The 115,343-nt window shown below is 34.4% G+C and carries 97 protein-coding genes, 1 pseudogene and 2 riboswitches (1 of these 100 running past the window's edge); of the genes and pseudogenes, 36 read left to right on the top strand and 62 right to left on the bottom strand.

Features of this window, described 5'->3' with window-relative positions; translation table 11 throughout:
* Positions 1-542 precede the first annotated feature (542 nt).
* Complete coding sequence (locus E0I61_RS00005; RefSeq protein ID WP_132068607.1) at positions 543-1,769, bottom strand: ABC transporter permease; 1,227 nt, start codon at positions 1,767-1,769, stop codon at positions 543-545.
* Positions 1,770-1,882: 113 nt separating this feature from the next.
* On the opposite strand from E0I61_RS00005, the gene E0I61_RS00010 reads away from it, so the two are divergent.
* Complete coding sequence (locus E0I61_RS00010; protein WP_132068609.1) at positions 1,883-3,100, top strand: exo-beta-N-acetylmuramidase NamZ family protein; 1,218 nt, start codon at positions 1,883-1,885, stop codon at positions 3,098-3,100.
* A gap of 90 nt (positions 3,101-3,190) precedes the next feature.
* Here the strand turns inward: E0I61_RS00010 and E0I61_RS00015 are convergent, their stop codons facing one another.
* Entirely contained in the window at positions 3,191-3,688 is a 498-nt protein-coding gene (locus E0I61_RS00015) for a YkgJ family cysteine cluster protein (RefSeq protein WP_131991571.1), read from the bottom strand.
* Between the two features lie 92 nt (positions 3,689-3,780).
* On the opposite strand from E0I61_RS00015, the gene E0I61_RS00020 reads away from it, so the two are divergent.
* Both E0I61_RS00020 and E0I61_RS00025 read left to right on the top strand, forming a co-directional pair.
* Entirely contained in the window at positions 3,781-4,497 is a 717-nt protein-coding gene (locus E0I61_RS00020) for a class I SAM-dependent methyltransferase (protein WP_132068611.1), read from the top strand.
* Between the two features lie 16 nt (positions 4,498-4,513).
* Positions 4,514-5,056, top strand: coding sequence for a YfiT family bacillithiol transferase (locus tag E0I61_RS00025; protein ID WP_132068613.1), 543 nt, complete (start codon positions 4,514-4,516; stop codon positions 5,054-5,056).
* Positions 5,057-5,132: 76 nt separating this feature from the next.
* On the opposite strand, the gene E0I61_RS00030 is transcribed toward E0I61_RS00025, so the two are convergent.
* From E0I61_RS00030 to E0I61_RS00065, 7 genes are all read right to left on the bottom strand, one after another.
* Positions 5,133-5,765, bottom strand: a complete 633-nt coding sequence (locus tag E0I61_RS00030) for a 7-carboxy-7-deazaguanine synthase QueE (protein WP_131991650.1) — start codon at positions 5,763-5,765, stop codon at positions 5,133-5,135.
* A gap of 219 nt (positions 5,766-5,984) precedes the next feature.
* Positions 5,985-7,652, bottom strand: a complete 1,668-nt coding sequence (locus E0I61_RS00035; protein WP_132068615.1) for a tetratricopeptide repeat protein — start codon at positions 7,650-7,652, stop codon at positions 5,985-5,987.
* A 16-nt stretch (positions 7,653-7,668) separates the two neighbouring features.
* Complete coding sequence (locus E0I61_RS00040) at positions 7,669-8,592, bottom strand: PstS family phosphate ABC transporter substrate-binding protein (RefSeq protein WP_132068617.1); 924 nt, start codon at positions 8,590-8,592, stop codon at positions 7,669-7,671.
* 233 nt (positions 8,593-8,825) lie between these two features.
* A complete protein-coding gene (locus E0I61_RS00050) occupies positions 8,826-9,620 on the bottom strand; it encodes an energy transducer TonB (protein WP_131991559.1) in 795 nt (264 codons plus the stop codon).
* Positions 9,621-9,659: 39 nt separating this feature from the next.
* A complete protein-coding gene (locus E0I61_RS00055) occupies positions 9,660-10,205 on the bottom strand; it encodes an ExbD/TolR family protein (RefSeq protein ID WP_131991557.1) in 546 nt (181 codons plus the stop codon).
* Positions 10,206-10,223: 18 nt separating this feature from the next.
* Positions 10,224-10,835: an ExbD/TolR family protein gene (locus tag E0I61_RS00060; protein ID WP_131991555.1), complete on the bottom strand. Its 612-nt coding sequence runs from the start codon at positions 10,833-10,835 to the stop codon at positions 10,224-10,226.
* A 77-nt stretch (positions 10,836-10,912) separates the two neighbouring features.
* Positions 10,913-11,731, bottom strand: a complete 819-nt coding sequence (locus E0I61_RS00065; RefSeq protein ID WP_131991553.1) for a MotA/TolQ/ExbB proton channel family protein — start codon at positions 11,729-11,731, stop codon at positions 10,913-10,915.
* A 374-nt stretch (positions 11,732-12,105) separates the two neighbouring features.
* Here E0I61_RS00065 and E0I61_RS00070 point away from each other — a divergent pair, with 374 nt between their 5' ends.
* Complete coding sequence (locus E0I61_RS00070; RefSeq protein WP_132068619.1) at positions 12,106-13,626, top strand: helicase HerA-like domain-containing protein; 1,521 nt, start codon at positions 12,106-12,108, stop codon at positions 13,624-13,626.
* Between the two features lie 138 nt (positions 13,627-13,764).
* Here E0I61_RS00070 and E0I61_RS00075 read toward each other — a convergent pair whose 3' ends face one another.
* The 4 genes from E0I61_RS00075 to kynU all read right to left on the bottom strand — a co-directional run bounded on the left by E0I61_RS00075 (position 13,765) and on the right by kynU (position 19,502).
* Positions 13,765-15,111, bottom strand: coding sequence for an FAD-dependent oxidoreductase (locus E0I61_RS00075; RefSeq protein WP_132068621.1), 1,347 nt, complete (start codon positions 15,109-15,111; stop codon positions 13,765-13,767).
* A gap of 63 nt (positions 15,112-15,174) precedes the next feature.
* Positions 15,175-17,565 carry a penicillin acylase family protein gene (locus tag E0I61_RS00080; protein ID WP_132068622.1) on the bottom strand — a complete coding sequence of 797 codons (2,391 nt, stop codon included), beginning with the start codon at positions 17,563-17,565 and terminating at the stop codon, positions 15,175-15,177.
* 141 nt (positions 17,566-17,706) lie between these two features.
* Positions 17,707-18,126 (bottom strand): YMGG-like glycine zipper-containing protein, encoded by a 420-nt coding sequence (locus tag E0I61_RS00085; RefSeq protein ID WP_132068624.1) that lies wholly within the window; start codon positions 18,124-18,126, stop codon positions 17,707-17,709.
* A gap of 101 nt (positions 18,127-18,227) precedes the next feature.
* Positions 18,228-19,502: a kynureninase gene (gene kynU, locus E0I61_RS00090; protein WP_132068626.1), complete on the bottom strand. Its 1,275-nt coding sequence runs from the start codon at positions 19,500-19,502 to the stop codon at positions 18,228-18,230.
* 182 nt (positions 19,503-19,684) lie between these two features.
* Here kynU and E0I61_RS00095 point away from each other — a divergent pair, with 182 nt between their 5' ends.
* Positions 19,685-20,419 carry an SIMPL domain-containing protein gene (locus tag E0I61_RS00095; RefSeq protein ID WP_132068628.1) on the top strand — a complete coding sequence of 245 codons (735 nt, stop codon included), beginning with the start codon at positions 19,685-19,687 and terminating at the stop codon, positions 20,417-20,419.
* Positions 20,420-20,599: 180 nt separating this feature from the next.
* Here the strand turns inward: E0I61_RS00095 and queA are convergent, their stop codons facing one another.
* From queA to E0I61_RS00160, 13 genes are all read right to left on the bottom strand, one after another.
* Complete coding sequence (queA, locus tag E0I61_RS00100; protein ID WP_131991539.1) at positions 20,600-21,649, bottom strand: tRNA preQ1(34) S-adenosylmethionine ribosyltransferase-isomerase QueA; 1,050 nt, start codon at positions 21,647-21,649, stop codon at positions 20,600-20,602.
* A 167-nt stretch (positions 21,650-21,816) separates the two neighbouring features.
* Positions 21,817-23,046, bottom strand: coding sequence for a 3-phosphoshikimate 1-carboxyvinyltransferase (gene aroA, locus E0I61_RS00105; protein WP_132068630.1), 1,230 nt, complete (start codon positions 23,044-23,046; stop codon positions 21,817-21,819).
* A gap of 113 nt (positions 23,047-23,159) precedes the next feature.
* Positions 23,160-23,486 (bottom strand): nucleotide pyrophosphohydrolase, encoded by a 327-nt coding sequence (locus E0I61_RS00110; protein WP_035668323.1) that lies wholly within the window; start codon positions 23,484-23,486, stop codon positions 23,160-23,162.
* A gap of 25 nt (positions 23,487-23,511) precedes the next feature.
* Entirely contained in the window at positions 23,512-25,902 is a 2,391-nt protein-coding gene (locus E0I61_RS00115; protein ID WP_132068631.1) for a hypothetical protein, read from the bottom strand.
* 85 nt (positions 25,903-25,987) lie between these two features.
* Positions 25,988-26,431, bottom strand: coding sequence for a hypothetical protein (locus E0I61_RS00120; protein ID WP_132068633.1), 444 nt, complete (start codon positions 26,429-26,431; stop codon positions 25,988-25,990).
* Between the two features lie 2 nt (positions 26,432-26,433).
* A complete protein-coding gene (locus E0I61_RS00125; RefSeq protein ID WP_132068635.1) occupies positions 26,434-27,030 on the bottom strand; it encodes a Panacea domain-containing protein in 597 nt (198 codons plus the stop codon).
* Between the two features lie 125 nt (positions 27,031-27,155).
* Positions 27,156-27,608, bottom strand: a complete 453-nt coding sequence (gene dtd, locus E0I61_RS00130) for a D-aminoacyl-tRNA deacylase (protein ID WP_132068639.1) — start codon at positions 27,606-27,608, stop codon at positions 27,156-27,158.
* Between the two features lie 45 nt (positions 27,609-27,653).
* A complete protein-coding gene (gene rsgA / locus E0I61_RS00135) occupies positions 27,654-28,631 on the bottom strand; it encodes a ribosome small subunit-dependent GTPase A (protein ID WP_131991527.1) in 978 nt (325 codons plus the stop codon).
* 239 nt (positions 28,632-28,870) lie between these two features.
* Positions 28,871-29,953 carry a bifunctional 3-deoxy-7-phosphoheptulonate synthase/chorismate mutase type II gene (locus tag E0I61_RS00140; protein ID WP_131991525.1) on the bottom strand — a complete coding sequence of 361 codons (1,083 nt, stop codon included), beginning with the start codon at positions 29,951-29,953 and terminating at the stop codon, positions 28,871-28,873.
* A gap of 145 nt (positions 29,954-30,098) precedes the next feature.
* Positions 30,099-30,956 carry a prephenate dehydrogenase gene (locus tag E0I61_RS00145; RefSeq protein WP_131991523.1) on the bottom strand — a complete coding sequence of 286 codons (858 nt, stop codon included), beginning with the start codon at positions 30,954-30,956 and terminating at the stop codon, positions 30,099-30,101.
* Between the two features lie 68 nt (positions 30,957-31,024).
* Complete coding sequence (locus tag E0I61_RS00150; protein ID WP_132068641.1) at positions 31,025-32,170, bottom strand: aminotransferase class I/II-fold pyridoxal phosphate-dependent enzyme; 1,146 nt, start codon at positions 32,168-32,170, stop codon at positions 31,025-31,027.
* Positions 32,167-32,994 carry a prephenate dehydratase gene (locus tag E0I61_RS00155; RefSeq protein ID WP_131991519.1) on the bottom strand — a complete coding sequence of 276 codons (828 nt, stop codon included), beginning with the start codon at positions 32,992-32,994 and terminating at the stop codon, positions 32,167-32,169. The genes E0I61_RS00150 and E0I61_RS00155 overlap by 4 nt, the downstream gene beginning before the upstream one ends.
* A 363-nt stretch (positions 32,995-33,357) precedes the next feature.
* Positions 33,358-34,611, bottom strand: coding sequence for a dicarboxylate/amino acid:cation symporter (locus E0I61_RS00160; protein WP_132068643.1), 1,254 nt, complete (start codon positions 34,609-34,611; stop codon positions 33,358-33,360).
* A 148-nt stretch (positions 34,612-34,759) separates the two neighbouring features.
* On the opposite strand from E0I61_RS00160, the gene gldA reads away from it, so the two are divergent.
* Positions 34,760-35,656 carry a gliding motility-associated ABC transporter ATP-binding subunit GldA gene (gene gldA, locus E0I61_RS00165; RefSeq protein ID WP_131991515.1) on the top strand — a complete coding sequence of 299 codons (897 nt, stop codon included), beginning with the start codon at positions 34,760-34,762 and terminating at the stop codon, positions 35,654-35,656.
* Between the two features lie 68 nt (positions 35,657-35,724).
* Here gldA and metF read toward each other — a convergent pair whose 3' ends face one another.
* The 17 genes from metF to E0I61_RS00245 form a co-directional block, all read right to left on the bottom strand.
* Positions 35,725-36,681, bottom strand: coding sequence for a methylenetetrahydrofolate reductase [NAD(P)H] (gene metF / locus E0I61_RS00170; RefSeq protein ID WP_132068645.1), 957 nt, complete (start codon positions 36,679-36,681; stop codon positions 35,725-35,727).
* Positions 36,682-36,763: 82 nt separating this feature from the next.
* Positions 36,764-39,445, bottom strand: coding sequence for a methionine synthase (gene metH, locus E0I61_RS00175; protein ID WP_132068647.1), 2,682 nt, complete (start codon positions 39,443-39,445; stop codon positions 36,764-36,766).
* 103 nt (positions 39,446-39,548) lie between these two features.
* On the bottom strand, positions 39,549-40,550 hold the full coding sequence (locus tag E0I61_RS00180; protein ID WP_131991509.1) for a homocysteine S-methyltransferase family protein: 1,002 nt from the start codon (positions 40,548-40,550) through the stop codon (positions 39,549-39,551).
* Between the two features lie 283 nt (positions 40,551-40,833).
* A riboswitch (SAM riboswitch) is annotated at positions 40,834-40,953 on the bottom strand.
* 224 nt (positions 40,954-41,177) lie between these two features.
* A complete protein-coding gene (locus tag E0I61_RS00185; protein ID WP_131991507.1) occupies positions 41,178-42,230 on the bottom strand; it encodes an NAD(P)/FAD-dependent oxidoreductase in 1,053 nt (350 codons plus the stop codon).
* A gap of 107 nt (positions 42,231-42,337) precedes the next feature.
* Entirely contained in the window at positions 42,338-42,919 is a 582-nt protein-coding gene (locus E0I61_RS00190; protein WP_132068649.1) for a precorrin-2 dehydrogenase/sirohydrochlorin ferrochelatase family protein, read from the bottom strand.
* A 51-nt stretch (positions 42,920-42,970) separates the two neighbouring features.
* Positions 42,971-43,744 carry a uroporphyrinogen-III C-methyltransferase gene (gene cobA / locus E0I61_RS00195; protein WP_132068651.1) on the bottom strand — a complete coding sequence of 258 codons (774 nt, stop codon included), beginning with the start codon at positions 43,742-43,744 and terminating at the stop codon, positions 42,971-42,973.
* Positions 43,734-45,827, bottom strand: a complete 2,094-nt coding sequence (locus E0I61_RS00200) for a HEPN domain-containing protein (RefSeq protein WP_132068653.1) — start codon at positions 45,825-45,827, stop codon at positions 43,734-43,736. Before E0I61_RS00200 ends, cobA begins: the two co-directional genes overlap by 11 nt.
* A 29-nt stretch (positions 45,828-45,856) precedes the next feature.
* The gene (locus E0I61_RS00205) at positions 45,857-47,101 is read right to left on the bottom strand and encodes a sulfate adenylyltransferase subunit 1 (RefSeq protein WP_132068655.1); all 1,245 of its coding nucleotides are present in this window, start codon (positions 47,099-47,101) and stop codon (positions 45,857-45,859) included.
* 161 nt (positions 47,102-47,262) lie between these two features.
* Positions 47,263-48,162 (bottom strand): sulfate adenylyltransferase subunit CysD, encoded by a 900-nt coding sequence (cysD, locus tag E0I61_RS00210; RefSeq protein ID WP_131991497.1) that lies wholly within the window; start codon positions 48,160-48,162, stop codon positions 47,263-47,265.
* 81 nt (positions 48,163-48,243) lie between these two features.
* On the bottom strand, positions 48,244-48,945 hold the full coding sequence (locus E0I61_RS00215) for a phosphoadenylyl-sulfate reductase (RefSeq protein ID WP_131991495.1): 702 nt from the start codon (positions 48,943-48,945) through the stop codon (positions 48,244-48,246).
* A 15-nt stretch (positions 48,946-48,960) separates the two neighbouring features.
* A complete protein-coding gene (locus E0I61_RS00220; RefSeq protein WP_131991493.1) occupies positions 48,961-49,863 on the bottom strand; it encodes a sulfite exporter TauE/SafE family protein in 903 nt (300 codons plus the stop codon).
* 117 nt (positions 49,864-49,980) lie between these two features.
* Complete coding sequence (locus tag E0I61_RS00225) at positions 49,981-50,391, bottom strand: RrF2 family transcriptional regulator (protein ID WP_132068657.1); 411 nt, start codon at positions 50,389-50,391, stop codon at positions 49,981-49,983.
* Between the two features lie 146 nt (positions 50,392-50,537).
* Positions 50,538-51,710 (bottom strand): trans-sulfuration enzyme family protein, encoded by a 1,173-nt coding sequence (locus tag E0I61_RS00230; protein WP_131991489.1) that lies wholly within the window; start codon positions 51,708-51,710, stop codon positions 50,538-50,540.
* 110 nt (positions 51,711-51,820) lie between these two features.
* On the bottom strand, positions 51,821-52,249 hold the full coding sequence (locus tag E0I61_RS00235; protein ID WP_132068659.1) for an OsmC family protein: 429 nt from the start codon (positions 52,247-52,249) through the stop codon (positions 51,821-51,823).
* Between the two features lie 87 nt (positions 52,250-52,336).
* On the bottom strand, positions 52,337-54,751 hold the full coding sequence (gene thrA / locus E0I61_RS00240; protein WP_235832036.1) for a bifunctional aspartate kinase/homoserine dehydrogenase I: 2,415 nt from the start codon (positions 54,749-54,751) through the stop codon (positions 52,337-52,339).
* A gap of 24 nt (positions 54,752-54,775) precedes the next feature.
* Positions 54,776-55,738 carry an alpha/beta fold hydrolase gene (locus E0I61_RS16390; protein ID WP_235832037.1) on the bottom strand — a complete coding sequence of 321 codons (963 nt, stop codon included), beginning with the start codon at positions 55,736-55,738 and terminating at the stop codon, positions 54,776-54,778.
* A gap of 78 nt (positions 55,739-55,816) precedes the next feature.
* A riboswitch (SAM riboswitch) is annotated at positions 55,817-55,941 on the bottom strand.
* Positions 55,942-56,173: 232 nt separating this feature from the next.
* Entirely contained in the window at positions 56,174-56,383 is a 210-nt protein-coding gene (locus E0I61_RS00245) for a hypothetical protein (protein WP_132068661.1), read from the bottom strand.
* A 744-nt stretch (positions 56,384-57,127) separates the two neighbouring features.
* On the opposite strand from E0I61_RS00245, the gene metK reads away from it, so the two are divergent.
* From metK to E0I61_RS16400, 3 genes are all read left to right on the top strand, one after another.
* The gene (metK, locus tag E0I61_RS00250) at positions 57,128-58,378 is read left to right on the top strand and encodes a methionine adenosyltransferase (RefSeq protein WP_132068663.1); all 1,251 of its coding nucleotides are present in this window, start codon (positions 57,128-57,130) and stop codon (positions 58,376-58,378) included.
* Between the two features lie 136 nt (positions 58,379-58,514).
* Positions 58,515-59,207 carry a DUF4153 domain-containing protein gene (locus E0I61_RS16395; RefSeq protein ID WP_235832038.1) on the top strand — a complete coding sequence of 231 codons (693 nt, stop codon included), beginning with the start codon at positions 58,515-58,517 and terminating at the stop codon, positions 59,205-59,207.
* Positions 59,195-60,286, top strand: a complete 1,092-nt coding sequence (locus E0I61_RS16400; RefSeq protein WP_235832039.1) for a DUF4153 domain-containing protein — start codon at positions 59,195-59,197, stop codon at positions 60,284-60,286. The genes E0I61_RS16395 and E0I61_RS16400 overlap by 13 nt, the downstream gene beginning before the upstream one ends.
* 54 nt (positions 60,287-60,340) lie before the next feature.
* On the opposite strand, the gene E0I61_RS00260 is transcribed toward E0I61_RS16400, so the two are convergent.
* Both E0I61_RS00260 and E0I61_RS00265 read right to left on the bottom strand, forming a co-directional pair.
* Positions 60,341-63,046 (bottom strand): carboxypeptidase-like regulatory domain-containing protein, encoded by a 2,706-nt coding sequence (locus E0I61_RS00260; RefSeq protein WP_132068665.1) that lies wholly within the window; start codon positions 63,044-63,046, stop codon positions 60,341-60,343.
* 58 nt (positions 63,047-63,104) lie between these two features.
* A complete protein-coding gene (locus E0I61_RS00265) occupies positions 63,105-63,995 on the bottom strand; it encodes a GLPGLI family protein (RefSeq protein WP_132068667.1) in 891 nt (296 codons plus the stop codon).
* 114 nt (positions 63,996-64,109) lie between these two features.
* Here E0I61_RS00265 and E0I61_RS00270 point away from each other — a divergent pair, with 114 nt between their 5' ends.
* Positions 64,110-64,901 carry a hypothetical protein gene (locus E0I61_RS00270; RefSeq protein ID WP_132068669.1) on the top strand — a complete coding sequence of 264 codons (792 nt, stop codon included), beginning with the start codon at positions 64,110-64,112 and terminating at the stop codon, positions 64,899-64,901.
* A complete protein-coding gene (locus E0I61_RS00275; RefSeq protein ID WP_132068671.1) occupies positions 64,901-65,515 on the top strand; it encodes a deoxynucleoside kinase in 615 nt (204 codons plus the stop codon). Before E0I61_RS00270 ends, E0I61_RS00275 begins: the two co-directional genes overlap by 1 nt.
* Positions 65,516-65,586: 71 nt before the next feature.
* On the opposite strand, the gene E0I61_RS00280 is transcribed toward E0I61_RS00275, so the two are convergent.
* The 5 genes from E0I61_RS00280 to E0I61_RS00300 all read right to left on the bottom strand — a co-directional run bounded on the left by E0I61_RS00280 (position 65,587) and on the right by E0I61_RS00300 (position 73,139).
* Positions 65,587-68,046 (bottom strand): sodium-translocating pyrophosphatase, encoded by a 2,460-nt coding sequence (locus E0I61_RS00280; RefSeq protein WP_131991469.1) that lies wholly within the window; start codon positions 68,044-68,046, stop codon positions 65,587-65,589.
* Between the two features lie 112 nt (positions 68,047-68,158).
* Positions 68,159-68,689 carry an inorganic diphosphatase gene (locus tag E0I61_RS00285; RefSeq protein WP_131991467.1) on the bottom strand — a complete coding sequence of 177 codons (531 nt, stop codon included), beginning with the start codon at positions 68,687-68,689 and terminating at the stop codon, positions 68,159-68,161.
* A 107-nt stretch (positions 68,690-68,796) separates the two neighbouring features.
* Positions 68,797-69,399 carry a DNA-3-methyladenine glycosylase family protein gene (locus tag E0I61_RS00290; RefSeq protein ID WP_132068673.1) on the bottom strand — a complete coding sequence of 201 codons (603 nt, stop codon included), beginning with the start codon at positions 69,397-69,399 and terminating at the stop codon, positions 68,797-68,799.
* Between the two features lie 142 nt (positions 69,400-69,541).
* Positions 69,542-72,028 (bottom strand): DUF5686 and carboxypeptidase-like regulatory domain-containing protein, encoded by a 2,487-nt coding sequence (locus tag E0I61_RS00295; protein ID WP_132068675.1) that lies wholly within the window; start codon positions 72,026-72,028, stop codon positions 69,542-69,544.
* A gap of 130 nt (positions 72,029-72,158) precedes the next feature.
* Positions 72,159-73,139 carry a pyruvate dehydrogenase complex E1 component subunit beta gene (locus E0I61_RS00300; RefSeq protein WP_091204253.1) on the bottom strand — a complete coding sequence of 327 codons (981 nt, stop codon included), beginning with the start codon at positions 73,137-73,139 and terminating at the stop codon, positions 72,159-72,161.
* Between the two features lie 290 nt (positions 73,140-73,429).
* Between E0I61_RS00300 and E0I61_RS00305 the strand changes: the two genes are divergently transcribed.
* The 5 genes from E0I61_RS00305 to E0I61_RS00325 all read left to right on the top strand — a co-directional run bounded on the left by E0I61_RS00305 (position 73,430) and on the right by E0I61_RS00325 (position 78,264).
* Entirely contained in the window at positions 73,430-74,176 is a 747-nt protein-coding gene (locus E0I61_RS00305; protein ID WP_131991463.1) for an electron transfer flavoprotein subunit beta/FixA family protein, read from the top strand.
* An 81-nt stretch (positions 74,177-74,257) separates the two neighbouring features.
* Positions 74,258-75,226 (top strand): electron transfer flavoprotein subunit alpha/FixB family protein, encoded by a 969-nt coding sequence (locus E0I61_RS00310; protein ID WP_131991461.1) that lies wholly within the window; start codon positions 74,258-74,260, stop codon positions 75,224-75,226.
* 147 nt (positions 75,227-75,373) lie between these two features.
* On the top strand, positions 75,374-75,997 hold the full coding sequence (locus E0I61_RS00315; protein WP_131991459.1) for a bifunctional nuclease family protein: 624 nt from the start codon (positions 75,374-75,376) through the stop codon (positions 75,995-75,997).
* Between the two features lie 127 nt (positions 75,998-76,124).
* Positions 76,125-77,408 (top strand): metal-dependent hydrolase family protein, encoded by a 1,284-nt coding sequence (locus E0I61_RS00320; protein ID WP_131991457.1) that lies wholly within the window; start codon positions 76,125-76,127, stop codon positions 77,406-77,408.
* Positions 77,409-77,439: 31 nt separating this feature from the next.
* Entirely contained in the window at positions 77,440-78,264 is an 825-nt protein-coding gene (locus E0I61_RS00325) for a thymidylate synthase (RefSeq protein WP_131991455.1), read from the top strand.
* A 23-nt stretch (positions 78,265-78,287) separates the two neighbouring features.
* On the opposite strand, the gene E0I61_RS00330 is transcribed toward E0I61_RS00325, so the two are convergent.
* Positions 78,288-78,584, bottom strand: coding sequence for an isoamylase early set domain-containing protein (locus tag E0I61_RS00330; RefSeq protein WP_131991453.1), 297 nt, complete (start codon positions 78,582-78,584; stop codon positions 78,288-78,290).
* A 239-nt stretch (positions 78,585-78,823) separates the two neighbouring features.
* Between E0I61_RS00330 and E0I61_RS00335 the strand changes: the two genes are divergently transcribed.
* From E0I61_RS00335 to porT, 4 genes are all read left to right on the top strand, one after another.
* A complete protein-coding gene (locus E0I61_RS00335; protein ID WP_131915484.1) occupies positions 78,824-79,156 on the top strand; it encodes a 2TM domain-containing protein in 333 nt (110 codons plus the stop codon).
* Positions 79,157-79,169: 13 nt separating this feature from the next.
* On the top strand, positions 79,170-79,652 hold the full coding sequence (locus E0I61_RS00340) for a dihydrofolate reductase (protein WP_132068677.1): 483 nt from the start codon (positions 79,170-79,172) through the stop codon (positions 79,650-79,652).
* A gap of 582 nt (positions 79,653-80,234) precedes the next feature.
* Entirely contained in the window at positions 80,235-80,966 is a 732-nt protein-coding gene (gene ubiE, locus E0I61_RS00350) for a bifunctional demethylmenaquinone methyltransferase/2-methoxy-6-polyprenyl-1,4-benzoquinol methylase UbiE (RefSeq protein WP_131991449.1), read from the top strand.
* 1 nt (position 80,967) lies between these two features.
* Positions 80,968-81,672, top strand: coding sequence for a type IX secretion/gliding motility protein PorT/SprT (gene porT / locus E0I61_RS00355; protein ID WP_131991447.1), 705 nt, complete (start codon positions 80,968-80,970; stop codon positions 81,670-81,672).
* Between the two features lie 69 nt (positions 81,673-81,741).
* On the opposite strand, the gene E0I61_RS00360 is transcribed toward porT, so the two are convergent.
* Positions 81,742-82,467 (bottom strand): RNA methyltransferase, encoded by a 726-nt coding sequence (locus E0I61_RS00360; protein ID WP_131991445.1) that lies wholly within the window; start codon positions 82,465-82,467, stop codon positions 81,742-81,744.
* Between the two features lie 37 nt (positions 82,468-82,504).
* Between E0I61_RS00360 and tamL the strand changes: the two genes are divergently transcribed.
* The 3 genes from tamL (at position 82,505) to accD (ending at position 87,126) form a co-directional block, all read left to right on the top strand.
* Positions 82,505-85,072, top strand: coding sequence for a translocation and assembly module lipoprotein TamL (gene tamL, locus E0I61_RS00365; RefSeq protein ID WP_131991443.1), 2,568 nt, complete (start codon positions 82,505-82,507; stop codon positions 85,070-85,072).
* A 60-nt stretch (positions 85,073-85,132) separates the two neighbouring features.
* Entirely contained in the window at positions 85,133-86,200 is a 1,068-nt protein-coding gene (gene fbaA, locus E0I61_RS00370) for a class II fructose-bisphosphate aldolase (RefSeq protein WP_131991441.1), read from the top strand.
* Between the two features lie 71 nt (positions 86,201-86,271).
* Positions 86,272-87,126 (top strand): acetyl-CoA carboxylase, carboxyltransferase subunit beta, encoded by an 855-nt coding sequence (gene accD, locus E0I61_RS00375; RefSeq protein ID WP_131991439.1) that lies wholly within the window; start codon positions 86,272-86,274, stop codon positions 87,124-87,126.
* Positions 87,127-87,179: 53 nt separating this feature from the next.
* Here the strand turns inward: accD and E0I61_RS00380 are convergent, their stop codons facing one another.
* Positions 87,180-88,226, bottom strand: a complete 1,047-nt coding sequence (locus E0I61_RS00380; RefSeq protein WP_131991437.1) for an NAD(P)-dependent alcohol dehydrogenase — start codon at positions 88,224-88,226, stop codon at positions 87,180-87,182.
* Between the two features lie 118 nt (positions 88,227-88,344).
* A complete protein-coding gene (locus E0I61_RS00385) occupies positions 88,345-89,601 on the bottom strand; it encodes an ABC transporter permease (protein WP_131991435.1) in 1,257 nt (418 codons plus the stop codon).
* Positions 89,602-89,801: 200 nt separating this feature from the next.
* On the opposite strand from E0I61_RS00385, the gene purH reads away from it, so the two are divergent.
* The 6 genes from purH to rodA all read left to right on the top strand — a co-directional run bounded on the left by purH (position 89,802) and on the right by rodA (position 97,024).
* Complete coding sequence (purH, locus tag E0I61_RS00390; RefSeq protein ID WP_131991433.1) at positions 89,802-91,328, top strand: bifunctional phosphoribosylaminoimidazolecarboxamide formyltransferase/IMP cyclohydrolase; 1,527 nt, start codon at positions 89,802-89,804, stop codon at positions 91,326-91,328.
* A gap of 53 nt (positions 91,329-91,381) precedes the next feature.
* Entirely contained in the window at positions 91,382-92,410 is a 1,029-nt protein-coding gene (locus tag E0I61_RS00395; protein ID WP_073205523.1) for a rod shape-determining protein, read from the top strand.
* 100 nt (positions 92,411-92,510) lie between these two features.
* Entirely contained in the window at positions 92,511-93,335 is an 825-nt protein-coding gene (mreC, locus tag E0I61_RS00400; protein WP_131991431.1) for a rod shape-determining protein MreC, read from the top strand.
* Positions 93,328-93,834 carry a rod shape-determining protein MreD gene (locus E0I61_RS16405; RefSeq protein ID WP_132068679.1) on the top strand — a complete coding sequence of 169 codons (507 nt, stop codon included), beginning with the start codon at positions 93,328-93,330 and terminating at the stop codon, positions 93,832-93,834. Before mreC ends, E0I61_RS16405 begins: the two co-directional genes overlap by 8 nt.
* Positions 93,831-95,783: a penicillin-binding protein 2 gene (gene mrdA, locus E0I61_RS00410; RefSeq protein WP_131991427.1), complete on the top strand. Its 1,953-nt coding sequence runs from the start codon at positions 93,831-93,833 to the stop codon at positions 95,781-95,783. Before E0I61_RS16405 ends, mrdA begins: the two co-directional genes overlap by 4 nt.
* A gap of 5 nt (positions 95,784-95,788) precedes the next feature.
* Complete coding sequence (gene rodA, locus E0I61_RS00415) at positions 95,789-97,024, top strand: rod shape-determining protein RodA (protein ID WP_131991425.1); 1,236 nt, start codon at positions 95,789-95,791, stop codon at positions 97,022-97,024.
* Positions 97,025-97,085: 61 nt separating this feature from the next.
* On the opposite strand, the gene E0I61_RS16515 is transcribed toward rodA, so the two are convergent.
* The 3 genes and pseudogenes from E0I61_RS16515 to E0I61_RS00425 form a co-directional block, all read right to left on the bottom strand.
* Positions 97,086-97,484: a DNA/RNA non-specific endonuclease gene (locus E0I61_RS16515; protein WP_262708560.1), complete on the bottom strand. Its 399-nt coding sequence runs from the start codon at positions 97,482-97,484 to the stop codon at positions 97,086-97,088.
* Positions 97,481-97,777: pseudogene (locus tag E0I61_RS16520) on the bottom strand (DNA/RNA non-specific endonuclease). Before E0I61_RS16520 ends, E0I61_RS16515 begins: the two are co-directional and overlap by 4 nt.
* A 460-nt stretch (positions 97,778-98,237) precedes the next feature.
* Positions 98,238-100,415, bottom strand: coding sequence for a carboxy terminal-processing peptidase (locus E0I61_RS00425; protein WP_131991423.1), 2,178 nt, complete (start codon positions 100,413-100,415; stop codon positions 98,238-98,240).
* A gap of 211 nt (positions 100,416-100,626) precedes the next feature.
* On the opposite strand from E0I61_RS00425, the gene surE reads away from it, so the two are divergent.
* The 5 genes from surE (at position 100,627) to E0I61_RS00450 (ending at position 105,547) form a co-directional block, all read left to right on the top strand.
* On the top strand, positions 100,627-101,406 hold the full coding sequence (surE, locus tag E0I61_RS00430; RefSeq protein ID WP_131991421.1) for a 5'/3'-nucleotidase SurE: 780 nt from the start codon (positions 100,627-100,629) through the stop codon (positions 101,404-101,406).
* Complete coding sequence (locus E0I61_RS00435; RefSeq protein ID WP_132068681.1) at positions 101,399-101,671, top strand: hypothetical protein; 273 nt, start codon at positions 101,399-101,401, stop codon at positions 101,669-101,671. Before surE ends, E0I61_RS00435 begins: the two co-directional genes overlap by 8 nt.
* Before the next feature lie 105 nt (positions 101,672-101,776).
* A complete protein-coding gene (gene lpxB / locus E0I61_RS00440) occupies positions 101,777-102,889 on the top strand; it encodes a lipid-A-disaccharide synthase (protein WP_132068683.1) in 1,113 nt (370 codons plus the stop codon).
* Between the two features lie 47 nt (positions 102,890-102,936).
* Positions 102,937-103,458 carry a C40 family peptidase gene (locus E0I61_RS00445; protein WP_132068685.1) on the top strand — a complete coding sequence of 174 codons (522 nt, stop codon included), beginning with the start codon at positions 102,937-102,939 and terminating at the stop codon, positions 103,456-103,458.
* A gap of 49 nt (positions 103,459-103,507) precedes the next feature.
* Positions 103,508-105,547, top strand: a complete 2,040-nt coding sequence (locus E0I61_RS00450; RefSeq protein WP_132068687.1) for a ComEC/Rec2 family competence protein — start codon at positions 103,508-103,510, stop codon at positions 105,545-105,547.
* On the opposite strand, the gene E0I61_RS00455 is transcribed toward E0I61_RS00450, so the two are convergent.
* From E0I61_RS00455 to E0I61_RS00470, 4 genes are read right to left on the bottom strand one after another with little or no spacing between them, the layout of a single operon-like run.
* Positions 105,548-106,009, bottom strand: coding sequence for a thioredoxin family protein (locus E0I61_RS00455; RefSeq protein ID WP_131991411.1), 462 nt, complete (start codon positions 106,007-106,009; stop codon positions 105,548-105,550).
* A gap of 46 nt (positions 106,010-106,055) precedes the next feature.
* Entirely contained in the window at positions 106,056-107,861 is a 1,806-nt protein-coding gene (locus tag E0I61_RS00460; protein ID WP_131991409.1) for a peptide MFS transporter, read from the bottom strand.
* 4 nt (positions 107,862-107,865) lie between these two features.
* Positions 107,866-109,410 carry a peptide MFS transporter gene (locus tag E0I61_RS00465; protein WP_131991407.1) on the bottom strand — a complete coding sequence of 515 codons (1,545 nt, stop codon included), beginning with the start codon at positions 109,408-109,410 and terminating at the stop codon, positions 107,866-107,868.
* Between the two features lie 9 nt (positions 109,411-109,419).
* Positions 109,420-111,591, bottom strand: a complete 2,172-nt coding sequence (locus tag E0I61_RS00470) for a S9 family peptidase (protein WP_132068689.1) — start codon at positions 111,589-111,591, stop codon at positions 109,420-109,422.
* A gap of 179 nt (positions 111,592-111,770) precedes the next feature.
* Between E0I61_RS00470 and E0I61_RS00475 the strand changes: the two genes are divergently transcribed.
* A complete protein-coding gene (locus E0I61_RS00475; protein ID WP_132068691.1) occupies positions 111,771-113,087 on the top strand; it encodes a hydroxymethylglutaryl-CoA reductase, degradative in 1,317 nt (438 codons plus the stop codon).
* Positions 113,088-113,138: 51 nt separating this feature from the next.
* On the top strand, positions 113,139-114,056 hold the full coding sequence (locus tag E0I61_RS00480; protein WP_132068693.1) for a GYDIA family GHMP kinase: 918 nt from the start codon (positions 113,139-113,141) through the stop codon (positions 114,054-114,056).
* 106 nt (positions 114,057-114,162) lie between these two features.
* Here E0I61_RS00480 and E0I61_RS00485 read toward each other — a convergent pair whose 3' ends face one another.
* Positions 114,163-115,343: the 3' portion of a peptidylprolyl isomerase gene (locus E0I61_RS00485; RefSeq protein WP_132068695.1), read on the bottom strand. 916 nt of this gene lie beyond the right edge of the window; 1,181 of the gene's 2,097 nt are visible here — the last part of the coding sequence; the start codon falls outside the window, past its right edge; it ends in the stop codon at positions 114,163-114,165.

Below are 115,343 nucleotides of genomic sequence, written 5' to 3' on the forward strand. Positions count from 1 at the left end.
CTTAACTTAATCTTTAACTCGCTGAAAACATGATTCTTGAATAACAAAGTTTTTTCCCCTATACTGCCATCTATATCCCCATAAAGCAATTTGCACTTCAAAAACGCCAATCCACATGCGGATAGGGAACTTTCAACTGCATTTCTTTAATTATAATAATCTTGATGAATTCTCGCTTTGTCGTCTTTTTTCCAGCTGATCACTACAGCTCTCGCGCTAAAAAACATCTTCCGTTGACAGTATACAATCAAAAGAGCACAACAAGTTAAAAGATTTTATACCATACCTTATATAGTCATAAACACACTTTTTCTATTCACTCCTATATATAAGGTAACAAAATATACGTCGAAATAACAAAAAGCTCTGGTTTACCATAACCCGCGTTAGGGATAATAGAGAAAAGCCCACAGCGAAACGTAATGAAATGAAGTTTTGCGAGGACTTGTAGCGTATATCCCGACTCCTTATATAAAAAGAGGCAACTAACCGCTAAGATAATTGCCTCTCTTTATATAAGGTGGAACGCACAAAGTAAATTTCTAATCGAAACGAATGGCTTTGACTGGAGAAATTTTAGTTATTATATAGGACGGAATAAGTAATACCAAGAAACAAACGGTCACAGTGAGCAGATTCAATAAAAGTATGTATCCCCAATTTAAGTATACTGGCGCCTGATTGACGTAATAGTTCTCAGGAGGAAGTTGAATTATACCGAACTGTTGTTGGATTAACAATAATGAGATGCCTATTAGATTTCCCCAGAACAATCCTCTTACTATAAGGTAGAAGGCATTGTAAAGAAATACTTTTCGGACTGACCAATTATTAGCCCCTAAAGCCTTCAGAATTCCTATCATTTGTGTTCGCTCAAGAATCAGCACTAATAGCGCCACTACCATATTGATTGTAGCGACAAGAATCATGACTACTAATATAACGATGATGTTGAAATCAAATAGTTGAAGCCATTCGAATATATAGCTGTATTTCTCGATTATAGTATTGGTGTCTAATGTTGATACCGTTTGCGCATAGACCAGCTCTCCGGTAGATTCTATAGTATTAAAATCGTCTACAAAAACTTCGAAAGCTCCGATTTGATCTGGAGCCCATTTATTGATACGCTGCATGTGGCGAATATCTCCTAATATATAGGTAGCGTCGAATTCTTGAAAACCAGAATTAAAAATTCCAACAACATCAAAATTCCTTAGATTATACCCTTTTTCTTTCATGAAGAAAGTATTGAAAGCGTCACCCACTTTCAAATTTAATCTATTTGCAATAAACTGAGAAATCACAACTTCTTCATTTAAATCCCCGTTGACATTTGGAATTCTCCCTTGAACTATGTACTCCTTTATATTATCCCACTTATAATCACTCCCCACTCCTTTGAAGATAATTCCTTCGAAAGCGGTTTCGGTTCTAATAATTCCCGCTTTACTGGCAATAGCTTGAATATGGCTAACTCCAGAAACAGATGTGAACTTTGGATAAAAATCCTGTTTTTTAGAAATAGGCACCAGCGTAACTTCCGATTGATTGTTGTCGTAATTCGAAATAATGATATGTCCGTTGAAAGCCGAAACTTTTTCTCGAATTTTTTGCTGCAATCCAATTCCGGTTGCGACTGAAACAATCATCATAATCATACCGATGGCAATTGCCGAGATTGCAATTTTTATAATTGGAGCAGAAATGCTACTTTTATAATCTTTAGCAGTTATGAGTCGTTTGGCTATGAAATATTCTAAATTCAATTTGATTGTATTTCTAATTGGGATTTGCTTCGCCAGTTTGCGTTGCTAAAGCCAAAAATACAGCTAAAACACGAATTACACTAATTGCCATTAATTTTATTTGAACCTCTATTATGATTCCATTTCTCAAAATATCGTTTAGTTTTATATTTTTCACCATTATTTCGACTTCCTGTTCTGCGAAAAAAACGGATGTAAGGGAAAATGTAAAATCTGATTTAGAAAAAGCAGAAGACAATCCGAAAACAGAAATAAAAACTGGAGCAGATAATCATACTGCTTATCTATCATTATTAAAGGATCAGAAAATTGGAATTGTGACCAATCAAACCGGTATTCTATCTAATAAAACACATTTAGTAGATTTTCTATTAGAAAAAAACATTGCTGTCCAAAAAATATTTGCGCCTGAGCACGGTTTTCGGGGAACTGCAGATGCAGGCGAACATGTGGTTGACGGGAAAGATTCTAAAACCGGGCTTTCAATTATTTCACTATACGGCGACAATAAAAAACCGAAACCCGAGCAATTAGCTGGAATTGACATTATGGTTTTTGATTTGCAAGATGTGGGCGCTCGATTTTACACTTATATTTCTTCGTTACATTATATAATGGAAGCATGCGCCGAAAATAACATTCCGCTTATACTTCTTGACCGACCGAATCCTAACATAAACATTATTGACGGACCTGTTCTAGAAAAAGAGTTCACCAGTTTTGTGGGCATGCATCCAATTCCTTTGCTTCATGGAATGACAATTGGCGAATATGCACAAATGATAAATGGTGAAAAATGGTTAAAGAATAAAGTTCAATGTAAACTGACCGTTATTCCTTGTATCAATTACAACCGGAAAATGAAATATAGCTTACCCGTAAAACCTTCACCGAATCTTCCGAATGATCAAGCCGTAAATTTATATGCAAGTTTATGTCTTTTTGAAGGTACGAATGCAAGCGTAGGACGAGGAACTGAAAAACAATTTCAAATTTATGGCTCTCCATATTTACCGAAAAACAGTTTCAGTTTTACTCCGAAACCAAATTTCGGCGCTCAAAATCCAGTTTACAATGGCATCAAATGTTATGGAGAAGATTTATCTACACAGACAAGAGTAAATAAGCTAGAATTAAAATGGTTACTTAAAGCCTATCAAACCACAACTGATAAATCAAAATTCTTCAATCCCTTTTTTACAAAACTTGCAGGAACTAAAAAATTGCAACAGCAAATCGAAGCCGGGACTTCGGAAACAGAAATAAGAGAAAGTTGGAAGAAAGGGTTAATAGAGTTTAAACAAATGAGATCGAAATATTTAATATATTAGTCGAAAGGTTTAAAGTCAAAAGTCCTAAAGTCACTTGAAAATCGGATTCAACTTTCAAGCTATTCTCTTTACGACTTTAAAACTTTCTGACTAAAAAAGAGGTAATTTCTTCTTCATTTCCTCCACAATATTAAAAGCTGCCGGGCAAATAACAACATTTTTCAGGGTTAAGTCCGTGATTTGTTGAAACTTTTTTCTATCCGTATGCGGGAATTCTCTGCATGCTTTTGGGCGGACATCATAAATCATACACGCATTTTCATTATCCAGAAAAGTACATGGCACACTTTGCAACACATAATCCCTGTCTTCGTCAATGCGAAGATATTGCTCGATAAATTGTTGCGGTTTTTGACGTAAATATTTTGAAACACGCTCAATATCCGCATCCGTAAATAATGGACCTGTCGTTTTGCAACAGTTCGCACACTTCAAACAATCCGTTTTCTTGAATTCGGCGTCATGCAAATCCTGCATTACGTAATCCAAATTCTTTGGCGTCTTCTTTTTCAGCTTATCAAAATACTTTTTATTTTCGATATGCTTATCTTTGGCTTCTTTAGGAAGATTGTTTAAAATAGTGTTCATTCGTTAGATTTGTTTTTTCGGTTATTCGATAAAACATTCTGCGAAATTACTTAAAACAAATCAACAAATAACTAAATTAACACATCACTATAATGAAAGACCTTTTTGGCAAAGCCATACTCGATTTTCAAACAAATAATTCCCCGGAAGATTTAATCACGGAAACCTCTATTTCTGAAGAGGATGAAATGAGTGTTGAATATCTATTTCGTTCTTATAATGAAATGCCAAAACTGGAACAACACGCCTTACAATTTGCGAAGGGAAAAATTCTGGATGTAGGTTGTGGCGCAGGAAGTCATAGTTTGTATTTACAAAACGAAAGGAATCTTGATGTTTATTCGATTGATATTTCTCAGAATGCAATTGAAGCCTGTAAATTACGAGGTTTAAAAAATGCTCAAGTTCAAAACATTCTTGAGATGGATTCTGATAATCCTGAAAATAAATTTGACACCATTTTATTATTAATGAATGGTACGGGTATTTTTGGAACACTAAAAGAAACAACAAAATTTTTACAGAAACTAAGAAGCTTGCTAAACCTAAACGGACAAATTCTTATTGATTCTTCGGATATCATTTATATGTTTGATAATGACGAAGATGGTGGGAAATGGATTCCAAGTAACGGATATTATGGTGAATTGACTTTCACTATACGTTATAAAAATGAAAAAGAAGACCAATTTCCTTGGCTCTACTTGGATTATAACACTTTGCAAAATGCGGCTTTCGCCAATGGATTACAAAGCGAGTTAATTCTAGAAGGGGAACATTATGACTATTTAGCGAAGCTTTCGATTTAAAAGAACACATAATAGTATGGAAAACTCAGCATTAGAAAAATTACGTTATCCTATCGGGAAATTTATCCCCCCAGAAATCTATTCTAGCGAATATCTAACTAATAAAATAGCAGAAATTGCCAGTTTCCCAGAACGCTTGAAAAAAGAAGTGCTTCATTTAAGCGAGGAACAACTCGAAGCACCATATCGACAAGATGGCTGGACTATTCGCCAAGTAATTCATCATTGTGCCGACAGTCACATGAATTGTTTCATCAGAATCAAATGGGCGCTGACCGAAGATAATCCAACAATAAAATTCTATCATGAAGATCGTTGGGCTGAATTACACGATAATTTAACAATGCCTATCGAGCCTACTCTTTCTATTCTGGAAGGTTTGCACTTTCGCTTGGGGTATTTAATGAATAGTCTATCGGAAGCTGATTTAGAAAAATCCTTTATTCACCCTGAAAACAACAAGGAATTTAAAATTAAGGAAATAATAGGAACTTATGCTTGGCATGGAAACCATCACTTAGCACATATCACAGCATTAAAAAAACAAAAGGGTTGGTAATTGAACGTTTAAACTATTTTTCAATTAATAAAAAATCCCAAATACAGCTTAGTTTGCATTTGGGATCTTTTAAGTTTTAAGGAATATTCAAATATTTATGGGTTTGCAAAGAAACGCGCCATTTTGGATTGTTCATCACATAATCTACAATCAGCGGAGTCATTTCTTCTTTTTTACTCCATTCAGGTTGCAGGAATAAAATAGCATTGTCATTCACTTTTTCAGCTTGCTCTTCGGCAAAAATAAAATCATGTTTGTTATAAATGATAACTTTCAACTCATGTGCATTATCATAAACAGTTTGTGTAGGCAATTTATTTTTTTTTGGAGACAAACAAATCCAATCCCAATTTCCTGTAAGCGGATACGCTCCTGAAGTCTCAATATGAACTTTTCTATTATTTTCTTTTAACTTTTGCGTCAGCAAATTCATATCCCACATTAAAGGCTCACCACCCGTAACAACAACAGTTTCTGAGTACTTGCTTGCATTTGTAACTATTAAATCGATTCCTGTTGGAGGATGTAATTCAGCATTCCAGCTTTCCTTAACATCACACCAATGGCAACCCACATCACATCCTCCAATTCTAATAAAGTATGCAGCAGTTCCTGTATGAAATCCTTCCCCTTGAATGGTATAAAATTCCTCCATCAATGGAAGCATGGCACCTTTATTAACCTCTAACTGTATTTCTTTTGATAACATTATTTAATTTTAAAGTGCAAAGATAGTTAATTTGAAAAGGAGTTAATTTGAAAATAGGAACTAAAACAATAAACTTTAAAAAACAGAAATTTACGAATTATAATAATTCTAAAAAAAAAACCAACTTCATTATTTTTAAAATTAAAATTTAGAATACCTCTAAAAACAAAAAACCGATAGTTAAAAAACTATCGGTTTAATATGTAAGAAACAATTATCTTATTTCAATGTTTTCAATGATTCAGTTGCATAAGCATTAGCTGCGTCAAGCGCTAATGTTTTTCTGAAATACTCCATCGCTTTTGCTTTATCAGTATTAGCATAACTTGCAGCAATATTATTGTATGACTCAATGATTTTAGCTTTAACCGCAGGTTTTGCAGTTTCTTCTGCACCTAAAGCAGTAACTTTAGCTACATACTCTTCATAATTTTTAGTCATAACATCATCTTTTTCAAGCAATCTATTTGTTCTTGCTCTGTAAAGATATGCTTCATGATATGTTGGCGATGCCACTAATACTTTTTCGAAAGCAGCATCTGCTTTTTGTAAAGCAACAACGTCTGGTTTTACATCTTTACTATTATTAGCATAATAATTTGATAAACCATAATAAACATTATCATCAAGATATGTTTTTGAATCCATAACATTAGATCCAAATTCAAAAATTGAAGCAGCTTCTTTGTAAAGTTTTTGTGTAAATAATTTTTTACCAACTTCACTTAAATCTTGAACTGCCAACGGCTCCATTTCAACTGCCTTTTTAATATCTACTAAACCAGCGTTAAAAGCAACAGGATCAATTGATAATCCATCAGCACTAGTCCCTTTTTTCACTTTAGTTAAACCTAAATATAAATAATCTAAAGCGATGGCTTTATTTCCAGGAGAAGTGATAAAACTTTCCAATGATTTAATAGCCACATCAACATTACCATTTTTATAAGCAGCATATCCTAAATAACGATAGATTCTTGGATTAACTTTATCTAATTCTATCATCTTGTTAGCCTCGGCTTCAAGAGCTACATAATCTTCAATTAAGATAAGAAAATCGGCACGACGCATTCTTGAGTGAATAGAATAATCTGTTAAAGACATGTATTTATCATAATATCCTATCGCCGTTTTATAGTTTGCAGCAGCTTGAGAAGGTTTGTTACGTGCAATTTTATAATACGTTTCAGCTAATTCTCTATAAACTGGTCCATAATTAGGATTTATTGCAATAACTTCATTATATGCTTTTAAAGCTTCGTCATAAGATTTAGCACCTTTCAACAAAACACCCAATTGCATTTTAGCTCTTAGCAAAGTATTATCTGCTTGAAAAGCCCTTCCGTAAGCTACATAAGCTTCATTTTGTTTACCATCACCATAATAAGCGTCTCCTAATGCAAGTTGCAATTGAGCATCTTGAGGATTGTTTATCACAGCACGGCTCAAAATTGCAATAGCACTTTTATAATCCGGCTTTGCAACATTCATATAGGCTCTAGCTATATAAACATGCTCTTGTACGTCTTTCTTTTTGATGTCTTTAGTAACCAAATCAAATTTAGCTTTTGCACCCGTCACATCATTTTTATCTAAATCCATTTGACCTAAACCGATATAATTCAATTTAGCCCCTTCAGATGCATTTAATCCATTTTGAAAATAAATTTTTGCAGAATCTTCTACACTTTGTGTAAGATACACATTCCCTAAAGTAAAGAAAGCTGCACCATTACTTGGTTTTGTTTTGATAATCGATTTCAATATCGATTTAGCACTTTCAAATTGCTCTGCATCGATAGCCTTTTTTGCATGATTAATATCTTGTGCATGACTCGCAAAAGCGGAAGCCACCAATGCAACACTAAAAATTTTTAATTTATTCATTTTGATTGTAATTAATTTATTTTTTATCATTTTCGTTTTTACCAATTATCGTAAACTTCCTTGTGGGAATACGAACTGGTAATAATCCAGATTTTAAAATTATTCTTTGTCCGACATCTCCAGCAACAAATGAAGCGAAGCCCATTCCTAATCCAGAAAAACCTTGACAATTGATTATATACAAATCACGTGCCAAAGGATATTTTTTTTCTGCTATATTATTTTGTGAGGGAATATAATAGCCATCACTATTAAGTCCTTTTACACCTAAAGTATTAACATTATCAACATATTTCTGCATTGCTGGAAGCGGTTGTGAAAGCCAATTAACACCCACTACTCCAATCATACCATCATTTTCTGAAACATATTTTATAACTTCATCATTAGATTTAAAGGAGAAAACACCCTTTTCAGGGATAGCGTTTATTCCTGCCAAAGAATTCATATAACGTACTGTACTAGAATTTAGATTATCGAAAACCAATCCTTTAATTGATGCTACTGGTCTACCTTGCATAAAACTAATAACATCTTTTAACGCTACAAGCGTATCTTTATTGTTTTTATTAGAGATCAAAGCTACAGCATCTGTAGCAAAAACAGTTATTTTTGGATTAATTTTTCTTTGCTTGAAAATTTTCAATTCTTCAGTTGTCAAATTTCTAGATAAAATGGCAATAGCAGCTTTTTCATTAAATAAAGAATTAACCGTCTCAGATTCAGATTTAGCAATAAGTTTTACTTTAGCCTCATATTCATTTTCAAACACGGCAACTTGATCTTCAATAATAGGAGCTAAAGTCTCATCTACATAAATTGTAGTTGACCCTTTCAGTATGGTTTCATTGCCTTTTTTATTATTCGTTTGATTACAAGCAAACACCAATATTATTACTGAAAACAAAATAAAATACGGAAGTTTAGAATAATTTTTCATGATCTAGTTATTATTATCATTAATAATTCGAAAGAATCTAAAGGAAGCATATACAATAAGTAAAGCCCCGAAAGCAATCCTATAAGTAGGTTCCATTACTAGTGGAAAATTCTTCATAAAGATAATAAATAAACCTAAAACAAGGTAAATCAGAAAAAACAAAATTCCTAAAACAAGAAGAAATCGCTCTTTAAGCGATTTCTTCTTAATATTACTAAGTATGTTATTTAACATTATTCTGCAGATTGAATAGTAATTGGAAGAGAATAAAGAACCCTTACTGGTTTACCATTTTGAATTCCTGGAGACCATCTAGGAGATTTTTTCAAAACACGGATCGCTTCTTTTCCTGTTCCGTAACCGATATCCCTGATTACTTTAATATCAGTCAAAGTACCGTCCTTTTCAACTACAAAAGTAACATAAACTTTACCTTTCAATCCTTCTTCTTCTGGAGTTTGATAGTTATTACCAACAAATTTGTAAAACTTCTCAATTCCTCCCGGAAAATCAGGTTTAACCTCAATACCAGCAGTATTATAAATTTGGTCATCAACTTCTTCTACTACAGCTGCAGTTCCAGTACCAACCGGTTCAACAGTTAAAACAGCATCTGGATCTCCTTTTATAGTTTCTGCACCTAATTTTTTATCCTTAATTTCGATAGTTTTAGGCGGCTCTTCAGTAACTTCTTCCGCTTTTGCAACTACTGGCTTAACAAATTTTACCTGATCCACTTTTGGCGGCGGCGGCGGCGGCGGCGGAACATCTTTTTTTATTTCTTCCTTAGGTGGTAATTTAATACTAACAATTTTAGTATCTAAAGTCTCATCAGCATCCGAAGAATCCGGTAGCAAATTTAAAATAAGCGGGGCACCAACTGCAAAAGCAAAAACAAATGCACCAATGATAAGAGCTTTAATGTTAGTCTTGGTATTTGATTTTCTTAGCTCGTAAGCTCCATAAGCTTTATTACGACCTTCGAATACAATATCAAGCCATTGGTTTGTGAATATATCTAATTTCATTTTTCTTAATTATTAGGTTATAGAGTAAATATGAAAATCTTATTTACCTTCTAACAATTTTAGTTCCTCTGGAGAAAAATCATTTACAATTGCATTTGAAGGTACTCCTACAATAGCCATCTCGTCTAGTATATCTACTAAATTACGGTAATTTGATTTCTTACTTGGTTTGATAATTACAATTAAACCTTTGTCTTTGTTCCCAGTGTATTCAACTACTGATTTTTTTCTTTTCAATAATTCTTTACGAATACCTTCTTTACCATAAGAAATATCTTTTGGACCAGCAATTGGAGTTGCTAATAAACCCATATAATATACTATCTTATCATTGTCTCCCAGTAAAACCGTTAATGTACGATTTTCATCAACCTTGATTGGTTTATCAGTAGGATCATCTTCTTTATCAGGCAAACCCAAAGGCATCGATTGTGGTTTAGACAACGTAGTCGTAAGCATAAAGAATGTAATCAATAAGAATGCCAAATCCACCATAGCAGTTAAATCTACTTTTGAGTTTGCCTTTTTACTTCTTACTTTTCCACCTTTTTTGCCTCCACCGTCGCCGGTATTTAATTCAGCCATTTTAGTGTATTTTTTTAATTATTTTTCTGTTGCTCTCAAACCTGTAACTAGAAAGAAGTTATTGATTTTCTGGTCTTGTAAAATATCCATAACCTTTTTAATTGCAGGATATTCTTCTTTTGCATCACCTTTAATAGAAAGTTGCAATTCTTTGTCATTAACATCAATATTTGCAATACGAGAATTGTATATCCACTCATGCAATTGATTATCCAATGAATCTTTAGGCACACCTGGCTGTAAACCTGGCTTGCTTCTTTCTGCAGTCTTCATTGCAATTAGTTGCTTAAGATTAGCAATTGGAACTCCAATACCTTCCATTAAAGCAAATTTTGCAGATTCTTCTTCAGTAAATGCAATTCCGTACTTTTGACCCATTAACTCAAGTGCCTTTTTTCTAACTTCTCTACCCTTTAAGTCAAAGAAAACTTTTCCTTTTCCAATAGTTATAGTAGCTAAATTATCATCTGGCAACTTTGATTGAACTGTTGACGCAGGCGTATCTACTGGAAGTGCTTCCGGTATCTTAGCTGTTGCTGTCATTACAAAGAACGACAACAAAAGAAAAGCCACATCACACATAGCAGTCATATCAGTAGACCCTGCTTTTTTTTGCATTTTTATAGCCATTAATATATTTTTTTATACTTACAAGAAAATAGAATCTGTTTTCCAGACCTCTATTTCCCTGCAAATTAAATTATTAATTATTTTTTTGTACTTCTGTAGTGTCTGTAAGTATTTACAATTGTATTACCAGCCTCGTCAATAGAGTAAGTCAAAGTATCAATTTTAGAAGTAAAAAAGTTGTAAGCAATAATTGCTAAAGCTGAAGTAGCAATACCTGTAGCTGTATTAATCAATGCTTCAGAAATACCATTTGCAAGTGCAGCTTGATCCGGAGTACCAGCAGCAGACAATGCACTAAATGCTTTAATCATACCAGTTACCGTTCCTAACAAACCTGCAAGTGTACCTAATGATACCATTGTAGAAAGAATAGTCATGTGCTTCTCTAACATTGGCATTTCTAATGAAGTAACCTCTTCTATTTCTTTGTGAATAGTTTCAGCAGCAGCTTCGCTATCTAAACCTTCTTTTTTAACTTCTTGGTATTTCAATAAAGCAGATTTTATTGGATTTGCAACAGATCCTTTTTGTTTGTCACATGCAGCAATCGCTCCTTCAATATCACCTTCTTTAATATCTTTTTGCACACTTGTCATGAATTTATCAAGATTTCCTGTACCAGCTGCTTTTGAGATCACAGCATAACGTTCAAATGAGAACACAACCACCATCAAAAGACATCCTAACAAAATTGGTACAATCGGTCCTCCTTTATATACCATTGCTAACATATTTCCTGGTAATGGGTGACCTGTATTAACACCGCCTTCAAAATTTGCGCCATTACCCATTATAAATTGCCATATTAACCATCCAACAAAAACACATGCTACAATAATGATTCCTGAAATCATTCCTCCTCCTTTTGAATCGTTTTGTTTTTTAACGTTTGCCATTTTTTTTAATTTTAATAGTTTTAAATAATTTATCTTTAGTTATAATAAACTTGTAGTGGAGCAAATTTATATTTTTAGTTTAAATAAAAAAACTTTTTTTAATTTTATTATAATTAAATTTATTTCAAAAATACATTTACAATTCACAACGTTGCATTTATATCAAAAAATTCAAGTAAATTTACTTTTTCACAATAAATAACGTATTTTTTTAAGAATTATTAACGTAATATTTCAACAACAACCTCTTTTTAATCAAAATTAATATTTTATATTATTAACAGTAAAAAAGCAGGAAAACTGCAGTATACACTAAAATTTCAGGTTTTATAAAAAAAACAATACCTTGCAAATGATTTAAATCTAAACCTATTATGAGCCGAAAAGAAGATTTCATACAGCAAATTACAGACGGATATAGCTCTAAAGGAGAAAGCATCACTCTTGGCGGAGCAATATTAGACGGTGAAGCTTTGCCCAATGTGCCTGTAAAAATACCGCTAAAAACCTTAAATCGTCATGGATTAATTGCTGGAGCCACCGGAACCGGAAAAACCAAAACGATCCAAGTACTTTCTGAACAATTATCATCCTTTGGAATCCCTGTATTAATGATGGACATAAAAGGTGATTTTAGTGGAATAGCCAAAGAAGGCGAAGAGAAACAATTTATAACTGAACGACACGCTAAAATAAACATCCCTTATACAACATCCCGTTTTCCGGTTGAATTATTGACTTTATCTGAACAAAATGGAGTTCGTCTTCGCGCTACTATCTCTGAGTTTGGACCGGTTTTGTTTTCTCGAATCCTTAACTTAAATGATACTCAAGCTGGTGTCGTTTCTGTTATCTTTAAATATTGCGATGACAATAAAATGCCTTTATTAGATTTAAAAGACATCAAAAAAATAATAAATTACATCACCGAAGAAGGAAAAGACGAAATTGAGGAACACTATGGCAAAATTTCTACTTCAACAACAGGCACAATTCTTAGAAAAATTATAGAATTAGAACAACAAGGAGCTGATTTGTTTTTTGGAGAAATGTCTTTTGACGTAGAAGATTTAATGCGCATTGACGAAAATGGAAAAGGATACATCAATATCTTACGATTGACTGACATTCAAGACAAACCAAAATTATTTTCGACATTTATGCTGAGTTTACTGGCCGAAATTTACCAACAAATGCCTGAAAAAGGAGATTCGGATCAACCAGAATTAATTATTTTTATCGATGAAGCTCATTTGATTTTCAATGAAGCAAGCAACACATTATTAGAACAAATAGAAACGATTGTAAAACTGATTCGTTCTAAGGGAATAGGAATTTACTTCATCACACAAAACCCAATGGATATTCCAAGTGGCGTTTTGGCGCAATTAGGCTTAAAAATCCAACATGCTTTGAGGGCTTTTACAGCAAATGACCGGAAAGCCATAAAACAAACTGCTGACAACTACCCTACTTCTGACTATTACAAAACTGATGAAGTTTTGACAAGTCTTGGAATTGGAGAAGCGCTCGTTTCAGCTCTGAACGAAAAAGGAATTCCAACACCACTTGCAGCAACGATGATGCGTGCGCCTATGAGTAGAATGGATATTTTGACCGAAAGTGAAATTCAGGAAATCAATAACAAATCAAAACTGGTAAAAAAATATAGCGAACTTATTGACCGTGAAAGTGCTTATGAAATGCTTAATAAAAAAATTGCCATAGTCGAACAGGAAGCAGCAGAACAAGAACAGGAAAAAACATCTGAAAAAGAAGAAAGTAAAGGCCCAAGTACAGCTAGTGTAGTAGGGAAATCAGTTTTGAAAGTACTCACAAGTGCTACTTTTATAAGAGGTGCTTTTGGCGTTTTAACAAAAATGTTTAAGAAGTGAAGAGTGTAAAAAGTGAGTAGTGAAAAGTTATACCATTTATCTTTGAAAATACTGAAACAAATCAATGTCTTTTTGTAATTCCTGTAAATATTGAAAAATTATTGCCGTAAATTCTATTCACTTTTCACTACTCACTTTTCACCCCTTCTCACCCAACAACTCTAAAATTTTCTTTTCTACCACTTCGCTATCCCAAATATTCTCGATGTTTTCCATTTTCAAAACTTCTTCCATAATAGCATTTTGATAATCCCCAATAGCCAAAGCTTCGGCGTAAGGACGATCACTAAAGGTTACTCTGCTATAAAGCGGAATCCATTTTTCCGGGTATTTATCTGAGAATGATTTTTCGATTTTCTTTTGCAGCAGGAATTTTTCATCAGCCGTTTTAGAACTCATTTCCATAAAATTGCGATAGGAAAGTTCTGCAATGGCATCTGCATTTGGTTTACGGGATTTTTGATATTCAGAGAAAATCGTTTTCCAATCATCTCCATACTTTTCAATCATTTCATAAAGAATCGAAATGTCTTCAAAGCCCGCATTCATTCCTTGTCCGTAAAATGGAACAATTGCATGACAAGCGTCACCAATTAAAGCAATTTTATCTTCGTAAGTCCAAGGAAAACATTTCATCGTCACTAAAGTACTTGTTGGATTTTTAAAAAAATCTTCCGTCAATTTTGGAATAACATCAATGGTATCCGGTAAGTTTTTCTCAAAAAAAGCTTCCACCTCTTTTTGATCTTTCAAAGAAGCAAAAGAATTTTCTCCTTCAAAAGGCATGAATAAAGTACATGTAAAACTACCGTCTAAATTGGGTAATGCAATCAACATATATTCCCCTCGTGGCCAAATATGAAACGAATTTTTGTCTAATTTATGGGTTGCATCCGAGTTTGCAGGAATGTTTAATTCCTTATATCCAATAGGTAAAAATTCTTGCGAATAATCAAACATGCTTTGACGCTGCATGCGATGGCGGATTCTGGAAAAAGCACCATCGGCACCAAAAACCATATCATATTTTTTGTCCTCCCAAGCACCTCTTTCGGTTTCACCGATGTGCAAAGTAGCATCATCTAAAGTTACATCCCATATTTTATGTTCGAAAAAGAATTCAGCTCCTGCAGCTTCCGCCAAATCGATCATTTTTCTATTCAAAGTTCCTCTTGAAATCGAGTAAATAGATTCGCCTTCTTGTCCGTAATTTTGAAAATTAAGTTTGTCAACAAGATGAATGGCACGTTTGTCCATTGGAATTGCAATGGCTCGCACGGCGTCACCCACTCCCACACCATCAAGTGCTTTCCAGCCTCGGTTAGACATGGCTAAATTAATAGAACGGCCGGAAAACTGAATTTGTCTAATATCTGGGCTTCTATCGAAAACATGAACAGTATGACCTGCTTTACGAAGGTAAATAGCTAATAGAGATCCAACTAATCCTGAACCTACAACCGCTATTTTTTTGGAAATTTGCATTAATTTTTTATAAAAAGTTAGGCAAAATTACTGATTTTATTAGACTAAGAACTTTAAAAACTATTAATTTTTACGTGGAATAAAAACCAATTTTGTTGAAGTTCTAACAATCTCATCCCTGTTCAGCTTCATTCTTCTAAATTTTCCAGAATTATACAACTCCGCTTGATCACTGTAATGCGCACTTAACGGATTCCCTGATTGTCCAGTTGGAAGAATGCTCCAACTGTTTTCTATATCCGAAAAATCAATAATCCTTCTCGTTGACGGGCCTCCTTTTACAATATAATTTCCATCATCCGTAAAATCAAAAAACAAATTATTAATGACTTCGGTGGAACCTGAAACTTCAAAAGGCCCTACATTGAAAATTCTTCTTAATGCTGCCACTTTCCCTAATGGATGCTGGTGTTCTACCGTGTGAACCTTATTCCAAGTCCAATCAGAAACCGAAGTTCCCAATTGTTTTTCTAAAGCTACAATTGACTCTTTAAACGATTTTGATATAATATTACTTCTGGTTTCTTTTACATTTTTAGTACTTATATTATCCCACCAAAGTGATTCTTGATTCTTAATTTGTTTTGCAATAATTTGCTTCATAATATGCGTGTCTAAAAATTGCTTGAAATTAACTGCACCCAGTTCATCCTCGAAGGTATTTTTCAAATAATTAAAAATCCATTTGTTGTAAATTGTTGGTGCAACATCAGCAAGATTATTGGAACCTTTCCATTCTTTCAAAACAGTTAAGGCTTCTTTTTCATTTTCAGAAAGTGATTTTTGATTCACTTCCGATATTAATTGTTTAACCACTTCCGGAGCTACTGATGACGTATTATCAAAAATCATTTCTCCTACTGCAGTTTTGTCCCAATTTGATTTTGGATTTAATAACTGCATGATTCTTTTTGCTCTGTCTTCAGGAAGGTAATAGCCAGGATATAAAAATCCATCTATAGGTTCCGGTTGGTTATTCGCAGAATACACATAATCCCATTTTGGATTTACCGCCGATGGGTTTTTGGAGAAATCCAGATATTCTTTAATATCATCTTTACCACTGGAGCCATCCAAAATAAAATTAGGATTCACTCCCGCATTATGCTTGTATAATTTTCCAGTTGCCCACCAAGCCACATTTCCTTTGGCATCGCCATACATTATATTTAAACCGGGCGCCGCTATCAAACTGACTCCTTTTTGGAAATCGGCTTTACTTTTAGCATGCGAAAGTTCATAAACAGCCTCAAGAATTTGTATGGGTTGTTGCGTATAAATCCAAGACATCGCAACAGGTTTGTCTTGCTGCAAACCATCAATCAAGTCATTCACTATTGGTCCGTGACGCGTGATTTTTACATTTAAAACCACATCAGTAGAATCTTTTACTTTTATAATTTTTTTTCGAACCTCATAAGCACTAAAACCGCTTGGTATCTTGTAAGCATTGGCATCATTTGGATTATTCTCCTCTTGGTACAAATCAATATCATCATTCTCAAACATAGTTAAACCATACGCATACTCGCGATTGTGCCCCAATAAAGGATATGGAGTTCCCGCCAAATAACAACCGTACAATTCAAAATCCGGCGTCACTAGATGTGCTTCATACCAAGTTCCCGGTTGCGAAAACCCAATGTGTGGATCATTAGCAAAAATGACTTTTCCATTTTTCGTTTTCTTTGGAGCAATAACCCAACTGTTACTTCCTATAAAAGGAGAAACTGGAGACTGATCTAAAAGCAAGGCTACCGACTTTGAAATAGCGCTATATTCTTGAGGTGTTTCTTTGGCATTTTTAATTCGGGTGGTATTAAACGAACCATCAATCCCAAAATCCTTGAGATATTCCATTCCATATTTGTTTCGAATATCAGTTAATAACGGATCTGATTTTTGAGCCATCGCAAAATTAAAAGACATATAACCAAAAATATTATAAACGTCTTCAATCGTAAATTTCTCTTTCTTAACTCCGATTAAACTAAACTCTATCGGCGTTGTTCCTTCTTCCAGGTATTGATTAATGCCATCCAAATACGCTATGGTCAATTGATAACTTGGACTGTTTTTATCCAATACTGCAATCGCTTTTGCAGATGCTTCTTGGATTCCAAGTCCTGCAAAGAATTTATCGTTTTTCAGTGCTACAGAACCAAAAATCTCCGATAATCGTCCCGGAGCAATACGGCGCATCAGTTCCATTTGCCACAATCGGTCTTGCGCATGAACATAACCCAAAGCCATCATTGCATCCTTTGAATTAGTCGCATAAATATGCGGAACGCCAAACTCATCAAAATAAACTGTCGTCTCTTTTTGAATGTTTTTCAGTTGCAGTTCGCCCTCATATTTTGGTTTTAGATAAAACCCATAAATAATTAAAGCTACTGCTAAAACTGCTACTAACGAAAGTAAAACCAGAAGGACTGTTTTAAATTTTTTCATATTTGAATAAATTGATAAACAAATATATAGGATTTGAAAGTTATTTAAAACAATTTATTTTCATTGGCTTTTGGTACTAAACAAAAAGAGTGTTTAAATTCTTTACGAACTTAAACACTCTCAATTATGATATGAATAAATTTATTCCTTTTTTCTTCCGTCTATAATAGCCCCAGTTCCCGCACCTACACCTGCGCCTGCGATACCGCCAATTATAGCTCCTTGAACTTTTTTCTTACTAATGATTGCTCCTGTTGCAGCACCAACTCCTGCACCAATTACAGCACCTTTAGCGGTTCCGCTCCAACCTTTCTTTTTTGTTGTAGTGGTAGTTGTTGCAGCCGCTTGTTGATTGACAACAATAACCTCTTTTTGAGTTTCTATTTTGGCTTCTTCCATTTTAGCCATTTCAACTTGCATGGAATCAATAACTCTTTGTTTCTCCATTTCAACTTTCATGGAATCAACAGTAACCTGTTTTGCCTTTTGAATTTCCATTTTCCCTTGATTTTGACAAGAAACAACAACTGCGGCTATAAGTAAAAAATATAATGCTTTCATAATTTTAAATTTTATAATTTGTAATTATACAAAGGAACACCTAAACTGCGCAATAAACTTTATACAATTTAAACTATTCTTTATATAATTCTGCGTCTGACTTATTTTAGAATCCCAGATTTCAATATTTGTCCAAAGTGATACATATCTTCAAAAGAACAATACAATGGAACTGGTGCTAATCGAATAACATTGGGTTCACGCCAATCGGTAATCACACCATTTTTCATAAGATAATCAAATAAACTACGTCCTTCCCCATGAAGCAACACTGATAATTGTGACGCTCTTTCTGATGGATTTGACGGTGTTATAATTTCGAAAGTACTATCGACTTCTTTGTCTATTTCGTGCAGAATGAACTCTAAATACGAAGTAATTTTATCTCTTTTTTGAATTAAAGCGTCCATTCCTATTTCATCAAACATTTCTACTGAAGCCAAATAAGGTGCCAGAGAAAGTACCGGTAAATTACTGATTTGCCAACCATCAGCACCATGAACAGGATCAAAAGTTGGTTCCATCTTGAAACGACGTTCTTTATTATGTCCCCACCATCCTGCAAATCTTGGTAAATCGTTATTGTTATGATGTTTTTCGTGAACGAAACATCCTGAAGCATTTCCAGGTCCAGAATTCATGTATTTATAACTGCACCAAGCTGCAAAATCCACATTCCAATCGTGCAATTCCAATTTTACATTTCCTGCAGCGTGGGCTAAATCCCAACCTACTTTTGCACCAGCTTTATGACCAGCTTCAGTTATCGTTTTAATATCAAAAACTTGTCCTGTGTAATAGTTCACACCACCAATTAAAACCAAAGCCAACTCATCACCTACTTCTTCAATTTTAGCCAAAACATCTTCTAGGCGAATGTTATGTTCGCCTTCACGACGTTTGATTTCTACAATCGCATCTTCTGGCTTGTAACCATGAAAATGAACCTGACTTTGAAACATATATTGGTCCGAAGGAAATGCTTTTTCCTCACAAATAATTTTATATCTGGTTTTTGTAGGTCGGTAAAAGGAAACCATCAACAAATGAAGATTGACCGTTAACGTATTCATCACGGTAACTTCACTCGGCAAAGCACCCACAATTTTACTCAACGGATTTGCAAATCGTTCATGGTAATCCCACCATGGTTTTTTACTGTAAAAATGACCTTCGACAGCCAAATTCGCCCAGTCATTCATCACCTCATCTACATACGATTTAGTTCGTTTAGGCTGTAATCCTAGTGAGTTTCCTGTGAAATAAATTACCTTTTTTCCATTTACCTGCGGAAAAATAAATTCATCTTGGTATTTATGTAATTGATCTTGCGAATCAAGTTGTTTTGCAAATTCAAGGGTATTTTCGAATGTCATGATTTGTATTTTGTTTTGTAAAAGTAGTAAAAAAAGACAGATAGATAAAAGACTTTTAGTCGATTGACGACAGATAAAAAAGTTAAAATTCCGGGTGAGAAAAAATAATTCTTGAATACTATACGGAATTAAAAAACAACTCGTTATTTAACTATATTTGATTGAATTTAAATTTCTTAGCTATGCTTAAAAACAGTTTGAACGTTATTATTATTGCTGTCGCCGTGATAATTTCTTCGTATTTATTTTCGAATGCTTTTCAGAATCGAAATAAAAGTAATGACACCATAAGCGTGACCGGTTCCGGAAAAAAGGATTTCGTGTCGGATTTGATTGTTTGGAGCGGTTCTTTTTCTAAAAAAAGCATGACTTTGAAAGATGCCTACGCAGCATTGGATTCTGACAGAGAGAAAATAAAAAGCTATTTATCCGGCAAAGGAATTGCTCCGAATGAAATGGTATTTTCAGCAGTGAATTTCAATAAAGATTTTGAAACTACCTATAACGAAAACGGAACTACAAGACAGCAAATTTTCAGTGGATTCACCTTAACCCAAAGCGTGAGCATTCAATCTAAGGAAGTAAATAAAATTGAAGAATTATCACGACAATCAAGTGAGTTAATCAACTCGGGAGTGGAATTCTATTCTACTCCACCTGAATATTATTACACAAAACTTGCCGAGTTAAAAATAAAAATGATTGCCGAAGCTACAAAAGATGCGAGTATCAGAGCAAAAAGTATTGCTGAAAATGCAGATGCGAGTTTAGGAAATCTAAAAAAATCAGATATGGGTGTTTTTCAAATTACGGGTCAAAACTCATCTGAAGATTTTTCTTATGGAGGATCATTCAATACACAATCCAAAAACAAAACGGCTAACATTACGGTACGATTGGTGTATCAAGTGAATTAGGAATACAAATCATAAGTCATCCCGAAATTGTTTTGCGTGAGGGATGGAAGCGGCATCCTTTATTTTCTTTCTTTAAGAAAATAAAGATACAGCGTATAGCCCGACCCTTGGGGCACGCCCAAAAAAAAATCTCGCCATAACTGACGAGATTTTGCTATTTAGAATCTGATGTAATTCAGATTAGATGATTAACATCGCGTCACCGTAAGAATAGAATTTGTATTCTTTTTCGATTGCTTCTGCATACGCTTTTTTCATTAAATCATGGCCGCAAAATGCTGAAACCATCATTAATAAAGTAGATTTTGGTGTGTGGAAATTGGTAATCATACACGTTGGAATCGTAAATTCGTGAGGTGGAAATACAAATTTATTTGTCCAGCCATCAAAAGGATTTAATGTATTATGTGAAGATACAGAACTTTCTACAGCACGCATCGATGTTGTTCCTACAGTACAAATACGTTTCTTTTTAGCTTTGGCTTCATTCACAATATCACACGCTTCTTGAGTAATTTTTAATTCCTCAGAATCCATTTTATGTTTTGATAAATCCTCAACCTCAACTGGATTGAAAGTTCCCAAACCTACGTGAAGTGTTACTTCGGCAAATTTAATTCCTTTTATCTCTAGTTTTTTTAATAAATTTTTAGAGAAATGCAGACCGGCAGTTGGTGCTGCAACAGCTCCTTCTTCTTTAGCATAAATGGTTTGGTAACGTTCCGCATCTTCCGGAGTTACGTCTCTAGAAATGTATTTTGGAATTGGAGTTTCTCCAAGTTCCGTTAATTTATTTCTGAATTCTTCATAAGAACCGTCGTAAAGGAAACGCAATGTTCTTCCACGAGAAGTCGTATTGTCGATAACCTCAGCAACTAATGAGTCGTCATCTCCAAAATATAATTTGTTGCCAATTCTGATTTTACGTGCCGGATCAACCAAAACATCCCAAAGTCTTTGCTCAGAATTTAATTCTCTAAGTAAAAAAACTTCGATTCTTGCTCCTGTTTTTTCCTTGTTTCCATACAAACGTGCTGGAAAAACCTTGGTATTATTCAGAATTAAAACATCTCCGTCATCAAAATAATCGATAACATCTTTGAACATTTTATGTTCTATAGTTCCCTTTTTACGATCAATAACCATTAGACGAGCTTCGTCTCTGTTTTCAGCTGGATATTCGGCAAGAAGTTCTTTTGGTAAATCGAATTGAAAATGTGATAATTTCATTTGATAAAGTTATGAGTTATGGATTATGAGTTATGAGTTAAGCCTCAATAAATTATAATCGTTTGCAAATATACGATTGTGAGATAGGCGTTGTCAAGTGTTTTGCTGTTTATTTTCAAAAGTCCGTTGCCACAAAGGCGCAAGGGCACTATCTAAAATTTTATTTACTAAATCTCAGACACATTATATCCTAATTTTTTCATGTCTTCCCAAAAATCAGGATATGATTTAGAAACTACTTCGGCATTTTCGATGATTATTGGCACTTTTAAAGCTAATGGTGCAAATGCCATCGCCATTCTGTGATCGTTATAGGTAGCAATTTTGATATTATGATTGATTTCGTTTGAAGCCATAAGCGTCAAACTATCATTGGTAACTGAGATATTCGCACCTAATTTAGTTAACTCTATTCTAAGCGCTTCTAATCTATCGGTTTCTTTAATCTTCAAGGTATGCAGCCCTGTAAGATGACAACCAATTCCTAATCCTAGACAAGTAACTACAATAGTTTGGGCAATATCTGGTGTGTTGTTTAATTCGAAATTTACAGTTTGAGGTACGAAGTTGACATTTTTTGTAAGGGTCATTTTGTTTCCTTCAAATTGAGTTTCAACACCCATTTTTTTATAGATCTCAACCAAAGCAGAATCACCTTGCAAACTGGTTTCTTTATAACTGGTCAATGAAATAGTCGCATTTTCAGCTAAAGCAGCCAAACTAAAAAAGTAAGAAGCAGAACTCCAATCGGATTCTACGGTCATTACTTTTGATGCTACTTCTTGTTTTGGATAAACGGTAATTACATTTCCTATAAAACTGGTTTTGATATCCAAATCATTCAACAGAGCCAATGTCATTTTAATGTAAGGAACCGAAGTAATTTCACCTACCAAAGTTATTTCAATACCGTTTTCCAGTTTTGGCGCCACTAATAACAATGCCGATATGTATTGACTGCTCACATTTGCAGGAATAGTAACTTTAGAAGCTGTGATTTTTTGTCCTTTGATTCGAATAGGTGGATACCCTGCTTCTTTTTCGTAGGAGATTTTCGCACCCAATTGTTCCAAGGCTTCCACCAAAACTTTGATGGGGCGTTCCGTCATTCGCTGAGAGCCAGTCAACACTACTTCGCGACCTTCGTTTACTGCAAAATAAGCCGTTAGAAATCGCATGGCCGTTCCCGCATGATGAATATCTACTATTTCCTCGCTTCCTTTCAAGGCTTTTTGCATTACTTCACTATCATCAGAGTTGGATGTATTGGCTAAAGTAATATTTGGAAACAAGGCTTGTAACAATAATAGTCGGTTGGTTTCGCTTTTTGAACCGGTAATATTTAATTGTGAATTGTCAATTGTGAATTGTGAATTCGTACTTAATTTTAAATTCATTTTTGTAATTATGAGTTATGAATGATGAGTTATAGCTTTAGCTTTCTACTCAAATACTTTAGGTGCGCAATTTACCACTCCTCATTTATAATTCATAATTTATGATTCACAAATTATTTGAGTTTTTCGTTGTTTTTGTGACGGTCCTTATCTCGAATAGATTTTAAATCCATCTTTTTGTCGAACGCAGCCTGCAAATCGATTCCAGTTTGGTTTGCTAAACACAATACCACAAAAACCACATCGGCTAATTCTTCGCCTAAATCTTTGTTTTTATCGCTTTCTTTTTCGGATTGTTCTCCATAACGGCGGGCAATGATTCGGGCGACTTCGCCTACTTCCTCAGTAAGTTGTGCCATATTAGTCAATTCATTGAAATAACGAACACCGTGTTCTTTGATCCAAGTGTCAACGTCTAGTTGGGAATTTTTTAGGTTCATGATTTTTTTAATTGGGAGTTTAATTTTAAATTTTCAAAAAACCTAATTCATACACCATAGGTTGCAATTTCTCGCCCAATGCTTTATAGGCTTCTTCGAAAGGTTTGAAACTTACAGGAGCAAAATCGCCGCTTTCGTTTCGTTTCTTTAAAGCATTTCTTATTTGATACCAACCTACATCAGGACGATTTAATTTTAGTTCCTCTCTTACTGCTCGCACATCGGTATGTTCAAAATAGGATTTCCATAATCTTTTCCCTTCTGCTAAAACTTGTTTGGCTTCTTTGGACAGTTTTTTATCTTTTAGGTATTGTACCATAAAATCACTTTCAAATCTATCGGTTGCACCTACTTCTTCTTCTGTAAAAGGTATAAAATGATTTACTATTAACCATTTTTTATCGTTCCATTCTAAATCATTGGCACTAGCAGTAAGGTTGCTTCCGTTGAATAACATCCATATTAAACAATCGTTTTTAAACTCATCGGTTAACGGTTCGGTTGGAATTAAAAATTGGTCGCGGTCATTGAGCCAAGTTTGTTTTATTAATCTTCTTACTGAATAAACAATTGCAACTTGCCAAAGATTTTTAGGTATAATATACAAACCACCACCATTTCCTCCTGTAAAAATTGAAGACGAGATTAGTGTTTCTTGTCCAGCATGTTGCAAATCATTATTGCTTGCATAGAAAAAACCAACCATTCCATCACAAGACTTTTTTAATCTAGGATTGTTTGATATTGTTGTTGCGTTTGATAAAGGCAAAGCTAATTCATCGTTAGTATTTGGTTTTTCAATCCAAATATTAAGAAATATATTATTTGATAAATTGTAAAATTTTTTTGCTCCTATTGGTTTTGCCTTCTTATCAATTACATCAACACTAATTTCAGTAATTGATATTTTCTTTTTTTGATTTGTTTGCCAAACTAAAAATCCAATAGGAAAATCTCCTTTTAATCCATCAAAAGCTTTGCTATGTACCACAAATCCTCCTAAATATTTTGAATTCCATTCAATTCTGAATTTTTCGAAATTTGGAGCATTAACATATTTCATTTTACTAAACATTGCTATAGTCGCTGTTGGAATTTCTTTAGCAATCCTAACTAAGAACTGTACAAATAATTCTTTACTAGCATAACCCAATTCTTGGGTTTTCATCAAAGCATTTATTTTAGTTTGTTCAACTTCTTTTTTATTTTTATCTCCTTTTCCTATACCTGATCCTGTTTCTCCATAAGGTGGATTTATCAAAATCAAAATTTTTTTCCCTTCGGCTATGGCTTGTTTCAACCCTTTAGGAACTTTGTTGGTTAGGCTGTAATCTATTTTTCCGTCATCAGTAATATCATCATTTAGGTAATCGTATTGAAAACGTTGTGCTGCTACACAGGTTTTGGTGGCTTTCATTACATCTACATCAGCACTATCGAGCGTACTCATATAAATATTTCTTGGGTTAGAATGTTTTACTTCTAGATTTCCAACACCGCAACACATATCCCAAACTATATAGTTTTTTTGCCAATTGTTGCCTAATGTTTCGGCTAGTTTATCATAAGCTTTGTCCACAACATTCAATGGCGTGTAATAAGCACCTTTAAAACTGCGTTCGTCCAAAGGAATTAAACTGTCGCGTCGTTCTAAAAGGTAATTTCTATATTCAGCTTTTGGTGGTTTGTGGTAAATTGCCCAAAACTGTCGGTAACCTTCTTTATTGCCTAATTTATAAAATTTTCCGTCTAAAATAAAAACAGGCGAACCGTCTTTGTGCATTAATTCGGCTGGCAAATTATCGTGTGTAGAAACCGTGCCATCGTGCATAATATCTGCAAAAAATAATAAAGCAAAATCTTCGTCTTTTACGCCTTCAATTTCGCTTCCAATCATAGCAACCCATTTGTCAAAAACTTGTTTTAAGTTGTCAGGTGTAATGGCTGTGCGGATGATATCCCCTTTTTTGATGGCGTTTTTTACGGTATTGATAAACTCTTCTTCGTGGGTTTCTATCTTAAAAGAAACGAAGTGAGTGCCGATATGTGCCGAAATAGCGTCGAGCGCTTCTTGTGATGCAGAACTTGCAGATTTGCCCCAATTCTTAATTGTTTTTTTTGCAAGAAAAGGAATAACGTCTTCACTTTTCATAATCGCTGCTTTTTGTGTGTCGATTACACAAAGAAACGGCGGCATATACTCTCCTTTATTTAGTGCCTGTTGCACATAATAAATGAGTTGCGTAAACATGGCATAACTAGATAGTTTTGCGTTTTGCTTTGCTTCAAACCAAATTTCTTTCGTTTGAATGTCAACAAGGTTTTTTTGATATTCTTTTAATCCGAGTGCTTTTATATAAGCGTCTTTTACGTCTTCTTCACTAGTTGCTTTTTTCAATTTTTCGTAAAGGCTCATAAGTTTTTTATTTTTCTAGTCGATTAGTTCTTAAAACAAATGTAAAGAATTGGAACATAAAAAAACACCTTCAGTGAGGTGTTTCTTATAATTTAAATTGGTCTTTTCTAAATTTTCTAGGGAGTAATATGGAATTTGAAAAACATTGAATGATTTTCTCAAACTCACCTTCAATTAATTTTCCTTTAAATTCAATATCTTCAATTTGATAGGTTGAAAACAAATTCGTTTCTGTTTCATCAAAAACATGTTGGGCATATAAAAAGGTATCTAATTGAAATGAAAAACCATTATCCGTTACAGGAATATCTTTTGGAATATAATAACAACAAATACATTTTTCAGGAAAAGAAATACAACCGTGATTTTTTTCTATTGTGCTTGGTAACGATTCTACTTTTGTAGGTAAAATTGCAGCAATAAAACCATTTTCAATAGTTTTTAAAACCAAAAAGAATTTGTTTTTTGGAGGATTTCCGTTTTTAAAAATGTAATCTTTAAAGTAAAATAAATTTCCTTTTTCGAACATTTTTATCTTTGATTTAAAGAGGCTGTAAAATTAAGAAATTCTATATGCTCGTTATAGAAATCTAATTTATTTTGATCATGAGCAACCAATTCAGAAAAATCAATTTTATAATCGGTAGCATTTATTTCTTCATTCAACAAAGCTTCAAGAACTCCATTTCTTGTAGCTGTTGTGTACCAAAGTGAATTTTTTTGATGTGTAAAATCTACAAGATAATTGGTGTTTTTTCCTGAAAAAGTCGCGACGATTGAGTCTAAAATTGCAATATCAGAATCTGAAAACTCATCATCATTGAAACTATTTATAGGAGAAATATGAATTGAATTCTCAATAACTTCAGATTTAATGTAATCTTTTAAAAGTGAAGCCCCATCGTTAAACTCTATATATAAATCTTGACAAACAGGACCATATTTCCAAATTTCATATTGTAAATTAAACATCGGAAAACCTCTCTTTTTAACCGAGTGTTCATCCAAAATATAAACCAGTTTTAACAAACTTGTCTTTGGAAGAGAGCCCATATTTTCAATCAAATAAATTAAAGCATTGCCTAATTTATCAATTTGATTTCGAGAATATTTATTATTAGTTGTCATAATTAAAATGATTAATTAATGCATTCATTTTCAGAAACATAAATTTTAATCGGGGTGCAAAGATAATGCGATTTATTTTAGCATTAGAGTAAATATACAAATAATTGATTCAATTCCAGCAAAACTTAATCTCTATTTTTACTATCGATGATTATGGTAACAGGTCCATCATTTAATAAAAGTACTTTCATATCCCCACCAAAAACTCCGGTTTGTACTTTTTTACCAATTTCTTTCTCCATCTGAATTACAAAATTCTCGTACAATGGAATAGCAACTTCTGGTTTTGAGGCTTTTATATAAGAGGGACGATTTCCTTTTTTGGTAGAAGCATGCAATGTAAATTGACTTACAACAATTATATCGCCATCAATAGCTTTAATCGAAAGATTCATAACATCATTTTCATCCTCGAAAATGCGGATATTAGTAATCTTATTAACCAGCCAACTGCTGTCTTCTTGCGTATCGCTATCTTCAATTCCAACTAAAACCAACAACCCTTTTTGGATATCAGCTACAATTTTATTGTCAATGGTTACGGAAGCTGAGGAAACTCTTTGAATTACAACTTTCATTATTTTATATTCTATAAAAAACAGACACGATAAATCGCGCCTTTATTATTCCCTCGTTTTATCACTGATTATTCTATCTTCATTATGAATGTCGGTACGATAATTTTCATCATCCCCTTCCAGAATTTTAAGGTAACTTCTATAACGGGACCAGGCGATTTCGTCTTTTTCCAAAGCTGCTTTGATAGCACAATGCGGCTCGTCTTTATGCAAGCAATTATTGAACTTACATTGCTCCTTCAATTTGAAAAACTCAGGGAAATAACCACTGATTTCTTCTTTTTCCATATCCACAATTCCAAAACCTTTGATACCTGGCGTATCGATGATTCTGGCATTAAAAGACAAATCATACATTTCGGCAAAAGTCGTAGTATGCTGTCCTTGTTTACTAGCTTCAGAAATTGTTTTTGTTTTTAGATGTAAAGAAGGTTCCATTGCATTTACCAAAGTTGATTTCCCAACACCAGAATGTCCGGAGAACATACTCACTTTGCCAATCATCATTTCTTTCAACTCCTCAATTCCTTTCATTTCAGTCGAAGATACGCGCAAACATTTGTATCCAATTTCCTGATATACGTGCTGCATGTACAATTGTTCGTCTAAAGTGGCGTCATCAAAAGTATCGATTTTATTAAAAACCAATATCGTTTCAATTCCGTATGCTTCGGCAGTAACCAGAAAACGATCAATAAAATTAAAAGTAGTTGGCGGATTATTTATGGTAACCAACAAGAAAACGCGATCAATATTAGACGCAATAATATGCATCTGATGCGATAAATTCACAGATTTTCGAACAATATAATTCTTCCTGTCGTGAATTTTATGAATGGTTCCCGTAACGGTATCGGATGATTCTTCGAGTTCATAATCCACAACATCGCCCACAGCAATAGGATTGGTACTTTTGATTCCTTTAATTCGGAATTTCCCTTTCATACGGCATTCGATAAAATCACCTTGTTCGGATTTTACGGTGTACCAACTTCCTGTAGATTTGTATACGAGTCCTGTCATTGAGGATTTTTGATTGAAGATTAACGATTTCTGATTTCTAATTTAAAATCTAAGACTTTGCAAAGATAAAGGATTTATGGAGGATTTTTGATTGAAGATTAACGATTTCTGATTTCTGATTTTAGAAGACTCTAAAATAAACAGAAAATCCCAAAACTATAAGCCTTGGGATTTCTATAAAAATCTAAATTTTACGACTCCCGAAATCAGAAATCGTTAATCTACAATCTTAAATTATTTTATGCATTCAATACTTTTTCTTGGTGACCAATACTTTCTTGGTGAATCGCTTTGAACATTTTCAGTACAAACTCTTCAGTCAATCCTTTTTTCTCACCCTCTAAAATCATTTTTCCTAGAATTTCGTTCCAACGATTGTTTTGCAAAACAGCAACGTTAGCGTCTTTTTTCACCTGACCTATTTCGTCAGCCACTTTCATACGTTTTCCTAGTAAATCCAATAAGTTTTCATCCAAGATATCGATATTTGTTCTCAATTTTTTCATTTTTTGAGTAAACTCATCTGACATATCATCTACTTTTCTTACTTTCAAATCAATAAAAATTTGTTTCAAAGCGGTTGGAGTTACTTGTTGTGCAGCGTCACTCCAAGCATTGTCCGGGTCGTAATGTGTTTCTATAATCATACCGTCATAATTCAAATCTAATGCTTCTTGCGTTACTTCAAGAATCATGTTACGGTCACCTGTAATGTGTGAAGGGTCAATGATCAAAGGCAAATCAGGGAATTTGTTTTGCAATTCGATCGCAATTTGCCATTCTGGAATATTTCTGTATTTTGTTTTTTCGTAAGTAGAAAAACCTCTGTGAATTACCCCTAATTTTTCGATACCAGCATTGTACAAACGCTCAACGCCACCCAACCACAAAGACAAATCTGGATTTACCGGATTCTTAACCAATACGATTTTTTTAGTTCCTGCTAAAGCATCTGCGATTTCTTGCATTGCAAATGGGTTTACTGTCGTTCTGGCACCAATCCACAATACATCGATATCATATTCCAAAGCCAATTTTACGTGAGCAGCATTTGCCACTTCCGTTCCCATTAGCAATCCTGTTTGTTCTTTGGCCTTTTTCAACCACTTCAACCCTATTTCTCCTACTCCTTCAAATCCTCCCGGACGCGTTCTAGGTTTCCAAATTCCTGCTCTAAAAACACTTACATCTGAATCTTTCAATTCATGTGCAATTTTCAATACTTGTTCTTCTGTTTCAGCACTACAAGGTCCTGCAATCACAAATGGATGAGTCAAATTGAATTCATTCAACCAATTTCTCATTTCTTTCTTGTTTTCCATCTTTTCTAAATTTTTCCCCACCCCAGCTCCTCACCGAAGGGGAAGGAGCCATAAATGGATAATTGTTAATGTTTAATTATTTTATTATGTGTTGTTCTTTTTTTGAAACTGTTTTCTGAGACTGTGCCTGTCTACTGAAAACGGCTTACTTTTTTATATTAATTCCGTTTAATATTTCTTTTATTTTATTCACGCTTTGCATTTCATTATAAATTGCTTCGTAATCCTCCTTTTCTAATAATTCTTTAAATTTTGATAAATTCGAAATGTATTCATCCAATGTTTTTACAACCTGTTTCCTGTTTTGTTTAAAAATGGGCGTCCACATTGCTGGGGAACTTTTGGCCAAACGAACCGTACTTTCAAAACCGGAACCTGCCATATCAAAAATATCCTGTTCATCTTTCTCTTTATTGATTACCGTTTTTCCAAGCATAAAGGCACTGATATGCGATAAATGCGACACATAAGCAATGTGTTTGTCATGTGATTTTGGATCCATGTAACGGATTCTCATTCCCATTTCTTTAAACAAATCCAACGCTTTTTCCTGCAATTTGAATGTTGTTTTCTCGACTTCGCAAATAATATTCGTCTTCCCTTGAAACAATCCTTTTATCGCCGCCGAAGGTCCTGAAAATTCCGTTCCTGCAATAGGATGCGTGGCAATAAAATGCCGCCTTTTAGGATGGTTGGCAACCGCTTCGCAAATAGGTATTTTTGTTGAACCCACTTCAAAAACAATCGTAGTATCCCCAACAACATCCAATACTTTTGGCAAAACAATCAGCGCTACATCAACGGGAACTGAAACAATCACAAAATCCGCATCAACTAAATCATCAAATGTCGCAGCTTTATCAACAACTCCTAATGCTAAGGCTTCCGCCAAATGGCTTTCGTTGTTATCAATTCCATAAATTGTGGCTTCCGGATGCAACGTTTTAATGTCCAATACCATCGAACCGCCTATCAATCCTATTCCTATTACAAATACTTTCATCTCTTTATTTTTATACCTACAATGTTTTAAAAACCTTGCAGGAAAATCTGAAATCTAGAATCGTTAATCTAAAATCTATTTATAGCCTCTTGTACTTTTTCTTCTTTTACACAAAGTGCAAATCGTATGTATCCTTCTCCATTAGAACCAAAAATGGTCCCCGGCGTGATAAAAATTGATTTCTCATATAAAATTTCATCAATAAATTTCTCTGCTGATGTAATTCCGTCCGGCAATTTTGCCCAAACAAATAATCCAACTCCTTCTTTGTATACTGTACATCCTAATTTCTCCGCCAGTTGTTCGGTAAGAATTCTACGTTTTCTATAAATCGCATTCATCGATTCAAACCAAGTCTTGTCACTTTTCAAAGCTTCAATTGCTCCTTTTTGAATCCCGTAAAACATTCCGCTGTCCATGTTACTTTTTACTTTTAGTACGGCATCAATACAAGCTGCATTTCCTAAAACCATTCCAACTCTCCAACCTGCCATATTAAAAGTCTTACTCAAAGAATTTAATTCTAATGCCACCTCTTTTGCACCTTCCACTTGCAATAAACTCATCGGATTGTCATTCAACACAAAACTATACGGATTGTCGTTGACTAATAATATCTGATGTTTCTTGGCAAAAGCCACCAACTTTTCAAATAACTCTAAACTTCCTCTTGCTCCTGTTGGCATGTGCGGATAACCAATCCACATGATTTTCACTTTCGACAAATCAAGTTCTTCCAAAGCTTCAAAATCCGGTTCCCAGTTATTTACTGCTTTAAGATTGTAATAAACGGGTACTGCCCCAACAAGATTTGTCACTGAAGTGTAGGTAGGATAACCCGGATTTGGAATCAAAACCTGGTCGCCTTCATTCAAGAAAGCCAGTGAAATATGCATAATCCCTTCTTTGGAACCCATCAAAGGCAAAATCTCAGTATTCGGATTCAATGCTACCTGAAAGTTGTTCTGATAAAAATCAGCCATTCCATTTCTCAGTTCCGGTAACCCTTGGTAACTTTGGTACTGATGTGCATTTTCTTCTTGCATGGCCAGCACTACTGCATCAACAACCGTTTTTGAAGGCTGTAAATCAGGGCTTCCTATTCCCATATTGATAATGGGTTTCCCTTCAGATGCCAGTTGCCTTACTTCTCTTAACTTGGATGAAAAATAGTATTCTTCAATTATATCCAGACGTTTCGCTGTATTAATCATGGTTTTGTATTTTTATATTCGCCTAAAACTTTAAAATATTCTGCCATAATCGCTAATAATGCTTTGGCTTTGGCATAATCTTCATATTCTTCAAAAGTGACATCTACAAAAAAAGAATATTTCCACGGCGTTTCTATTTTTGGCAAGGATTGTATCTTGGTCAAATTCAATTTGCAATCACTCATAACATTCAGAACTGCTGCCAAACTGCCTCGTTTATGATCCAGTTCGAATTTAATAGAAGCCCTGTTAATTTCTTTTTCTGCCACAAATGAATTCTCTTTTTTCAGAATTACAAATCGAGTCATATTATTATTAATCGTTTGTATTTCGGGGAACAAAATTTCTAAATCATACAATTCCGAAGCTGTTTTACTCGCAATTGCCGCAATCCCTTTCAATTGTTTTTGGTGTATTCTTCGTGCTGTTTCGGCAGTATCTTTGTCCTCAACTAATTTTATGTTTGGGTATTTTTTTAGGAATTCCATACATTGTAATAAAGCCATAGGATGAGAATGTACTTCCTGAATATCTTCCATTTTTTGACCTCTTAGCGCCATTAAATTCTGATGAATATTCAAATAATGCTCTCCTATAATGTGCAAATTATTTTTATCGATCAAAGCGTAATTCGGTATTATCGGCCCTGCAATAGAGTTTTCTATCGCCATAACCGCCTGATCTGACTTCCCCGATAACAAGCTGTCAACCAACTCTTCAAACGACAAACATTCATCAACAGCTACATTCTGATTGAAATATTCTTGTGCCACCTGATGATGAAAAGAACCCGTTATGCCTTGTATTCCAATTATTTCATTCATTTTACAAACTTTTAAGCAAAAAAAAATCCCGATTTGCATCGGGATTGTATATTTATATTATCAATTTAATTTTATAATTAAATAACCATACAACAATCCCTTTCAACTTTCCAGAAGAAATAATAAGAGTTGCTAAAATAAAATCGGTTATTCAACATGATGTTGTTTTTTGTATTAATTTCTATGCAAATGTAGAACATATTTTAACCCAACCAAAAAAAACATTTGATTATATGTAACAAAAAAAGAATTCTTTGTTAAAACTACTTTTTATTACAAAATACCTAAAAAAGAGACTTCTAACTTGCCACTTATTACCGATTTCTAAATGCTTTTTTCAACTAATTCTAACTCAAAAAGCATTTAAGTGGTTAAATTTGCCGAAAGCCATTTTTTTCCCTCCGCAATTCGGGTCACTACCATTGCCGAAACCAAATCTCCATTCGCATTCAATAATGTTGCCATAGGATCCACTAAGGTTCCCACAATCATCGCTGCTGGCAACGCTTGTTCCATAGGAAATCCATAAACGGTTATCGCCAGAATTTCTCCTATATAACCTCCGTTTGGAATTCCACCCTCGACTACCGAAACAATTACAGTAATTCCTAAAGCCATCAGTAAGGTCTCAGGATCCGTAAAATCTTTACCAAACATGGCAAAAATAACCGCAATTTTTATAATGGACGACATACTCGAACCATCTTTATGCAAAGGTGCACCGAGTGGAATAACTACATTCCTGATATGACTCGGGATATTCATTTTTTCTGCTCCTTCCAAATTGGCAGGAATTGTCGCAATGCTGCTGCAGGTTCCCAATGCCGTTAATGAAGGCGTAATATTATTTTTCCAAAATACTTTAAATCCTAATTTTCCTCCAGCTATAAAAGCGTACAAACTAAAAAATACGACAAAGTAAAAAGCGCAAACTGCATAATAAAGTCCCAACGGTTTTGCATAAGCGCCAAATAATTGCGGTCCAAAAATTCCAACTTGATACGCAAAATAAGCACCCAAACCTATTGGAGCTGTTTTCATGATTATGTGTAGCAATTGCTTCATCACTTCATTTCCTGAATTTAGGAACCTACTGAAATCTTTCCCTTTTTCACCCGAATGCAAACTGGAGAATCCTATTAAAAAAGAAAATATAATGAGCGCCAACATATTTTTACGAGACAAAAGTTCAAAGAAGTCACTTGCGGTAAGCAACTGGGTAATTTGTGAACCCGCAGAACTTTCCTGAATGCTTTCTAATGGAATTTTAGAAATGATAATATCTTGCTGAATGGGAAATAACAATACCCCAACAATCATCAAAATGGCTGAAATCAATACTGTACTTAAAAATACGCCAATGACAATTACAAACAATTTACCGAGTTTCTCTGATTTTTCTAAATTGGCAATCGAAGATGCAATCGTAAAAAAGATCAATGGAATGATTGCTGTGAACAATAAATTCAGAAATATATCGCCCAAAGGCTTAATTACTTCTACTTCTTTTCCAAAAACTAAACCCAATATACTTCCTGCCAGAATACCGCCAAGTAGCAATAAAATGCTTTTGTAGTTTTTCAAGAAACTGCTCGATTGTGTATTTTTCAAATTCATTTCTATATAGTTTATGGTAAATATATAAATCTAATGCAGAATATCATCTCGTTTTGTAAAACTTTGATAAAGGACTTTTTAGTTATTGGGCTACAAAAAACAATAAATCAAGAACAATTCTGTTTACTTTTGCAACAAAATATATTCCATGTCAATAGAAGTAAATAATATATCCAAAAGCTACGGTGCCCAAAAAGCACTGGATAACATTTCATTTTCCATTAATAAAGGAGAAATCGTTGGCTTTTTAGGTCCAAATGGAGCCGGGAAATCGACTTTAATGAAAATATTGACAACTTATATCAATGCCGATGAAGGATCAGCATTGGTAAACGGACACGATGTAAACACTCAACAAAAAGCCGTGCAACTTTCCATTGGCTATTTGCCGGAACACAATCCGTTGTATTTGGATTTGTATGTGAGAGAATATTTGGCTTTTAATGCCGATGTCTATAAAGTATCCAAATCCCGTATCGAAGAAGTAATTCAACTGACCGGCTTAAGTTCCGAAAGTCATAAAAAAATTGGGCAATTATCCAAAGGATACCGTCAACGCGTAGGTCTGGCCAATGCTTTATTACACAACCCAGACGTTTTAATTCTTGACGAACCAACAACTGGTTTAGACCCAAACCAATTAATGGAAATTCGCAATGTTATTAAAAACGTAGGAAAAGACAAAACCGTTTTTCTATCTACGCACATTATGCAGGAAGTCGAAGCCATTTGTGACCGCGTTATCATCATCAATAATGGTAAAATTGTGGCCGACAAAAAACTAGACAATTTGATTTCTGAAAATAAGGAGCAAGTTATCGAAGTAGAATTTGATTATAAAATCGAAGAACAAGCCATTGCTAAAATCGAAAATCTTACTTCTTATAAAAATACGCACGACATGATTTGGGAATTGACTTTCAAAGCGGATAAAGACATGCGTCCAGCCGTTTTTGATTTTGCAACAGCAAATGGTTTGAAAACATTGCAACTGAATCAGAAGAATAAAAATTTGGAAGCGGTTTTTAGAGAGATTACGAAGTAGTTTCCAACTAAAAAAAGCTCGTTTAAAATGAATTTAAACGAGCTTTTTTTATGAAATACGATTGGAAATTAAAAAACCTTACTTGCGATTTGTCTAATATTCTCTGATTTTCCCATTGAATAATAATGCAAAACGGGAACACCAGCAGCTTTAAGCTCCAGCGATTGTTGAATTGCCCATTCAATTCCAACTTGTCTGATATCTGCATTGGTTTTGCATTGATCTACGGCGTGAATCAAATCTTCTGGCAAATCGATACGGAAAATTTGTGGTAATATTTGCAAATGCCTTTGTACGGCAATAGGTTTAATCCCTGGAATAATAGGAACCGTGATTCCCATTTCTCTAGCTTTGGCAACAAATTCAAAGTATTTTGCATTGTCAAAAAACATTTGAGTTACCACATAATCAGCACCAGCATCTACTTTTTCTTTCAATCTTTTTAAATCGGATTGCAATGAAGGAGATTCCAAATGTTTCTCAGGATAACCTGCAACTCCAATACAAAAATCGGCTTTGTTATCTACATCCATTACTTCATGCAGGTATTTTCCATTATTCAATTGATAGATTTGTTTCACCAAATCGACTGCAAAATCGTTCCCTCCTTGTTTCGGAATAAAATATTGTTCATCCTTCATGGCATCACCACGCAAGGCCATCACATTATCAATTCCCAGATAATGACAATCGACTAATAGATACTCGGTTTCTTCTTTGGTAAACCCTCCGCAAAGTACGTGCGGAATGGTGTCTACATTGTATTTGTGTTTTATGGACGCACAGATACCAAGTGTTCCCGGACGCATTCTGGTTAGTTTTTTATCCAATAAACCATTGCCTTTATCTACGTAAATATACTCTTCGCGAGAAGTGGTTACATCTATAAAAGGAGGTTTGAACTCCATCAACGGATCAATATTGTCGTATAATTCCTGAATACTTTTTCCTTTTTGTGGTGGAATAATTTCAAATGAGAATAATGTTTTCTCTTTTGCGTCTTCTATATGTTGTGTTACCTTCATTGTAAAATTATGAATTATAAATTATGAGTCATGAGTTGAGAAATCTGAAATCAACATTCGTTAATCAACAATCATAAATCAATTAATCTGCTATATTTGGGTTCAACCATTTCATGGCTACTTCTGTCGAAACACTTCTTCGTTTGGCGTAATCGATGACTTGGTCTTCTTTTATTTTCCCAAGACCAAAATACTTACTTTCTGGATTTCCAAAATAATAACCCGAAACCGAAGAAGCGGGCCACATCGCCATACTTTCCGTTAAGGTCACTCCAATTTCTTGTTCTACATTCAGTAATTTCCAAATGGTAGGTTTTTCTAAATGGTCTGGACAAGCTGGATAACCCGGTGCCGGACGAATTCCTTTGTACTCTTCGGCAATCATTGCCTCGGTACTCATATTTTCATCTGACGAATATCCCCAAATTTCTTTACGGATTTTCTCGTGTAAATATTCGGCGAAAGCTTCTGCAAAACGATCCGCCAATGCTTTGACCATAATCGAATTGTAATCGTCTAAATCTCTTTCGAATTCAGCCGCCCATTCATCAACACCAAAACCGGTAGTTACACAAAACGCACCCATATAATCGGTTTTACCGCTGTCTTTCGGAGCAATAAAATCAGACAAGGCAATATTTGGAGCTCCTTTCGTTTTTTGTGATTGCTGACGCAACGTCAAGAATTTCTCTAATACTTTTCCGCTTTCGTCACTTAATTCGATATCATCATCATTGACTTGATTCGCTGGAAAAATCCCGTAAATCCCTTTGGCAGTTAACTTCTTTTCTCTCAAAATCACTTCTAACATTTCTTGCGCATCTGCAAAAACTGACGTTGCTTGTTCTCCTACTACCTCATCCGTTAAAATAGCCGGGTATTTTCCGAACAATTCCCATGTTCTAAAAAATGGGGTCCAGTCAATATACGGAACCAAAACATCCAAATCGACTTCGATGGTTTGTTCTCCAATTATATTTGGTTTTACAGGAGTAAAATTCTCCCAATCCAATTGCAATTTATTTTTACGAGCTTGCTCAATGGTCAAGAAATTTTTGTCGCGCGAACGGTTCAAAAACGTCTCTCTAAACGCATCGTATTCTGCTCGAATGTCGCTTGCGTATATTTTTTTATCCTTGTTCAATAAACTTCCAGCAACCGTTACGGCTCTCGAAGCATCATTAACGTGAATAACCGTTTCTCTATATTGTGGCGCAATTTTAACGGCTGTATGTGCACGCGAAGTCGTTGCTCCTCCAATCATGATTGGGATTTTAAGTCCTCTTTTATCCAATTCCTTGGCGAGATAAACCATTTCGTCTAGTGACGGCGTGATCAATCCGCTCAACCCAATAATATCTACGTTGTGTTCTATGGCCGCTGCAATAATTTTTTCGGGAGGCACCATTACGCCCAAATCTACAATCTCATAATTATTACACGCCAATACTACCGAAACAATATTTTTACCAATATCGTGTACATCGCCTTTTACGGTTGCCATCAGGATTTTTCCATTTCCTTGCTTGTCACCTGCTTGTTTGCTAGCTTCTATGTAAGGCAACAAATAGGCTACGGCTTTTTTCATAACTCGTGCTGATTTTACTACTTGTGGCAAAAACATTTTACCGGAACCAAATAAATCACCCACAACATTCATTCCTGTCATTAAGTTGATTTCGATAACTTCGATGGGTTTTGTGGCTGCCAATCGAGCTTCTTCAACATCTAGTTCTATAAAGGCATCAACACCTTTTACAAGGGAATGCGTAATTCGTTCTTGAACGGTACCCGAACGCCATTCTTGAACCGCTTTTTCATTGCTCTTTACATCTCCTTTTACATTTTCTGCAAAGTCCAATAATCTTTCCGTGGCATCATCACGACGGTTTAGAATTACATCTTCAACATGTTCTAATAGATCTTTTGGAATTTCGTCATAAATAGAAAGCATTTCCGGATTCACGATACCCATAGTCATACCATGTTGAATCGCATGATATAAAAACACCGAGTGCATCGCTTCCCGTACCGTGTCATTTCCTCTAAACGAAAACGAAACATTACTTACACCTCCACTAATATGTGCATGCGGAAGATTTTCCCTAACCCATTTAGTCCCTCTAAAGAAATCTAATGCATTCAGGCGGTGTTCTTCCATTCCTGTCGCAACTGGAAATATATTCAAATCGAAAATAATATCCTGCGGTGGAAAACCAACTTTATTCACCAAAATATCATACGACCGTTGGCAAATTTCTACCCGGCGTTCGTAATTATCAGCTTGTCCCGTTTCATCAAAAGCCATAATAATTGCCGCAGCACCATAGCGCTTAATCAATTTGGCGTGATGAATAAATTGTTCTTCGCCTTCCTTCAAAGAAATTGAGTTTACGACACTCTTTCCTTGCACTACTTTTAGACCCGCTTCGATAATATCCCATTTCGAGCTATCAATCATGATGGGAACTCTGGAAATATCTGGTTCTGCGGCAATTAAATTTAGGAATTTTGTCATGGCATATTCGCCATCCAGCATTCCTTCATCCATATTAATATCGATAATTTGTGCGCCACCTTCCACTTGCTCTTTAGCTATGCTGAGTGCTTCTTCGTATTTTTCTTCCTTGATTAATCGAAGGAATTTTCTAGAACCTGTTACATTCGTTCGTTCGCCAATGTTAACGAAAACGCTGTTAGGCGTAATTATTAAAGGTTCTAATCCCGATAATACAAGGTTTCTTCTTTTCTCTGCGTGTGCCATTTTTGTTTTATTTTTACCGCTAATTCACTAATTTTTTTTCAAAAACAAACGTTCCATTCGTGAATTATTGGTTATAATTTAGACGCGATACATCTCGTCTTTACTACATTGTTGCTGTTGATACTCTAGGTTTATACTCCTTTGCTATATCAGCAATCAACTTGATATGTTCTGGTGTTGTTCCGCAACAACCGCCTATGATATTTACTAAATTATCGTCTAAATATTCTTTGATAAAGGCCTGCATTTGCTCCGGCGTTTCATCATACTCTCCAAATGCGTTGGGCAATCCTGCATTAGGATGTGCCGATACATTGAATGACGTATTATGCGCCAAGGTTTGTAGGTACGGTTTCAACAAATCGGCTCCCAAAGCACAATTAAACCCTACGCTCAACAACGGAATGTGCGAAACCGAAACCAAAAAAGCTTCTACAGTTTGACCCGAAAGTGTTCTCCCTGACGCATCCGTAATCGTTCCAGAAACCATGATTGGAATATCGATATTGCGTTCGTCTTTGACTTCTTCTATCGCGAAAAGGGCAGCTTTGGCGTTTAAAGTGTCGAAAATAGTTTCGACCAATAATAAATCACAGCCACCATCCATTAAAGCTTCCACTTGTTGTTTGTAAGCAATTCGTAAATCATCGAAAGTTACGGCTCGGTAACCTGGATCGTTTACGTCTGGTGACATGCTCGCCGTTCTGTTTGTTGGGCCTATTGAACCTGCCACAAAACGAGGCTTGTCTGGATTTTTTGCTGTAAATTCATCGGCTACTTCACGGGCAATTCTTGCCGATTCGTAGTTGAGTTCGTAAACATATTCTTCCAGATAATAATCGGCCATACCGATGGTGGTTCCAGAAAAAGTATTGGTTTCAACGATATCTGCTCCCGCTTCAAAATAGGCGGCGTGAACCGCTTTGATGGCTTGCGGTTGCGTGAGTGACAATAAATCGTTATTCCCTTTTAAGGAATGCGGAAAATCTTTGAAACGCTCTCCTCGAAAATCTTCTTCGGAGAAATTGTAACGCTGTAACATGGTTCCCATTGCTCCATCGAGAATGAGTATGTTTTTTTTGATGGCTTCTTGAATACTTGACATTTTTATTTTTTTAATTGTTGTGTTCTAATGGTTAAAATAAAACCAAAAAATCACAAATTTTTCCTCTTTAGTCCCGATTACTTCACATTGCTTCCATTTTTCATAGGAGTTCAGTGAACTACGTTTGAAGTGGAAATCCTTTTTGTTTTTTTTCTTTAAAAAACAAAAAGATTGCAACGTAAAGCGGGAACTCTATTGGCAAAAATGCGCCAATTGTTCGCTCTAAAAAAAATATCGATATGTTGTCAAGAAAAGGTTTGAGAAATACTAAGTGAGTATTCGTGTGTTATCTATCTTAGATACTGAAACTGGTTCTGTATAAAGTAGAATGTAGCACCTTCTTTAAAGATAAAGGGTTGCTAAGGTTTCATTGGGTCTTTCCCTCCGCCTTTCGTGATAACTTTCAATAAATATATGAACAGTGCAAAGTAAAGACATAGCGCTAATACTTGCAAGTATTAGCGCTATTTTTTTTGAAAAAGGATTTTCGAATGATGATTAACGATTTTTGATTTCAGATTTATGTGACATCCTAAATTCTAAAAATCAATTTTATCGACAAATAAAATAGTTCGTCTTTTTTTAAAATTCTGCAATCAAAAATCGTTAATCTACAATCCTAAATTATTAAACTATGGCTTTGACCACGGCTTTAGGAGCTTCTTTACGAGTTCCGTCAAATCCGTCAACACCAGAAACTGTAGTGTATTTCAATACATATTTCTTACCCGGGTTGATGATTTGGTACGCCGCTTGACACATTAAAGTCGCTTCGTGGAATCCACAAAGAATCAATTTTAATTTTCCTGGATATGTATTTACATCACCAATGGCGAAAATTCCCGGAATATTCGTTTGATAATCCAAAGCATTATTTACTTTGATGGCATTTTTTTCAATGTCCAATCCCCAGTCTCCGATAGGCCCTAATTTTGGTGTTAATCCAAAAAGCGGTATAAAATAGTCTGTAGGGATGGTTCTGTGCGCTCCATTTTCCTCAATGTCTATTGATTCTAAATGCTCCGCTCCATTCAGACCAACTACTTCTGCCGGTGTGATCATTCTTATTTTTCCTGAATTTTTCAATTCCTGTACTTTTTCTACAGAATCTAAAGCGCCTCTAAATTCATTTCTTCTGTGAATCAAAGTCACTTCGGAAGCAATATTCGACAAGAAAATACTCCAGTCTAAAGCAGAATCACCACCTCCGGCAATTACCACTCTTTTGTCTCTGAATTTCTCCGGATTTTTGATAAAGTATTTGATTCCTTTGTCTTCGTAAAATTCAATGTCTTCGATCAATGGTTTTCTTGGTTCAAAACTTCCCAAACCACCAGCAATCGCAACAACCGAAGCATGAAATCTTTTCCCTTTATTTGAGGTTACAATAAAACTTCCGTCTTCTTGTTTTTCAATGGTTTCGGCACGTTCTCCCAGCGTGAATCCCGGTTCAAACTGCTTGATTTGTTCCATTAAATTATCAACCAAATCTCCGGCTAATACTTCCGGAAATCCCGGAATATCATAGATTGGTTTTTTTGGATATAATTCAGATAATTGCCCGCCAGCTTGAGGCAAGGCATCTAAAATATGACATTTCAGTTTTAATAATCCAGCTTCAAAAACTGCAAATAAACCTGTTGGTCCGGCTCCTATAATTAATATGTCTGTTTTAACCATTTTTTTATTCTTTATATGTGTAATTATGCTAAACTATTTTACTGCAAATTAACGATAGATTTTTACTGCTTTAAATGATAAATATCATTCGTTATTTTGCGATGCTTTTATTCTCTATTTTTTAATGCTTCGGTAATTTCATTCATTTTCTGTACTTTTTCTTCGAAATTTCCTTTCAGCGTTTTTCGATATTCGTTTAGGTTTTCGACCATTTTATTAATATCATCCGGGATTATTTCTTCGAAAAATTCTCGCAATCTTTTGGCTGTTGTCGGTGATTTTCCGTTTGTTGAAATCGCAATTTTCACATTTCCTTTGGTTACAATTCCACCCAAATAATAATCACATAAATCTGGTGTATCGGCAATATTACAAATCAAGTGTCTTTTTCGAGACAAATCAAATACTCGTTTATTCACTTTCAAATCATCGGTACAAGCAATAACCATATGCCGTTTCTTCAACATTTTTTTCTTGAACTTGGCTTTAGTCAATTTCACCGAAGGATGTTTTTCGACCAACTCTTCCAGTTCTGGCAAAAACTTTGGCGCCACCACCTCAACATTTGCATTTGGACTGGATTTTAACATAAATGATAGCTTTTCCAAACCCACATTTCCTCCTCCTACAATAAGTACATTGAGGTTGTGCAGTTTTAAAAAAATAGGATATAATTCATTTCTTTCCATAATCCTCTACTCAGCCTCACCAAAGGAAAGGAATCCGAGTTTTGTTAATTGTTATATTAATTCTTTTGAAATAAATTCTTCGTAAAACCCTTTCAATTTATTACTTTCTCTTACTACTTCCCCAATAACAATTATCGCTGGCGAACTTAATTTATTCTCAGTAACAACTTGTTGAATTGTATCTATAGTCCCAACACCTATTTTTTCATCTGGCATAGTTCCGTTTTGAATGACCGCTACGGGAATTTCCCCTTTGGATTCCTTTTGAAATAATGCTATAATTTGTTCCAATTTACTCATCCCCATCAAGATCACCACTGTTGCCGAAGACTGTGCTGCCAAGGCAACATCGTTCGATAATTTTCTGGCGGAAGTCGTTCCGGTAATTACCCAAAAACTTTCGGACACTCCTCTTTTGGTCAAAGAAATCCCTTGATAAGCGGGAACTGCAATCGATGATGAGATTCCAGGAATAACAAAGGTAGGAATTCCAAAGCTTTCTACATACTCTATTTCTTCGCTTCCTCTTCCAAATATAAATGGATCACCGCCTTTTAATCGAACCACATTACCATACGTAAGCGCATTATCCACAATCAACCGATTGATTTGATCTTGCGAATATTCATGACAGCCTTTTCTTTTTCCAACAAATATTTTAATGGATTTCTTTGGCGCATAAGTCAATATTTCCTCATTGGCCAAAGCATCATACAAAACCACTTGAGCTTCGGCAAGTGCTTTTGCGCCTTTGATGGTAAGCAAATCAGGATCTCCCGGACCTGCTCCAACTAAGGTTACGAATGGTTCTACTTTATTTCTCATCTGCTAAATCTTTTGCTCTATACGATTCTATACTTTCAAAAAAGGCTGCTGCTTCTTGAATGTATTTTTGTGCAAATTCCCCCGAAGGTTCATTTTGGTTGATTTGATATACCAAATCTCTTAACGAAGACTCCAATACAATTTTATTGGTTTCAATAAAAACAGTATCAAACAAATCGATAATTCCTGCGTGATTATTGGTCTTTTGATTTTCGGCAAGCAATAATGCTTTGGCACCATTTACAAAACCGGCATATGCTAAATAAATAGCATCAGCCCATTTTTTATCATCAAAAGCTTCTTGTGCAAACGTTAATTTATCTTTGGCTTCCAATAATAAAGTCGCTACCAAATCAATTACAACTCCGGCACATTCTCCTACTCCAACTGCTTTTACGTAGTTATCGGCATTTCCCCAATCTACGAAATCAGCTTCGGTCAAATTAGTTACATCTGCTAATGGTTTCAAAAATTCGTAAAAATATTTCTCACCTTTAGCGTCGTAATAATTCAAGAATGATTGTCCATTTGCATTCGCTTCAAAATCATTTAAGATGAAACGCAAGGCATCAGGTCCTCTTCTGCTTGGAATTTTGATTACTTTATCTGAAAACCTTCCTGATCCGTTTCCTAAATTTCCTCCGCCTAATAATACTTGAAGTGCCGGCGCCACCAATTTCCCAGAATTAATTGACATTCCCTGGAAACCAATTTCGGCCATATTGTGTTGTCCACAAGCATTCATACAACCACTAATTTTAATCGTGATCTCCTGATTGTTGCTGTATTGTGGATATTCCGTTTCCAAAACTCTTTCCAACTCTACCGCAATTCCTGTGCTACTTGCAATCCCTAGATTACACGTATCCGTTCCCGGACAAGCGGTGATGTCTGCTGTGGAATTATATCCTAAATCAACAAAATTAAGCCTAGCTAATTCTTGGTAGAAAAATTCCAAATTTTCTTCTTTTACATGACGTATCAGAATATCCTGTCTCAACGTAAAACGCAATTCATTAGCGGCATAATTTTTAATCAATTCTGCCAATGCTCTCGCTGTATCAGTATAAAAATCTCCTAATAAAACTTTGATTCCAATCGCTACATATCCGGCTTGTTTCTGAGGAAAAACATTTGATTTTTTCCAAGCTTCGAAAGCAGCAGTGTCTTCAATTACTACTTTTGGCGCTACCAATAAAGGAGCAGGAATTTCTCCTTCAAAAGCAGCCGTATCGATTTCAACCGTTTGGTAAGACAAAGCTTTTTTCTCTTCTTCCACCAATCGTAAAAACTCGTCTCTCCCAATATCTTTGATCAAGAATTTCATACGTGCTTTCAAACGTTTGGCTCTTTCACCGAAACGATCAAATATTCTCAAAACACCTTCAGTTGTTGGGATAATTTGGTTTACCGGAATAAACTCCGATAACAATTCCGCATGACTGGGCTGAGAACCTAATCCCCCACCTAACATTACTTTAAATCCTTTTTCGCCATTTACAATTTTTGGAATAAAACCTAAATCGTGTAAATAACTTAATCCTGTATCTTTATCCGAAGAAGAAAACGACATTTTGAATTTACGTCCCATTTCCTGACAAACTGGGTTTCTCAAGAAAAACTGAAACAACGCGTGTGCATACGGCGAAACATCAAAAGGTTCTTCCGTATCGATTCCTGCAGTTTCACTAGCAGTAATATTTCTCACGGTATTTCCACAAGCTTCACGAAGTGTAACATCATCTTTCTCTAATTCAGCCCAAAGCTGTGGCGTTCTGTCCAAACTAACATAGTGAATCTGAATATCCTGACGCGTTGTAATGTGTAAACGTCCTGTTGAATATTCATCAGAAACTTTGGTAATACGCAATAATTGTTCGCTTGTCACTTTTCCAAAAGGCAATTTGATACGAATCATTTGAACGCCTTCCTGACGCTGACCGTAAACTCCTCTAGCCAAACGAAGGCTGCGGAAACGCTCATCATCAATTTTCCCGTCACGGAATAAAGCAATTTTTCTTTCTAAATCGATAATGTCTTTTTGGACAATCGGGTCTTCTATTTCGGTTCTAAAACTTTGCATAATTATATTGTTTTTGGCAAAAGTTAGATTTAGTTTATAAATCCAACTCCAGCAGTTGTGTTGGTTGCAGCATCAATTAAAATAAAAGCGCCGTTTGATTTGTTGTCGTTATAGGCATCAAAATACAAAGCTTTGCTCAATTTAATATTTACTTCGCCTATCTCATTAATGCTCAATTGAGTCGCTGGTGTTACCCCTGAATAATCTGTTGCGATTATGTTTTTCACACTTTCAATTTTTGCTAAAACTCTGTTGGTATTGTGTTGTACCAAATATTTAGTGCCAGCAACTAATTTTTTGCTGTCCATCCAACAGATAGTTGTTTTGATATCTTTTTCGATTCTTGGAAGTTCATTCGATTTTACAATCATATCACCTCTGGTCACATTGATCTCATTTTCCAGTTCCAAAGTAATAGAAGAACCCGCAGTCGCTTCATCAAATTGCTGATCGAAAAAGTGGATGTTTGTCACTTTAGATTCTGTCAAAGAAGGAAGCACCGTTACCGCATCACCTACTTTTATATTGTCTCCGTACAACTTTCCGGCATATCCTCTAAAGTCATGGTATTCCTCCGTTTTTGGTCTGATAACTGTTTGAACCGGGAAACGTGCTTGTCCTTTTTCGTACACATCTTTTGGTTCTAAAGCTTCCAAATGTTCCAATACCGTTTGTCCGGTATACCAAGGCATGTTTTCTGATTTATCAACTACATTTCCACCATTGATAGCACTTAACGGAATGTAACTTACAACTTGTTCTTTAAATGTACTTTTTGCATTTAAAGCTTGGAAATCAGCTTTGATTTTATTGTACACTTCTTCCGAATAATCAACTAAATCCATTTTATTCACAGCAACAATCACTTCTTTTACTCTCAATAAATTATTGATAAAAAAGTGTCTGTACGTTTGCTCAATAACCCCTTTTCGAGCATCGATCAAAATGATAGATACTTGTGAAGTCGAAGCTCCGGTAACCATGTTTCTTGTATATTCTACGTGACCTGGAGTATCGGCAATGATGTAACTTTTCTTGGCTGTCGAGAAATAAATATGAGCCACATCGATTGTGATTCCTTGTTCTCTTTCGGCAACTAAACCATCGGTAGCCAATGAAAAATCTAAGTAATCGTATCCTTTTTGTTTGCTGCTTTTTTCTATTGCCTCAATCTTATCTGTAGTCAACGATTTTGTATCGTATAATAATCTTCCGATTAAGGTACTTTTTCCGTCATCTACACTTCCTGCTGTTGCTATTTTTAAAACTTCCATTCTTTTTTTGTTTAAAGTTTAAAAGTTTAAGGTTTCAAGTTTTCCCAAACACCTCTATATAAACTTCTAAATTTGTTTTTTTTTATTTTAAATGTTGAATTTTAAATTTTAAATGTCTCAGAACAATTCATAACTTATAATTCATAACTTATAATTATTTTCTAAAAGTATCCTTGTTGTTTTCTTTTTTCCATCGCAGCCTCAGAACGTTTGTCATCAATTCTGGCTCCTCTTTCTGAAATAGTTGAAGATCTGATTTCGCCAACTACTTCTTGAATCGTTGCTGCGTAAGAATCAACAGCTGCTGTACAACTCATATCTCCAACCGTTCTAAAACGAACAATTCTTTCTTCGATTTCTTCATCTTCTTCTTGATAAACAAATGGAGAATGTGACCAAATCATACCATCTCTCAAGAATACTTTACGTTTGTGTGAAAAGTAAATAGATGGAATTTCGATTTGCTCTTGTTCGATATAACTCCACACATCAAGCTCTGTCCAGTTCGAAATTGGGAAAACACGAACGTTTTGGCCATTTTCAATTTTTCCATTCAAAATATCAAACAATTCCGGGCGTTGATTTTTCTCATCCCATTGACCAAAATCATCACGAACAGAAAAAATACGTTCTTTCGCTCTTGCTTTTTCTTCATCACGACGCGCACCTCCAATACAAGCATCAAATTTGAATTCTTCAATTGCATCCAAAAGTGTAGTTGTTTGCAAACTGTTCCTGCTGGAGTATTTTCCTGACTCTTCTACTACTTTGCCTTCGTCAATAGCATCCTGAACATTTCTTACGATTAATTCCAATCCTAATTCAGCAACTAATCTATCTCTAAATTCAATTGTTTCCGGAAAATTGTGTCCGGTATCTACGTGTAACAATGGAAAAGGAATTTTAGCCGGGAAAAATGCTTTTTGTGCTAAACGCACCAATGTAATTGAATCTTTTCCACCGGAGAAAAGCAAAACTGGCTTGTCAAATTGAGAAATAACTTCTCTAAATATGTATATCGCTTCGCTTTCTAAAGCGTTTGTTTTTAATATCGTACTCATTTTTTTAATTTAAAGATTTAAATGGTTGAAAAATTTAAAAATTCCAACAATCATTTATAATTTATAATTCATAATTTAAAATTACTTCTGGTGCAAACCGCATTCTTTATGACTGGATTCCCACCACCATCTGCCCGCTCGTATATCTTCATCAGGAGTAATTGCTCTAGTACATGGAGCACATCCTATACTTACAAATCCTTGTTTGTGCAATGCATTTTGTGGCACATTATTTTTTTCTAAATAATCTTCTACTTCTTTCAAAGTCCATTTTAACAATGGATTGAATTTTATAATATCGAACTTCCCATCGTATTCAAAAACTTCTAAATCATTTCTGTTTTCGGATTGCTCTGCTCTCAAACCGGTAATCCAGATCGCATTTCCTTTTAAAGCTTTAGTCAAAGGCACTACTTTTCGAATGAAACAACATTCCTTTCTATTCTCCACCGATTCGTAAAAGCTGTTTGGCCCTTTTTTGTTTAATAATTCCTCTACTGCAGCTGCTTCGGGGAAATAAACTTCGATGTGTTTTTTATATTTCTTTAATGTCTTATGAAAAACATCATATGTCTCTTGAAATAATCTTCCTGTATCTAAAGTAAAAATGGTAATTGGTAAATCATTTTGACCAATTAAAGCCGTAATCACTTGATCTTCCTGTCCAAAAGAAGTCGAAAAAACTACTTTGTCTTTGTATTCATTAGCCAAAAAAGCAAGCGTTTCCTCAATGGATAGGCTTCTTGTTTTTTCTAATAAAGTATTGGTTATTGCTATACTCATAATTTCGTTTCTCTTTTATAATAATTTAGACAGTGTTTTTAAACTCAAAACGATAATTAAAATCCCTACCAAAATCATCATAGGTTTTCTCTTTATTTTATTGACTAAAATAGCGGCAATTGGAGCGGCAATCACACCACCTAAAATCAATCCTATAATCACTTGCCATCCTTGAATTCCCCCAAAAAGCATAAATGTTACACCACTGGCAAAAGCTACAGCAAACTCGGCTGCATTTACAGAACCGATAGTATAGCGAGGATTTCTGCCGTTTCCAAGCAAAGTTGAAGTCACAATTGGTCCCCATCCGCCACCGCCAACAGCATCCATAAAACCTCCGAAAGAAGCCAAAATACCTAATTTTTTAGTTTTCTTTTTAATGATATTCTTTTTTAATGCTTTTCTAATAATTATAATTGCCAGCGCAATCATATAAACTGCTATAAATGGCTTAATCATATCTCCGTCAATCACATCAGATAACAAATAAGCACCCGCAATAGAGCCCAAAACACCGGGAATTAATAAATGTCTCACTAATTTTTTATTGATATTCCCAAATCGATGATGAGAAATGGCAGAAACTCCGGTAGTAAACATTTCAGCAACATGAACACCTGTACTACTAATTGCCGGCGGAATTCCATACGCCAATAAAAAAGAAGTAGAAGTTGCTCCATAACCCATTCCTAAAGTTCCATCTACTAATTGAGCAAAAATCCCAATACAGAAAAAAATTAAAAACTCCTGATTGAAGCCTGCCAAAAAGCCATTCCAGGAAAACTCAGCATAATGATTGTACACTAATGTCGAAAACAATCCTACCAACAAAACAACAGGAATTATAACCCATAAACGCTCTGCGAAAGTAGTTTCCGATTTTGCACTGATATTAATCTCTTTCAATTCTTTGCTCATGCTTTTGAAATTCAACTGTTTTAATTATTTAAATCCATTACCCCATCGGAATAGTAGATTACTGTGCAAAAGTAAAACTTTTAACTTAACTACAAAATTTATTTTGTGATTTATTATCTAAAATGCAATATCAGCCAGTGTATTATTTTCCAATATCATAAGCGTATTGTCACGGACTTCAGTCATTAGTTTATGAACCGAACAATTGGCCTCGTCAACACAATCGTCACATTTTTCATAAAAATTATGGCTTACGCAAGGCAAAAGTGCGATTGGCCCTTCAAGAATTCGATAGACATGAGCCATATTAATGTCTTTTGGCTCTTTTATCAGGTAGTATCCTCCGCCTTTTCCTTTTTTGGCTCCTAAAAAACCAGAATAACGCAAGAGTAATAAAATACTCTCCAAAAACTTAATCGAAATGTTTTCACTTTTTGCAATATCCGCAATTGGAACCGGGATTTGATTCTCTTGACGAGCCAAAAATGACAACGCTTTTATTCCGTATTTTGTTTTTTTTGAAAGCATTTTAAAAAATATAAGATTGGAGATTAACGATTTTTGATTGCAACAAAAATATACTTTTTGATTTAAGAATACTGAATGGAGATTAACGATTTTTGATTTGTAGTAAATCTGCAATCAAAAATCGTTAATCTACATACTAAAAATCCTTACGAAAGTGCCTGCTCCAAATCAGCAATCACATCTCCCACGGTTTCTAAACCTACTGAAACACGAACTAAACCATCGGTAATACTTACTGCTAAACGTTCTTCAACTGATAACTTACTATGCGTTGTAGAAGCCGGATGCGTTACAATCGTTCTGGTATCTCCCAAATTTGGTGATAAAGAGCATAGTTTTAATTTATCCAAAAAGTTTCTTCCAGCTTCAAGACCGCCTTTTATTTCAAAAGCGACAATGTTTCCTCCCAATTTCATTTGCTTTTGAGCAATTTCGTATTGCGGATGCGATTTCAAGAAAGGATACTTCACTTTATTAACCTGAGGATGACTTTCCAGAAACTCAGCCACTTTCAAGGCATTTTCACAATGTCTATCTAAACGAATCGCCAAAGTTTCTAAACTTTTTGATAATACCCAAGCATTAAATGGGGATAAGGAAGGGCCGGTAAGTCGAGAAAATAAATAGATTTTTTGAATCAACTCGGCATCTCCAACTGTAATTCCACCTAAAACTCTACCTTGACCATCTATTAATTTTGTAGCTGAATGCACCACCAAATGTGCTCCCCATTTTATCGGTTGCTGCAAATAAGGTGTAGCAAAACAGTTGTCAATAATCAAAATCAAATTATGCTTTTTGGCAATAGTACCTAACAGTTCCAAATCGATAATATCTACCGCTGGATTGGTTGGAGATTCTGCAAAAAGAATCTTTGTATTAGGTTTTATCAAACTTTCAATGGTTTCTGGCTTGTCGATATTAAAATAAGATGTTTCAATTCCCCATTTTGGAAAATAATTGATAAACAATGAATGTGTCGCTCCAAAAACACTACTTGCCGAAACAATATGGTCTCCTGAGTTCAACAAAGCCGCCAAAGTTGAATACACAGCCGCCATTCCAGAGGCAAAGGCAAAACCCGATTCAGCACCTTCCATTTTACAAATTTTATCTATAAACTCGTTGGTATTTGGATTGCTGTATCGGCTATAAATATTTCGATCTTTCTCCTCAGCAAAAGACGCTCTCATATCTTCAGCATCTTCAAATACAAAACTAGAGGTTAAGTATAAAGGCACAGAGTGTTCCTGAAATTGGGTTCTTTCCAATTGGGTACGTATGGCTTGTGTTTCAAAACCAAATTCTTGTTCGTTCATTGTTATTGTTTTTCAAAGAGTTATTTCACAGAGATTCCCCTTGTAATCTTTCTATAAAAAAGACTCTTTATTGTTTTAAATTAAAGTTTTAAAAGTTCGTGAATTTAACTTTACGCCAATTCAACTCCGTTCAAAACTACTTTATAATGTATGGTTGCGGTTGGTTCCAATGTTTTTGAAACAGAACAATATTTCTCAAAAGAAAGTTGTGCGGCTCTAGCTGCTTTTTCTTCATTGATTGGGCCTTCCAAATAAAACACTATGTAAATATCCTTGAATGGTTTTGCCTCTCCTACTTGTACGCGTTCGCCTTCAACCTCAGCTTTGAAAGCCGTGATTTCCTGACGTTGTTTCTTTAGAATCGAAATCATATCAATCGCGCTACAACCTGCAACACCCATTAATACCAATTCCATTGGGCTTGCTCCCATATCATTTCCGCCAAATTCCGGACGACTATCTACATTTACAATATGACCACGTTCATTTTTTAATTCAAAGTGGAAATTGTCGTTTACTCTGTTAAGTGTTATTTTCATTGTTATCTTTTTTGAACGCTGATGACGCGGATTTCCAAACGCGGATTCAACAATTATTTTTATTCTAAAATCTAAATTCTAAAATCCCTAACCTTTATCCGACAGCCTCAAAATATCTCCAAAAACTCCTCTCGCCGTCACTGCTGATCCTGCGCCCGCACCTTGAATGACAATTGGTCTGTCACCATACGATTCCGTGTAAATTTCGAAGAAAGAATCTGAACCTTTTAATCCGCCTAAAGCTGTATCTGATGGCACAGAAACTAATTTCACTTCCAGATTCCCTTTGTCATTTTGCAAATCGCCCGACAATTCACCTATGTATCGCAATACGTGATTGGGTTTTTGCTCCGCTTTTATTTTAGCATAGATTGAATCAAACTCCGTCAGTTTATTTAGAAAATCAGAAACATCACCTTCCCGTAAATGTTCAGGAATTAAATTTTGAATATTGATTTCTTCAAACTCATTTTGCAAGTCTAATTCCCTAGCCAAAATCAATAATTTTCGACCTACATCATTCCCACACAAATCTTCTCTTGGATCAGGCTCGGTATATCCATTATCAATTGCTTCCTTCAATATTTCGCTGAACGGAGCGTCTTTGGAAGAAAAATTATTGAATAAATAACTCAATGTTCCAGAGAAAACACCTTTAATTTTCGTAATATTTTCTCCTGAAAGGTGTAATAATTTAATCGTATCAATCAACGGCAATCCTGCTCCAACATTGGTTTCATAAAGATAGCTCTTTTGATTGTCCGCAAGTACTTTTCGCAATTTTTTATAAAAACTATAACTTAATGTATTGGCTACTTTATTAGAAGAAATCAAATCGAAACTGCTTTCTGCCAGCGGAATATAATTTTCAACAAATGTGACACTTGCAGTGTTATCAATCGCAATCAAATTCTCCAAATGATGCTCATTTGCGTAAGCAATTACATCATCGATAGTATAAGAAAAGCCATTATTTTGAATTTCATTTTTCCAATTTGGAGTAACGCCGTTTTTATTTAAAAGTACATTACTTGAATTCGCAATAGCAAAAACATTCAGTTTGATGTCTTTTCTTTTCTCAATAGTTGCAGCTGATTCCAATATTTGGTTAATCAAAGTTCCACCCACTAATCCATGTCCGAAAATAGCGATATTAATTTTCTTAGAAACTCCAAAAATCTCCCCGTGAATCACATTTAAGGCTTTGTTCAGTTGTGATTTTTTAACCACTAAACTCACGTTTTTACCCGTAACTGTGTTATTGAAAAGTATAGGGACAATTTTATTTTTTATCAATGCTGTATAAGGCTTATGGAACGTACTTAAATCCTGCCCAATGATAGAAATCACCGAAACATTATCAGTAACCGTGATTTTATTCACATCTTTTGAATAAAAATCATTTTCGAATTCTTTCTCTAATTCGATCATTGCTTTAGTCGCTTTATCTGCGGCAACTACCAAACCAATTCCTCTTTCTGAAGAACCTTGAGAAATGATGCTTACGCTGATATCATTATCGCCCATCACTCTAAAAATACGGGCATCTACGCCAGTTTTCCCCAGCAATCCTCTTCCTTCCAGGTTAACTAATGATACATTTTCAAGTACCGAAAGTGTTTTAATTCCTTCTTTGCTAGAATTGGATGTGATTAATGTTCCTTTATTTTCGTGATTGAATGTGTTCAAAATACGAAGCGGAATGTTTTTTTCCAACAAAGGAATAATGGTTTTTGCATGAAGAATTGTCGCTCCAAAATTAGCCAACTCATTCGCCTCGTTAAAAGTCAAATGGTCAATTTTTTTAGCATCAAGCACTAAATCCGGATTCGCCGTATAAATTCCGTCTACGTGTGTATAATTCTGTAATTCGTCCGCATTTAAGTAATTCGCAATCAAAGAAGCGGTGTAATTACTGCCATTTCTTCCTAAAGTGGTTGTGTCATTATTGTTATTAGAACCAATAAAACCAGTAACAATGTTCACTGTTGTTCCGTTATTTTGCTTGAAATAATTGATTACATTTTTCTTTGAAATTTGTTCCAAAGGTTGTGCATCACCAAATTTAGAATCGGTTTTTATCAATTCTCGAGTATCGGCAAAACGGGCATTTATTCCATTTTCAACCAAAATAGCCGTCAGTAATTTTGCAGAAAGCAATTCTCCTTTTGATAAAATTTGGTCTTTAATTTTATTACTGTAATCGCCAATTAAACTAACGCCTTCGAATAATTTTTCTAAAACATTGAATTCCTCAGACAAATCTACCTCTTGGTAATTGTCTTGTTGGTACTTTTTGAAATCCTCAAATAAAGGTTTGTAATTTCCATTTTTAGAAGCAATACTTAAAATTTCTTCCAATTCATCAGTAGCATTTCCACGTGCCGATACTACAATAGCAATTTGCTCTCCTTGATTTACTTTATCTGTAATAATTGCAACTACCTTATTTATTCCGTCGCCATTCGATAAAGATTTACCTCCAAATTTTAATATTTTCATTTTGTGTGTTGTGTTGTGTTGCTTCTAAAAAATAGCAGCAAGCAAATTGTCTAATTGTTTGTATTCTATCAAAAAAGCATCGTGTCCGTGAATAGAAACAATTTCTTGATAGGTGACATTATTTTTATATTTTTTTAATCCCTCGTAAGTTGCTTTATTTTCATTTGCCGTAAAAAACAAGTCTGAGTTGATGCCGATAATATGAATATCAGCTTCAATTTTTGACGTTATTTCTTCGAATGAATCGTTGTTTCTGGTAATATCTATCGTCTTCAAGAGTTGATTCATCATTTTGTAAGACGAAATTTGAAAACGTTTTTGAAGCTTTTTGCCATGATGACCCAACCAACTTTCTACATTAAAAATGGCTAGTTCCTCATTTGTGGTTCTCTGAAATTTTGCAGTGAAAGATTCCGGAGTTCGGTAGCAAAGCATGGCATGAATTCGAGCATCTTCAATAGGTTTTGACGAATTTTTCAGGATTTGTTCCTGCAAAAAACAATTGGCAATTAACCAATCCGTCGACTTCCAATCGGTTGCAATAGGAATTAAATGTTGCGTTATTTTTGGTTCTAAAGCCACCAGTTCCCAAGCAATTCCTCCGCCAACAGAACCGCCAATAATAGCATAGAGTCGTTCTATTTTAAGGAAATGAACGCCTTCAATAAAAATTCTGGCAATATCTCTGGTATTAAAATCCGAATAATTTTCAATGATAGCATCATCAAAACCATTTCCGGGAACATTAAAAGCCAGAATCGTATATTTATTGGTATCGATGGTTTTATGCGCTCCAATTAAATCATTCCACCAACCGTTATCTCCCACAACTTGGGAATTTCCAGTCAAGGCATGATTTACCAAAACGATTGGAGCTGTATGTAAAACTGGTCCAAAAACTTGAAAACTTAAATTTAAGGTAGCATAAAAAGCCCCACTTTCGGTGGTGAAATTTTGTAATGTAATAGATGTTGGTTTATTTTCCAATTTCAAATCTTTTATGATTTTTGATTTGTGTCTGGAAATATTAGAAAGAAAGCTAGAAGTGAACTAGAAGAATTCTTTGTGTTATCTTTCCTTTAGATTCTGAAATAATTCAGAATAAAGGTAGAATGCAGCACCTTCTTCGATAAATCGAAGGGTTGCTAAGGCTTCATCGGGTCTAATCCCTCTGCCTTTCTTTATAACATTTCAATACGTTTTTGAACTTAAAGGCACAAATTAACTATTTTTTTTTTTAACAACCAAATTTTTATCAAATTGGTTCTAATTGATTTTTTGCAAATTGACTGGAAAAAATCGCACGCATAATCATTATCCCGACGAAAGAGAAAACACAATACTATGGTTTTATCTTTCGTCTAAATCGTAATTTGAGATTTACTATCGAAGATTCAAAAGCTAAAATGACTATCACTTTTTTTAAATAAAAAGTTCTTCATTTTCCTTTGAATACATTTGGAACAGTAATGAATTAGGTACTTTTTTTTGCGCCAAAGGGTCATTTTTTGATATTTTAAATCTTGGATTGGTCAATTCATTTTTTGAATCGTTTTCCTTTTCTGTTTTGGTTCTGAAACTAAAGCCTTTTAGTAACTGAAATGTCTTTAAGAAATGTTTTGCTGCAGTCATAATTGTAAGATATTAGATATTATTTTTTTTGTGAATTAGATTCTGAAACAAATTCAGAATAAATGAAAAAAACCCTTTTAGATACGTATCCAAAAGGGTTTTAAGTTGTGTTATAAACTTATACTTTTGGAATCAACAGACACGAATGCACATAATGGCATTGGCACAAATCATATTTTTGACTTTAAAATTATTTGTATTCTGGATTTTTAGGTTATTCATTCTATAATTAATATTGTTTTGTTTTCAGCTAGATAGATTTCAAAAAAAAAGCCTCCCATTTTCTTGGGAGGCTTTTGCTATATAAATTTTAATTTAAATTTAAGCAATAGACGACCCACAGGATTTTTCCTGAATGGCTTTATACATATTACACACATTAAATTTCATCTTTCGTTTTTTGTTGTAACAAATATGCTAACTATTTCTGAATTTTCCAAATAAATTTTGAAAAAAAACACAAAGAAAAACGAACCCCACACTCTCTTTATATATTTATATAAGCAGATGAAAAGATTTATCAGCAAAAAAAAGTTAAGATTAATTTGCAATTCAAAATGGTTTCATACATTTGCACCCGAATACAAGAGGAAAAATTTGAACTGATTGCAACCTCTTCATAATGAAATCAATTCATTATGAATACTGAAAATTTTTCAGTAGAAAAAATGCTAAAGCAGAAACTCTTCTTTAGTCCTTTTCAGCAATTATTTTTTCTCGCTTAATTTTAAAATAATAATTATTATGGCCTATTTATTTACGTCAGAATCTGTAAGCGAAGGACATCCAGACAAAATTGCAGATCAAATTTCGGATGCATTAATTGATAATTTTTTGGCATTTGATGCTGACTCAAAAGTAGCTTGCGAAACTTTAGTGACTACTGGCCAGGTAATTTTGGCTGGTGAAGTAAAATCAAATACCTATTTAGACGTACAACAAATCGCTCGTGACGTAATCAGAAAAATTGGTTACACAAAAAGCGAATACATGTTTGAAGCCAATTCTTGTGGAATTCTTTCTGCTATTCACGAACAATCTGCTGATATCAATCAAGGAGTTGACAGAGCAAATCCTGAAGAACAAGGTGCTGGTGACCAAGGAATGATGTTTGGTTATGCTACAAATGAAACAGAAAATTATATGCCTTTGGCACTTGATTTATCTCATAAATTATTACAGGAATTAGCTGTTTTAAGACGTGAAAATAACGAAATTACGTATTTGCGTCCTGATGCTAAATCTCAAGTAACTTTAGAATATAGTGATGACAATAAGCCAACTCGTATTGATGCTATTGTAATCTCAACACAACATGATGATTTTGACGAAGAAGCAACAATGCTTGCAAAAATCAAAAAAGACATCGTTGAAATTTTGATTCCAAGGATTATTGCTAAAAACCCTGCGCATGCTCATTTATTCAACGATGCAATCCAATACCATATCAATCCAACAGGGAAATTCGTAATTGGAGGACCACACGGAGATACTGGATTGACAGGAAGAAAAATCATTGTAGATACCTACGGTGGAAAAGGTGCTCACGGTGGTGGTGCATTCTCTGGAAAAGATCCAAGTAAAGTAGACCGAAGTGCTGCTTATGCTACACGTCACATTGCTAAAAATTTAGTTGCAGCGGGTGTTGCTGACGAGATTTTAGTACAGGTTTCGTATGCAATTGGTGTTGCTAAACCAATGGGTATTTTTATCGATACATACGGAACTTCAAAAGTGAATTTGACCAATGGTGAAATTGCCAAAAAAGTAGAAGCTATTTTTGATATGCGTCCTTACTTTATCGAACAACGTTTAAAATTAAGGAACCCAATCTATAGCGAAACTGCTGCTTACGGCCACATGGGTCGTACACCAGAAACAGTTACTAAAACTTTTTCTGCTCCAGGTGGAAACGAAAAAACAGTTACTGTTGAATTGTTTACTTGGGAAAAATTAGATTTTGTAGAGCAAGTTAAAACAGCATTTGGATTGTAATTTTGGTTTTAGAACTATAGAAATTTAAATCTGATTATATATCAAACCCCGAATTCTGCTACTGCAGACTTCGGGGTTTTTGTTTGGCTATGTGCGGTATTTTTCCTTACTTAGTACAAAATAACTTACCAAAATCATGGCTAGATTCCCTTCTTTCCAGAGCGTACTACAAGCTTCACAAAAAACCATTTTCAGATTCCCTCTGGAAACCATACTGATAATTTTAGGGACTGTATTCGCAATTTCACTCTCAGAGGAAAGAAATGATACAATGGAGACTTTTTATACTAAAAGCATCATGTCTTGCTCGCTGTGTTTGGTTTTATTTCTTTCCGTTAGTTTATATTTCTCCGCGACTCAGAAGAACAGTTGGATTCGATTTTTGACAAGTTTACTACTTGGCGGATTAGTAACTGCTTTTATATTTAGCTTTTCGAAAAAAATAACGGAGGCAGAAGCATTGCAGTTTTTAGTACTCAATATTGCTTTGCATCTATTGGTTTCGTTTGCGGGTTTTATATCAAAAGTCTACAACCAAGAAGAATTTTGGGAATTCAACAAACAACTTTTCCTTCGTATTCTAACCGCTGCCTTGTATAGCGTTGTGCTATATTCCGGATTATCCTTGGCTATTTTTGCGGTACACCATTTATTCAATGTAGATTTTTATGAAAATATTTATATACACTTATTCTTTATCATCGCAGGAATATTTAATACCATTTTCTTTTTATCTGGCGTTCCTGAAACCAACAATGAATCGACTCCACTTATTTTAAAGTATCCAAAAGGGCTTAAAATTTCACTCAATATGTATTGCTTCCATTAATCAGCATTTATCTGGTGATTTTGATTTGTTATGAAACTAAAATCTTAGTCACACTTTCTTTGCCTGTGGGCTGGGTTTCTAATCTCGTTTTAGTTTTTGCCATCTTTGGAATACTCTCTTTTTTACTCGTACATCCTATTGCCGAAGAAACTGGAAATCTTTGGATGCGAACCTTTAACCGTTGGTTTTATTATTTATTAGTCCCGTTATTGGGATTGTTGTTTTGGGCTATTTTATATAGAATCCATCTCTATGGATTTACGCATGAACGCTATTATGTATTGGCATTATCAATTTGGTTAACGATTGTAGTAGCCTATTTTATAATCAAAAAAGAACCTAAAATAAAGTTCATTCCTATCACAATGTGCATAACAGCTTTGCTTACCATTCTTGGACCGCAAAGTGCAGATTCAATATCCAAAAACAGTCAGCTTTCCAGATTTGAGTCCTATTTGCAAAAAATAGAAAAGGAAAAACTCACTTTCGAACATGAGCAAGATTTAAGCAGTATCGTAGATTTCTTAAAAGAAAATTATGGTTCAGAAGTACTTCTTCCTTTTACAAAAGACAAACTAACTGCTCTGATTAAAAAGGACAAAAATCCAAATTCTTCCCAAATCATGGAAGCATTGGGGCTCGATTATCGCTCTCCATACGACCAAAAAGGAAAAAACAACAAAGAATATTTTTATAATTTTTACGAAAACAACAATCAAAATATTGAAAACATTCAAGGGTATGATGTGTCTTTTTCCATTTTGAATACTGAAGATTTAGAATGTAACGAATGTGTAAAAATCGACAATAAGTCTTACTCCATTATTTCTACTAAAAAAGAATACGGAGTAGACTTACAAATCAACCAGGACATTGTTCCGTTGAAGATTGTGGATTTTGTGAACCAAACCCCAGATTTTGATTATAATGAAAATTGGAAACAAAAGATTACACAAAAAATTGAAACTCCTAAATACACGATTTTAATATACTACATAAACGTAAGTGGAGATAGAAAAGGAAATAAAAAAACGGTAAATCAGTTCCAAATCAAAGTGTTATTGGGAATTAAAAACTAAAAAAAAGCCTTTGAAGAATGACCTTCAAAGGCCTTTTATCTTCTGGCAAATCTACTACAAATTATACTTTAAAGAAAAAATCACATAGCGCGGTTGTACTGTATATTGCGAAGTTCTGGTTGCAAACTGGCTAAAATTATCATCATTTAACGAGGTTGTGTTCAACAAATTCGTTCCGCTTACTTTATATTCTAACTTGCTGCCTTTCTTTTGATAAATCAAACTGGCACTTAAAAAATCATATTCATTATTGACCGTTTTAGTGTTGTTATAATAATGATAAAACTCATACTCCGTTACGAATGAAAAACTGTTCAAGAAGAAATAATCCAGTCTTGCAAAAGGCTTTTCCGTGTAAAAAGTAGCATTATTATAATCGTTGGTTACAATATTATACCCCAACTCCAGATTGGGCATATTCTTGTAATTCGTAGACGCTTTCAATGTATAGTTTTGGGTAAAACTCTCGTTTGTTGACAACACATTGTTCTGAATGTTATTGAACTTAGACCAATTTAGAGAAGCTCCCAAAGAGGCTTTGTAATTCTTCAAAAAAGAACGTCCGTAAGAACCATTTCCTGACAGCGTTTCATCTGCAAAATCAGAGTTGAAAGGAGATGATGTTTGATTTACTCCGTTGAATATAGCTCTGGTTTTTATCGCATCGACTCTTTTGGAATAATTGACAAAAGCGGTTATGTTTTCAAAATTAAACATGTTGTATTTAAAGTAACGTAACGAATGTACTTGTGCCGTAGCGTTTTCTAAAAGCCGGTTTCCTTTTGTCAAACTGTTGTAATTTGAGAAAATAAATCCTTCGGCAAGTTGGTTTATATCGCTGAAATTATTGGTGTATGAAAAATTATAGGTTAATGTTTCCGACTTTTTGATTTGATAAATCGCCAAGAAATCCGGTAATGCTCTGAAGAAATTTTGACTATTATTGGTTCCTAATTGCTCATTTGTCATGTTGTAACTGTGCAGACTCACTCCTGGTGTAAAAGTGAATTTTCCGCTCAAAATCTTATAATGCAATCCTAAAAATGTATCGTTGAAATTGTAATTCACATCATTTGTATTCGCAACATCATCTAAATTGTTGACCGTTTCGTTATCCAAAATCTGAAAAATACTGGAGTTGAAATTTTGATGGGAATACGTATTTCCTAGCGTAACATTGATGTTGCTTTTTGGTGTAACCATGTAATAATAATCCAATTTAGCGTCAATCTTATTGGTTTTTACAAAACGACTTTGATTGATGTTATTTCTATTTTGCCCAGAAATATAATCGGCTAAATTAAAAGGTTGCGATTGTAAATTAGCATTATAAAAAGGATCTTCCTCTTGGTACAAATGTTGCATTTCGAAAGCAAAAATATTTTTATCGCTTTGTGTGTAATACAAACTCAGGTTTTGATTTACTGAAATTGGATCTTGCTTTTTTAATGTATTGATGTTTTCAGTTGTAGCATTATTATTATTGACAATAGACTCTCTCAATAACGAATTATTCTCATCCTGTTTGGACAATTTAGCCAATACATCATAGTCAAATTGAAACTTCGTAGTCGGTTTATAGCTGGAACTCAATTTGAACAATCCCAAATTACTTTTTTGATTCGCAGTTTCCTGACGATTCTCTGTAGAAAGAATTTCAGAAGAATTAGGCTGTAAAATATTTGTTTGTGACTTCGTTTCTAAATCAGTTTCAGAAGAAGAAAGAATCCCAAAACCACTTAAAGTCCACGCTTTATTTACATTGTATGAAAAATTTGTAGCTCCAAATTTAGTCTCAATTTCTTTAGCTCTATTATTTCTTAAAAGTGAAATTCCTAAATCATTTGAAGAGACATTAAAACTGGAACCGCCTTTTTGCATCATACCTCTAAAACCGCCCGTGAATTTAAAATAATCCTGTACCGTCAACGGCAATTCGCCAATATTATTGAAATTTGTGATTAAATTGATACTGTATTTTGGATTGTAATAAAATAATTTCGGGTTTATTAAATAGCGACTTTCCTCGTGTGCCACTCCAATTCCTGCCGTCATATCTCCAAACCAGAAATTTTTCTTTCCTGATTTAAGTTTGATGTTCATCGCAATATTGTCCTGATTATTCTCCACTCCTTTTAGCGCACCTATTTCGCTGTAGTTTCGCAACACTTGAATTTTATCAATGGCATCCGCAGGAATGTTTTTTACGCCCAACTTAGTGTCGCCATCAAAAAAATCTTTGCCTTCTACCATCAATTTAGTTACTCTTTTACCTTCGACTTCAACTTCTCCATCTGCGTTTACTTCCACTCCGGGTAATTTTTTCAGCAAGTCTTCCAGTTTTCGTTCTGTTCCGGATTTGAAAGAATCAGCATTATAAACAATGGTATCTCCTTTTATCGAAACCGGCATTTCACGAACAATTTCGACTCCGTCCAATTCAATTCCGCCTTCTTCAAGCACAATGCTCTTAATGCTATTTTCTGAAGTCGTGGTAATGTCCAGTTCTTTATTCTGCATTCCCAAATAACTGATTTTTAAACTATACGCTGTATTTGGTTTTAGATTAAGTACAAACTTCCCTTTGTCATTTGTTATGGCGTAGGAATCCATTCCTTTTGTGGCTTTATTTACCGCCATCACATTGGCCATTTCAAGCCCAACAGTTTTTGAATCGGTAATTAGCCCTTCTAATTTAACGGATTGTGCGAAGGAAATTGAGGTAATAAGAAACAAGGCAATTAGTATTGTGTTTTTCATTTAGGAATTATGGATGAAATCTTATAGTATTGATTTTAAACTCTGATTTGGCTTATTATTAACCTCCAATTCTCATTCTCATTCCGCCATTCCCACCGCGTCCTTGGTTCATCTCTCTAAACTCTTCCATTTTTTTCAATACGATTTCGTCAAATTCTTTTTGAGTCGTTACTTTTCCTTTAGTTGCCGCTTTTATTTCGGTTTTAACTTTAGGATTCAAAACTACTTTCGAACATAAAGTAACCGTTTTGCCGTCATTTACTTCCAATATTAAACCAGGTAATCCCCAGTAGTTTTCCGGCCCTTGATTCACTGGAATTTCCGGTGTATACCAAGCCGTAATTATAACTTCTTTAGGCATGTCCAACTCATCCATAAGATTCGTTTTCTTTGCGGCATCAGCTGGTTTTGTTGTTGCGGTATCTTCTTTTTTTGGTCTGAAATTTCTAAAATCTGTTTTGCTCGCAGGACGCACAGCAGTTGCTTTGAAACAATTATAGCCCCCAATAACTCGGGTTTCACTTTCCATTTTCCATTGTAAATTGGGCAACGAATCTTTTACTAGAAATTCTTTTCCCATAAACTCTTTATCAACGGTGTAGGACTTGTCTTTTACATTTTTATAATACGTTCCTCCTCCGCCCGCCATAGACATCATCATTCGCATTCCGCCACCACCTTGACCTGGCGTATCTAATTTTTCTTCTTCTTTATATATAGATGCCGATTTATCAAAATTAAGAATGAATGTTTTTTCAAACATTTTTTTCATACTTTCCTCAATCCTTTTTTGCATATCCGGAGTCATCTCCTTATTGCCTTCCATTCTGGTTTTGAAATCGGAGGTACTCGTCTTCGATTCGTAAACTGCCATTCCTTGAAATTCCTGAGCGTGAAGCCCCATAAATGATGCGACAGCTAATACTAATGTGAAAATTACTTTATACATACTATTGGATTTTAATACATAAGACTTAAAAATACTGTTTTTGTTACACGCATTCTGTTAAAATAATAGTAAGACAATCCTAATTATAAAAGGTTTAATTGTAATTTCGCTTTCATGAAGAAATTAGTATTATTACTCTTTATTGCTTCGTTTTCAGTTGTGTTTTGTCAGAACCAAAAACTAACTTCCCTTAAAATTGATTCCATCCGTTTTGATGGAGATGCGTTTTTAGGATACGATTCATTTGGTTTTTATTACACCATTAAAAACAATGTTTTTTCTAAAATTAATACACGAGATGCTTTAGAATATAAAAATATTTCTTTGGGTAAAATCACCAAAGTTGACTTACAAAACCCTCTTAAAATCGTCTTGTTTTACGAAAATTTCAATACTGTTATCGTATTGGACAATCAATTGAATGAAACCCAAAAAATCAATTTTTCAGAGCGTGAAATTCCCATTGTGGCTTCAGCAATTGGAATTGCATCTCAAAATCAGTTTTGGATTTACAATAGTATGAATCAGCAACTGGGACTGTATGATTATTTAAGCAATAATTACAAGACCATTTCAGTTCCGTTTACAGAGAGCATTAAGAATTATTCTTCAGATTTCAATGTCTTTCATTGGGTTGACAATAAAAACAACTGGTATGTATGTGACATTTTTGGAAAAATAATAAGTAAGGGAATAATTCCTGATTTTGATTCCATTGCAATTATTAATGAAAATCAGATTATTTATTCCAAGGACTCTGTTTTGACTTTATATGATTTGAAAAAAGGTAAAAAAACTGAAATTAAAATTTCAGAAAAAACGTTTAAAAAATTCTATTACAAAGACCAAATTTTATCTATTTTTACATCAACAGGAATTACAAATTATAAAATCATACTACCATAATGCACATAGCAATAGCAGGAAATATAGGTTCGGGAAAAACAACTTTAACGCGTCTATTAGCGAAACATTTCAAGTGGGAACCGCATTTTGAAGATGTAGTTGATAATCCGTACTTGGATGATTTTTATCATCAAATGGAACGTTGGTCTTTTAATTTACAAATATATTTCTTGAATAGTCGTTTCCGTCAGGTGATACAAATTCGTGAAAGCGGTAAAAAAATAGTACAAGACCGAACTATTTATGAAGATGCTCATATTTTTGCGCCTAACCTTTACGCAATGGGTTTGATGACCAATCGTGATTTCCAGAATTATTCCTCTCTTTTTGAATTAATGGAATCCACGGTTAAAGCGCCGGATTTATTGATTTATTTAAGAAGTTCTATCCCTAACTTAGTGGGACAAATACACAAACGGGGCCGTGAATACGAAAACTCAATATCCATTGATTATTTGAGCCGTTTGAACGAGCGCTACGAAGGTTGGATTCAAACCTACGACAAAGGAAAATTAATGGTTATTGACGTTGACAACATTAATTTTGTTGACAATCCTGAAGATTTAGGAACTATTTTTAACCGTATCGATGCAGAATTGAACGGGTTATTCTAGAAAATTATTCCATTTTATAAACAAAAATGCCTCGCAATTGCGAGGCATTTTTTATTTAGGAACAAAATATTTTATTTCAAAGCATCAATTTTTGCCTGAACTTCAGCATCAGTGCCCTCGAAAACTTGAGTATCCACTTGACCATTTAAGGTTGTCGTTACTTTAGCCACAACCACGCCATTAGTATTCGTTTTTTCGATAGCAACTTCTTTAGAAATTACATGAGTTGGTATCGCTCCTGCATTCATAAACCTACACGTTTTACTGTCACATCCTTTTGCAAGACACTCTTCTTTGGACATAGAAGTACACATTTCAGTTGTAGCGCAGCACCCTGCTTTACCAGAAATGGTATGACTTCCATTACCTAAAATTGGCGCAATCACAAGTCCTATCAAACACGTTAATTTAATCAAAATATTCATCGATGGTCCAGAAGTATCTTTGAACGGATCACCAACAGTATCTCCAGTCACGGCTGCTTTATGCGCATCAGAACCTTTATAGGTCATTTCACCATTAATCAGAACTCCTGCTTCAAAAGATTTTTTGGCATTGTCCCAAGCACCACCTGCATTGTTTTGGAAAACTGCCCAAAGCACGCCAGACACAGTTACTCCAGCCATATACCCTCCTAGCATTTCAGCAATCAATTGGTTGTTTTCCCCGTATACTATTTTACCTAAAAGAACAATAGCGATAGGAAAACCAATTGTTAAAACACCCGGTAACATCATTTCGCGTAAAGCGGCTTTTGTAGAAATATCGACACATTTAGCATATTCCGGTTTTCCGGTTCCTTCCATAATTCCTGGAATCTCCCTGAACTGGCGACGCACTTCATACACCATGTCCATCGCTGCTTTTCCAACAGAATTCATAGCCAAAGCTGAGAAAACTACTGGTATCATTCCTCCCACAAATAACATCGCTAAAACAGGCGCTTTAAAAATATTGATTCCGTCAATTCCTGTAAACGTTACATACGCTGCGAATAAAGCCAGTGACGTTAATGCCGCCGAAGCGATAGCAAAACCTTTTCCTGTTGCTGCCGTTGTATTTCCTACCGAATCCAAAATATCCGTTCTGGTACGCACTTCTTTAGGTAATTCGCTCATTTCAGCAATTCCACCGGCGTTATCTGATATTGGTCCGAAAGCATCAATTGCTAATTGCATCGCCGTTGTTGCCATCATCGCCGAAGCGGCCAATGCCACACCGTAGAATCCAGCAAAAGCATACGAAGTCCAAATCGCAGCTGCAAATAATAAAACGGTTGGAAACGTAGAAATCATTCCTGTCGCTAACCCTGCAATTACGTTAGTTCCTGCTCCAGTACTTGATTTTTGTACAATCGCCATAACTGGTTTTGTACCCAATCCCGTGTAATATTCTGTTACCGATGAGATAACGGCTCCAACAACAAGACCTACTATTGTAGCATAGAAAACGCGCATAGACGAAATTTCTTTAGTCCCTTCTCCAAAGAAATCCATTTTCATGGTTTCCGGCAACATATATTGTACTAAAAAGAAACAAGCGATAGCTGTTAAAATAATAGAAACCCAGTTTCCTATATTCAATGCTTTTTGAACTTGCGCTTCTTTCGCATTATCATCTGTAATTCTTACTAACATCGTTCCGATAATAGAAAATAAAATACCAAAACCAGCGATTGCCATTGGTAATAAAATAGGTCCTATCCCGCCAAAAGCATCTTGAATATTTCCGCCCATGTCTTTGATCACATAATTTCCCAGAACCATCGCCGCCAAAACTGTGGCTACATAAGAACCAAATAAATCGGCACCCATTCCAGCAACATCGCCTACATTATCTCCTACGTTATCCGCAATTGTAGCAGGATTACGAGGGTCATCTTCTGGAATTCCGGCTTCTATTTTCCCAACTAAATCAGCGCCTACATCGGCAGCTTTTGTATAAATTCCGCCACCAACTCTCGCAAACAAAGCGATAGATTCTGCTCCAAGAGAAAATCCTGCTAATGTTTCTAACACAATGGTCATGTCTTCAGTTGAAGTCCAAACGCCGTTCATGAAGAAATGAAAAAAGAAAATAAAGAAGGTTGTCAAACCTAAAACGGCTAAACCCGCAACTCCTAATCCCATTACCGTTCCCCCGCCAAAAGAAACTTTTAGTGCTTGCGGCAAACTGGTACGTGCTGCCTGCGTGGTTCTGACATTTGTTTTTGTTGCGATTTTCATTCCCATATTTCCCGCTAAAGCTGAGAAAAAAGCACCGAAAATAAAAGCAACAACTATTAATATATGTGTGGTAGGAACGATAAATGAAATTCCGGCTAAAACAGCACTTGCTCCTATTACAAAGAAAGTTAACAACCTATATTCTGCTTTTAGGAAAGCCAAAGCCCCTTCGTAGATGTAATCTGAGATCTCTTTCATTTTGCCGTCACCCGGATCTTGTTTTAAAACCCATTTTCTCTTGGCAAACATAAATGCCAGTCCAATAAATGCCATGGCAATAGGCAAATAAATCATTATTGTATTCATAATTTTGGTTTGGTTTTTTGGTTAAAATTAATACTGTAACAAAACGAATTTAAACAAAAAAGCAACACTCTTAACAGAATGTTGCTTTTTTTATAAAAATTATGGAAGTTATTTATTTAATACTAAATAATCCTTCTGGTTTGTTTTCAATTTGATCAAAACGCTCCGTACACTCTTTAATAATGGCATACGCTTCATTTACATCTCCCCAACCTTCAACATCAACCTGTTTGTTTTCAAGATCTTTGTACACCTGAAAGAAATGTTCAATCTCTTTTAATAGGTGTGGATTAATATCTGACAGGTTTTCCAATGAATTCCAGATTGGATCTGAAACGGGTACACAGATTACTTTTTCATCCGGTCCTTTATCATCCGCCATGTGGAAAACACCGATAGGTTTTACTTCCATTACACATCCAGGAAAAGTCGGTTCAGTTACCAAGACCAAAACATCTAATGGATCTCCGTCTAAGGCTAATGTTTCCGGGATAAATCCGTAATCAGCCGGATACATCATCGATGAGAATAACATTCTGTCAAAACGCATTCTTTTTATTTCGAAATCATATTCGTATTTATTTCTACTTCCTCTTGGTATTTCGATTAAGACATCGAAAGTTGTTAATTTGTCTGCAGTCATTTTAGTTTTTTCTTATCTATAATTATGGGTGCAAAAATAAGGAAACTATACGGTTGCACAATAAAAAATTGATGTTATCTCTTGATTAAATTTTAACTGTGAGTACTTTAGTAAACCACCGTCCTATTTCGTTTGTTTAAATAATGGTGCCACAAAAGATAGGTTGCAAAAGAACGATACGGACTCCATTTTATAGTATGGACTTCCATGGCGTCTTTATCGTGAATATCCAGTAATTCTTTTATGGTATTTACTACCGCAATATCTCCTAACGGTAATAAATCTGGGGCTTGCAGACAAAACATCAAGTAGATATCGATAGTCCAGTTTCCTATTCCTTTGATCTTGATGAGTTCCTCCCGTACTTGCTGAGCCGTTTTGGTTGGCAGACTTTCTAAATCAAGGTCTTTATTTAAAATAGCTGTCGCCAAAGCTTTGATATAAGACGTTTTTTGGCGGCTTACGCCAAGATTTCTAAATTCGGCATCGGATACCTGAAGAAGAATTTCGGGTGCTACCGTTTTTTGACTCGCTTTTATTTTTAAAAAAGTGGCTTTAGCCGAATCTATAGACACTTGCTGTTCCAAAATCAACAATACCAAAGTCTCAAAACCTTGAGGCCTTTTGGGAATCGTTGGCATTCCATATTGTTCAATAATTGCTTTGAAAATGGTATCTTTTTCTAAAAGATAGTTGATGGCTTCTTGCATAGTCTAATGTTTTTTAGCCCAGATGGAAACGGCATCCTTTTTATAAGGCGATTTTTCTTCGCCTTATAAAAAGATAAAGTGTACAGCTGGAAATAGCTCCTGATTCCTCCTAATGTCTGAATGACAATTTGTTGTTACTTTCTTAGAAATGAAATCCAAACGATCCTTTTACGGAAAAGCGTTGTGTATCCGGTGTATTCAAATAACTACCGCGCCAAGCGAAATCGATACGGAATACTTTGAAGATATTCCCGATTCCTGCGCTGTATTCCCAATATCCTTTTTCGGGCGCACTATAAATTAAACCCGATGCATTAATCGCTCTATTTTCATCAGAAATGGTTCCATAAACCCCTTTTATGGATACAATTTCTCTCCAATTAAGCTTACGCATAAACGGGATTCTGGAAAAAATTTTGCCATTGAAATTGTGATTCCATTGCAAAGTAGCATATTGGTCTGACACAAATTCATAAAAATTAAGATTGCTGAAAGTGTTTTCTATCGTAAAATAGGTTTGGTTTCCAGGAATAACACTCAATAATCCCAAAGGAACTGTCCCAAAGGTTTTACCCACCTCCATAATAATATTGGTTCTTCCTAAAGCCCCGATAATAATAGGTTGTTTGTAATACAATTGCAATTTATCATATTTGAAATCACCGTTCAACAACCCCTTAAAACCGTGGCTGTAGTTGACAAAAAATCGACTGAAATGGCTATCCACAATGTCTCTTTCCACACCGACCCCAATAGTTCTCCTCTTTGGCGAATATTCAACCTGAAAATTAACTTCTGATTGTTTTACCTCACTTTCTATAACGGAATTTGCTATATCCGTATAATAATCCAAACTAAACGTAGTAGAAGCAGACTCCAGCGTACGATAGGAAAATCCAGTTTGAAAAATTAAATTTTTAATGGGTTCTATCTCTACCGCAATAGTACTCAAATTGATATTGGTCAGTTTCCCGTTGCTACCGGACGAAAACACTGAGGACGAAGCAAAACTTCTGCCCAAAATGTCGTTTGTGGTGGTTAAGCTGGCACCTATTTGTTCAATATCGCGCCTATTCCCTCCGGACAAAATGATTCGGTTTTTCTTGTCAACCATCCATTTCCCTGAAAGTCCATATTTGAATTTATCATCATCAAATCCATACGCCGTGTAGGCTTGAATACGCCATGGATCGTTAGGTCCAAAATACGTCCTTCCTCCTACTCGCAATCGTATTCCCTCCACTTCATTATACCCAAATGTGGAAAAAACGGGCCCATAATCGAAATTTTTAAATTCCACATAACCGCTCCCAAGTATCGAAACCAGATTATACAATCGTTTAAATTTATTAACCGTTTGCAAGGTATCCAGCATTTTATAAACACCCAATTCATCCTTGCTTAGGTTTTCGAAACGGTTTTCGTTCCAGTATTCATCGGATTTATTGTAGACTTCGTTATCCATATAATTGACCTCATCTTTATAAAAAGCTACTGGTTGCTCCTTATTAAATTGATGATTTCTATAAAATGTGGTTCGCTTTCCATAAACTCCTTTGGAATTTTCTTTTTTGTTTAAAGCAAAATCAGACATTAAATAATCCTTCGTAAGCAAGAAAACAGAATCATTGACTACCTCAAATTCTTGCTCTAAATAAATATCTTTTACCCAGTTAATATTGGCACTTTTGGTAACCGCCATATTTATTTTCTTGATGGCAAACGTCGAATCATTCACCCAGAAATCCCCTTTGAAAGTCAATTCGTTTTTACGTCTTGGATAAAACACAATATTATAACACCATTTTTTATCAATGTATGCACTGTCTTTCAACACATAATTGTAGACATCAATCCCGGTTTTAGATAACGGACTGGTAAAGCTTTTGTCAAAAAAAGTTAAGTAATTATTGTAGACATTATAATCGGAATACAAGTCTTTTACAAAAGACAAAATCTGTTGATTTCCATTAAACCCTGACGTTTTATTGGCTTTTATTTTTTCTTTTACTCTTTTTAATTTGTTATCTCCATAAACATCATGGAGTGATTCATTTATAAAAATAGGCAAATAGGTTTTCCCGGTTACTCTGGAAGTATCCATTTGATCAAATATAAACTCCATGCCTTTGAAAAGCTTGCTTTTCATAAAAGCACTATCGATAGAATTCATGTCAAATTCTATTTTTTCATACTTTTCCATCTGGTATTGGTCAAACAAATGCAATCCATTTTTACGTTTTCTCTCCCAAATTTTCCTAAGAATGTCTAGCGCAGGATTGTTCTTTTTCGACGTTTTACCGGCAAAAACAACTACTTCGTTTAAGCTCTCGGCTTCGTTCAGTTGAATTTTGAAATTGTAGTTTACAGGCTTGTCTAAAATAATTTCCTTCTCAGAGAAACCTACTGAAGATATTACTAAAGTAGTATATGTTTTTGGGGATTCGAGGTAAAACCGACCATCTTCATTGGTAACAATTCCTTCGCTGGAATCTTTGAAAACCACATTTGCAAAAGGAATTGGCTGATTTGATTTATCTACCACAATACCACTCACTTTTGTTTGCGCAAAAACTGCGTTTGTTGAAACAAACAAAAAAAACAGGAGAAACAAGAGATTCTTTTTCATAATCATTCAAAAAAAAACTTCATCAAATAAATAAATAATTGATGAAGTTATTAAACCTAGGCTTCTTAGATTATCAAACTTTTTAGATTAAAATCTTACAATTTAAGAAGTCTAACAATAGCTAAAAGATCTATTTTTTATACATTACTTTTTTAACTGCTTTTACAACATCACCTGCATTTGGCAACCATTCTTTCAACAATACTGGAGAGTACGGCGCTGGAGTATCCGCAGTTGTGATACGTTGAATAGGCGCATCCAAGAAATCAAAAGCGCGTTCTTGAACGATATACGTAATTTCAGAAGCTACACTTGCAAAAGGCCAAGCTTCCTCAAGAACCACCAATCTATTTGTTTTTTTAACCGATGTTAAAATCGTCTCATAATCCATAGGACGTACGGTTCTCAAATCGATAATTTCACAAGAAATTCCTTCTTTGGCTAATTCGTCAGCAGCAATATGAGCTTCTTTGATAATTTTTCCAAAAGAAACGATAGTTACATCAGTACCTTCCCGTTTGATATCAGCAACTCCCAGTGGAATGGTATATTCCCCATCTGGCACTTCTCCTTTATCACCATACATTTGTTCCGATTCCATGAAAATCACAGGATCATTATCACGAATAGCCGCTTTCAACAATCCTTTTGCATCATAAACCGTAGATGGAACTACCACTTTAAGACCCGGAGTGTTCGCAAACCAGTTTTCTAATGCTTGTGAGTGAGTCGCCCCTAATTGTCCTGCCGAAGCAGTTGGACCACGAAAAACGATAGGCACATTAAATTGTCCACCAGTCATCTGACGCATTTTGGCAGCGTTATTTATAATTTGGTCAATCCCTACTAAACAGAAATTGAACGTCATATATTCTACAATCGGTCTGCATCCGTTCATTGCCGATCCTACTGCAATACCAGTAAAACCAAGCTCAGCAATAGGAGTATCAATGACTCTTTTCTCGCCAAATTCAGCAAGCATTCCTTTAGATGCTTTATACGCACCATTATATTCTGCAACTTCTTCACCCATTAAGTAGATGGACTCATCGTGACGCATTTCCTCACTCATCGCTTCGCAAATGGCCTCTCTAAATTGTATCGTTCTCATATTATATGTTGTATGTGTCTAATTTTCGAAAAGCAAAAATAAATATTTTATATCACTTAAAAGCATAAATTACTTTAAATTAATCAGGTTTTATAATGATATTTTCCAGGAGCTATTTCCGGCTATACGCTGTATCTTCCTGTGGCTAAAGGAACCACAGGAAGGATGCCGCTGCTATCCGGGCTACGAAATCGAAATAGTATTGAAAAATATTATGCATGCATACTATATTATTCAAATTATTATTTTAAATTTGTCAAAGCTTTTTAGAAAAATCAAAATATATACTTATGAAAATATTAGTTTGCATCAGTCACGTTCCTGATACTACTTCAAAAATTAACTTCGTTAACGGTGATTCTGAATTTGACACCAATGGGGTACAATATGTAATCAATCCAAATGACGAATTTGGTTTGACACGTGCCATTTGGTTTCAAGAACAACAAGGCGCAACGGTTACTGTTGTGAATGTTGGAGGACCTGAAACCGAACCCACTTTAAGAAAAGCATTAGCAATAGGCGCTAACGAAGCTATTCGTGTAAACGCAAATCCTACTGACGGATTTTTCGTTGCCAAACAACTTGCCGAAGTAATCAAAAACGGAAGTTACGATGTAATTATCGCCGGAAAAGAATCTTTAGACTATAATGGCGGAATGGTTCCCGGAATGATTGCCGGAATTTTAGGATACAACTTCCTTAATTCTTGCACAAACCTTACTGTTGAAGGAACTAGCGTAAAAGCAGTTCGTGAGATTGATGGTGGAAAAGAAACCGTTGCTACTGCTTTACCGATAATCATTGGTGGACAAAAAGGATTGGTGGAAGAAAAAGACCTGCGTATTCCAAACATGAGAGGAATTATGACTGCAAGAACTAAAGCCTTGACAATTCTGGAGCCAGTTGATGCCACTGTAAATACAAAAGCAGTAAAATTTGAAAAACCAGCTCCTAAATCAGCAGTGAAATTAATCTCTCCTGACAATTTAGACGAATTAATCAATTTATTACACAACGAAGCGAAAGTAATATAATTAGGAATTAAAAATTACGAATTACGAATTTTTGAAATCTTTAAATTTTTCAATTATTTAATCTTTTAATCTAAAATCATTATGTCAATATTAATATATGCGGAATACGCAGAAGGAAAATTTAAAAAAGTAGCATTCGAATTGGCTTCTTACGCAAAAAAAGTAGCGGAATCTTTAGGAACTACCGTTACAGCAGTAACCGTAAATGCAGGAGATGTTTCGGAATTATCAAAATACGGAGTAGATAAAGTGTTAAAAGTAAACAACGATAAATTATCAGGATTTACTGCAAAAGCGTACGCTGATGTCATCAAACAAGCTGCTCAAAAAGAAAACGTGAAATTAGTTTTACTTTCATCAACTACGGATAGTATTTACCTTTCCTCACTTGTTGCAGTAGCACTAGAAGCAGGTTACGCTTCGAATGTTGTTGGATTACCCGTTTCAACTTCGCCTTTTCAAGTAAAAAGAAATGCTTTTTCAAACAAAGCTTTCAATATCACTGAAATTGCAACTGATGTAAAAGTGCTTGGACTGGCTAAAAACTCTTATGGTGTTTTTGAAAATGCATCCACATTAACTCAAGAAGATTTTAATCCAACAATTGGAGACAATGATTTTGGCGTAAAAGTAGAATCAGTAGAAAAAGGTTCTGGAAAAGTTTCTATTGCTGATGCTGACATTGTAGTTTCGGCTGGTCGTGGATTAAAAGGTCCTGAAAACTGGGGAATGGTAGAAGAATTAGCCACAGTTCTTGGAGCTGCAACTGCTTGTTCAAAACCAGTTTCTGATTTAGGATGGAGACCTCACGGAGAACACGTAGGACAAACTGGAAAACCGGTTGCTACAAACCTTTATATTGCGATTGGAATTTCGGGAGCGATACAACATATTGCTGGAATCAACTCTTCTAAAGTTAAAGTTGTAATCAACAGCGATCCGGAAGCGCCATTTTTCAAAGTAGCTGACTACGGAGTTGTTGGAGATGCTTTTGAAATTGTACCAAAATTAATTGAGAAATTAAAAGCTTTCAAAGCACATAATTCCTAATCAACAGGAAATCATTAAATCGATTTAAATGCTACTTAAAAATAAGATATTTGTATCTTTGCTTTTAAGTAGCATTTTTTTTAACAAAAAATGAAACTTGGTTTTATCAAAAAAATAAGTACGCTGTACTTACCCATTTTAATAATTATGAGCTTAGTTAAATTATCCATAAAAGGAATTTCATACAGTCAAACTCAAAACGGAGCGTATGCTTTGATCTTGAATGAGGTTGATGGCGAAAGAAAATTACCCATTGTCATTGGTGCTTTTGAAGCCCAATCGATTGCTATTGCATTAGAAAAAGAAATAAAACCACCGCGTCCTTTGACGCATGATTTATTTAAAAATTTTGCAGAGCGTTTTGATATTGTAGTGAAACAAGTCATTATTCACAAGCTAGTTGATGGTGTTTTTTATTCCAGTATTATTTGCGAAAGAGATAAAATAGAGGAAATTATTGATGCCAGAACCTCTGATGCAATTGCTTTAGCATTGCGTTTTAATGCCCCTATTTTTACCTACAAAAACATTCTGGACAAAGCTGGAATATACCTAAAAGCAAATCCGCTGGAAGCCAATAAAGATTCTCAGGAAATCGACGATGTGCTGTCTAATCCAGAAACTTTTGGTCGTGAAGAAGAAAGCAATCAATCCGGAGAAACCTATTCTAAGCATAGTTTACAAGAATTGAATGAATTGTTAGATCAAGCAGTTTCGCATGAAGATTACGAAAAAGCAGCAAAAATAAGAGACGAAATCTCGAAGAGATAACTTTAATTTTGATTTTCATTGATGTGTTATTTCATGAAAAAAACGACCAATTACATAAAAATTGTAGTTACATTTAATGCCACACTTTGTTATAAATTTTTATTGACATTTGTTATAAAACTAATCTATGAAAACAAAATTTGTCCTAATTATCGCAACCATATTTATTTCTACAATTGCATTTTCTCAAGATTATTATTTACACTGCGGAAAAATTCTAAATACCCAATCTGGCAAAGAGTTATCCAACCAAACTATTATTGTTTCTAAAAACAAAATCACAAAAATACAAGATGGATTTATATCTAAATCCAAACCCGAAGATATTGAAATCGACCTGAAAAACAAATATGTGTTACCTGGTCTCATCGATTTACACGTGCATATTGAAGGGGAACACGACACGAAAAGTTACATGTCAAAATATTTAGACAACGAGGCTGACATTGCATTTCAAGCGGTTCGTTGTGCAGAAACAACACTTTTAGCCGGATTCACTACCGTACGTGATTTAGGAGGAACCGGAGTTAATATCTCTATAAGAAATGCTATTAATAAAGGAATCGTAAAAGGCCCAAGAATATATACCGCAGGAAAATCGATTGCCACAACAGGCGGTCATGCTGATCCAACGAACGGAAGCAATCGTAAACTTGTAGGCGATCCGGGGCCACACGAAGGCGTAATCAATTCTCCTGAAGAAGCTGTAAAAGCAGTAAGAGAGCGCTACAAAGAAGGAGCCGATGTTATTAAAATCACAGCTACTGGCGGCGTTTTAAGCGTGGCAAAAAGCGGGAAAAATCCTCAGTTTACTTTAGACGAAATCAAAGCTATTACAACAACTGCCAAAGATTACAATATGCTTACCGCAGCTCATGCCCACGGAGACGAAGGAATGCAGCGAGCTATACTAGGCGGTATAAAAACTATTGAACACGGCACCTTTATGAGTGAAGAGACAATGGAATTAATGAAAAAATACGATGCTTATTTAGTTCCTACTCTAACCGCAGGAAAAGAAGTAGAAAAAAATGCAGAAATTAATGGTTTTTATCCTGAAATTGTAGTTCCAAAGGCCCGAGAAGTTGGTCCACAAATTAAAGCTACTTTTGCAAAAGCATACAAAAAAGGAGTCAAAATTGCTTTTGGAACCGATGCCGGAGTCTTTGCTCATGGTACAAATGCAAAAGAATTTGGCTATATGGTTGAAGCCGGAATGCCTGCATTAGCCGCTATACAATCAGCAACAACAACTAATGCCATGTTATTGGGTATCGGAAATGAAGTAGGACAAATCAAAGAAAACTTCTTTGCAGACATTATTGCAGTTGATGAAAATCCTTTGAATACTATCAAAACGCTGGAAAAAGTCGTATTTGTAATGAAAGACGGAAAAATATATAAAAACTAAGCTCGCTTACCGCAAATAGAATAAAGATACAATGAAGCAATATTTAGATTTAGTACAACATGTGATGGAAAACGGTTGTCAAAAAGGAGATCGTACGGGAACAGGAACAAAGAGTGTATTTGGTTACCAAATGCGTTTTGACTTGAATGAAGGTTTCCCGATGGTTACTACTAAAAAATTACACCTGAAATCTATTATCTACGAACTCCTTTGGTTTTTAAAAGGCGACACAAACATTAAATACCTTCAAGAAAACGGAGTTAAAATTTGGGATGCCTGGGCTGATGCCAATGGAGATTTAGGACCTGTTTATGGTCATCAATGGCGCAACTGGAATAGTGAAGAGATTGATCAAATAACTGAATTGATTAAAGAATTAAAAACCAATCCTAACAGTCGCAGGATGTTAGTTTCGGCATGGAATCCTTCGGTTCTTCCAGACACTACAAAATCATTTGACGAAAATGTAGCCAATAATAAAGCGGCTTTACCTCCTTGTCATGCTTTCTTTCAGTTTTATGTTTCTAACGGCAAATTATCGTGTCAATTGTACCAGCGAAGTGCTGATATTTTTTTAGGCGTTCCTTTTAATATCGCTTCCTACGCTTTACTCACCATGATGATTGCTCAGGTTTGCGACTTGGAGCCAGGGGAATTCATTCACACTTTTGGTGACGCACACATTTACAACAATCATTTTGAACAACTCGAATTACAATTGTCCCGTGAGCCAAAACCATTACCTAAAATGATTTTGAATCCCAATATAAAAGACATCTTCGCATTCGATTTTGAAGATTTCACGCTCGAAGGCTATGAACCACATGCCTTGATAAAAGGCAGTGTTGCGGTCTAATGCAATAAAAAACGGTGTTTTAGCTAAACTACTAAAACACCGTTTTCATTTCCTGCAAACTCATTCCACTTAAAAGAATCTGCTTCCGGCTCATTGACAAATGTGCCGTCAATTACGTATTTGAATTCGTAGGCAGCATCTTTGTTTACATCGAAAATGCCTTTGAAAGTGCCATTTTTTAATTTGCTCAAAGCACCTTCAGCTACATTCCAATTGTTGAAATCGCCAACAACAGAAGCTTGACTTGCTTCTTTTGCTTCTATTGAAAAGGTAACTTTACAAACTGGTTTTGTTTTAACGAATTGTTTCTTGATTGCCATAACTATTTCATTTATAGATTTATAAAACAAAGAAAACAAAAGAATTTGAACACACAATGAGCGTAACGAAGATTTAATACAATGTGGCAAACCATGTTAATTTATGAGCAATTTCTTAATTTTAAGTCTGTTAAATTTAACATTCCAGAAAGAGAAAAAGTTTTCTTGTTAAATTAATGTAGAAGCAAAACAGTGACTTTCCAAAATAAATTTTACCTTTATAAACAAAATTTTGATCAATGGAAAAAGAACTACACGAACAGTATGAATATGCAAGAAGAAGAATTAAACAAAAAAAAAGATTGTATTTTCATTTTGTCCTTTTCGTTTTAGGAAGTTTGCTTTTATTTATCGCTAATAAGTTTTTCGAAATTGCCGTAGATTCCCACTGGTCCATTTGGATTATCACCATATGGTTGTTCCTCTTTATTTTACATTTTATAAAAATTTTCATCACGGATCGTTTTATGAATAAAAATTGGGAAAGGGAACAAATAGACCGGCTTGTAGCTTTACAACAAAAAAAACTGGATCAATTACAAACACAGGTTAACAACGACGACCTTAAATAACAGTACATCAATTATGATAATAATGATTGCGGCCGTTGCCGAAAATAATACTTTAGGTAAAAACAACGAACTGGTTTGGCATTTACCAAATGATTTCAAAAGATTTAAATCCCTTACATCCGGACATCATATTATAATGGGAAGAAAGACATTTGAAAGTTTTCCAAAACCATTACCAAACAGAACCCACATCATAATTACAAGACAGAAAGAGTATCAAGCCGACGGTTGCATCATCGTAGATAGTATGGACAAAGCATTAGCCATTTGTCCCAAAAACGAAGACACATTTATAATTGGTGGTGGCGAAATTTATACCTTAGGACTCCCTTTTACTGACAAAATAGAAATAACACGTGTTCATCACAACTTTGAAGGCGATGCTCACTTCCCTGAAATTAATGACGATGAATGGGAAATAATAATTTCAGAATTTAATACGAAGGATGAAAAACATCTCTACGATTATTCCTATCAGACATTCATTAAAAAATAAAACAAAAAAACATCCTTTTTACGGGATGTTTTTTTTTAACCATTGATCAAAGAGACGACCTACTCTTGAAAGAGTATTTGATAACATAAAATAAAAATTACAAATAGTAGTAATACTCCAGAAATGAAGATTATAATATTTGATGTTTTTTGAGAATACATCTCAAAAAAGCCTTTAATACCAAATACCACGAAGGTACTAAAGACGAAAAAAATTAAAATTTCCAAAAACAAATTTAATCCTAAGAACGTATTTTGCGCTTTAACTACAATACTGCTTTGTAAAACAGTATTCTCAAAACAGCTAACAAGAACAAATGAGATAAAAAACGCTAAAATTACCCACTTGATTTGGTTGATCGATTCTCTTTTAATCATTTGGTATGGTTATTTACTGAATAACAAATTTGTACAATAAAATCATTAGTTACAATACCCACTTTTAGTGATATTTCAAATAAAATAAATTTTAGTTTTCAGCCTGTCTGAACGTATTTTAAAAACTAAAATAAAACTTGTTTCTAATTTTTGAAACTCATTTTAAGTTCATCAAGTTTGTATTATATTTGTACAAACTAAAAAAATGTCAGAAAAAATAACACCCTATAAAGATTCAGCGCTAGGTAAAAAAGAACAAGTTGCTAAAATGTTTGACACCATTTCTGGAAATTATGACAATCTGAATCGTGTCATTTCTTTTGGTATTGATATAAAATGGCGTAAAAAAGTACTGCAAATAGTTGCGAAATCAAATCCGAAGATCATTCTGGACATCGCAACCGGAACTGGTGATTTGGCCATTTTGATGGCACAAACAAATGCTAAAAAAATCATTGGGTTAGATATATCAGCAGGAATGCTGGAAGTAGGCGTAAAAAAAATTGCTTCAAAAAATCTTTCTAATACTATCGAAATGATTTTGGGTGACTCCGAAAACATGCCTTTTGAAGACAACTATTTTGATGCAATAACCGTTGCATTTGGAGTTCGTAATTTTGACGATTTAGAAAAAGGTTTGGCTGAAATTCTAAGAGTTTTAAAACCTAACGGTATATTTGTAATTTTAGAAACTTCGGTGCCGGACAAGACTCCTTACAAACAAGGATATAATTTTTACACAAAAAACATTCTCCCATTAATAGGCAAAGTTTTCTCTAAAGACGATGTTGCTTATGGTTATTTATCTGAATCGGCAGCTGCATTCCCTTACGGCGAAGTATTAAACAATATTTTGAGAAAAATTGGGTTTATAGATGTTGTAGCTTTACCACAAACTTTTGGTGTAGCTACCATTTACTCAGCTTCTAAAAAATAACATGAGAAAAATAATTGTCTTACTGTTTTTTGCTTTTATTCTAAACGGATACGCTCAAAAGTCTAAAAATATATTTAGCAGAGACCCTATTATTAATTTGGAAAATTTTCAAAAAAAGAGAATGTATTATGGGTTTTATTTAGGATTTAACTCGTATGATTTCAAAATAGACTATAAAACTGTAGGACCCGATATTCTTATAAAAAAAACCACTGGATTTAATGTGGGTATCGTTGCTGATTTGAAACTTCAGGAATACATTGACCTGCGATTTGAGCCGGGTCTTTATTATACAAGAAGAGATTTACACTATCCTAATTTCACAAATAGTGGAGATGCGCTGAGAGAAGTGAACAGCACCTATATTCATTTTCCATTATTAGTGAAATTTTCCTCCCTTAGAACAGGAAATATTCGCCCCTATTTAGTGGGAGGCGTATCAGCAACCTTAAATTTATCCAGTAATTCTAAATTAATTGATGACAACTTAGAACAACGTTTTAGAGTAAAAGCATGGACAACTAATTATGAATTGGGTTTTGGAATTGATCTTTTTTCGGAATATTTTATATTTTCTCCTTCCATAAGAGGCGTTTTTGGAATGAATGACGAATTAATCAGAGACAAAGACCCAAATAGTCCTTGGACAAGCAATATAGAATCTTTGAAAACCAGAGCGGTTTTTATCAATTTTACTTTCCATTAAAGAATAGTTCCCAGTGTGTTCAGTCGCAGTATTCGGTTCTCACCGTAAACTGCGACCGAACACTGAATACTAGCCCCGACAAAACTCGCTTAATACTATAGCGGTAGCTGTCGCAACATTGAGGCTTTCTGTTTTTTGAAGATCCCCAAAACGAGGAATTGCGAGTCTGTTTTTGGCTAAACTTTCAAGTGCTGGCGAAACTCCATTAGCCTCATTACCCATTATAATAATGCCTTCTTTAGGTAAAACTGATTTATAAATATTCTCTCCGTCCATAAAAGTGCCGAAAACGGGTAATTTTGTTTGTGCTATAAAAGCATTAAGATCTATATAATTCACGTTGACTCTGGCTATAGAACCCATAGTTGCCTGAACCACTTTTGGGTTATAAATATCAACTGTTTCCTTTGAACACAACAACTGCTTAACACCAAACCAATCACACAAACGCAATATGGTTCCTAAATTTCCCGGATCACGAATTGAATCAAGCGCTACAATCAAACCGGTCTCAATAATTGGTTTTTCCAATGGCATTTTGAAAATTCCCAAACAGGTATTTGGGGTTGCTAATGCGCTTATTTTTTTTAAATCATTTTCTTGAATAATCGTTTTTTTAGCTACAGGGACTTCCTCAAAATCATTTTGGGTAGTATACAAATGTTCCAGCTCAAAATTAGACTCCAGTAATTCATGAATCCCTTTTACGCCTTCGGCAAAAAATAATTTATTGGCAATTCTATATTTTTTTTGCTGCAAACTCGTTATAAGTTTTATTTGGTTTTTACTAACCATAAAATAATGTACTTTTGAATTAAATATTTTAGAACACTTGAAAAAAACTTCCACAAAAATAACTGCATTTATTCTAATTGCAATACTAATTTGCGCTTGTAACGCTGTAAAAAGAGTTCCGGACGGAAAACTACTGCTTACAAAAAACGAAATTACTGTAAATGACAAAACCATTAAGGATGAAAATGTTTTTAATCAACTGTATCAAAAACCAAACAGCACCTTACTTGGATACCGTTTGAGATTGAATCTTTACAATCTTGCCAATCTAAATCCAGATTCAACGTATCAAGCCAAGTTTACAAATAACCCGGGAAAATTTGAACGAAAATCCAAATGGCTGTCTGAAAAACAAGTTAATCGACTCGGAAAATCTTTCTGGTATCACGGAATCCATGATTTCTTGAAAAGAACCGGAGAACCACCCATAATTATTGACAAAGAAAGAGCAGATAAATCATTGTTGCGATTGAAATACTATTATTTCAACGATGGATTTTTTAATGTGAATGCTACATACAAAATAGACACTTTGAGCATTAAAAAAGCTAAAATAAAATACGCCATTACTCCGGGAAATGCTTACTTTTTGGATTCCTTAAGAACTACTATTTTAACTCCGGCTTTAGATTCTTTATATGAGACTAACAAGTCAAGCACATTTATCAAATCAGGAAATCAATATAAAACCGAAGATTTTGAGAATGAAAAAAACCGAATCACTACTCATTTTAGAAATAATGGAGTGTATTATTTCCAACCGAATTATGTAACTTTTGACATTGACACCATTAAAAAAGTCAATCAGGCAAATATAAACTTGATGATTAATAATTATTCTTATCAAGAACAAGATTCGAGCAGAACCGAGCCTTTTAAAATTTATAAAATAAGTGATGTAAACATTTATACTGATTATTCTCCAAGTACAAATACTATAAAAATTACGGATAGTACCACCTATAAAAACTTCAACTTATACAGTCAGGAAAAATTAAAATACAAGCCACGAGCCATTACTAATGCTATCTTTATTACAAAAGGAGGGTTATTTGCGGATTACAAAACTGTTTTGACAACACGGTATTTAAACAATCTTAAAATTTTCAATTATCCGTCAATACAATATGAAGTTGATCCTAGAGACTCAACCGCACAATCATTGATTGCAAAAGTATATTTAACCCCAAGGAAAAAATATAGTTTTGGAACTACATTAGATGTCACCCATTCTAATATACAAGATTTCGGTGTGGGTTTAAGTGTTTCTGAAACGATACGAAACGTTTTTAATGGAGCCGAAACACTGGAATTAGCTGCACGTGGGAATATTGGATCTTCAAAGGATTTAGCAAACCCAAAGAATAATTTTTTCAATGTTTCAGAATATGGTTTGGATTTAAAACTTAACATTCCAAGGATTTTCATGCCTTTCAGCACTGAAAAAATCATTCCAAAAAGCATGATTCCATCTACTTTGATCACAGTAGGTTTTGCAAAACAACAAAATATTGGTTTAGACAAAGAGAATTTCACAGGAGCATTATCATACAATTGGACTCCAAAAAGAAACTATACTGCCAGATTTGATTTGTTCAACACTCAGTTTGTACGCAATCTAAATCCGCAGAATTACTTTAATGTTTACGGATCTTCATACAATGCTTTGAACGAAATCAGTAAAGAATATAATACAAATTCTTCCTATTATAACAATGACATTGACAAAGATTTACTTATTGAAGAAGGAACCGTTGGCTTTACTAATGATGTTCTCACCGGTAACGCAAACTTTTTGAAACCATTAGAACCCGCAGATTTTCAGTCTGTAAAAAGTATTGAAGAGCGAAGACTAAGACTTACGGAGAATGACTTTATTTTGGCAACCAGCTTCACTTTTTCAAAAACAACCAAAAAGGATTTAACTGACAATACTTTTTATCTTTTTAAAACAAAAATAGAATCGGCAGGAACCGTTTTATCAGCTTTTGCAGCAACAACAAATCAGAATAAGAATTCAAATGGTAATTATAAAATATTCAATTTAGAATATTCAGAATACATAAAAACAGAATTTGATTATATTAAACATTGGGATTTATCCAAAGAAAAAATATTTGCATTTAGATCATTTTTTGGGATAGCCATTCCATTTGGAAACTCAGACTACATTCCCTTTTCAAGAAGTTATTTTTCAGGTGGATCAAATGATAACAGAGCATGGCAACCCTATGGTTTAGGCCCCGGTAGCAGTGGCGCATTAGATGATTTCAATGAGGCAAATATGAAAATTGCGATTAGTGGGGAGTATCGATTTAAGATATTAGGCAGTTTAAAAGGAGCTCTTTTTGCCGATGCCGGGAATATCTGGAACGTATTAGACAATGTAGAGGATGAGAAATCGACATTTACACAATTTAAGGACTTAAAAGATATCGCTTTAGGCACTGGATTTGGACTTAGATACGACCTAAGTTTTTTTGTAATTCGTTTTGATTTAGGATTTAAAACCTACAATCCAGCCAATGAAACCAACAAAAGATGGTTTAGAGAATACAACTTTGCTAACTCTGTTTTAAATTTTGGAATAAATTATCCGTTCTAATGCTAATTAATTCTTATTTTTGCAAACTAAAAACTAAAAAAAATAACTAAAAAAAGTACAATGGCACACAACATAAAACCAGGCGTAGCTACAGGAGATCAGGTTCAAGAAATTTTTAATTATGCTAAAGAAAAAGGATTTGCACTTCCAGCAGTAAACGTTACGGGATCAAATACTATCAATTGTGTACTTGAAACTGCAGCAAAACTAAATGCTCCGGTTATCATCCAATTTTCTAATGGAGGAGCGCAATTTAATGCAGGAAAAGGACTTTCTAATACAGGTGAAAAAGCAGCTATCGCTGGTGGAATTGCTGGTGCATTACACATTCATACTTTGGCGGAAGCTTACGGAGCAACCGTAATTTTACATACTGACCACTGTGCAAAAAAATTATTGCCTTGGATTGACGGTCTATTAGATGCTTCAGAAAAACATTTTGCTGAAACAGGAAAACCATTATACTCTTCTCACATGATTGACTTATCTGAGGAGCCTATCGAAGAAAATATCGAAATTTGCAAAGGATATTTGGAAAGAATGAGCAAAATGGGAATGACACTTGAAATTGAACTTGGAATTACAGGTGGTGAAGAAGATGGTGTTGATAACTCTGATGTTGACAGTTCTAAATTATACACACAACCTGAAGAAGTTGCTTACGCATACGAAGAACTTTCTAAAGTAAGTCCAAGATTTACAATTGCGGCTGCTTTTGGAAACGTGCACGGAGTTTACAAACCAGGAAATGTAAAATTGACTCCAAAAATCTTAAAAAATTCTCAAGATTTTGTTCAAAATAAATTCAACACAGGACACAACCCAGTAGATTTCGTTTTCCACGGTGGTTCAGGTTCTACATTAGAAGAAATTAGAGAAGGTATTAGCTACGGCGTAATAAAAATGAATATCGATACTGATTTACAATTTGCTTTTACGGAAGGCATCCGTGATTACATGGTAAAAAACATCGACTATTTGAAAACTCAAATTGGAAACCCAGAAGGTTCTGATGCTCCAAACAAAAAATATTACGATCCAAGAAAATGGTTACGTGAAAGCGAAGTTACTTTCAACACAAGACTTGAGCAAGCATTTGCTGACTTGAACAATGTGAATACATTATAAATTCAAATTACGAATTATGAATTACGAGGGCAACTCATAATTCATAATTCATAATTCATAATTAAAGAAATATGGCTTGGTTTAAAAGAAAAGAAAAAGGGATTACTACTGCTACCGAAGACAAAATGGATATTCCAAAAGGGCTTTGGTACAAATCTCCAACTGGAAAAATTATTGATGCCGATGAACTAGCTCGTAACTTATTTGTAAGTCCCGAAGATGGTTTTCACGTTAGAATTGGAAGTACAGAATATTTTCAAATTTTATTTGACAACAATGAATTTGTTGAATTAGATAAGAACATGACTTCTAAAGATCCTTTGCATTTTGTTGACACAAAAAAATATGCAGATCGTTTGAAAGATGTTATGGAAAAAACCAAACTTAAGGATGCAGTGCGTACCGGAGTTGGTAAATCAAAAGGAAAAGATCTTGTTATCTGCTGTATGGATTTTGCCTTTATCGGTGGTTCTATGGGAGCAGTAGTAGGAGAAAAAATCGCAAGAGGAATCGATCACGCTATCAAAAACAAGCTACCCTTTGTAATGATTTCAAAATCAGGTGGAGCAAGGATGATGGAAGCCGCTTATTCTTTGATGCAGCTGGCTAAAACATCTGTTAAACTGGCTCAACTTGCCGAAGCAAAATTGCCATACATTTCGTTATGTACGGATCCAACAACTGGAGGAACAACTGCTTCTTATGCCATGCTGGGAGATATTAATATTTCTGAACCAGGCGCATTAATCGGATTTGCCGGGCCAAGAGTAGTTCGAGACACCACTGGTAAAGATTTGCCGGAAGGTTTCCAGACTGCTGAGTTCTTACTTGAACATGGTTTCTTAGACTTTATAACACCCCGAAAAGAATTGAAAGACAAGATTAATTTGTATATCGATTTGATTCAAAACAACGATATTAGATAAATGAAAAATCCCGAACAATCGGGATTTTTTTATGCTTGAAAAGTAATCTATTGCTATTTCAAACTCGCCATATCTATTACGAAACGATATTTAACATCGCTTTTATTCATGCGCTCATAAGCCTCATTAATATACCCCATATCAATCACTTCAACATCTGAAGTGATGTTATTAGCTGCACAATAATCTAACATTTCCTGAGTTTCTGCAATTCCACCTATTAGGCTTCCCATTATTTTTCTGCGCTTCATGATTAATGTAATGGCAGGGATTTCGGCTGGCGCAGTGGGAACTCCTACAATAATCATTGTTCCATTTGTATTTAACAAGTTTAAATACGCATTGTAATCATGCTTTGCAGAAACCGTATTTAAAATAAAATCAAACTTATTTGTCAAAGAATCCATCATTCCGGAATCAGACGTTAGCGCAAAATGATGCGCACCTAATTTTTTCGCATCCGCTTCTTTCGAAGGAGAATGACTTAACATGGTGACTTCGGCACCAAAAGAAACGGCAAACTTCACTGCCATGTGACCTAATCCGCCCAAACCTAAAACACCCACTTTATGCCCTTTACCTACCTTCAAATAGCGCAATGGAGAATATGTTGTAATACCCGCACACAACAAAGGAGCCACACCCGAAAGTTCTAATTTGTCAGAAATATGCAAAGTATAGCTTTCATCAACGGTAATGCTGGTCGAGTAACCGCCATAAGTAGGCGTTTTTGTCCCTCTTTCGTAACTGTTGTAAGTCCCCGTCATGCCTTCTTCACAATATTGCTCTTCTCCAGATTTACAGCTAGGGCAAGTTCTACAAGAATCTACAAAACAGCCCACGCCCGCTAATTCTCCTACCTTAAATTTAGAAACTTCACTTCCTACAGCAGTAATTCTACCTACAATTTCATGGCCAGGCACCAACGGATAAATGGCAGGTCCCCAATCTCCTTTTGCTGTGTGAATATCAGAATGACAAACACCACTATAAAGTATCTCTATCTGAACTTGTTTTTTGCCAAGTTCTTTTCTATCAAACGAATACGGTTTTAATGGAGTTTCCGCATCATAAGCTGCATAAGCTTTAATTGCTGTCATATTACAAATTTTAGTTGAGTGTTAAAAGTACGAAAAAGAGAAACTGGAAATGTTAAGAATATAATAAATCCGATTGAAAAAATCATTCAAAAACACACAGACTCTTTAGGCTAAAAAACTACATTCCCGTTCTTATCGCCTCCACAGGATCTAACTTTGAGGCAGAAATCGCTGGGAGTATTCCGGAGATCAATCCAATTATGACTGCTAATCCAGTTCCTAGAGTAATATTTCCCGCACTTAAGACAAATTCAAAATCTAAAACATTTGTTAGAATAAGTGCAATAATCCAAACCATAAGCAATCCAATTATTCCACCAATTAGACACAAGATAATAGCTTCAAATAAAAACTGGAACAATATAAACCTGTTTTTGGCTCCTAATGACTTCTGAATTCCTATTAAATGGGTACGCTCTTTAACGGAAACAAACATGATATTAGCTATACCAAAACCACCCACAAGAAGTGAAAATCCTGCAATTATCCACCCAACCATATTCATAAAACCAATAGTTTCATCAATCATATCAGTTGCACCTTTAAGAAAATTGATAAAAAAATTATCTATATCCCCTGATTTAACCCCTCTAAAATTCCTGATTTTATATGAAATTTGAGCTTTAAGGTTTTCTACATCAATCCCTTTACTAGGCTTAATAATGACTATTGGAGTAAATGATTGATTGTTGTCTCCAAACAATCCTCGTATTCTATTTACCGTAGGATAAATGGTATGATCAGGATTAGAACCAAAACTCACCATTCTATCCCCTACTTTTTTTAGAGTCCCAACCACTTTAAAACGCTGTCCGTATAACCTAACTTCCTTACCTAATGGAGAAACCCCTTCAAAAAGCGACTCAACAATTTCATGACCTATTACAACATTATTACTTCCCGAGTTTGATTCTTGCTCACTAAAAAAACGTCCTTCTTTAAAATCTAATTTTTCAATATCAGAGAATTCATAAGTACAGGGAATTACCGCTATTGAACTTACTGTTTTTGATTCATACTTTATAGTTTCTCGTCCAGCATAAAGTTGAAAGCAAACACTTTCAACATCCGTTAAATTATTTTTTAAAAATTTATACTCCTCATAAGTTACATCCGGAAATTGTTCAACCTTCCAGTCTGGAACATCTGTGGGTCCAAAACAATATTTAAAAAAGAAAACAGTACTATTGTCTAAACTTCCAATATCTTTTTTTATTTTCCTGTCCAAAGAATCAACGGCCGCAAGTACAGCTATAATCGAAAAAATTCCAATAGTAACTCCTAACAAAGAAAGCAACGTTCTTAACTTGTTGTTTCGCAATGCATTCATTGCAAAGCCAAAACTCTCTTTTAATAATCGAAGGTAAACCAGCATAAAAATTTTTTTGTATTAAAGTAAAATTCCATAAATATTATTCAAAAACCTAATGAAAAATGTATTCGTTGCTGCGAGAATCAATTATTTTATCTTTACCAATGAAAATTAGGAGTAAAAATTACACATTATCTCATTTTCAAATGGCTTAATTTTCACATTAAAAAACTATTTTTGCATTTTATAATTATAACTACACAATGAACACAACAAAAACAATTCAATCTGCATTAATCTCTGTCTTTTCAAAAGAAGGATTAGAACCTATAGTAAGACAACTAAACAGTCAAAATGTTACACTTTATTCTACTGGAGGGACTGAGGATTTTATAAAAAATTTAGGGATTCCTGTAATTCCTGTTGAAGATGTTACTTCCTACCCTTCTATTCTGGGTGGTAGAGTAAAAACATTACACCCAAAAGTTTTTGGAGGAATCTTAAATCGCCAAGACAACGAGAGCGATGTTCAGCAAATGATAGAGTTCAACATCCCGCAAATAGATTTAGTAATTGTTGATTTATATCCTTTTGAAAAAACAGTAGCTTCTGGAGCTAGTGAATCAGATATTATTGAAAAAATAGATATTGGTGGTATTTCTTTGATACGTGCCGCCGCAAAAAATTTCAAGGACACTGTAATTGTAGCCTCGGTTGACCAATATGGTTTGCTTTTGGATTTGATTACAGATCAAAACGGAGCTACAACATTGGAAGACAGAAAATTATTGGCTACAAAAGCATTTCATGTTTCATCACATTATGACACTGCAATTTTCAATTATTTCAACACTGACGAAACAATATACAAACAAAGTATTGCTAACGGTCAAGTTTTAAGATATGGGGAGAATCCACATCAAAAAGGTTTTTTCTTTGGTGATTTTGATGCTATGTTCAAAAAAGTTCACGGAAAAGAATTGTCTTACAATAATTTATTAGATGTAGATGCTGCAGTAAATTTGGTTAATGAATTCAAAAATGACGGCCCTACATTTGCTATACTAAAACACAATAATGCTTGTGGTTTAGCGACAAGAACTACAATTAGCGAAGCTTATCTTGCGGCTTTGGCTTGCGATCCAACATCTGCATTTGGTGGAGTTTTAATTTCGAATACAAAAATTGATGTTACTACGGCTTCAGAAATAAACAAATTATTTTGTGAAGTGGTGATTGCTCCTGAATACGATACTGAAGCCATTACTATTTTACAAGAAAAGAAAAATCGAATTATATTAGTTCAAAACGAAGTAGCTTTACCTCAAAAACAAGTACGTACTTGCTTAAACGGAATTTTAGTTCAGGAAAGAAACAACATAACCGACAATAAAGAAGACTTAAGAACCGTTACTATAACTGAGCCTACTGAACAAGAAGTTCAGGATTTAATTTTTGCTTCCAAAATTTGTAAAAACACAAAATCAAATACGATTGTTTTTGCAAAAAATGGTACACTTATTGCGTCAGGTACAGGACAGACATCAAGAGTTGATGCCTTGCTTCAAGCAATAGAAAAAGCGAATAATTTTCACTTTGATTTGCATGGAGCAGTGATGGCAAGCGATGCGTTTTTCCCTTTTCCAGATTGTGTAGAAATAGCTAAAGAAGCTGGAATAACTGCTGTAATTCAGCCCGGAGGATCAATAAAAGACGAATTGAGTATTAATTATTGTAATGAAAATAAAGTTGCAATGGTATTTACAGGAACTCGTCATTTTAAACATTAATTTGTTTAACTTTGTCCGTCACAAATTTATAACTTCTAACCCTTAAAAAACTTATGGGATTTTTTGATTTCATGACCGAGGATATTGCGATAGACCTTGGTACCGCCAACACTTTAATCATACATAATGATAAAGTTGTAATAGACAGCCCATCGATAGTTGCTCGTGATAGAGTATCGGGCAAAATCATTGCTGTAGGAAAAGAAGCAAGTATGATGCAGGGTAAAACACATGAAAACATTAAGACAATAAGGCCTTTGAAAGATGGCGTAATTGCTGATTTTGATGCTTCTGAAAAAATGATAAGCTTGTTTATAAAAAGCATCCCCGCATTGAAGAAAAGAATGTTTACTCCCGCTTTAAGAATGGTTGTATGTATTCCTTCTGGAATAACTGAAGTTGAAATGAGAGCCGTTAAAGAATCTTGCGAAAGAGTTAATGGTAAAGAGGTCTATTTGATACATGAACCTATGGCAGCAGCAATAGGTATTGGAATAGACATCATGCAACCAAAAGGAAACATGATTGTGGATATTGGTGGTGGAACAACTGAAATTGCAGTAATTGCATTGGGCGGAATTGTATGTGACAAATCAGTAAAAATCGCTGGTGATGTATTTACAAATGACATCGTTTATTATATGCGCACACAACACAACCTTTTTGTTGGAGAAACTACTGCCGAGAAAATAAAAATTCAAATTGGTGCCGCAATAGAAGACTTAGAAACTCCTCCAGAAGACATGTCTGTTCAAGGTAGAGATTTATTGACCGGTAAACCAAAACAAGTAGAAGTTTCTTATAGAGAAATTGCTAAAGCATTAGACAAATCAATACAAAGAATTGAAGATGCTGTAATGGAAACTTTATCACAAACACCTCCTGAATTAGCAGCCGACATTTACAACACAGGGATTTACCTTGCAGGTGGAGGATCTATGTTAAGAGGTCTTGATAAAAGGATTTCACAAAAAACAGATTTACCTGTTTACATTGCTGAAGACCCATTAAGAGCAGTTGTTAGAGGAACTGGTATGGCACTTAAAAACATTACAAAATTTAAAAGCATTTTGATTAAGTAATCGGTTTTTGTTACACTTGCCAGCCTTCAAGCTCAAATCAATTTACAGCAATTAGATTACAAAACAAGACATACAGTTATTTACATTATACCGTTAAGAAATGCAGCAAATATTTAATTTTATTTTTAAAAACAGTAATAGATTACTGTTTTTGCTGCTTTTGGGTGTCTCGTTATCACTCACCATTCAATCCCATTCTTTCCACAGGAGCAAAATAATCAGTTCTGCAAATTTTTTAAGCGGTGGAGTGTATGAAAAGGTGAATAACCTTAATGAATATTTGAATTTAAAAACTCAAAATGATGCGCTTGCTCTTGAAAATGCAAAGCTGAAAAGTCTTTTATTTAATCGTAAAGACACTACTGCAATAAAAAAACTGGACAGTATTAAAGGTGTAAAACCAAACGATATTGTCGTTTCAAAAGTGATACATAATTCCTATAATGTCCATGAAAATTACTTAACCTTAAATTCAGGAGAATTACAAGGTGTAAAACCAGATATGGGCGTAATTAACAGTTTAGGAATTGTTGGAATCATAGAAAACACCTCTCCAAACTATTCGACTGTAATCAGTATTCTGAATAAAAAATCTCAAATCAATGCCAAAATTAAAAAGTCAAATCACTTTGGTTCTTTGATATGGGACGGAAAAAATACAGGCTTCGTTCAATTAATCGATGTTCCGAGATTAGCGGCGATAAGAAAAGGCGACACAATCGTAACTGGAGGTCAATCTGTAATTTTCCCAGAGAACATAGGAATAGGTACTATTGAAAATATATTTACAGAAGAAAAAAACAATTATTACACCATAAATATAAGATTATTCAACGACATGACTAACTTAGGTCATGTCTATATAATAAAAAGGAAAGACCGTGAAGAAATCACTAATTTAGAAAAAAGAGAAAAGGATGAATAGCGCATTGTTAGTCAATATTTTTCGATTTATTCTGTTATTGGCAGTTCAAATTATCATATTCAACAATATGACTTTTTTGGGTTACATTAGCCCTTTTCCCTACATATTATTCATAATACTTTACCCTGTAAATGGAAACAAGTCTGGTCTTGTAGTTGCGAGTTTTTTACTTGGGCTTATTATGGATATGTTTAGTAATTCAGGCGGAATACATGCAACTGCATGTTTGGTTTTAGCCTATGTTAGACCATCTATTTTTAAATTTGCTTTTGGCCTAAGTTATGAATATCAAACTGTAAAATTAAATGACGTATTAACACCTGAGAGATTCTCGTTTATATTACTCTCTGTTGTAATACACCATTTTACGTTATTTTTACTGGAAGCATTCCAATTTAGCTTTATTTTTGATATACTAATACGAACTTTATTAAGTACTGTATTCACCATTATTATTTGCATTATCATAATATATCTTATTAAGCCAAACAAAAGATGAGAAAAGTCTTGTTGCCTTCCTTAATCATTCTAGCTACATCTTTGCTTGTAATTCGAATCTTTTATTTGCAGATTGTTGACGACACTTTAAAGTTAAAATCTGAAAATAATGCCATTAAAAAAAAGTACGAATTTCCAGAAAGAGGATACATGTATGATAGAAAAGGAAAGTTATTAGTTGCCAACCAAGCATCTTATGACATCATGGTTATTCCTAGAGAAGTAAAAAATACGGATACTTTAGAATTTTGTCAATTATTGAATATTACAAAAGAAGATTTCATAAAAAAAATCGAAAAAGCTAAAATATACAGTCCGCGTTTACCATCTGTCTTTTTATCTCAGTTGAACAAAAGTGAATTCGCCGCTTTTCAAGAAAAAATAAGAAAATATGAAGGTTTTTATTTTCAAAAACGTTCCCTTCGTGATTATGAAGTAGATTTTGGGGCCAATATTTTTGGGTCCATCACCCAAGTCAACGAAAAACTAGTCGCCAAAAATCCATATTACAATAGCGGTGATTTAATTGGACGACAAGGAGTTGAAGAAAGTTATGAAGATCTTTTGCGTGGAATAAAAGGTGTAAAATACATTCAAAAAGATAAATACAACAGGGAAATCGGTTCTTATAAAGAAGGAAAATACGATACTATTGCTATTCAAGGAGAAGACATAAATCTTACCATAGATGCTGAAATTCAAAAATATGGTGAAGAGTTAATGATTAATAAGCGAGGCGGAATTGTTGCTATTGAACCAAAGACTGGAGAGATTTTAGCACTTGTAACTGCTCCATCCTATGACCCTGGGATATTAGTAGGAAGACAACGATCTAAGAATTATACCGAATTGTATCGAGATTCTATTGCAAAACCACTTTATGACAGAGGTTTGCTGGCTGAGTATGCTCCAGGATCTCCATTCAAAATTTTAACTGGACTTATTGCGTTACAAGAAGGAGTTATTGATGCTAATACTACTGTTTTTTGCAATCGAGGTTTTAGTTATGCAAGAGGGCGTTTTATGGGATGCCACTGCCATGGAGGTGCTCTTCAATTGCATAGAGGTATATTTGAATCCTGCAACTCTTATTTTGCAACGGCTTACATGAAAACAATTAATAAATACTCAAAGCCAGCACAAGCAGTTGATATTTGGAATAATCACGCAAAAAGTTTTGGTCTTGGGCAATTCATGGGATATGATTTACCAACTGGCAAGAGAGGAAAAATACCCTCTTCAAAAACATACAAACGCATGTATCCTAATGGTGGCTGGAGAAGCACCGCTATCGTATCTAATTCTATTGGTCAAGGTGAAGTTGTAATGACTCCAATTCAACTGGCTAATATGATGGCAACAGTTGCGAATGAAGGGTATTATTACACGCCACATATCATTAAAAAAATTGAAGGCCATAAAATTGACGAAAAATTCACCACGAAACATGTAACCACAATTGATAAAAAACATTTCAAACCAATTATCAGCGGTTTATTTGATGTTTACAACTTAGGAACAGCCAGGTCTCTACGAGTGGAAGGAATTGATATTTGTGGTAAGACTGGAACAGCGGAAAATTTTACAAGAATTGGTGGTGTAAAAGTAAAATTAGAAGATCACTCTATATTTGTAGCTTTTGCACCAAAAGATAATCCAAAAATTGCAATTGCAGTTATGGTTGAAAACGGTGGATATGGAGCGACTATTGCAGGACCTATCGCCAGTTTGATGATAGAGAAATACCTCAGACAAAAAATTACCAGAATTGACCTGGAAAAAAGAATTCTAGCAACAAGTTTACAAAGTCGATATGCTAAATTAGGAGGACTCTCTGAAGCAGTTAAATTACAAATAAGAATTAGCGATTCTCTTCTAAAAAAGAAAACAATAATTCCAGCTGTAAAAGTAAAAACAGACACCACTAAATCGAATAAACAAGCTATTTAATTCAGATGAAAAACCAAAGCATAACAAATAACATCGACTGGATAAGCATAATAATCTATGTTTTATTAGTTATTTTGGGTTGGCTAAATATCTATTCGTCTTCTCTTTCATCAATGGAAGACACTTATGAAAAACAGCTTATATTCATTGTATTAACTATTCCTTTAATATTCATCATACTCTCTGTTGACGGTAAGTTTTATGAAAAATACGCAAGTATCATTTTTGGAATTTCACTACTCACATTAGCAGGATTATTTTTATTTGGAAAAACCATAGCAGGTCAACGTTGTTGGTATGCAATAGGGAGTTTTACAATTCAACCTTCTGAATTTGCAAAAGCGGCTACAGCTTTGGCGTTAGCAAAATATTTAAGTGATACCCAAATCAATTTAAAAGAAGTTAATAGGCAAATACAAGCTCTTGCAATAATACTTTTGCCTGTGATCCTAATACTTCCTCAACCTGACCCAGGAAGTGCTTTAATATACAGTATATTCATCATTGTTTTATACCGCGAAGGCTTACCGTCTTGGTATGTTTGGACAGGATTTATTACCATACTGTTATTTGTATTAACGCTGATATTAGAGCCCCAATATGTAATTCTTATAGGATTGGCTACCCTAGTGTTAGTTCATTTCAAATCAAGATTAGCCGATAGAAACATTATTTTAAGCAGTATTCTTTTTGTAATTATTTCTGGGTTTGTTTTATCTGTAAATTATGTTTTCGAAAATGTATTTAAGCAACATCACAGGGATCGTTTTAATATACTTTTGGGCAAAACAGTAGATCTAAAAGGAATCGGTTATAATACAAATCAATCCGAAATAGCCATTGGTTCTGGAGGTTGGATTGGAAAAGGGTTTCTCGAAGGGACACAAACCAAAGGAGGATTTGTTCCTGAGCAACATACTGACTATATATTTACAACAGTAGGTGAAGAATGGGGATTTGCAGGCTCATTAGTAGTTATCGCTCTTTTTGCAGGTTTATTTCTTAGAATAATATATCTGGCAGAAAGACAAAAAACAAAATTCAGCAGAGTTTATGGATATTGTGTAGCCGGAATTTTATTTACTCATTTCTTTGTAAATATCGCCATGGTTGTTGGTATATTCCCAACAATTGGTGTGCCACTTCCTTTCTTCTCCTATGGAGGTTCTGGTCTTTGGGGCTTCACTATATTATTGTTTATATTTATAAAAATGGATGCTAATAAAGTTAACGAATGGTAATTAAATCAGCTTAAGTTAAGAACTTATTTTGTTTCTAATTTTTCGTCTCATTAAATTTCAATTATTTCATCAAGTTACCGTTTTGATAAAATAACGAAACTTTAAAAAATCCTATTCTAATTAAAACTCCAATTTTTATAATTGATATTTTTTTCAATTGATTTTCAATGTTGTCATTCAATTTAGGAAAGAAGTCAATTCCAGTCAATTTTTCGATATGATCAACTGACACTATAAAACTATATAAGGGTTTCTCACTTTCTGAATTGGGAACCAAAAAACCAATCATCTTCAAGTTCTCTGTGGAATCATCCAATAAAATTTTATAAAAAAACTTAGGAACAGAAACCTTCTCTTTCTCTATTATCATTAATGAAGGCTCTAAAACTCCGCCTGTAATTACATAAATCCCATCGTATTTCACGGCCCAATACCGTACATTTTGTTCTAATATATTCAAACTCTGTTATTAAAATTATGTACTTGAGGAGAAACATTTGAAGTAAAAAAAGTTTCGTTATACGCATCTAAAGCAAACTCCATATCACCTGCCGGACAAAGATGCCCTTTATCATACATGGTCTTTTTATAATTTCACCAATCAGCCGAACCCGTTTTTACTTTAGTATCCTCAATAAATAAAGGGCGCTTAAAATTATTATTTTTAATATACTTTTTCTTCAATTCATAAGCCACCCACTCAGACTGTTCGTGAACTTCATTATACGACAAAGTGTAATACTGGTGTTTCATAACTTGATTGGCTATTGTAGATGGTAAAAATCAAAAATTTTCGCTATTGTTGCTCCTTTATTCTCGATGCTATCAATATGACTTTTACTCTCCTTTAAGTTATATCCATTTTCCCCAGTGTAAGCAGCTGAATTAATCACTTCCAAATCCTTCTTACAGGAAGAAAAAAGGATTCCATTAAAAAGAATAAAGATTAAAGCGAATAGTTTTCTATTTTTCATTTATAACTATCTATAAAGATTGTTACTATTCTTCTAGTTTTTAAAGTTAAAATTAAGCAGTTTATATTAATTAAAAGTTACAGCAACTGCTATTTTCAAAATTATCAGATTCTAAAATTTAAAAAAAATGCAATAAAGATATGTTACTCAAACTAAAAACGCTCCAAAAATTCTTCTTGAATTTCTGGAGCGTAATAGACATTAATGATTGTATGTTTTATGAATTAACAAATTCCTTATTAAGATTTCGCCAATTTATCTTTTTTTATTTTAACTGGAATATCTTTTTTTGAAATTGATTTAGGTTGTAAATCGTCCAAAACATTAATTGCCTCTTCCACATAAATATCTTTTGATAAAGCTTCATGCCACATCTCTCTTTTTTCTTTTAACGAAACATCCTTACTCATCGTTTCTGTTTCATAAGGTAAAGAAGTAAATGTCAATGTGTTTTTATAGTTTACGATTGGCTTATATTTTTTAGCTTTTTCTTCAATTTCTACTTGAGCAATTTTAAATTTATCAATGTTCAAACTATAAACGTTCTCTTCACTTCTACTATCAATCCATTTTGCATTCTCTTCAATTAATTGAAACTGTGGATTTTTACTAATTCTGTTTTTACTGTTGGCAATTGCTAGATTAAAGTTGGCATTATTATTCCAAACACTATAATCAGCCTGATCAATTTTATCCCAAGGCATTGCATTATCAATATCGCGTTCGCCCATTTTTAAATAAGCATATCTATCTGGCATAACAATATCGCTACGAACACCTTCTAATTGGGTAGATCCACCGTTAATTCTATAAAATTTTTGTGTAGTAGTTTTAATCGCTCCTAAATCCCCAACAGAACTACTCCTAACGAACTGATTTAAATCAATTACATTTTGAACCGTTCCTTTACCGTAGGTTTGCTTACTTCCAATGATGATTCCTCTTTTATAATCCTGAATTGCAGCAGCAAGTATCTCTGAAGCCGAGGCTGAGAAACTATTTACCATAATTACTAAAGGACCATCCCATTCAATTTTTTTATCTCTGTCATAAAGAACCTCTTTTTTAATACCGGCTGATTTAATCTGAACGATTGGACCTTGTTCAATAAACAATCCTGCAATATCAACAACAGTCGACAAAGATCCACCTCCGTCATCACGAACATCAAGGATAATACCGTTTACACCTGCTTTTTTTAATCGGTCAACTTCTAAAGCAATATCTTTTCCAGCATCTCTACCGTCTTTATTTTCAAAATCAATGTAGAATTTTGGCAAATAAATCACTCCGTATTTCAATCCATTTTTATTTACAATACTGGACTTCGCATACGTTTCTTCTATTTCAACGATATCTCTGATAATAGAAATAATCTTAATTGTTCCATCCACTTTTTTAACAGTAAGACGAACTTCTGAACCTTTAGGTCCCTTAATTTTCTTCACAACATCATCCAAACGCATTCCAACAACATCTACCGCTTCTCCATTACCTTGAGCCACTTTCATGATCAAATCTCCAGCTTCTAGCTGTTTTCCTCTCCAAGCGGGACCACCAGAAATAAGTTCAGAAATTTCAGTAAGATCGTTTTTCTTTTGTAGACGAGCTCCAATTCCTTCTAACTTACCGCTGATACTTACATCAAAGCGTTCTTTTTCTTCCGCTGCAAAATAATTTGTATGCGGGTCAAAACGTGCTGTTATAGAATTTACATATACTGAAAACCAGTCGTTTCTGTCTAAATCCTTGATAAAACCAAAATATTCGTCTAATGATTTTATAGAACTTTCTCTAGTTTCTTTTTCTAAAGTCTCAAAAGATTTAATTTCATAAGTAGCATCATTTTTCTTTTTGTCTTCTTCTAATTTTTGTTTGTCAACAAGAGATGAAAGAGTAGATAATTTGATTTGCTTACGCCATTTATCACTAAGTTCAGACACATTTTTTGTATAAGGCGCTTTTTCATAATCAATATTGAAACTTTCATCAACTGAATAGTCAAAAGGGGTACTCAAAACATCTTTGTAAATCTTTTTGCTTTCTTCCATACGCTTAACTAAACGGTCATAGGTCAGATTGAAAAAAGTCAAATCCTTATTCAATAACTGATTGTCCAATTGCAATTCAAATTTTGAAAATTCATCAATATCAGATTGTAAAAAGAATCGCTTAGAGGGGTCTAAAGCCTCAATATAATCTTTATAAATTCCTTTAGAGAATGCATCATCAATTGTAGCTGGACTATAATGTCCTTTCTCTATAACAAACGTCAATAACTCTAAAAGCAATTTATCTTTTTCGGGATCGGTTGATTTTGTTGCATTCATTTTGAACGCAAACAATGTCACCGAAATGCATACAACTAGAAGTAGTATTTTATAGTTTCTTTTCATAAAGTTAATAATAGTATTCATGAATCTTTTAATCGAAGTTACGGTAAAAACTATGCCAACAGTGGCAGGGCCTCCATAAATTTTTGTTAAAGATATAAAAATGTTCTTTTCTTTTAAGTTAAATGAATCAACATAACATATTTTTATCTTTTGTTTACACATTCCATTCTGTGTTATTACATTTGTCCTGAAAATTCTCGATAATCAATCTCATTTTTGCAACTATAAAATAATGAAACAAACCAGACCTTTAATTTTAATAACAAATGACGACGGTATTTCTGCACCCGGACTTAGAGCATTAATTGCCGTTATGGCAGAAATAGGAGAGATTGTGGTGGTCGCTCCAGACAATCCTCAAAGTGCCATGGGCCATGCCATTACCATAAACAGCACCTTGTATTTGAATAAAATTTCTAAAGAAAATGATCCTTTTATAGAATACAGTTGTTCTGGAACACCGGTAGATTGTGTAAAACTTGCTGTCAATGAAATTCTGAAACGAAAACCGGATTTATGTGTTTCCGGGGTCAATCACGGATCAAATTCTTCCATAAATGTGATTTACTCCGGAACAATGAGTGCGGCTGTTGAAGCGGGGATAGAAGGAATTCCTGCCATTGGTTTCTCTTTATTGGATTATGATTGGAATGCCAATTTTGACAATATAAAATCTTTTATTCGAAAAATTTCGTTAGAAGTTTTAGAAAACGGACTGCCGGAAGGAGTTGTTTTGAATGTGAATTTTCCAAAATTAGAAGAAAAAGAGATTAAAGGAATCCGAATTTGTCGTCAAGCGAAAGCACTTTGGGTAGAGAAATTTGACAAAAGAAAAACGCCTCAAGGAAGGGATTATTACTGGCTTGCCGGAGAATTTGTAAACCAAGACAATGGCGAAGACACTGATGAATGGGCTTTACAAAATGGATACATATCCGTCGTTCCTGTTCAATTTGACTTGACGGCGCATCATGCTGTACAACAACTTAACACCTGGAAATGGAATGAATAAAACAGACTTGTTTGTCGGATTTTTAATTGGATTCGCCACTACCCTTCTTGGGAGTTATATTTTTATAACTTTTTTTACTGAATTTAATTTCATTGCTGGAATTCAAATTATGAAATCACAAGGGAATTTGGGCAAAATTATAACGTTGGGTTCTATTCTTACACTAATCGCATTTGGTTTTTTACTAAAAATGAACAAAGAAACAATGGCTCGCGGCGTGGTTTTAGCAGTAATAATAATGGCAATTATCACTCTGTTTATTTAAGAAACGGTAATAGTTTATCTTTGCAAATCGAAAAACAGATTATTAAAAATAAATATGATTTTATACGTTTGAAATCCAAATTTATAAACTCCTAATCTAGAAAGCATGAAATATTATATTATAGCGGGTGAAGCTTCAGGCGATTTGCATGGTTCAAATTTAATGAAAGAACTGTATAAAAAAGATCCAAATGCTGACATCCGTTTTTGGGGTGGAGATTTGATGAAAAATGTTGGCGGTACTTTAGTAAAACACTATCGGGAATTGGCATTTATGGGTTTCATCGAAGTGATTTTTAACTTAAAAACTATTTTGAATAACATCAAAATATGCAAAAAAGACATTCTTGAATTTCAACCCGATGTTCTTATTTTCATAGATTATCCCGGTTTTAATTTGCGCATAGCAAAATGGGGCAAAGCGTTAGGCATGAGAACACACTATTATATTTCCCCTCAAATCTGGGCTTGGAAAGAAAGCCGAATTACCGATATAAAACACGACATTGATAAAATGTATGTGATTTTACCTTTCGAAAAACAATTCTACGAGGACAAACATCATTTGCCTGTCGAGTTTGTGGGGCATCCGCTGATTGACGCTATTCACAACCAACCCGCAGTTGATCCAATCCTTTTTAGAAAAGAAAATCAATTAGACGAAAAACCAATTATCGCTATTTTACCGGGCAGCAGAAAACAGGAAATCACTAAAATGCTATCTGTAATGTTGAGCGTAGTAAATGATTTTCCTGACTATCAATTTGTAATCGCTGGTGCTCCAAGTCAGGAGTTCTCTTTTTATCAAGATTTTATTTCTCATGAAAATATAAAATTCATCTCCAATAAAACATACGATTTATTGCGAAATTCAACAGCCGCATTAGTCACTTCAGGAACCGCAACTCTGGAGACGGCACTTTTTAAAGTTCCGGAAGTGGTCTGTTACAAAGGCAGCTGGGCTTCCTACCAAATTGCGAAACGAATCATTACACTTAAATACATCTCATTGGTAAACTTGATAATGGATGAAGAAGTGGTCACTGAATTAATTCAAGAGAAATGTACTACAAAACGTATTCGGGAAGAACTGAAAAAAATCCTGGAATCCAATCATCGCAATACGCTTTTGGAAAAATATGCGTTATTAGAAGACAAATTAGGTGGCATTGGTGCTAGTGAAAAAACTGCTAAATTCATTGTTTCTGATTTACAATAGCTTACAGCTAATCTGTAGCTATTTACATTTATCAAAAATATATTCTTTTGAAACATTTCGCATTCCTATTATTGATTCTTGTTTTTTTTACGGCTTGTAAATCGACTTCTCCCATAGTCACTTCTAAAAAAAACAACACAAAAAAAGAGAAACTAACGAAATCCGAAAAAAGAAAAACAAATCATCTGGCTGAAGAACTAATTGATGCAGCGGCTGAAAATCTTGGAGTAAAATATAAATACGGAGGCACAACAAAAGCAGGTTTTGACTGTTCTGGTTTAATGTTTACGATTTTTGATTCTAACAACATAACCCTTCCACGTAACTCTTATCAACAGTCAAAAATAGGTGTTGTTATAAATCCCGAACGTGAACAAGCACAAAAAGGGGACTTAATATTTTTTAAAACCAACAAAAACTCACAAATAAATCATGTTGGAATCGTCATTGAAGCCAATGATGATGAGATAAAATTCATCCATTCTTCTACTTCAAAAGGAGTAATTATTTCCTCTACAAAAGAACCGTACTATAAAAAAACCTTTGTACAATTGAATAGAGTGTTATAGACATCCAAAAAACGCTTTGTTTCTTACTAAAAATGTGTACTTTAGACTTATGAAAGTACTCCAATTTCCTTTAGCGAGAATAACAATTGGATTTATTTCAGGAATTCTTTTTACCAATTACTTTCATCTACCACTATCATTACTCTTTATTTTACTTTTCATATCCATCAGTATTTTTGGAGCATTGTATTTTTTATTCAGAAATAAAAGCAAGAATGTTTTCTATTTTGGCTTGACAACTTATCTCCTGTCTTTTCTTATTGGAATTTCGACCCAAGTAATTCACACTGATTATTTTCAAAAAAGCAATTACATTAACAACACGACTGTTTTTGAACAACCACATTCCATTTCCATAATCATTCGCGAAAAACTAAAAAGCTCACCATTTAGCGACCGTTACATTGCCATTATAAACCGTGTTAATGAGAAAAAACAAACGGGAAGAATCATCTTGAACATTCAAAAGGACAGCTTGCATCATGAATTCGAGATTGGGACACCTTTACTTATTGAGGGAGTTTTATCTAAAAACAGACCTCCTAATAATCCAAACCAATTTGATTACAGCAAATACCTCAAAAACAAACAAATCTATGCCCAACTGTATGCTGATGTTGATGAAATCAAAATTGGTTCTGAAATAGAGAAAAACATCTGGTATTATTCCTCTAAATTAAGAACAAGAATTATTCATAATTTAGAAAAAAACAACTTTAATAAAACCGAATTAAATGTCGCCATAGCTTTAATAATGGGGCAACAGCAGGATATTTCACCTGAAATTATTCGGGATTATCAATATGCTGGAGCAGTGCATATATTATCGGTATCAGGACTACATATTGGTTTCATTTTACTTTTTGTCACCTTCATCCTAAAACCAATTCCTAACACAAAACGTGGCTCATTCCTAAAATTACTTATCATTCTTACCTCTTTATTCACTTTCGGAATCATAGCCGGTTTAGCACCTTCGGTAGTGCGTTCCGTAACTATGTTTTCGTTTGTTGCCATTGGAAATCATTTACGAAGAAGTGTCAATATTTATCACACTTTATTGGTTTCTATTTTACTGATTCTGCTTTTTGAACCTTCCTTTTTATTTGATGTTGGTTTCCAATTAAGCTATTTAGCTTTATTTTTCATTATTTGGTTACAACCGCTTTTAGCCTCAATTTGGTTACCGAAAAACAAGGTTTCAAAATATATTTGGGACATTCTTACCGTTTCGTTTGCCGCACAAATTGGCACTTTACCCTTGAGCATTTATTATTTCCATCAGTTTCCGGGCTTATTTTTTGTGACCAATTTAATTATCATTCCATTTCTGAGCATCATTATGATTTTAGGAGTTTTCGTCATGCTTTTAGCCGCATTTAACAGCATTCCTGTCTTCCTTTCACAACTACTAGAATGGAGCATCTATTACTTGAATAAAATCATTAATGCGATTGCGTCTTTGGAACAATTTATAATACAAGATATTCCATTGCATTTTTATCTGTTACTCAGTAGTTATTTGGTAGTTATAACTGCAATTATTTGGCTCAAGAAACCAAGTTTTAACAAATTAGTAATGACATTGGTTTCCATTATCATTGTACAAATTTCGTGTTTGGGTATTCAGAGGAACATTCAAAACGAACAAGAATGGATTGTTTTCAACATCAAAAGAAACACATTGCTTGCAGAGCGAAACGGGGAAAACATAACGGTCTATGCGAATGATAGTATTTTGAAAACCGTTCAAAAAAACAACGCTCTAAAGTCGTATCGAATTGGGAATCTAAGTAGTCTTAGAGAGAAAAAAGAGCTACAAAATATTTTTTATTTTAATGGAAAGAAGATTTTCATTTTAGACAGTTCCGGTGTTTTTCCAAGAAATATAAATCCGGATGTCATTATACTGACTCATTCTCCCAAAATAAATTTTGATCGCTTGTTACAGACAATGAAACCAAAGATGGTCGTAGCGGATGGGTCTAATTACAAAACGATTCAAAAACAATGGAAAGTGACTTGTATGAAACAAAAAATCCCTTTTCACGCTACGAGTGAAAAGGGATATTATAAATTGAGCTACTAATTATTTCTTATGCAGAAATCCATTTGCAACAGCTAACCATGCAGATGGCCCACCAGCAACGTAACCTGTACTTCCTAAACCTTCAAAATTTACTTTGCCATCTACACTTGTGACATTAGCAAAATGGATTGTCGGAAATCCTTGAATTGCAAAAACTTGCTGCAATTCGTCATTTTGTTTTTTAATCTCAGGAGTCTGAGGTGTTCTTCTAGGATAATCTAATTCCACTAAAACCACATTTTCTTTAGCCCAAGCAGCAAATTCAGCTGTTTTCAAAACCTCTTTTTGTAACCTGATACACCAACCGCACCAGTCGCTTCCCGTAAAAAACAACAACATTGGTTTTTTAGTTTTATTAGAAACTTCCATAGCCTTAATGACGTTGGTTTCCCAAACTAATTCTTGTGCTTCAGCGGCAAATGAACCCGCAAACAATACTAAAGCAACTATTAATTTCTTCATGTTTATAATTTTTAATTATTGAATAATCAAAAATGATGCCTGAAAATTATCGAACACCATGCATTAATTTCTTAATTACCGGCCCCATCAAAATAGAGAATAAAGCCACCGCAATAGATATTATGGCTAACATCCAGAAGAAATAACTTAATCCATGTTCATTGGCAATTTTATCAATATTTTCTCCAAACATACCTGCTCCTTTCATTCCTATTGCAACTGCAAGATACCAAACTCCAAACATAAATGCAATCATTCTTGCAGGAACTAATTTACTCACATAAGACAATCCTACCGGAGAGATACACAATTCAGCCATAGTATGGAAAAGGTAGACCAAAATAAGCCAAATCATACTTACTGAAGCTGTTTTTGCTCCAGCTTCGATTCCGCTTGCGCCAAAAGCAACACAAGCCATCCCAAGCGCTAATAATCCCATTCCGATTCCGTATTTTAAATTAGCCGAAGGATTGTATTTACTTTCCCACCATTTTGAAAATAATGGTGCTAATGAAATAATAAACAATGAATTTAAGGTAGAAAACCAAGTTGCAGGAACTTCCGTCAATGCAGTAGTCACTTTATCAATTTTTAACGCCTGCAAAGTAGCATCTGACAATGATAAATATCCTGCAGTGTAATAATCTTTAGCCAACATCCATATTGCTATTGTCCAAATAATCACAAAACTCACACTTAGAATAATATTTGCAAGAGCGTAAAATTTAAAAGTTTGTTTGAATAATAAAATCAATACCCAAGTAATAATCACTAATGGTAAAATAGTAATCAATGAATTCATCACTAAGAATACTACACTCCAATTACCTGTTAAAACTCGATCCGTATAATCATTCGCAAAAATGGTTAAACTGTTTGGTGACTGTTCGAAAATTGCCCAGAAGAAAATAGTCAGAAAAGCAAAAAATGTAACTGCTATTAATTTTTCTTTAGTAATTTTAGAATATTGAGTAAATCTATAAATCAACAATATAATAAATACAACCAGTGCTGAAACTATAGCAATAGAATTACCATTCGCTCCTAAGAAAGAAAAAACATTTACTTTACCTCCAGATATTTTGGAAGCAGGATCATTCAAAAGCCACAATAAAGCTAGTAATGATGAAAATGCAATAGCTGTTAATTGTATTGGTGAAAAAGGATTTCTTTTATCCGTATCCAAAGCTTCTGCTTTCGCTTTGCTTTCTTTGTTTGGTTTTAAACCGATGTCTCCAAAGATATTTTGAGACAACCAAAACTGTAACATTCCAAAGAACATAAAAATACCGGCTAAACCAAAACCATAAGTCCACCCCACTTTTTCTCCTAAATAACCACAAAGTAAAATACCAAAGAAAGCCCCAGCATTTACACCCATGTAAAATAAAGTATAAGCACCATCTTTTTTCTCAGGACGGTCTTTGTACATTTCGGATACGATGGATGTCATATTTGGTTTGAAAAAACCATTCCCAAAAACCAACAATACTAATCCTAAATAAATAGAAAATTCTGTTTCAACAGCCATAGAAGCGTGTCCTAAAGTCATCAAACTTGCGCCAACAACAACAGCCCATCTAAAACCAATTACTTTATCGGCAAAATAACCACCTAACATTGTGGATAAATAAACCAATCCTACATAGGATCCAAATAATGCAGAAGCATTTTCACGAGTCCATTCCCAACCACCATCTGTAAAGGAAGCGGTTAAAAATAGTATCAGTAAAGAACGCATTCCGTAGAATGAAAATCGCTCCCACATCTCTGTGAAGAATAAAACGAATAATCCCGCTGGATGTCCTAGAACGGTACTTTTAAAAAATTGATCTGTAGTATTTTCACTCATATTATTAATTGTTTAATTCTTTGTCAACTCCGTGCATTAATTTTTTTATTATTGGCGAAAGTACCAATAGCAGTAATCCAAAACCAAGTCCTGTATAAAATAAATATTCAAAAAGTACTAAGTAACTCTGTTTTGCTAAATTTAAATCGGGTGCTGTACCATTTGAAGTATCTACAGAAGCGATATTAGCTAAAATGGAAGCAATAAATTCAGAACTGGCTGTTGCCAAAAACCAAACTCCCATCATGAACCCAACGATTTTTACCGGAGATAATTTAGTCACTGCAGAAAGTCCTACCGGTGACAAGCATAATTCCCCACAAGTATGTAAAAGGTACGTAAGAATCAACCAAATCATGGCTACTTTCCCCATCCCTGACAAACTAATTCCTAAAACCAAAGACCCAAAACCTAAACCTACCAACAACAATGCTATTGAAAATTTCACTGCAGTATTTGGATTGTATTTCCCTAGCTTTACCCACAACCAAGCAAAAACTGGGGCTAATAAAATAATAAACAATGCATTAAAACTCAAAAATTGGCTAGCGGTTATGGTATATCCAAAAACTGTTCTGTCTAAAATGCGGTCTGCAAATAAATTTAATGAAGTATAAGCTTGTTCAAATAATGCCCAAAAGATAATCGTAAAAACAATCAAAATGGTTAAAGCCATTAATTGCTCTCTTGCTTTTTTATCCAGTTGAGTAACGGCATAATAGACAATATAAATAAACGAAACTGCACCAGCAACCATCAACGAATAGGAAACCACTTCATGTCGCTGCACCATTTGCCAAAAAATCAATGCAGATGACGCGCTTAACAAATAGATTAGCCATTCGTTCTTTATCCCGAAGGATTTTTTTTCCAGAATTTCAGGAACGGTAGTTTCCCCTTTCCCCATTAATAATTTCTTTCCGGAAATAAAAGTCATTAGTCCAAAAAACATTCCGATACCGGCTGCTGCAAAACCATAACTCCATCCATAAGTTTCTCCAAGCCAACCACAAATTAGTGTAGCCATAAAAGACCCCAAGTTGATTCCCATGTAAAACAAAGTGAATCCAGAATCTCTTCTTTTATCTCCTGTTTCATACAATTCCCCCACTAATGAAGATATATTGGCTTTTAGAAAACCGACCCCGACAATTATTAAGGAAAGTGAAAAATAAAATATTTGTAAGGATGTATTGTCCCGCGTAATTTCGCCGGTCATGGATTGTGTGGCGGCATTCCCTTCATAAGCCATTCCTATATGACCCAAAACCAACATAATCCCACCAAAAACAATGGCTTTTCTAAATCCCAGATATCTATCGGCTATAAAACCACCTAAAACTGGCACTGCATACACTAAAGCAGCGTAGCTCCCAATCAGTAAATTCCCAGAAGTATCCGAAAACAAATGGTACTTTGTCAGGTAAAAAATCAACAGGGCTTTCATTCCATAAAAGGAGAAGCGTTCCCACATTTCGGTAAAAAACAATATAAAAAGCGCCTTTGGATGTCCAAAAAATTCTTCCTTATTCAATGAGTCGTTTGTCATAAAGCGCTGTTATAAATTTTCTTTGATAAAATTAGTCATTTTAGTATACAATTGAATTCTGGTTTTACCCCCTGAAATCCCGTGGGCTTTATCAGGATATATTTGTGAATCAAATTGTTTGTTGGCCTGAATCAACGCTTCCATCATTTGCATGGAGTTCTGAACATGAACATTATCATCTCCCGAACCATGAATCAAAAGAAATTTTCCTTTCAATTTACCCACATGATTTATAGGTGAATTATCATCGTATCCGCTTGCATTTTCCTGTGGTGTCTGCATGTAACGTTCCGTGTACACACTGTCATAAAAACGCCAGTTCGTAACCGGAGCTACAGCAATTGCCATTTTGAAAACATCATTTCCTTTCATGATACAATTAGACGCCATAAAACCACCATACGACCAGCCAAATATACCAATTCTAGATTTATCTACAAATGAGTAATTTCCTATTACTTTGGCAGCATCAATTTGATCTTCCACTTCGTATTTCCCTAACTGTTTTTGAGTCACCTTCTTAAAATCGGCACCTTTAAAACCTGTCCCACGACCGTCAACACAAGCTACAATATAACCTTGTTGCGTTAACATCATAAACCAGTATTCATTAGAACTTCCCCATCCGTTTACAACCTGCTGAGAACCAGGGCCAGAATACTGGAACATGAAAACAGGATATTTTTTAGTTGGATCAAAATCTTTCGGCTTCATAATCCAAGCATTTAGCTCATTTCCTTTTTCTGTTTTTAAAACAAAAAACTCTTTAGCCGGTAAATTATACCCTTTTAGTTTTACAGCCAATGATTCATTGTTTTCAATAACCTGAACTTGTTTTCCAGCTTTAGCTTCGTTCAACGTATAAGTCGTAGGTTGAGACGCGCTAGAAAACGTGTTGATGTAGTATTGAAAATTCGGACTGAATGTCGCTGCATTCGTTCCTGTATTTTGTGACAATCGCACTTTATTTTTCCCGTCAAGACCTATTCTGTATACATCTCTATTAATCGATCCATTTTCAACAGACTGATAGAAAACCGTATTTGTCTTTTGGTCTAAACCATAATAATTAGTCACTTCCCATTTTCCTTTGGTCACCTGATTTTTTAATTTTCCATTCTTGTCATATAAATAAATATGATTGAAACCATCTTTCTCGCTGGTCCAAATAAAACTGTTGTCTTTCAAGAAAGTCAAGTTATCTGTAACATCAATATATGCTTTGTCTTTTTCGTTCAAAACTACTTTTGCAGCTCCTGAGTTACCATCGATAAACAACAAATCCAAATTGTTTTGATGACGATTCAATACCTGAGCAGATAATGTATTCGCATCATTCGTCCATTTCATTCTGGCAATATAAAAATCATCGTAATTCCCCAGATTTATATTTTTTACCTCATTCGAATTTACATCATATATATGCAGAGAAACTAAAGCATTCTTCTCTCCGGCTTTTGGATATTTAAACGTTTGCACCATTGGATACAACTCTTTTCCAAACATTGACATCGAAAATTCAGGAACCTGACTTTCGTCAAAACGAATATAGGCCACTTTTTTGCTGTCAGCGCTCCAATCAAAAGCTTTCACAAAAGCAAATTCTTCTTCGTAAACCCAATCCGTAATACCGTTAATAATACTGTTTTTTTGTCCGTCTGTAGTTATTGGAGTCGATTTATTAGACGCTAAATCATACACATACAGATTATTTTCTTTGGCGTACGCTATCTTTTTTCCGTCCGGCGAAAAAGTGGGTTCCTGCACCTGAAAATCAAATAACTTTTTTAATTGTTTATTGGCTATATCGTACAAATAATAATCAGCAGTAAACGAGTGACGGAAAATCTTATTTGTATTACAAGCTAATAAAATCATTTTTTCTGAAGCATCGAACGTGTAACTGTCAATCCCATTTGATAAATCCTTGTGGGATTTTGTATCTATAAGTGTAGCTGTTTTTTTTAAAGTCGCAAAATCATACAAATCGATTTGCACACTTCTTGACTGGCTGTCTAAATTCAATACCGTATATTGATTTGTATTTTTCATGGACTGTAATTCATCCATTCCTTGCGCACGAAATGTGCCGTTGTAAATTTCATCAATTGTGATTTTTTGTTGGCCGACAACAGTAAAACACAAGAATAAAAATAATGCAATAATTTTTTTCGAATACATGATATTTATTTAAATATAAAAACCGTCAATTTTAGTGAAAAATTTACAATAATTTTACATTCTATGTGTTAAATGTTAAAAACAATATTTTTAATGCCTATTTATTGAGGATAATATGATTGTTAACAAAACGGCTAAAAGCGTATATTTGCACGCATACATACTATAATCAATTGAGAATGAATAAGGCCATTAGCGGATTTTCTAAATTATCCAAAGAAGAAAAAATTAAATGGATTGCCAATCAATATTTTTCAACACCTACAGAAGCCGTCGCCTTGCTGAAAAATTACTGGAATTCTGATGAAAAAATACAGAAATTACACGATGAATTCATCGAAAACACGATAACTAATTTCTACATTCCACTGGGAGTTGCTCCAAATTTTCTAATTAATGGAAAATACAGCACCATTCCCATGGCCATTGAAGAAAGTTCTGTTGTTGCCGCTGCCGCAAAAGCTGCTAAATTTTGGTCCACGCGTGGCGGGTTTAAAGCAACCGTAATCAACACCGAAAAAATTGGTCAGGTACATTTTATCTACAAAGGAGATGTTTCAAAACTGAATTTATTTTTTGCCCAAAACAAAAATAAATTTTTCTCAGAAACAGAATCGATTACAACAAATATGCAAAAACGCGGTGGCGGAATTTTAGACATTACTCTAAAAGACAAAACTGATTTATTACCCAATTATTTTCAGCTGCATGCCACTTTTGAAACCAAAGACAGCATGGGAGCGAATTTTATCAACTCTTGTCTGGAACAATTTGCCAAAACGTTAAAAGATGAAGCGCACAACTATGATTTATTCACGGAAACTGAAAAAAATATTGAAGTGGTGATGAGTATTCTCTCGAATTATGTTCCAAATTGCATCGTAAGAGCCGAAGTTTCTTGCCCGATAGAAGAATTATCTGAAAAACACATTCAGAATCCTCAAGAATTTGCCGAGAAATTCGTGCAAGCCGTTCAAATCGCCGAAGTCGAGCCTTATCGTGCCGTAACGCACAACAAAGGAATCATGAACGGAGTAGACGCCGTCGTTTTGGCAACAGGAAATGATTTCCGCGCCGTCGAAGCAGGAATTCATGCGTATGCCTCCCGAAACGGAAAATATTCTAGTCTTTCCCATGCCAAAATCGAAAATGGCGTTTTTACTTTTTGGTTGGAAATCCCTTTAGCATTAGGAACTGTTGGCGGTTTGACTTCCCTGCATCCGTTGGTAAAATTATCATTGGAAATGCTGGAAAACCCTTCTGCCAAGGAATTAATGCAGTTTGTAGCCGTAGCCGGTTTGGCCCAAAACTTTGCCGCTTTGCGCTCCTTGACTACAACAGGAATCCAGGAAGGACACATGAAAATGCATTTAAACAACATCATCAACCAGTTTGAAGCGAATGATGAAGAACGTATTTTAATCCAGAAATATTTCAAAAAAAATACCGTTTCGCATAGCGCTGTAGGCACCTATATTGAAAGTTTAAGAAAATAATTTTATCTTGAAGCAACAAAAAATAAGATTGCTTCGTTCCTCGCAAAGACAATGAAAAAAACATTCTACAGTAACGGAAAACTTTTAATTACAGGAGAATATCTAGTTCTTGATGGCGCAAAAGCCTTTGCATTACCTACAAAAATGGGACAAAACCTCATTATAGAAAAAGGAAGTAACAAGGAAATCATTTGGAAAAGCTATGATGCGGATAGAAGTATTTGGTTTGAAGACACTATTTTATTTTCTGATATCACCAAGGAAGCCACTACTGAAAACGAATCGGTTAAGGCTACACTTACGACCATTTTACACGAAGCTTTTAAATTAAATTCTGGTTTTATTTTAAATTCAGACGGATACCGCATTACCACTGAACTTGGATTCACTAAAAGCTGGGGTCTGGGGACGTCATCGACTCTGATAAATAATATTGCCCAATGGTTGCAAATCGATGCCTTTACACTGCTTAAAAACAGTTTTGGAGGAAGCGGCTACGATATAGCATGCGCACAAAATGACACTCCTATTGTATATCATTTGGAACAAGGTATTCCTATCGTTGAAAAAGTACCCTTTAATCCTGAATTCTCACAACACATATACTTTGTATATCTCAACAAAAAACAAAGCAGTAAAGCCGCAATAGCGGCTTACAACATTAATAAAAAAAATAATCTGGCCAAAACCATTGCTTTAAATGATCAGATAACTTCAGAAGTTTTAAGTTCCACTACGCTTCAATCTTTTGCTACAGCACTACAAAAACACGAAGTACAAATGAGCATTATTCTGGAAACACACACTATAAAAGAATCCTTGTTTCCTGATTTTAATGGCGTAATAAAAAGTCTAGGCGCCTGGGGAGGCGATTTTGTCATGGCGATTGCAACTAAAAATCCCAGCGACTATTTTATTTCAAAAGGATATAAAACTATCGTTCCTTATAATGAAATGATATTGTCTTAGTTTTTATAATTAATCAAAACTTTCAAAAAAACTATATTAAAATAAAAATCCCGATACATTCAGCATATATCGGGATTTTTATTTTGATTAATTACTTCTTAGAAAATTAGTAATTGAAATCTTTTCTGTTATCTTCAATTTTAGCGTTAGCTTTCAATGCAGGGACAACTCTATTTGCATCTGAAGCGCTTTGTGCTTTTAATTTAGTTACATAAGCAGCATGGCTTTTTAGAACTGGCGCTTTTACTGTGCTCATATTTTTCACCACATAAATTCCTGTATTTCCTTCAATTGGGGCAGACAATTTGTTCGCAGCTAATGCAAATGCATTTCCAACTACTTTTGGCTCTTGACCAACACCTGGCAACATAGTGTTTTCCATAGTAAGACCAGCTGCTTGTTGCACTGTTCCTCCTACTGCTTTTGCAATTGCTTCAAGAGAAGAACCTGACATTTTTGCTTTGATAAGTTCTGCTTTTTTCTTGTTTTTAAGAATTGGCTCCACATAAGGTCTAGCTACAGAAACAGCTACTAAACCAGAATCGTCAATACTTTTCAATTTTGCGATCACGTGACCTACATTAGCTACTTCAAATCTTTTTACAGCTCCTACTTTAACTCCATCCTCAAAAGCCCATCTTACGATTGTTCTTTGATTTCCTAGTGTTCCAAAGTTTTCATCCATTCCTTTTACAGAAACAGCCGGAGAAACCTTAAGGGCCATTTCTTTTGCTACTTTATTAAAATCTTTATCTGCAGCATCCATTTCTAATTTAGTTGCCTGAGTAAATATTTTGTCAGAAGTTGCTTCTGAAGCTTCAATTTTCTGAGCCACAGTAGCCAAACGAATTCCGTCTTGTTTGTCCGTAATTTTAATAATATGAAAACCAAATTCAGTTTCTACTAAACCAACTTTTCCGATACCGTTACTAAAAACAAAATCATTAAATGGTTTCACCATTTGGTTTGGGCCAAAATAACCTAAATCACCGCCTTGTTGTGCTGATGAATCATCAGAACTTGTGAAAGCCAACATCATGAAACTATCTGGATTAGCATTTACTTGTGCCAAAATACTTTCTGCCTTTGCTTTTGCTTGTTCTTTTGTTCTTTTTTCTTTTTGGTTTGGAACCTGTGTTCCTTCGTAACCAATTAAAATATGACTTGCTTTAGCATTAACTCCTGATTTCATTCCCATCGATTTTGAAATACAGTAGTATTTCCCAAACATGTATGGTCCATAAACTGCACCTGGAGCAAGGTTAAACAATTTATCAGCATCTACAG

This window comes from Flavobacterium ranwuense (genome assembly GCF_004349315.1).
GTDB lineage: Bacteria > Bacteroidota > Bacteroidia > Flavobacteriales > Flavobacteriaceae > Flavobacterium > Flavobacterium ranwuense.

Excerpts from the sequence above, each read along its gene's own strand:
- E0I61_RS00010 (WP_132068609.1), top strand. The coding sequence starts at position 1,883 with ATGATTCCATTTCTCAAAATATCGTTTAGTTTTATATTTTTCACCATT.
- E0I61_RS00015 (WP_131991571.1), bottom strand. The coding sequence starts at position 3,688 with ATGAACACTATTTTAAACAATCTTCCTAAAGAAGCCAAAGATAAGCAT.
- E0I61_RS00020 (WP_132068611.1), top strand. The coding sequence starts at position 3,781 with ATGAAAGACCTTTTTGGCAAAGCCATACTCGATTTTCAAACAAATAAT.
- E0I61_RS00025 (WP_132068613.1), top strand. The coding sequence starts at position 4,514 with ATGGAAAACTCAGCATTAGAAAAATTACGTTATCCTATCGGGAAATTT.
- E0I61_RS00030 (WP_131991650.1), bottom strand. The coding sequence starts at position 5,765 with ATGTTATCAAAAGAAATACAGTTAGAGGTTAATAAAGGTGCCATGCTT.
- E0I61_RS00035 (WP_132068615.1), bottom strand. The coding sequence starts at position 7,652 with ATGAATAAATTAAAAATTTTTAGTGTTGCATTGGTGGCTTCCGCTTTT.
- E0I61_RS00040 (WP_132068617.1), bottom strand. The coding sequence starts at position 8,592 with ATGAAAAATTATTCTAAACTTCCGTATTTTATTTTGTTTTCAGTAATA.
- E0I61_RS00050 (WP_131991559.1), bottom strand. The coding sequence starts at position 9,620 with ATGAAATTAGATATATTCACAAACCAATGGCTTGATATTGTATTCGAA.
- E0I61_RS00055 (WP_131991557.1), bottom strand. The coding sequence starts at position 10,205 with ATGGCTGAATTAAATACCGGCGACGGTGGAGGCAAAAAAGGTGGAAAA.
- E0I61_RS00060 (WP_131991555.1), bottom strand. The coding sequence starts at position 10,835 with ATGGCTATAAAAATGCAAAAAAAAGCAGGGTCTACTGATATGACTGCT.
- E0I61_RS00065 (WP_131991553.1), bottom strand. The coding sequence starts at position 11,731 with ATGGCAAACGTTAAAAAACAAAACGATTCAAAAGGAGGAGGAATGATT.
- E0I61_RS00070 (WP_132068619.1), top strand. The coding sequence starts at position 12,106 with ATGAGCCGAAAAGAAGATTTCATACAGCAAATTACAGACGGATATAGC.
- E0I61_RS00075 (WP_132068621.1), bottom strand. The coding sequence starts at position 15,111 with ATGCAAATTTCCAAAAAAATAGCGGTTGTAGGTTCAGGATTAGTTGGA.
- E0I61_RS00080 (WP_132068622.1), bottom strand. The coding sequence starts at position 17,565 with ATGAAAAAATTTAAAACAGTCCTTCTGGTTTTACTTTCGTTAGTAGCA.
- E0I61_RS00085 (WP_132068624.1), bottom strand. The coding sequence starts at position 18,126 with ATGAAAGCATTATATTTTTTACTTATAGCCGCAGTTGTTGTTTCTTGT.
- kynU (WP_132068626.1), bottom strand. The coding sequence starts at position 19,502 with ATGACATTCGAAAATACCCTTGAATTTGCAAAACAACTTGATTCGCAA.
- E0I61_RS00095 (WP_132068628.1), top strand. The coding sequence starts at position 19,685 with ATGCTTAAAAACAGTTTGAACGTTATTATTATTGCTGTCGCCGTGATA.
- queA (WP_131991539.1), bottom strand. The coding sequence starts at position 21,649 with ATGAAATTATCACATTTTCAATTCGATTTACCAAAAGAACTTCTTGCC.
- aroA (WP_132068630.1), bottom strand. The coding sequence starts at position 23,046 with ATGAATTTAAAATTAAGTACGAATTCACAATTCACAATTGACAATTCA.
- E0I61_RS00110 (WP_035668323.1), bottom strand. The coding sequence starts at position 23,486 with ATGAACCTAAAAAATTCCCAACTAGACGTTGACACTTGGATCAAAGAA.
- E0I61_RS00115 (WP_132068631.1), bottom strand. The coding sequence starts at position 25,902 with ATGAGCCTTTACGAAAAATTGAAAAAAGCAACTAGTGAAGAAGACGTA.
- E0I61_RS00120 (WP_132068633.1), bottom strand. The coding sequence starts at position 26,431 with ATGTTCGAAAAAGGAAATTTATTTTACTTTAAAGATTACATTTTTAAA.
- E0I61_RS00125 (WP_132068635.1), bottom strand. The coding sequence starts at position 27,030 with ATGACAACTAATAATAAATATTCTCGAAATCAAATTGATAAATTAGGC.
- dtd (WP_132068639.1), bottom strand. The coding sequence starts at position 27,608 with ATGAAAGTTGTAATTCAAAGAGTTTCCTCAGCTTCCGTAACCATTGAC.
- rsgA (WP_131991527.1), bottom strand. The coding sequence starts at position 28,631 with ATGACAGGACTCGTATACAAATCTACAGGAAGTTGGTACACCGTAAAA.
- E0I61_RS00140 (WP_131991525.1), bottom strand. The coding sequence starts at position 29,953 with ATGGAAAACAAGAAAGAAATGAGAAATTGGTTGAATGAATTCAATTTG.
- E0I61_RS00145 (WP_131991523.1), bottom strand. The coding sequence starts at position 30,956 with ATGAAAGTATTTGTAATAGGAATAGGATTGATAGGCGGTTCGATGGTA.
- E0I61_RS00150 (WP_132068641.1), bottom strand. The coding sequence starts at position 32,170 with ATGATTAATACAGCGAAACGTCTGGATATAATTGAAGAATACTATTTT.
- E0I61_RS00155 (WP_131991519.1), bottom strand. The coding sequence starts at position 32,994 with ATGAATGAAATAATTGGAATACAAGGCATAACGGGTTCTTTTCATCAT.
- E0I61_RS00160 (WP_132068643.1), bottom strand. The coding sequence starts at position 34,611 with ATGAATTTGAAAAATACACAATCGAGCAGTTTCTTGAAAAACTACAAA.
- gldA (WP_131991515.1), top strand. The coding sequence starts at position 34,760 with ATGTCAATAGAAGTAAATAATATATCCAAAAGCTACGGTGCCCAAAAA.
- metF (WP_132068645.1), bottom strand. The coding sequence starts at position 36,681 with ATGAAGGTAACACAACATATAGAAGACGCAAAAGAGAAAACATTATTC.
- metH (WP_132068647.1), bottom strand. The coding sequence starts at position 39,445 with ATGGCACACGCAGAGAAAAGAAGAAACCTTGTATTATCGGGATTAGAA.
- E0I61_RS00180 (WP_131991509.1), bottom strand. The coding sequence starts at position 40,550 with ATGTCAAGTATTCAAGAAGCCATCAAAAAAAACATACTCATTCTCGAT.
- E0I61_RS00185 (WP_131991507.1), bottom strand. The coding sequence starts at position 42,230 with ATGGTTAAAACAGACATATTAATTATAGGAGCCGGACCAACAGGTTTA.
- E0I61_RS00190 (WP_132068649.1), bottom strand. The coding sequence starts at position 42,919 with ATGGAAAGAAATGAATTATATCCTATTTTTTTAAAACTGCACAACCTC.
- cobA (WP_132068651.1), bottom strand. The coding sequence starts at position 43,744 with ATGAGAAATAAAGTAGAACCATTCGTAACCTTAGTTGGAGCAGGTCCG.
- E0I61_RS00200 (WP_132068653.1), bottom strand. The coding sequence starts at position 45,827 with ATGCAAAGTTTTAGAACCGAAATAGAAGACCCGATTGTCCAAAAAGAC.
- E0I61_RS00205 (WP_132068655.1), bottom strand. The coding sequence starts at position 47,101 with ATGGAAGTTTTAAAAATAGCAACAGCAGGAAGTGTAGATGACGGAAAA.
- cysD (WP_131991497.1), bottom strand. The coding sequence starts at position 48,162 with ATGAGTACGATATTAAAAACAAACGCTTTAGAAAGCGAAGCGATATAC.
- E0I61_RS00215 (WP_131991495.1), bottom strand. The coding sequence starts at position 48,945 with ATGAGTATAGCAATAACCAATACTTTATTAGAAAAAACAAGAAGCCTA.
- E0I61_RS00220 (WP_131991493.1), bottom strand. The coding sequence starts at position 49,863 with ATGAGCAAAGAATTGAAAGAGATTAATATCAGTGCAAAATCGGAAACT.
- E0I61_RS00225 (WP_132068657.1), bottom strand. The coding sequence starts at position 50,391 with ATGCTTTCAAAAAAAACAAAATACGGAATAAAAGCGTTGTCATTTTTG.
- E0I61_RS00230 (WP_131991489.1), bottom strand. The coding sequence starts at position 51,710 with ATGAACGAACAAGAATTTGGTTTTGAAACACAAGCCATACGTACCCAA.
- E0I61_RS00235 (WP_132068659.1), bottom strand. The coding sequence starts at position 52,249 with ATGAAAATAACACTTAACAGAGTAAACGACAATTTCCACTTTGAATTA.
- thrA (WP_235832036.1), bottom strand. The coding sequence starts at position 54,751 with ATGAAAATATTAAAATTTGGAGGTAAATCTTTATCGAATGGCGACGGA.
- E0I61_RS00245 (WP_132068661.1), bottom strand. The coding sequence starts at position 56,383 with ATGACTGCAGCAAAACATTTCTTAAAGACATTTCAGTTACTAAAAGGC.
- metK (WP_132068663.1), top strand. The coding sequence starts at position 57,128 with ATGGCCTATTTATTTACGTCAGAATCTGTAAGCGAAGGACATCCAGAC.
- E0I61_RS16395 (WP_235832038.1), top strand. The coding sequence starts at position 58,515 with ATGGCTAGATTCCCTTCTTTCCAGAGCGTACTACAAGCTTCACAAAAA.
- E0I61_RS00260 (WP_132068665.1), bottom strand. The coding sequence starts at position 63,046 with ATGAAAAACACAATACTAATTGCCTTGTTTCTTATTACCTCAATTTCC.
- E0I61_RS00265 (WP_132068667.1), bottom strand. The coding sequence starts at position 63,995 with ATGTATAAAGTAATTTTCACATTAGTATTAGCTGTCGCATCATTTATG.
- E0I61_RS00270 (WP_132068669.1), top strand. The coding sequence starts at position 64,110 with ATGAAGAAATTAGTATTATTACTCTTTATTGCTTCGTTTTCAGTTGTG.
- E0I61_RS00275 (WP_132068671.1), top strand. The coding sequence starts at position 64,901 with ATGCACATAGCAATAGCAGGAAATATAGGTTCGGGAAAAACAACTTTA.
- E0I61_RS00280 (WP_131991469.1), bottom strand. The coding sequence starts at position 68,046 with ATGAATACAATAATGATTTATTTGCCTATTGCCATGGCATTTATTGGA.
- E0I61_RS00285 (WP_131991467.1), bottom strand. The coding sequence starts at position 68,689 with ATGACTGCAGACAAATTAACAACTTTCGATGTCTTAATCGAAATACCA.
- E0I61_RS00290 (WP_132068673.1), bottom strand. The coding sequence starts at position 69,399 with ATGCAAGAAGCCATCAACTATCTTTTAGAAAAAGATACCATTTTCAAA.
- E0I61_RS00295 (WP_132068675.1), bottom strand. The coding sequence starts at position 72,028 with ATGAAAAAGAATCTCTTGTTTCTCCTGTTTTTTTTGTTTGTTTCAACA.
- E0I61_RS00300 (WP_091204253.1), bottom strand. The coding sequence starts at position 73,139 with ATGAGAACGATACAATTTAGAGAGGCCATTTGCGAAGCGATGAGTGAG.
- E0I61_RS00305 (WP_131991463.1), top strand. The coding sequence starts at position 73,430 with ATGAAAATATTAGTTTGCATCAGTCACGTTCCTGATACTACTTCAAAA.
- E0I61_RS00310 (WP_131991461.1), top strand. The coding sequence starts at position 74,258 with ATGTCAATATTAATATATGCGGAATACGCAGAAGGAAAATTTAAAAAA.
- E0I61_RS00315 (WP_131991459.1), top strand. The coding sequence starts at position 75,374 with ATGAGCTTAGTTAAATTATCCATAAAAGGAATTTCATACAGTCAAACT.
- E0I61_RS00320 (WP_131991457.1), top strand. The coding sequence starts at position 76,125 with ATGAAAACAAAATTTGTCCTAATTATCGCAACCATATTTATTTCTACA.
- E0I61_RS00325 (WP_131991455.1), top strand. The coding sequence starts at position 77,440 with ATGAAGCAATATTTAGATTTAGTACAACATGTGATGGAAAACGGTTGT.
- E0I61_RS00330 (WP_131991453.1), bottom strand. The coding sequence starts at position 78,584 with ATGGCAATCAAGAAACAATTCGTTAAAACAAAACCAGTTTGTAAAGTT.
- E0I61_RS00335 (WP_131915484.1), top strand. The coding sequence starts at position 78,824 with ATGGAAAAAGAACTACACGAACAGTATGAATATGCAAGAAGAAGAATT.
- E0I61_RS00340 (WP_132068677.1), top strand. The coding sequence starts at position 79,170 with ATGATAATAATGATTGCGGCCGTTGCCGAAAATAATACTTTAGGTAAA.
- ubiE (WP_131991449.1), top strand. The coding sequence starts at position 80,235 with ATGTCAGAAAAAATAACACCCTATAAAGATTCAGCGCTAGGTAAAAAA.
- porT (WP_131991447.1), top strand. The coding sequence starts at position 80,968 with ATGAGAAAAATAATTGTCTTACTGTTTTTTGCTTTTATTCTAAACGGA.
- E0I61_RS00360 (WP_131991445.1), bottom strand. The coding sequence starts at position 82,467 with ATGGTTAGTAAAAACCAAATAAAACTTATAACGAGTTTGCAGCAAAAA.
- fbaA (WP_131991441.1), top strand. The coding sequence starts at position 85,133 with ATGGCACACAACATAAAACCAGGCGTAGCTACAGGAGATCAGGTTCAA.
- accD (WP_131991439.1), top strand. The coding sequence starts at position 86,272 with ATGGCTTGGTTTAAAAGAAAAGAAAAAGGGATTACTACTGCTACCGAA.
- E0I61_RS00380 (WP_131991437.1), bottom strand. The coding sequence starts at position 88,226 with ATGACAGCAATTAAAGCTTATGCAGCTTATGATGCGGAAACTCCATTA.
- E0I61_RS00385 (WP_131991435.1), bottom strand. The coding sequence starts at position 89,601 with ATGCTGGTTTACCTTCGATTATTAAAAGAGAGTTTTGGCTTTGCAATG.
- purH (WP_131991433.1), top strand. The coding sequence starts at position 89,802 with ATGAACACAACAAAAACAATTCAATCTGCATTAATCTCTGTCTTTTCA.
- E0I61_RS00395 (WP_073205523.1), top strand. The coding sequence starts at position 91,382 with ATGGGATTTTTTGATTTCATGACCGAGGATATTGCGATAGACCTTGGT.
- mreC (WP_131991431.1), top strand. The coding sequence starts at position 92,511 with ATGCAGCAAATATTTAATTTTATTTTTAAAAACAGTAATAGATTACTG.
- E0I61_RS16405 (WP_132068679.1), top strand. The coding sequence starts at position 93,328 with ATGAATAGCGCATTGTTAGTCAATATTTTTCGATTTATTCTGTTATTG.
- mrdA (WP_131991427.1), top strand. The coding sequence starts at position 93,831 with ATGAGAAAAGTCTTGTTGCCTTCCTTAATCATTCTAGCTACATCTTTG.
- rodA (WP_131991425.1), top strand. The coding sequence starts at position 95,789 with ATGAAAAACCAAAGCATAACAAATAACATCGACTGGATAAGCATAATA.
- E0I61_RS00425 (WP_131991423.1), bottom strand. The coding sequence starts at position 100,415 with ATGAATACTATTATTAACTTTATGAAAAGAAACTATAAAATACTACTT.
- surE (WP_131991421.1), top strand. The coding sequence starts at position 100,627 with ATGAAACAAACCAGACCTTTAATTTTAATAACAAATGACGACGGTATT.
- E0I61_RS00435 (WP_132068681.1), top strand. The coding sequence starts at position 101,399 with ATGAATAAAACAGACTTGTTTGTCGGATTTTTAATTGGATTCGCCACT.
- lpxB (WP_132068683.1), top strand. The coding sequence starts at position 101,777 with ATGAAATATTATATTATAGCGGGTGAAGCTTCAGGCGATTTGCATGGT.
- E0I61_RS00450 (WP_132068687.1), top strand. The coding sequence starts at position 103,508 with ATGAAAGTACTCCAATTTCCTTTAGCGAGAATAACAATTGGATTTATT.
- E0I61_RS00455 (WP_131991411.1), bottom strand. The coding sequence starts at position 106,009 with ATGAAGAAATTAATAGTTGCTTTAGTATTGTTTGCGGGTTCATTTGCC.
- E0I61_RS00460 (WP_131991409.1), bottom strand. The coding sequence starts at position 107,861 with ATGAGTGAAAATACTACAGATCAATTTTTTAAAAGTACCGTTCTAGGA.
- E0I61_RS00465 (WP_131991407.1), bottom strand. The coding sequence starts at position 109,410 with ATGACAAACGACTCATTGAATAAGGAAGAATTTTTTGGACATCCAAAG.
- E0I61_RS00470 (WP_132068689.1), bottom strand. The coding sequence starts at position 111,591 with ATGTATTCGAAAAAAATTATTGCATTATTTTTATTCTTGTGTTTTACT.
- E0I61_RS00475 (WP_132068691.1), top strand. The coding sequence starts at position 111,771 with ATGAATAAGGCCATTAGCGGATTTTCTAAATTATCCAAAGAAGAAAAA.
- E0I61_RS00480 (WP_132068693.1), top strand. The coding sequence starts at position 113,139 with ATGAAAAAAACATTCTACAGTAACGGAAAACTTTTAATTACAGGAGAA.